The organism is Bradyrhizobium sp. B124 (genome assembly GCF_038967635.1).
Taxonomy (GTDB): domain Bacteria; phylum Pseudomonadota; class Alphaproteobacteria; order Rhizobiales; family Xanthobacteraceae; genus Bradyrhizobium.
The window spans coordinates 4,406,725-4,522,067 of sequence record NZ_CP152413.1; the positions used below are offsets into that span (position 1 = coordinate 4,406,725).

At 63.3% G+C, this 115,343-nt stretch carries 90 protein-coding genes and 1 tRNA gene (2 of these 91 only partly in view); 45 read left to right on the forward strand and 46 right to left on the reverse strand.

Translation table 11 applies throughout. The annotated features are described in order from the left end of the window. Positions 1-1,279, reverse strand: the 5' portion of a protein-coding gene (locus AAFG13_RS21250; RefSeq protein WP_342713229.1) for a M3 family oligoendopeptidase. 683 nt of this gene lie to the left of the window's left edge; only the first 1,279 of its 1,962 coding nucleotides appear in the window; its start codon is at positions 1,277-1,279; the stop codon falls past the left edge of the window. A 142-nt stretch (positions 1,280-1,421) separates the two neighbouring features. Between AAFG13_RS21250 and AAFG13_RS21255 the strand changes: the two genes are divergently transcribed. The 3 genes from AAFG13_RS21255 (at position 1,422) to AAFG13_RS21265 (ending at position 7,351) form a co-directional block, all read left to right on the forward strand. Further along, positions 1,422-2,912 (forward strand): sigma-54 dependent transcriptional regulator, encoded by a 1,491-nt coding sequence (locus AAFG13_RS21255; protein ID WP_212320408.1) that lies wholly within the window; start codon positions 1,422-1,424, stop codon positions 2,910-2,912. A gap of 305 nt (positions 2,913-3,217) precedes the next feature. Beyond that, positions 3,218-5,476, forward strand: a complete 2,259-nt coding sequence (locus AAFG13_RS21260) for a L,D-transpeptidase family protein (RefSeq protein WP_342713230.1) — start codon at positions 3,218-3,220, stop codon at positions 5,474-5,476. Between the two features lie 264 nt (positions 5,477-5,740). After that, positions 5,741-7,351 (forward strand): DUF882 domain-containing protein, encoded by a 1,611-nt coding sequence (locus tag AAFG13_RS21265; RefSeq protein ID WP_342713231.1) that lies wholly within the window; start codon positions 5,741-5,743, stop codon positions 7,349-7,351. Positions 7,352-7,383: 32 nt separating this feature from the next. Here AAFG13_RS21265 and AAFG13_RS21270 read toward each other — a convergent pair whose 3' ends face one another. The 3 genes from AAFG13_RS21270 to AAFG13_RS21280 all read right to left on the reverse strand — a co-directional run bounded on the left by AAFG13_RS21270 (position 7,384) and on the right by AAFG13_RS21280 (position 10,030). Continuing rightward, a complete protein-coding gene (locus AAFG13_RS21270) occupies positions 7,384-9,147 on the reverse strand; it encodes an adenylate/guanylate cyclase domain-containing protein (protein WP_212320419.1) in 1,764 nt (587 codons plus the stop codon). A gap of 133 nt (positions 9,148-9,280) precedes the next feature. Continuing rightward, positions 9,281-9,553, reverse strand: a complete 273-nt coding sequence (locus AAFG13_RS21275; RefSeq protein WP_029085502.1) for a DUF2312 domain-containing protein — start codon at positions 9,551-9,553, stop codon at positions 9,281-9,283. Positions 9,554-9,727: 174 nt separating this feature from the next. Beyond that, entirely contained in the window at positions 9,728-10,030 is a 303-nt protein-coding gene (locus AAFG13_RS21280) for a DUF1244 domain-containing protein (RefSeq protein WP_173638909.1), read from the reverse strand. A gap of 198 nt (positions 10,031-10,228) precedes the next feature. Between AAFG13_RS21280 and AAFG13_RS21285 the strand changes: the two genes are divergently transcribed. Next, positions 10,229-10,840, forward strand: a complete 612-nt coding sequence (locus AAFG13_RS21285; RefSeq protein WP_212320422.1) for a DUF1036 domain-containing protein — start codon at positions 10,229-10,231, stop codon at positions 10,838-10,840. Next, the gene (pyk, locus tag AAFG13_RS21290) at positions 10,837-12,273 is read left to right on the forward strand and encodes a pyruvate kinase (RefSeq protein WP_173638911.1); all 1,437 of its coding nucleotides are present in this window, start codon (positions 10,837-10,839) and stop codon (positions 12,271-12,273) included. The genes AAFG13_RS21285 and pyk overlap by 4 nt, the downstream gene beginning before the upstream one ends. A 78-nt stretch (positions 12,274-12,351) precedes the next feature. On the opposite strand, the gene AAFG13_RS21295 is transcribed toward pyk, so the two are convergent. Then, complete coding sequence (locus AAFG13_RS21295; RefSeq protein ID WP_212320426.1) at positions 12,352-12,780, reverse strand: OsmC family protein; 429 nt, start codon at positions 12,778-12,780, stop codon at positions 12,352-12,354. A gap of 82 nt (positions 12,781-12,862) precedes the next feature. After that, positions 12,863-13,537 (reverse strand): TetR/AcrR family transcriptional regulator, encoded by a 675-nt coding sequence (locus tag AAFG13_RS21300; protein ID WP_092123472.1) that lies wholly within the window; start codon positions 13,535-13,537, stop codon positions 12,863-12,865. A gap of 407 nt (positions 13,538-13,944) precedes the next feature. On the opposite strand from AAFG13_RS21300, the gene AAFG13_RS21305 reads away from it, so the two are divergent. Further along, complete coding sequence (locus tag AAFG13_RS21305; protein WP_342713232.1) at positions 13,945-15,444, forward strand: hypothetical protein; 1,500 nt, start codon at positions 13,945-13,947, stop codon at positions 15,442-15,444. 385 nt (positions 15,445-15,829) lie between these two features. Here AAFG13_RS21305 and AAFG13_RS21310 read toward each other — a convergent pair whose 3' ends face one another. From AAFG13_RS21310 to AAFG13_RS21370, 13 genes are all read right to left on the reverse strand, one after another. After that, a complete protein-coding gene (locus AAFG13_RS21310) occupies positions 15,830-16,243 on the reverse strand; it encodes a DUF3052 domain-containing protein (protein ID WP_342713233.1) in 414 nt (137 codons plus the stop codon). Positions 16,244-16,255: 12 nt separating this feature from the next. Further along, on the reverse strand, positions 16,256-18,178 hold the full coding sequence (gene ftsH / locus AAFG13_RS21315; RefSeq protein WP_097676103.1) for an ATP-dependent zinc metalloprotease FtsH: 1,923 nt from the start codon (positions 18,176-18,178) through the stop codon (positions 16,256-16,258). A 259-nt stretch (positions 18,179-18,437) separates the two neighbouring features. Further along, positions 18,438-19,472 carry a tRNA lysidine(34) synthetase TilS gene (tilS, locus tag AAFG13_RS21320; protein WP_342713234.1) on the reverse strand — a complete coding sequence of 345 codons (1,035 nt, stop codon included), beginning with the start codon at positions 19,470-19,472 and terminating at the stop codon, positions 18,438-18,440. A gap of 51 nt (positions 19,473-19,523) precedes the next feature. Continuing rightward, positions 19,524-20,582, reverse strand: coding sequence for a tol-pal system protein YbgF (gene ybgF / locus AAFG13_RS21325; RefSeq protein WP_342713235.1), 1,059 nt, complete (start codon positions 20,580-20,582; stop codon positions 19,524-19,526). A 248-nt stretch (positions 20,583-20,830) separates the two neighbouring features. Next, the gene (gene pal / locus AAFG13_RS21330; protein WP_092123460.1) at positions 20,831-21,325 is read right to left on the reverse strand and encodes a peptidoglycan-associated lipoprotein Pal; all 495 of its coding nucleotides are present in this window, start codon (positions 21,323-21,325) and stop codon (positions 20,831-20,833) included. A gap of 270 nt (positions 21,326-21,595) precedes the next feature. Then, positions 21,596-22,330: a hypothetical protein gene (locus AAFG13_RS21335; protein WP_212320437.1), complete on the reverse strand. Its 735-nt coding sequence runs from the start codon at positions 22,328-22,330 to the stop codon at positions 21,596-21,598. Between the two features lie 169 nt (positions 22,331-22,499). Next, the gene (locus AAFG13_RS21340; RefSeq protein ID WP_212320438.1) at positions 22,500-24,824 is read right to left on the reverse strand and encodes an EAL domain-containing protein; all 2,325 of its coding nucleotides are present in this window, start codon (positions 24,822-24,824) and stop codon (positions 22,500-22,502) included. 184 nt (positions 24,825-25,008) lie between these two features. Next, positions 25,009-26,343, reverse strand: coding sequence for a Tol-Pal system beta propeller repeat protein TolB (tolB, locus tag AAFG13_RS21345; protein WP_342713236.1), 1,335 nt, complete (start codon positions 26,341-26,343; stop codon positions 25,009-25,011). A 71-nt stretch (positions 26,344-26,414) separates the two neighbouring features. Next, positions 26,415-27,347, reverse strand: a complete 933-nt coding sequence (locus AAFG13_RS21350) for a protein TolA (protein WP_342713237.1) — start codon at positions 27,345-27,347, stop codon at positions 26,415-26,417. A gap of 33 nt (positions 27,348-27,380) precedes the next feature. Then, a complete protein-coding gene (locus AAFG13_RS21355; RefSeq protein WP_212320444.1) occupies positions 27,381-27,848 on the reverse strand; it encodes a biopolymer transporter ExbD in 468 nt (155 codons plus the stop codon). 95 nt (positions 27,849-27,943) lie between these two features. Further along, positions 27,944-28,657 carry a protein TolQ gene (gene tolQ, locus AAFG13_RS21360; RefSeq protein ID WP_016846954.1) on the reverse strand — a complete coding sequence of 238 codons (714 nt, stop codon included), beginning with the start codon at positions 28,655-28,657 and terminating at the stop codon, positions 27,944-27,946. A gap of 1,012 nt (positions 28,658-29,669) precedes the next feature. Next, on the reverse strand, positions 29,670-30,056 hold the full coding sequence (gene crcB / locus AAFG13_RS21365; RefSeq protein ID WP_342713238.1) for a fluoride efflux transporter CrcB: 387 nt from the start codon (positions 30,054-30,056) through the stop codon (positions 29,670-29,672). Between the two features lie 245 nt (positions 30,057-30,301). Then, positions 30,302-30,901 carry a superoxide dismutase gene (locus tag AAFG13_RS21370; RefSeq protein WP_021078629.1) on the reverse strand — a complete coding sequence of 200 codons (600 nt, stop codon included), beginning with the start codon at positions 30,899-30,901 and terminating at the stop codon, positions 30,302-30,304. 135 nt (positions 30,902-31,036) lie between these two features. Between AAFG13_RS21370 and AAFG13_RS21375 the strand changes: the two genes are divergently transcribed. The 3 genes from AAFG13_RS21375 to AAFG13_RS21385 all read left to right on the forward strand — a co-directional run bounded on the left by AAFG13_RS21375 (position 31,037) and on the right by AAFG13_RS21385 (position 33,728). After that, the gene (locus AAFG13_RS21375) at positions 31,037-31,567 is read left to right on the forward strand and encodes a GNAT family N-acetyltransferase (RefSeq protein ID WP_342713239.1); all 531 of its coding nucleotides are present in this window, start codon (positions 31,037-31,039) and stop codon (positions 31,565-31,567) included. A 136-nt stretch (positions 31,568-31,703) separates the two neighbouring features. Next, positions 31,704-33,089, forward strand: coding sequence for an MATE family efflux transporter (locus tag AAFG13_RS21380; protein ID WP_212318068.1), 1,386 nt, complete (start codon positions 31,704-31,706; stop codon positions 33,087-33,089). Between the two features lie 195 nt (positions 33,090-33,284). Next, a complete protein-coding gene (locus AAFG13_RS21385) occupies positions 33,285-33,728 on the forward strand; it encodes a DUF2147 domain-containing protein (RefSeq protein ID WP_212318070.1) in 444 nt (147 codons plus the stop codon). Between the two features lie 71 nt (positions 33,729-33,799). Here the strand turns inward: AAFG13_RS21385 and AAFG13_RS21390 are convergent, their stop codons facing one another. From AAFG13_RS21390 to AAFG13_RS21405, 4 genes are all read right to left on the reverse strand, one after another. After that, positions 33,800-34,948, reverse strand: a complete 1,149-nt coding sequence (locus AAFG13_RS21390; RefSeq protein ID WP_342713240.1) for a DUF3095 domain-containing protein — start codon at positions 34,946-34,948, stop codon at positions 33,800-33,802. A gap of 219 nt (positions 34,949-35,167) precedes the next feature. Further along, positions 35,168-37,030, reverse strand: a complete 1,863-nt coding sequence (gene htpG, locus AAFG13_RS21395) for a molecular chaperone HtpG (protein WP_342713241.1) — start codon at positions 37,028-37,030, stop codon at positions 35,168-35,170. Between the two features lie 85 nt (positions 37,031-37,115). Beyond that, the gene (locus AAFG13_RS21400) at positions 37,116-37,922 is read right to left on the reverse strand and encodes an MBL fold metallo-hydrolase (RefSeq protein WP_342713242.1); all 807 of its coding nucleotides are present in this window, start codon (positions 37,920-37,922) and stop codon (positions 37,116-37,118) included. Positions 37,923-37,982: 60 nt separating this feature from the next. After that, positions 37,983-38,963 carry an AraC family transcriptional regulator gene (locus AAFG13_RS21405; RefSeq protein ID WP_342713243.1) on the reverse strand — a complete coding sequence of 327 codons (981 nt, stop codon included), beginning with the start codon at positions 38,961-38,963 and terminating at the stop codon, positions 37,983-37,985. A gap of 177 nt (positions 38,964-39,140) precedes the next feature. Between AAFG13_RS21405 and AAFG13_RS21410 the strand changes: the two genes are divergently transcribed. Continuing rightward, entirely contained in the window at positions 39,141-39,710 is a 570-nt protein-coding gene (locus tag AAFG13_RS21410; protein ID WP_342713244.1) for a sigma factor-like helix-turn-helix DNA-binding protein, read from the forward strand. Here the strand turns inward: AAFG13_RS21410 and AAFG13_RS21415 are convergent. Further along, entirely contained in the window at positions 39,689-40,789 is a 1,101-nt protein-coding gene (locus AAFG13_RS21415; RefSeq protein WP_342713245.1) for an asparaginase, read from the reverse strand. The two genes, AAFG13_RS21410 and AAFG13_RS21415, sit on opposite strands and share 22 nt — an antisense overlap. Before the next feature lie 226 nt (positions 40,790-41,015). Here AAFG13_RS21415 and AAFG13_RS21420 point away from each other — a divergent pair, with 226 nt between their 5' ends. The 4 genes from AAFG13_RS21420 (at position 41,016) to AAFG13_RS21435 (ending at position 45,099) form a co-directional block, all read left to right on the forward strand. Continuing rightward, positions 41,016-42,188 (forward strand): acyl-CoA dehydrogenase family protein, encoded by a 1,173-nt coding sequence (locus tag AAFG13_RS21420; protein WP_342713246.1) that lies wholly within the window; start codon positions 41,016-41,018, stop codon positions 42,186-42,188. An 84-nt stretch (positions 42,189-42,272) separates the two neighbouring features. Further along, complete coding sequence (locus AAFG13_RS21425; RefSeq protein WP_092123429.1) at positions 42,273-42,887, forward strand: TetR/AcrR family transcriptional regulator; 615 nt, start codon at positions 42,273-42,275, stop codon at positions 42,885-42,887. A gap of 320 nt (positions 42,888-43,207) precedes the next feature. Continuing rightward, entirely contained in the window at positions 43,208-44,377 is a 1,170-nt protein-coding gene (locus tag AAFG13_RS21430; RefSeq protein WP_342713247.1) for an OpgC domain-containing protein, read from the forward strand. Positions 44,378-44,388: 11 nt separating this feature from the next. After that, the gene (locus AAFG13_RS21435) at positions 44,389-45,099 is read left to right on the forward strand and encodes an alanyl-tRNA editing protein (protein ID WP_212318086.1); all 711 of its coding nucleotides are present in this window, start codon (positions 44,389-44,391) and stop codon (positions 45,097-45,099) included. Between the two features lie 39 nt (positions 45,100-45,138). On the opposite strand, the gene AAFG13_RS21440 is transcribed toward AAFG13_RS21435, so the two are convergent. Both AAFG13_RS21440 and AAFG13_RS21445 read right to left on the reverse strand, forming a co-directional pair. After that, on the reverse strand, positions 45,139-45,699 hold the full coding sequence (locus AAFG13_RS21440) for a hypothetical protein (protein ID WP_212318087.1): 561 nt from the start codon (positions 45,697-45,699) through the stop codon (positions 45,139-45,141). 2 nt (positions 45,700-45,701) lie between these two features. Beyond that, positions 45,702-47,048 carry a hypothetical protein gene (locus AAFG13_RS21445; RefSeq protein ID WP_342713248.1) on the reverse strand — a complete coding sequence of 449 codons (1,347 nt, stop codon included), beginning with the start codon at positions 47,046-47,048 and terminating at the stop codon, positions 45,702-45,704. Between the two features lie 514 nt (positions 47,049-47,562). On the opposite strand from AAFG13_RS21445, the gene AAFG13_RS21450 reads away from it, so the two are divergent. After that, positions 47,563-49,080 (forward strand): ATP-binding protein, encoded by a 1,518-nt coding sequence (locus tag AAFG13_RS21450; RefSeq protein ID WP_342713249.1) that lies wholly within the window; start codon positions 47,563-47,565, stop codon positions 49,078-49,080. Between the two features lie 162 nt (positions 49,081-49,242). On the opposite strand, the gene AAFG13_RS21455 is transcribed toward AAFG13_RS21450, so the two are convergent. Further along, a complete protein-coding gene (locus AAFG13_RS21455; RefSeq protein WP_342713251.1) occupies positions 49,243-56,118 on the reverse strand; it encodes a hypothetical protein in 6,876 nt (2,291 codons plus the stop codon). Positions 56,119-56,163: 45 nt separating this feature from the next. Further along, the gene (locus AAFG13_RS21460; protein WP_342713252.1) at positions 56,164-57,474 is read right to left on the reverse strand and encodes an autotransporter strand-loop-strand O-heptosyltransferase; all 1,311 of its coding nucleotides are present in this window, start codon (positions 57,472-57,474) and stop codon (positions 56,164-56,166) included. A 147-nt stretch (positions 57,475-57,621) separates the two neighbouring features. Between AAFG13_RS21460 and AAFG13_RS21465 the strand changes: the two genes are divergently transcribed. Continuing rightward, positions 57,622-58,425, forward strand: a complete 804-nt coding sequence (locus tag AAFG13_RS21465) for an FkbM family methyltransferase (protein WP_342713253.1) — start codon at positions 57,622-57,624, stop codon at positions 58,423-58,425. 21 nt (positions 58,426-58,446) lie between these two features. Here AAFG13_RS21465 and AAFG13_RS21470 read toward each other — a convergent pair whose 3' ends face one another. Both AAFG13_RS21470 and AAFG13_RS21475 read right to left on the reverse strand, forming a co-directional pair. Next, positions 58,447-59,859 carry an HlyD family type I secretion periplasmic adaptor subunit gene (locus AAFG13_RS21470; RefSeq protein ID WP_212318097.1) on the reverse strand — a complete coding sequence of 471 codons (1,413 nt, stop codon included), beginning with the start codon at positions 59,857-59,859 and terminating at the stop codon, positions 58,447-58,449. Continuing rightward, the gene (locus AAFG13_RS21475) at positions 59,843-61,984 is read right to left on the reverse strand and encodes a type I secretion system permease/ATPase (RefSeq protein ID WP_212318099.1); all 2,142 of its coding nucleotides are present in this window, start codon (positions 61,982-61,984) and stop codon (positions 59,843-59,845) included. Before AAFG13_RS21475 ends, AAFG13_RS21470 begins: the two co-directional genes overlap by 17 nt. Positions 61,985-62,597: 613 nt before the next feature. Here AAFG13_RS21475 and AAFG13_RS21480 point away from each other — a divergent pair. Both AAFG13_RS21480 and AAFG13_RS21485 read left to right on the forward strand, forming a co-directional pair. Then, on the forward strand, positions 62,598-65,576 hold the full coding sequence (locus tag AAFG13_RS21480; protein ID WP_342713254.1) for a hypothetical protein: 2,979 nt from the start codon (positions 62,598-62,600) through the stop codon (positions 65,574-65,576). 123 nt (positions 65,577-65,699) lie between these two features. Further along, positions 65,700-66,824, forward strand: a complete 1,125-nt coding sequence (locus AAFG13_RS21485; protein WP_342713255.1) for a hypothetical protein — start codon at positions 65,700-65,702, stop codon at positions 66,822-66,824. Positions 66,825-66,983: 159 nt separating this feature from the next. On the opposite strand, the gene AAFG13_RS21490 is transcribed toward AAFG13_RS21485, so the two are convergent. Further along, a complete protein-coding gene (locus AAFG13_RS21490) occupies positions 66,984-67,721 on the reverse strand; it encodes a metallophosphoesterase family protein (RefSeq protein WP_212318103.1) in 738 nt (245 codons plus the stop codon). A 90-nt stretch (positions 67,722-67,811) separates the two neighbouring features. Then, positions 67,812-68,057, reverse strand: coding sequence for a hypothetical protein (locus AAFG13_RS21495; protein WP_212318104.1), 246 nt, complete (start codon positions 68,055-68,057; stop codon positions 67,812-67,814). Positions 68,058-68,436: 379 nt separating this feature from the next. Between AAFG13_RS21495 and AAFG13_RS21500 the strand changes: the two genes are divergently transcribed. Further along, positions 68,437-69,831 (forward strand): exopolysaccharide biosynthesis polyprenyl glycosylphosphotransferase, encoded by a 1,395-nt coding sequence (locus tag AAFG13_RS21500; protein ID WP_342713256.1) that lies wholly within the window; start codon positions 68,437-68,439, stop codon positions 69,829-69,831. A gap of 88 nt (positions 69,832-69,919) precedes the next feature. Here the strand turns inward: AAFG13_RS21500 and AAFG13_RS21505 are convergent, their stop codons facing one another. Next, positions 69,920-70,186, reverse strand: coding sequence for a hypothetical protein (locus AAFG13_RS21505; protein WP_212318108.1), 267 nt, complete (start codon positions 70,184-70,186; stop codon positions 69,920-69,922). Between the two features lie 552 nt (positions 70,187-70,738). Here AAFG13_RS21505 and AAFG13_RS21510 point away from each other — a divergent pair. From AAFG13_RS21510 to AAFG13_RS21540, 7 genes are all read left to right on the forward strand, one after another. Next, positions 70,739-72,808 (forward strand): right-handed parallel beta-helix repeat-containing protein, encoded by a 2,070-nt coding sequence (locus AAFG13_RS21510; protein ID WP_342713257.1) that lies wholly within the window; start codon positions 70,739-70,741, stop codon positions 72,806-72,808. Further along, positions 72,805-73,941, forward strand: a complete 1,137-nt coding sequence (locus AAFG13_RS21515) for a glycosyltransferase (RefSeq protein WP_342713258.1) — start codon at positions 72,805-72,807, stop codon at positions 73,939-73,941. The genes AAFG13_RS21510 and AAFG13_RS21515 overlap by 4 nt, the downstream gene beginning before the upstream one ends. Before the next feature lie 39 nt (positions 73,942-73,980). Further along, entirely contained in the window at positions 73,981-74,718 is a 738-nt protein-coding gene (locus AAFG13_RS21520) for an FkbM family methyltransferase (protein WP_212318114.1), read from the forward strand. Continuing rightward, a complete protein-coding gene (locus tag AAFG13_RS21525; RefSeq protein WP_212318116.1) occupies positions 74,715-76,055 on the forward strand; it encodes an O-antigen ligase family protein in 1,341 nt (446 codons plus the stop codon). Before AAFG13_RS21520 ends, AAFG13_RS21525 begins: the two co-directional genes overlap by 4 nt. A 33-nt stretch (positions 76,056-76,088) precedes the next feature. Continuing rightward, entirely contained in the window at positions 76,089-76,841 is a 753-nt protein-coding gene (locus tag AAFG13_RS21530) for a class I SAM-dependent methyltransferase (RefSeq protein WP_212318118.1), read from the forward strand. A gap of 72 nt (positions 76,842-76,913) precedes the next feature. Then, entirely contained in the window at positions 76,914-77,585 is a 672-nt protein-coding gene (locus AAFG13_RS21535) for a hypothetical protein (RefSeq protein WP_212318120.1), read from the forward strand. A 116-nt stretch (positions 77,586-77,701) separates the two neighbouring features. Next, the gene (locus AAFG13_RS21540) at positions 77,702-78,913 is read left to right on the forward strand and encodes a hypothetical protein (protein WP_212318122.1); all 1,212 of its coding nucleotides are present in this window, start codon (positions 77,702-77,704) and stop codon (positions 78,911-78,913) included. Between the two features lie 115 nt (positions 78,914-79,028). On the opposite strand, the gene AAFG13_RS21545 is transcribed toward AAFG13_RS21540, so the two are convergent. From AAFG13_RS21545 to AAFG13_RS21575, 7 genes are all read right to left on the reverse strand, one after another. Next, positions 79,029-79,709: a hypothetical protein gene (locus tag AAFG13_RS21545; protein ID WP_342713259.1), complete on the reverse strand. Its 681-nt coding sequence runs from the start codon at positions 79,707-79,709 to the stop codon at positions 79,029-79,031. 82 nt (positions 79,710-79,791) lie between these two features. Then, positions 79,792-82,029: a polysaccharide biosynthesis tyrosine autokinase gene (locus AAFG13_RS21550; RefSeq protein WP_212318126.1), complete on the reverse strand. Its 2,238-nt coding sequence runs from the start codon at positions 82,027-82,029 to the stop codon at positions 79,792-79,794. Positions 82,030-82,141: 112 nt separating this feature from the next. Then, complete coding sequence (locus AAFG13_RS21555; protein ID WP_342713260.1) at positions 82,142-82,771, reverse strand: hypothetical protein; 630 nt, start codon at positions 82,769-82,771, stop codon at positions 82,142-82,144. Positions 82,772-82,831: 60 nt separating this feature from the next. After that, on the reverse strand, positions 82,832-84,307 hold the full coding sequence (locus tag AAFG13_RS21560) for an O-antigen ligase family protein (protein ID WP_342713261.1): 1,476 nt from the start codon (positions 84,305-84,307) through the stop codon (positions 82,832-82,834). Between the two features lie 5 nt (positions 84,308-84,312). After that, complete coding sequence (locus AAFG13_RS21565) at positions 84,313-85,509, reverse strand: polysaccharide biosynthesis/export family protein (RefSeq protein WP_092123377.1); 1,197 nt, start codon at positions 85,507-85,509, stop codon at positions 84,313-84,315. Between the two features lie 562 nt (positions 85,510-86,071). Beyond that, complete coding sequence (locus AAFG13_RS21570; protein ID WP_342713262.1) at positions 86,072-87,829, reverse strand: hypothetical protein; 1,758 nt, start codon at positions 87,827-87,829, stop codon at positions 86,072-86,074. A 183-nt stretch (positions 87,830-88,012) separates the two neighbouring features. Then, complete coding sequence (locus AAFG13_RS21575) at positions 88,013-90,754, reverse strand: Ig-like domain-containing protein (RefSeq protein WP_342713263.1); 2,742 nt, start codon at positions 90,752-90,754, stop codon at positions 88,013-88,015. Between the two features lie 1,172 nt (positions 90,755-91,926). Here AAFG13_RS21575 and AAFG13_RS21580 point away from each other — a divergent pair. Together AAFG13_RS21580 and AAFG13_RS21585 are read left to right on the forward strand one after the other, a co-directional pair. Then, entirely contained in the window at positions 91,927-92,901 is a 975-nt protein-coding gene (locus AAFG13_RS21580) for a GDP-L-fucose synthase (protein ID WP_342713264.1), read from the forward strand. A gap of 66 nt (positions 92,902-92,967) precedes the next feature. Next, a complete protein-coding gene (locus AAFG13_RS21585; RefSeq protein WP_342713265.1) occupies positions 92,968-94,278 on the forward strand; it encodes a WcaI family glycosyltransferase in 1,311 nt (436 codons plus the stop codon). Positions 94,279-94,366: 88 nt separating this feature from the next. On the opposite strand, the gene gmd is transcribed toward AAFG13_RS21585, so the two are convergent. Beyond that, positions 94,367-95,458: a GDP-mannose 4,6-dehydratase gene (gene gmd / locus AAFG13_RS21590; RefSeq protein WP_342713266.1), complete on the reverse strand. Its 1,092-nt coding sequence runs from the start codon at positions 95,456-95,458 to the stop codon at positions 94,367-94,369. A 323-nt stretch (positions 95,459-95,781) separates the two neighbouring features. Between gmd and AAFG13_RS21595 the strand changes: the two genes are divergently transcribed. Beyond that, entirely contained in the window at positions 95,782-96,048 is a 267-nt protein-coding gene (locus AAFG13_RS21595) for a hypothetical protein (RefSeq protein ID WP_342713267.1), read from the forward strand. 144 nt (positions 96,049-96,192) lie between these two features. Here AAFG13_RS21595 and AAFG13_RS21600 read toward each other — a convergent pair whose 3' ends face one another. Both AAFG13_RS21600 and AAFG13_RS21605 read right to left on the reverse strand, forming a co-directional pair. Continuing rightward, positions 96,193-96,462: a hypothetical protein gene (locus tag AAFG13_RS21600; RefSeq protein ID WP_342713268.1), complete on the reverse strand. Its 270-nt coding sequence runs from the start codon at positions 96,460-96,462 to the stop codon at positions 96,193-96,195. Between the two features lie 28 nt (positions 96,463-96,490). Beyond that, positions 96,491-96,567 (reverse strand) — tRNA-Met (locus AAFG13_RS21605). A gap of 316 nt (positions 96,568-96,883) precedes the next feature. Between AAFG13_RS21605 and AAFG13_RS21610 the strand changes: the two genes are divergently transcribed. Both AAFG13_RS21610 and AAFG13_RS21615 read left to right on the forward strand, forming a co-directional pair. Further along, positions 96,884-98,317, forward strand: coding sequence for a coniferyl aldehyde dehydrogenase (locus AAFG13_RS21610; RefSeq protein ID WP_342713269.1), 1,434 nt, complete (start codon positions 96,884-96,886; stop codon positions 98,315-98,317). A gap of 102 nt (positions 98,318-98,419) precedes the next feature. Beyond that, complete coding sequence (locus AAFG13_RS21615) at positions 98,420-100,027, forward strand: choline dehydrogenase (RefSeq protein ID WP_342713270.1); 1,608 nt, start codon at positions 98,420-98,422, stop codon at positions 100,025-100,027. A 448-nt stretch (positions 100,028-100,475) separates the two neighbouring features. Here the strand turns inward: AAFG13_RS21615 and AAFG13_RS21620 are convergent, their stop codons facing one another. Next, entirely contained in the window at positions 100,476-101,237 is a 762-nt protein-coding gene (locus tag AAFG13_RS21620) for an SDR family NAD(P)-dependent oxidoreductase (protein ID WP_342713271.1), read from the reverse strand. A 110-nt stretch (positions 101,238-101,347) separates the two neighbouring features. On the opposite strand from AAFG13_RS21620, the gene AAFG13_RS21625 reads away from it, so the two are divergent. The 8 genes from AAFG13_RS21625 to AAFG13_RS21660 all read left to right on the forward strand — a co-directional run bounded on the left by AAFG13_RS21625 (position 101,348) and on the right by AAFG13_RS21660 (position 107,954). Further along, the gene (locus AAFG13_RS21625) at positions 101,348-101,863 is read left to right on the forward strand and encodes a CvpA family protein (protein WP_342713272.1); all 516 of its coding nucleotides are present in this window, start codon (positions 101,348-101,350) and stop codon (positions 101,861-101,863) included. Between the two features lie 233 nt (positions 101,864-102,096). Continuing rightward, positions 102,097-102,879, forward strand: a complete 783-nt coding sequence (locus AAFG13_RS21630) for an SDR family oxidoreductase (protein WP_342713273.1) — start codon at positions 102,097-102,099, stop codon at positions 102,877-102,879. Next, complete coding sequence (locus AAFG13_RS21635) at positions 102,876-103,865, forward strand: NADPH:quinone reductase (protein WP_342713274.1); 990 nt, start codon at positions 102,876-102,878, stop codon at positions 103,863-103,865. The genes AAFG13_RS21630 and AAFG13_RS21635 overlap by 4 nt, the downstream gene beginning before the upstream one ends. 268 nt (positions 103,866-104,133) lie before the next feature. Beyond that, complete coding sequence (locus AAFG13_RS21640; protein WP_342713275.1) at positions 104,134-104,982, forward strand: MBL fold metallo-hydrolase; 849 nt, start codon at positions 104,134-104,136, stop codon at positions 104,980-104,982. Between the two features lie 140 nt (positions 104,983-105,122). Further along, entirely contained in the window at positions 105,123-105,965 is an 843-nt protein-coding gene (locus AAFG13_RS21645) for a fumarylacetoacetate hydrolase family protein (protein WP_212318158.1), read from the forward strand. Positions 105,966-106,242: 277 nt separating this feature from the next. Continuing rightward, positions 106,243-106,857, forward strand: coding sequence for a glutathione S-transferase family protein (locus tag AAFG13_RS21650; RefSeq protein WP_342713277.1), 615 nt, complete (start codon positions 106,243-106,245; stop codon positions 106,855-106,857). A gap of 34 nt (positions 106,858-106,891) precedes the next feature. After that, positions 106,892-107,065 (forward strand): hypothetical protein, encoded by a 174-nt coding sequence (locus AAFG13_RS21655; protein WP_342713278.1) that lies wholly within the window; start codon positions 106,892-106,894, stop codon positions 107,063-107,065. A 19-nt stretch (positions 107,066-107,084) separates the two neighbouring features. Beyond that, on the forward strand, positions 107,085-107,954 hold the full coding sequence (locus AAFG13_RS21660; RefSeq protein WP_342713279.1) for an MBL fold metallo-hydrolase: 870 nt from the start codon (positions 107,085-107,087) through the stop codon (positions 107,952-107,954). Between the two features lie 173 nt (positions 107,955-108,127). Here the strand turns inward: AAFG13_RS21660 and AAFG13_RS21665 are convergent, their stop codons facing one another. After that, complete coding sequence (locus AAFG13_RS21665) at positions 108,128-108,670, reverse strand: methylated-DNA--[protein]-cysteine S-methyltransferase (protein ID WP_212318166.1); 543 nt, start codon at positions 108,668-108,670, stop codon at positions 108,128-108,130. A 154-nt stretch (positions 108,671-108,824) separates the two neighbouring features. Between AAFG13_RS21665 and AAFG13_RS21670 the strand changes: the two genes are divergently transcribed. Then, positions 108,825-109,634: an alpha/beta hydrolase gene (locus tag AAFG13_RS21670; RefSeq protein ID WP_342713280.1), complete on the forward strand. Its 810-nt coding sequence runs from the start codon at positions 108,825-108,827 to the stop codon at positions 109,632-109,634. A 162-nt stretch (positions 109,635-109,796) separates the two neighbouring features. Here AAFG13_RS21670 and AAFG13_RS21675 read toward each other — a convergent pair whose 3' ends face one another. Continuing rightward, on the reverse strand, positions 109,797-110,252 hold the full coding sequence (locus AAFG13_RS21675) for a carboxymuconolactone decarboxylase family protein (RefSeq protein WP_212318409.1): 456 nt from the start codon (positions 110,250-110,252) through the stop codon (positions 109,797-109,799). 110 nt (positions 110,253-110,362) lie between these two features. Between AAFG13_RS21675 and AAFG13_RS21680 the strand changes: the two genes are divergently transcribed. The 5 genes from AAFG13_RS21680 to AAFG13_RS21700 all read left to right on the forward strand — a co-directional run. Further along, positions 110,363-111,229 (forward strand): sigma-70 family RNA polymerase sigma factor, encoded by an 867-nt coding sequence (locus AAFG13_RS21680; protein WP_342713281.1) that lies wholly within the window; start codon positions 110,363-110,365, stop codon positions 111,227-111,229. 65 nt (positions 111,230-111,294) lie between these two features. Beyond that, a complete protein-coding gene (locus tag AAFG13_RS21685) occupies positions 111,295-112,551 on the forward strand; it encodes a M20/M25/M40 family metallo-hydrolase (protein WP_212318172.1) in 1,257 nt (418 codons plus the stop codon). Between the two features lie 272 nt (positions 112,552-112,823). Further along, on the forward strand, positions 112,824-113,498 hold the full coding sequence (locus AAFG13_RS21690; protein WP_342713282.1) for a GntR family transcriptional regulator: 675 nt from the start codon (positions 112,824-112,826) through the stop codon (positions 113,496-113,498). Positions 113,499-113,553: 55 nt separating this feature from the next. Further along, positions 113,554-114,354 (forward strand): phytanoyl-CoA dioxygenase family protein, encoded by an 801-nt coding sequence (locus AAFG13_RS21695; protein ID WP_176533757.1) that lies wholly within the window; start codon positions 113,554-113,556, stop codon positions 114,352-114,354. Positions 114,355-114,485: 131 nt separating this feature from the next. Next, positions 114,486-115,343 carry the 5' portion of a Gfo/Idh/MocA family oxidoreductase gene (locus AAFG13_RS21700; RefSeq protein WP_212318176.1) on the forward strand. It continues 450 nt past the right edge of the window, so 858 of the gene's 1,308 nt are visible here — the first part of the coding sequence; it begins with the start codon at positions 114,486-114,488; its stop codon lies off the right edge, out of view.

Below are 115,343 nucleotides of genomic sequence, written 5' to 3' on the forward strand. Positions count from 1 at the left end.
GCGCCGACGGCGTGGTCGGATGCGAGAAAGCACCGGGCGCCTTGCCCGGACGCACCGGCGCATCGATCCAGCGATCGCTGAAGAAGCGCTCCGCGATCTCGGCCATCTTGGGCGAAAAGCCGTTATAGGCCGACAGCACCATGTTGCGCGCCTCGGGCCAGGCGATCGTGCCGGTCGCCGCGAACGGCAGCGGCGCGTTGCGGTCCCAGTGCGGCAGCTTCTTCTTTTTGAACCAACCGGCCTTCAACGCGTAGTAGCGGTGCGACAGCTTCGGATAGGCCGCGCGCACGGAGGCGACCAGCGCATCGACCACCTCGCGCTCGACCCGGTTGTTGAGATGGCGAGAATCCGCGATATCCTGGAAGCCCCTCCAGCGGTCGGAGATTTCCTTGTCCTTGGCCAGCGTGTTGGTGATCAGCGCGAAGGTGCGCTCATTGTCCCTGAAGGTCTTGGCGAGCGCCTGCGCGGCCGACTTGCGCTTGTCGCCGGCCTTGTCCTGCAACAGGTTCAGCGTCGGCTCGATCGCGAGCTCCTTGCCCGCGACCTTGAAGCGCAGGCCGGAGATGGTCTGGTCGAACAGCCGGTTCCAGGCCGCGTAGCCGCTCTGTGCCTTTTCGTGGAAGAGCTGCTCGACGCGATCCTCGAGCTGGTACGGCTTGTCCTTGCGCAGATCCTCGATCCACGGCCGGTAGTGGCCGAGCGTGGGCTCGGCCATCGCGCGCTCGATCACGTCATCGTCAACGCGATTGATCTCGAGCGAGAAGAACAGGAGATGCACCGAGGCCGCCGTCAGCCGCTCGGAGACGTCGCCGTAGAATTTCGAGATCGCCGGATCGACGCTGTCGCCGGCATGGACCAGGCCGGCATAAGAGCCGAGACGGCCAGCCAGATCGTCGATCGCCTCATAGCGCCTGATCGCCCCGGCCAGCCACTTTCCGCCGCCTTCCTTGCCGGTATTTTCGGCAAGCTTGCCCTTGTAGTCGGTCTCAAACGCGACGCAATCTGCATCCATTTTCTGCAAATCGCGTGCGACTTCCGGCGCGTCGATACCGGAGTAGAGATCTGCCAGATTCCATTCCGGAAGCTTGCCGGTCTTGCCGGCCGCCTGTTTCGCCGCCGGGCCGGCTGCGGCCGGTTTGCGTTGCGCGGCCGTCTTGCGCAGCGCGGCTTCCTTGCGGAGCGCGGCCTTGCTGGGTGCAGACTTGCTGAGAGCAGGCTTGCTGGGAGCAGACTTGCCGGGAGCAGACTTGGGGGAGGCAGTTTTGGAGCGCGAGGTCATCTTGTTCGTAACCTTACTTCAGTCGGAAAGATGTCGGCGGCGGCGGAATGAAAGCGGGTTTGCAAGGTTTAAGAGTGCGTTAATCGGCATCGGCGACATTGCCCCGATTCGAGACAGATAAACGTAGCGTGCGGGGAAAACCATGGCTGCCACCATTTTGATCGCCGATGATGACGCCGTACAGCGTCGTTTGGTTGAAAACATGGTGCAGAAGTGCGGCTATGAGCCCCTCGTCGTGGACAGTGGCGACGCCGCGATAGCGGCCCTGACCGCATCCGAGACGCAGGCGATCGATGCCGTCGTGCTCGACCTCGTGATGCCGGGCCTCGACGGTCTCGGAGTCCTCGCAAAAATTCGTGAAGCTGGTTTGAACGTCCCGGTCATCGTGCAGACCGCGCATGGCGGCATCGACAATGTGGTGTCGGCGATGCGCGCCGGTGCCCAGGATTTCGTCGTCAAGCCGGTCGGCTTCGAACGGCTGCAGGTCTGCCTGCGCAACGCCCTCAACGCATCGGCGCTGAAGGGCGAATTGCAGCGCATCCGCCACAGCCGCGAGGGCCGGCTGACCTTCTCCGACATCATCACCCGTAGCGAGGCGATGGCCGGCGTGCTGCGCACGGCACAGAAGGCCGCATCCTCGACCATCCCGGTGCTGATCGAGGGCGAGTCCGGCGTCGGCAAGGAACTGTTCGCGCGCGCCATCCATGGCAGCAGCGAGCGCAAGGCCAAGCCGTTCGTCGCGGTGAACTGCGGCGCGATCCCGGACAATCTCGTCGAATCGATCCTGTTCGGCCACGAGAAGGGCGCCTTCACCGGCGCCACCGAGCGCCACCAGGGCAAGTTCGTCGAGGCCCATGGCGGCACGCTGTTCCTCGACGAGGTCGGCGAATTGCCGCTGGCAACGCAGGTGAAACTGCTGCGCGCGCTGCAGGAAGGCACCGTCGAGGCGGTCGGCGGCCGCAAGCCGGTCAAGGTCGATGTCCGCATCATCTCGGCGACCAACCGCAAGCTGCTCGATCTCGTGAAGGCCGGCCAGTTCCGCGAGGACCTGTTCTATCGTCTGCACGTGCTGCCGCTGACCATTCCGGCGTTGCGGCAGCGGCGCGAAGACATCCCGCATCTGCTGCGGCATTTCCTGGCGCGGTTCTGCGCCGAGGAGAACCGCAACATCACCGGAATCAGCGGCGATGCGATGGCGCATCTGGCGCAGCTCGATTGGCCGGGCAACATCCGCCAGCTCGAGAACACGGTGTATCGCGCCGTGGTGATGAGCGACGGCGACCAGCTCGGGCTCGCCGACTTCCCGCAAGGAACGACCCATCCGGTGCCGGACGGCAAAATGCTCCAGGGCGAGCCGCTGGTGGTGTCGCCGTCCACGGCACCCGCCATGATCTCCGGTAATGAAATACCTGTCACCGCTGCCCTGCCGACGGCGGGCGGCCTCTCGATACTCAACGCCGCGGGCGAAGTGCGTCCGCTAGAAGATCTCGAGAACGAGATCATCCGGTTCGCGATTTCGCATTATCGCGGACAGATGTCGGAGGTCGCGCGTCGCCTCAAGATCGGCCGCTCGACCCTCTACCGCAAGCTCGACGAAGCCGCGGCCGGCACGCGCACAAGCGACGCCACCTAAACCCGAGGCCGACAGGGCCATACCAGGGAACCTTTTGAACCGTGTCCCGTCGGTGACAGACAAAGGCTGTGCCGCGTGGCAAAAACGCACGGCCCGAGCGAAATCAGCCGCTTCGAGGTCAGTTTGTCGTGAGTTGCCCCGCAAGGCGCTGGCTGCACAAGAGGGGCAAATGTATCGTCTGCGTCAATTGCGTGCAGGCATACGAGTCGTTTGAGAAGCCGGCGCTTTCGCGCAAGCTATGAAACCGAATACCGATTTGAACTGTTCCAGAATCTGAGGGGCAGTTCCACCCAGGGGGTGCGAAAATGCGTGACTGTTCGAACAACCGTCGAGGGTTTGACCGCGTATTGATGGCCGTCGCGGCGACCTTCCTCACGGTGTCCGCGAGCTCGGCCTTCGCGCAGGACACGCCTCGCTCCAGCGCCTCGGAACTGGCAATCGACGCCGCGATCCCGCGCCCCGAACCGGCCAATGTGCCGCCGCCCACCGCAAGCGATTTCAAGGCCGACACCACCGCCGCGCTGCCCGACGCAGCCAAGCCGGCGGACGTGAAGCCCGCCGAGGTGCAGGCCACCGAAGCCAAGCCCGCCGATGCCAAGCCTGTCGATGCAAAGCCGGCAGAACCGAGCGCGACGGCCAAGGCTGTCGAGCCGAAGCCCGCCGATGTCGTCACCGCGCCGGCAACCAAGCCCGCCGATGCACCGAAGACCGATACCGCGGTCGCGCCGGCCGCACCCGCCCCTGCAACCGCAACGGCGCCTGTCGCAGCTCCGGCTCCCGCGACGGCGGCAGCTCCCGCGACCGAACCGGCGAAGGCTGCGAGCAACGTTGCCGCCGAGGATCAGCCGGTCGCCGACAAGCTGCGCGAGCTGCTCGCCAGCAAGTCGCTGCGCACCTTCGATCGCAAGAACGAACGCGCAGCCGCCGAGAAGTTCTATTCGGCCCGCGAATATGCACCCGTCTTCACCAAGGCCGGCAAGCTGACCGATGCCGGCAAGGGCGTCATCGCCCGCCTGAAGGATGCGGCCGCCGACGGCCTCGATGCATCAGACTATCCGGTGCCGGATTTCACTGCTGCGACGACGCCCGATACGCTGGCAGACGCCGAGCTGAAGCTCGCGGCCAGCATGCTGGACTATGCGCGCCAGGCCCAGAGCGGCCGCATGCACTGGTCGCAGGTGTCGGCGGACATCCTCTATCCGGAGCACCCGATTGATCCGGCCGAAGTGTTCGCGAATGTGACCTCGGCCAAGGACGCCTCTGCCGCGCTCGACGGCTACAACCCACCGCAGAAGCTCTACAAGGAGCTGAAGAAGAAGCTCGCCGAGCTGCGTGGCCAGGGCGACGGCCCGGTGATCACGATCGCCGACGGCCCCGCGCTGAAATACGTTCCCGCGCGCAAGAAGCAGGCCGCGGTCGAGATGGACGATCCGCGCGTGCCGGATCTGCGCAACAAGCTCGGCATCACCGAGGATGCCGACAGCACCAAGTATGACGCGACGGTGGCGCGGGCCGTGGAGAAATTCCAGAGCAGCGTCGACCTCAAGGCGACCGGCGTGCTCGACGAGCGCACGGTGAAGGCGCTGAACAATCCGAAGCGCGACCGTCAGATCGACACCGTGCTCGTCAACATGGAGCGCTGGCGCTGGCTGCCGCGGCAGCTCGGCGCCGCCAATGTCGGCAACGCCTATGTGATCCTCAACATCCCCGACTATACGCTGAAGGTGATGCAGAACGGCGCGCAGGTCTGGACCACGCGCGTCGTCACCGGCAAGCCCGGCCAGCACGCCACGCCGCTGCTGACCGAAACGATGAAGTACATCACGGTCAACCCGACCTGGAACGTGCCGCCATCGATCATCTACAACGAGTATCTGCCGGCCCTGCAGCAGGATCCGACGGTGCTGCAGCGCATGGGCCTCAAGCTCGAGCGCAACCGCGACGGCTCGATCCACGTCTCGCAGCCGCCCGGTGAAGCCAACGCGCTCGGTCGCATCCGCTTCAACTTCCCGAACAAGTTCCTGGTCTATCAGCACGACACGCCGGACAAGTATTTGTTTGCGAAGGATGAGCGCGCCTTCAGCCACGGCTGCATGCGCGTGCAGAATCCGGATCAGTACGCGTCCGTGCTGCTCAACATCACCGAGCCTAACCAGCACTACACGCCGGAGCGGATCCGCAGCATGTACGGCTCGAGCGAAGTCGATCTGAAATTCCCGACGCCGATCCCGGTCAACATCACCTACCAGACCGCGTTCGTGGACGACGCCGGCAAGCTGCAAATCCGCAGGGACATCTACGGCCGCGACGCCGCCATGCTGTCGCTGCTCAAGAACAACCGCGGCAAGGATCTCGAAACGGTCGTGGCGCACGCCCAGCCGAGCTACGCGCGGCCGCCGAGCAGCAGCCTGCCGCCTGGCGTCAACGTCGCCGGCGACAACAGCGGCTTTGGCTCCTCCGGACCGAACTTCTTCGAGCGCCTGTTCGGTGGATTCGGCCAGCCGGAACCGCAGCCGGTCCGCCGCGGCCAGGCCCAGCAGCAGCGCCGGGTTATCACCCGCTAATCTGCCTCTCCGCCCGATTGGGATAAATATTGAAGTAAAATCAACGATCTCGCTCAAAAAGCGAGATCGTTTACGTTAACCATTTCCCGTGGGGTCCGGGGAACAGGGCTATCTTTTGCCACACTCCCCCAGTTAGTTAAGCCCAACTTGGGGGCGGGTCGGTAAACCTCGGTTAACCCTCCCGCTTTAAGAAAGCGTTCACCGTCTTCCGCAGGGGGTCTGCGAGGATGCCGACCGAACGCTCGTCGACTGGGTGGGCTCATAGTGCTGGCTGTTTTCGCACGCCGCTACAAACCGCTGTCGCTGCCTAAGGCCGGATACCAAGTCGGCCTGACCGCGCTATTGCTGTTGGCGGGCGCGGGTTCGGTGCACGATGCGACTGCGCTGAACCAGACCCGCACCCTCTCCTTCCACCACACCCATTCGGGCGAAGACCTCACCATCACTTTCAAGCGCGATGGCCGCTACGACGAAGCCGCACTGAAGCAGCTCAATCACTTCCTGCGCGACTGGCGCTCCCAGGATGAGACGGTGATGGACCGTCATTTGTTCGACATTCTCTGGGAAGTCTACAGCGACGTCGGCGGCAAGCAGCCGATCCAGATCATCTCCGCCTACCGCGCCCCTGCCACCAACGCCATGCTCCGCCGGCGCTCCTCGGGCGTTGCGCGCCACAGCCAGCACATGCTGGGGCACGCGATGGACTTCTTCATTCCGGGCGTTCCGCTGGAGCAGATCCGCTTCGCCGGCCTGCGCCTGCAGCGCGGCGGCGTCGGCTTCTATCCGACCTCGGGCTCGCCGTTCGTGCATCTCGACACCGGCGGCATTCGCCACTGGCCGCGGATGACCCGCGAGCAGCTGGTCCGGGTTTTCCCCGACGGCCGCACCGTCCATGTCCCGACCGACGGCACGCCGCTGAAGGGCTATGAACTCGCCAAGGCCGACATTGAACGCCGCGGCAGTGGCGATGATGCTGCGACCATCAGCAAGCCGACCCTGTTCGCGAAGCTGTTCGGAGCCGGCAAGTCGGGTGACGACGAAGACGAAGGCGCGGCTGCCGTGAACGACAAGCCCGCTGCCACCGTGGTAGCGGGCGCTGCGCCCGCCAAATCTTCAGATACCAAATCCGCCGAGCCCGTTCCGCTGCCGCGCGCCAAGCCGCAGCAGTTCGCCGCCGCCATCCAGCTCGCCGCCGCCGACGCGCAGCTCGTCCCGATGCCGAAGGCCAAGCCGGCGGTGCAGGTGGTGCAGACGGCCGAGAGCACCGCACCGCAATCGCCCGCCGACATCATCAATGCCCGCGGTTTCTGGGGTGACGAGTCCGCGGCACCGAAGCAGGCATCGGCCGCGCAGATCGCCGCGCTGAAGGCGCGTGAGGCGGTCGGCGGCTCCGATCCGCAGACCACCGCCAGCACGACCGAGAACTTCAACAAGGCGCTCGCTTATGCGCCGGCTGCGTCGTCGCCGGTCGACCGTGCCAATATCGTCGCCGCGACCGCGCCGATCCCGCGCAATGTGCGCCCGGCGCGCAATGCGGCAGCGCCGGCCACCGAAATCAACACCGTGGTTGCAAAGGGCACACCGAGCCAGGGCGTCATCACGACATCGGCGCGGATCTCGGCCGCCAAGGGCAACGACATCTGGATGCGCGTCGTGATGCTGGCGCCGAGCGCGAGCAGCGGCATGCTGACCACCGTGCTTGGCGACACCGACATGAACATGATGCGGCAGCACTTCGTGAAGCCGCAGGCTGCCGTCGCTATGACCTTCTCTGAAGATCCGATGATGGGCATGACCTGCGATCGCTTCTCGGGCTCGGCGACCGCCCTCCTGACCACCCAGTCCTTCGTGCTGCGCACCGCCTCGCTGCGCTAGGCTTCTGCCGACAACATCACTTCATCAGCTGTTCAGGCCGGCAGCCCTGCCTTGAGCAGGCCGGCCTCATAGCGCGCCCGGTCGGGCGCGCGCTTGTAGTGCTGGGTTGCCAGGTGAGCGGCGACCGAGAAGGTCGGCTCACGCTTCAGCACTTCGGTGGCATGGGCTGAAGCCGCCACCGCGTTGCCCATCTGCGCCAACGTCGCAGCGAGGAAGGCGTGATGGGTGTGGTCGGGCCGCGTGATCCGCGAGAACGCCTCGGCCGCGTCGGCGTATTTCTCGGCGCAATAGCAGGCGCGGCCGAGATGACTCCAGAACCGCTCCGGATGGAACGGATTGAGGCGCATCGCCAGCTTGATCCAGTCGATGCCCTCCTCCGGCCGCCCGAGCCAGGTCAGGAGCTCGCCCTGCTGCACGACGACGAGGTCGTAGTTGGGATTGAGCGCGAGCGCGCGCTCCTGGTGGAAGGCCGCCTTGTCGTGGTCGTCGCGGTTGAGGTTCAGCGCGGCGAGGATCCGGTGCACGTCGCTGTCGTTGTCGTCGAGCTTGAGCGCGATCTCGAGCTCGGCCGCCACCTGCGCGAAGGTCGCGTCGCGGTCGTCGCACCAATTGTAGACCCAGGTCTGCCCGAGCACGCAGGCCCGCCAGGCGTGCGCATGGGCGTAGTTGGGATCGAGCACGATGGCCCGCTCGAGCAAACGCTGCGCCTCCGCATTGTCGTCGCGCGCCGAGCGATGATGCAGCACCTTGGCGGCGAGCACGCACTCATAGGCCGCCATGTTGTCGGTCGGCTTGCGCTTGACGCGGTCATGGGCGGCGGCCTCGACACGCCCCGGCAAGGTCGACACGATCGCGCGCGTCATCTCGTCCTGGATCGCGAAGATGTCGGCGAGCTCGCGGTCGTAGCGTTCGGCCCAGACGTGCCGGTCGGCCTCGGCGTCGATCAGCTGCACGGTGACGCGGATCCGGCCGCCCGCCTTGCGCACGCTGCCTTCCAGCACATAGTCGACCGCGAATTCCTTCGCGACGTCCTGCACCTTCACCGCCTTGCCCTTGTACACGAAGGTCGAGTTGCGCGAGATCACGAGCAGATCGTGGAAGCGCGACAGCTCGGTGATGATGTCCTCGGTGAGGCCGTCGGCGAAGAATTCCTGCTCGGGATCGCCGCTCATATTGACGAGCGGCAGCACGGCGATCGAGGGCTTCTTGGCGACGACAGGGGCGGCCGCCGCGCTCGGATGGTCAGTAGCGGATCTGGCGCCCGATTCGAGATGGACGCGGAACACCCGGATCGGTCGCGCGATGTTCTTGACGGTCTGGTCGCCGAGATCCTCGAAGCTCAGATCTTCCAGGCGATCGCCGACCTGATCGCGGACTGCGCCGGAAATGCAGATGCCGCCGGGCTCGGCCAACACCTCGAGGCGCGAGGCGACATTGACGCCGTCGCCGAAGATGTCGGCACCGTCCACGATCACATCGCCGAGATTGATGCCGATGCGAAACTGCATCCACCGCGCCGGCGCGACGTCGGTGTTGCGTTTGGCCATCCGGCGCTGGACCTCGGCCGCGCACAACACCGCATCGACGACGCTGTGAAATTCGACCAGCAGGCCGTCGCCGGTGGTCTTGATGATGCGGCCGCGATTTTTGCTGATGGCCGGATCGATCAGCTCGATCCGATGGGTCTTGAGGCGCGCAAGGGTGCCCGTCTCGTCAGCCTCCATCAGGCGGCTAAAGCCGACCATGTCGGCGGCGAGGACCGCAGCGAGCCGACGCTCTGGTCCTGGCACGTCCATTTGAACGCTCTGCCCGGTTACCTCACCGGCAGTGTAGCAAATCCCGGGATTTCACCCAAGCCTCGCCAAGAGGATTGGGCGAGTTACCTCGGGCGGGCGCCTTGGCGACGCCAGGACCGGCCCGCCTGCCGCCTCAGAGCATCCCGAGCGCCTGCATATAGGTCTCCAGGATGGTTTCCTGCTCCTGGCGCTCGTTGGCATCCTGCTTGCGCAGGCGCACGATGGTGCGCAGCGCCTTGACGTCGAAGCCGTTGCCCTTGGCCTCGGCATAGACGTCGCGGATATCGTCCGAGATGGTCTTCTTTTCCTCTTCCAGCCGCTCGATGCGCTCGATGATGGATTTGAGCTGGTCCTTGGCAAATCGCGTTGCGGGTTCATCCTGAACGGCGGCAGACGTGGTGGCCATCGCGTACTCCTGAAATGGCAATGAAATGTCGCGCGAATACGCGCCACGCGCACCGCTTGTTGCGGGCGACCCTCGATTTTGGAGCACGTCCCGTCAAGGAAACATCGCGCTCATCCACAGCGCGCCCACAGGAGATGCTGATGGCCACGGAACTGGCGTCACATCAATCGGGAATTAGTGCCCGCTTTGGGCCTTCTTCATCGCCGCGAGCTGCTCCGGCGTCGCGCCGCCCTGAAACTTCGCCTTCCACTCCTCATAGGGCATGCCGTAGACCGCCTCGCGGCTCTCGTCCTTGCTCACCGCAAGGCCCTTGGCGTCGGCCTCTTCCTTCATCCAGTTGGACAGGCAATTGCGGCAGAAGCCGGCAAGGTTCATCAGGTCGATATTCTGCACATCGGTCCGGTTGCGCAGATGATCGACGAGGCGCCGGAACACCGCGGCCTCGAGTTCTGTTCTGGTTTTGTCGTCAATGCTCATGATCGTGATCCCGGTGTGATGCGCTCACCATATTGATATCAGGTGGGAATTGTCACAGATTTTGCCATATCGACGCGCAATACGGATCTGTCCGGCCACATTGGCCACGGTCCCGCAGCGTGTGGGGACGGGCGCCCGCCCGTTGACAGTGCCTGCCGGGCACGCGAAATCGACAATGATTTGATATAGCTTCGCCGCATGAGCCCAACAGATTCTCTCGCCTCAGCTCCCCGCATCACCCGCCTGATCCTGGCCGGCATCCTGCCGGTGGTGCTGGCGCTTGTCGCGGCATGCCTGTGGACGAGCCCGGCGGCCGCCGATTTCCGGCTCTGCAACAACACGTCGAGCCGGGTCGGGATCGCGCTCGGCTACAAGGACGCCGAGGGCTGGACCACGGAAGGCTGGTGGAATGTGTCGTCGCGGACCTGCGAGACCCTGCTGCGCGGCAATCTTGTGGCGCGCTACTACTACATCTACGCTCTCGACTACGATCGCGGCGGCGAATGGTCCGGCCAGGCCTTCATGTGCTCGCGCGACAAGGAATTCACCATCAAGGGCACCGAGAACTGCCTGGCGCGGGGTTTTGACCGCACCGGCTTCTTCGAGGTCGACACCGGCGAGCAGCGTGCATGGACCGTCCAGTTGACCGAAGCCAACGAACAACAGCCGCAGAAAGTACCGGGAATGCCGGGCGGCGTGGCTCCGGGAAGCCCCGGGGCGATGCCGGGCCTGCCCAACCCGCCGCCGGGCGCAGCGCCTCCGGGCGCGTCGGGTCTGCCGCCAGCCGCACCACCCGGAAACAAACAATGAGACGACTGCGCCGAATCAAGATCCTTGCAACGCTCGGCCCGGCCTCCTCAGACAGCGCGATGATCCGCAAGCTGTTCGAGGCGGGTGCCGACGTGTTCCGCATCAACATGAGCCATACCCCGCATGACAAGATGCGGGAGCTGGTCAAGACCATCCGCAATGTCGAATCGAGCTACGGCCGGCCGATCGGCATCCTGGTCGACCTGCAAGGGCCGAAGCTGCGGGTCGGCGCCTTCGCGGAAGGGTCGACCCAGCTCAAGAACGGCCAGAGCTTCATTCTGGATTCCGACAAGACGCCGGGCGACAACAGCCGCGTCCAGCTTCCGCATCCGGAGATCCTCGCCGCGCTCCGCCCCGGCCACGCGCTGTTGCTCGACGACGGCAAGGTGCGGCTGATCGCCGAGGAAACCTCGCCCGACCGTGCGGTCACGCGCGTCGTGATCGGCGGCAAGATGTCGGACCGCAAGGGCGTCAGCCTGCCCGACACCGACCTGCCGGTCTCCGCGATGACCCCGAAGGACCGCGCCGATCTCGAAGCCGCGCTGCCGGAGGGTATCGACTGGGTCGCGCTGTCCTTCGTGCAGCGTGCCGAGGACGTGATCGAGGCCAAGAAGATGATCCGCGGCCGTGCCGCGGTGATGGCCAAGATCGAGAAGCCGCAGGCGATCGACCGCCTCGCCGACATCATCGAGGTGGCGGATGCGCTGATGGTGGCGCGCGGCGATCTCGGCGTCGAGCTGCCGCTGGAGCGGGTGCCGAGCCTGCAGAAGCAGATGATCCGGATGGCGCGGCGCGCCGGCCGGCCGGTGGTGGTCGCAACCCAGATGCTGGAATCGATGATCCAGGCGCCGGTGCCGACGCGCGCCGAGGTCTCCGACGTCGCCACCGCCGTCTACGAGGGCGCCGACGCCATCATGCTGTCGGCGGAATCCGCCGCCGGCAAATTCCCGATCGAAGCGGTCTCGACCATGAACCGGATCGGCGAGGAGGTGGAGCGCGATCCGACCTATCGCAGCATGATCAACGCACAGCGCGTCGATCCCGAGGCGACGGTGGGTGATGCCATTGCCGACGCCGCGCGGCAGATCGCCGAGACGCTCGATCTGTCGGCGATCATCTGCTGGACGTCATCCGGTTCGACCGCGATCCGCGTGGCGCGCGAGCGGCCCAAGGTGCCGGTGGTCGCGATCACGCCGAACCTCGTCACGGGGCGCAAGCTGTCAGTGGTGTGGGGCGTGCATTGCGTGGTCGCCGAGGACGCGCATGATCTCGACGACATGGTTGAACGCGCCGGCTCGATTGCATTCCGGGACGGCTTTGCCAAGGCCGGCCAGCGCGTCATCATCGTCGCCGGCGTGCCGCTCCGCGCGCCCGGCACCACCAACATGCTGCGCATCGCCTCGGTCGGACCAAACGGCGACGCGCAGCTGTAGATTCTCGTTTTGACGGGTTTTCTTCATGCGAACCGGTGCCCGCTTCGCTCGAAAGCGCTCTAACCCGCCGCGCCGCAATCAGCCCTGCAACACCGCGTCGAGCGTGATCTTGGTGTTGAGCAGCTTCGACACCGGACATCCGGCCTTGGCCTTGGCGGCCAATTCCTGGAACGTTGCGTTATCGGCGCCCGGGATCTTCGCCGATAGCGTCAGGTGCACGGCGGTGATGGCAAAGCCGTCGGCGACCTTCTCCAGGGTCACGTCGGCCTTGGTCTCCATGTGCTCGGCCGTCAGCTTGGCCTCGCCCAGGATCAGCGACAGCGCCATCGTGAAGCAGGCGGCATGCGCCGCGCCGATCAGCTCTTCGGGGTTCGAGCCGGGCTTGCCCTCGAAGCGGCTGGCGAAGCCATAGGGGTAGTCCGAGAGCGCGCCGCTCTTGGTCGAGATCGCGCCTTTGCCGTCCTTGATGCCGCCCTGCCATTTGGCCGAACCGTGGGTCGTCGTCATGCGTTGCTCCGTGAGATTGGTTGAACCCAGCCTCAACCTACAACGCCAATGCGACGGAAGTGTTCGCCGTGCAGTCGCGATCTCAGGCCCCGACCAGCGCCTTTGCCGGGGTCGTCGCCTGCACCACAAGGCCACGGGCACGCGCGTCCATCACACCGACCGCGCGCAGCGCGAGCAGCGTCACGGTCTGCACTGCATCGCGCAGCTTGATCGGATCGTCGAGATTGGCCGGCGCCAGCGGGCCGACCAGCGCTTCGTGCAGCGCGCCGAGCAAGGCGGTGGCGGCCAGCCCCGTGTCCTGCGCCGGTAGATGTCCGGCGCGTACGGCGGCATCGATGCGCATGGCAAGCTCGCCGGAAATATCGCGGCGGCTGGCGAGGCGCGAGGCGGTGACGTCGACATCGACCGGCTCGGCCAGGATGCCCCAGGCCAGCTTGCGCTGCGACAGCACGTGGACCGCAATCGTCGTCACCGCGGCGGCCAGCGCCGATGACGGTCCGGGCGCGGCCTCTGCGGCGCGCCGGATCGCGGACAATTCGTCACGCGAGACTTCGGTGATCAATTCCGAGATCAGCTCGGCCTTCGACGGGAAATAGCGATAAACGGTGCCGGCCGCGACATTGGCCCGCACCGCGACGGGTGCGATCTGGACCGCGGCCATGCCGCCCGCCGCCGCCGCGTCGCGCGCAGCCGACAGGATGGCGCTGCGCCGGGCAGCCAGCCGCTTCACGACCTGATGAGTTCGCCGGTAGACCATGGCATTCCGTCCCCCACCGTGTGCCCTGGCCGGCGCCCACCGGCAGAACACACGCGTCTTCAATGTTTTGAACGATTGATCCCGCAACCGTTTGAAGAAGTGAACAACTATTCAGACTGAATGACAAGCTGGAATTGTAAGGATTTTGCGACGGCCGCACGCCACCTCCGAACTGGCGGGCCCTCCGGCCGACGGCAGCGCCAGGTGCCGACGGCACTCAGGTCCGGATCGGGCTTCCGATGGTAAATCGCGCGCCAAGATGATTGCTCGAAATCGAGACATCCAATCTCGCGCGGACCCACGACATCGCGGTCGCATTTACCCGAATTTATCGGAAGCCGTGGTCGAGTGCGCCCGACGCCACGTGTGGCGTTGCCTCGATGTCCCCGGCCGAACCAAGAAAGCGCATGTCACTCTCCATCACCAGCAGCGTGAGCAGCCGTAGCGCGGTGCGAGGACTGCTGCCGCTGTGCGCCGCCGTGGGCGCCTATCTGTTCTATCTCTCCGCCGGTGAAATCCTGCTGCGCGATTCCGACACGGAGTGGCAGATCAAGGTCGGACAGTGGATCCTCGAACATGGCGCAATGCCGACATCAGACGTGTTCTCGTTCACCCGTTTCGGCGAGCCCTGGATCTCGAGCTCGTGGCTGTCGCAGGTGGCGTACGCCCTCGTATACGGCGGCGATTGGGCCGGGCCGGTGATCCTGACGTCGATCGCGATCGGCGCGTCGGTCGCGATCTTCCTGCATCTGTTGAGCCCGTATTTCGATCCGGCGCGTGCACTCCTGATCGCGGCGCTGGCGCTACTGCTGTCGACGATCCACTTCTTCGCGCGGCCGCATGTGCTCGCGCTGCCGGTGCTGCTGGCGTTCATCGGCGGCCTGATGTCGGCCGCGGATCGCCGCACCCATCCGTCATGGTGGCTGCTGCCGCTGATGGTGCTGTGGGCCAATCTGCATGGCGGCTTCGTGCTCGGCCTGGCGCTGATCGGGCCGATCGGACTGGAGGCGGTGTGGAGCGCGGAGCCGAGCCGCCGCCGTCAACTCATCGTGCGATGGGGATTGTTCGGCGTCGCTGCGCTGGCCGCGAGCTGCGTGACGCCCTATGGCTGGAAGAGCCTGCTGGGTGCGACCAAGATCCTCAGCCTCGGCAAGCTGCTGTCGATGATCGGCGAATGGCTGCCCGCGGATTTCAGCAAGCCCAGCTTCTTCGAGGCCACGCTGCTCGGCCTGATCGGCGTCATCTGCTATCGCGGGCTGACCCTGTCGGTGCCGCGGATCCTGTTGCTGCTCGGGCTGATCTGGATGGCGCTGAGCCATATCCGTAACATCGAGGTGTTCGCGTTCATCGCGCCGCTGGTGCTCGCCAAGCCGATCGCCGAACAATGGGGAATGACAGGCGTCCGCGCCGCCCGCTTCGAGGAAGGACGCGCCGTCCCCGTCGTCACGATCCTGGCTACTATCGCGATGGTGATCGGAGCGTGGGTGACGACGACGATGTTCGTCGCGCAGCACGAGTTCAAATTCCTGCCGGTGTTCTCGCCGGTTGCCGCGGTCGACGTCCTCCAGCAACACAAGGCGCAACGCGTGTTCAGCACCGCGCCGTTCGGCGGCTACATGGTGAGCCGCGACATGAAGGTGTTCATCGACGGCCGCGCCGAGCTCTACGGCGAGCAATTCGTGCTCGACTATTACGCCGCGCTCGATGCCCGCGACGTCGGCCAGCTGCTGGACCTGCTCGACAAATACCGGATCGACGCCACGCTGCTGAGCTCAGACTCTCCGGCCGGAAACGCGCTGGACCACCTCAAGGGCTGGAAGCGGCTCTACAAGGATGACATCGCCGTCATCCATGTGCGGTCGGACGAGACGAAGGCCGGCGTGCCGGCAGCAGAAGGTTCGAACTAGCCTGCGCCATTGCTTCGTCAAGAATCGCGTGCCGCCTATCCCGTCATCCCCGCGCAAAGGCTTCGCCTTTGTCGCTGGAGGTGCGAGCCTTGCGGCGCAATTGCGCCGCTGGGCGAGCCTCGAAGGATGCACGGCCGCACTGTGGCCGATTCATCCTTCGAGACGCCGCTTCGCGGCTCCTCAGGATGACGGGGATCGTGCAGAGCGTGGACCCAAGCGCGGCGCACCTCCGACCTCAATTCCCCGTCTGGAGCTCGCCGAAGCGATCCCAGGTCTTGCCGTTGAAGCGCATCAGCTGCATCTGGTCGACCGGCACATGGTCGGCCGGCGATGTGTTGACCTTGACGCGCCCCAACGGAGGCCAAGCCTATTCGCCGCGGCGATCTCAGCGCTTGCCGCGCTCTTTGACCGGGATCACGAATTTCAGCCCCGACCACACCGCATCGACGGCGCAGACCTTGATGTCGACCAGGCCGGACGCGAGCCCGATCTCGCGCACCGCCCTGTCATCAAGGTCGGTCGCGACGCCTGAGCTCTTCTTCGGCCACGACACCCAGATCATGCCGCGAGGTGCGATCGCGTCCCGGTAACGCTGCAGCTTGGCGGCCAGCCCCCTGGCCTCGGCGGCGAACAGATGCACGGCATCGAGCGGCGCCCGCGCGGTCTTCGCGATCCGTACATCAGCAGGCAGTTCGCCGACAATGTCGCCATAGGGAACGGACAACCCGTCGACAAAAATACAAAAGCCCGGCTTGAAGCCGAGCTTTTGCACAATCGGTTTGCCGGACGTGCCGGCCATGGCGGGCGAAGCTTACGCCTGCGGCTGCGGCTCCATGCCGGTGTCCGGATCGGGACGCGGGCGCGACTTGCCGGCCGGCGGCACGGCGGAGGCGCGCGGCGTCGACGGCTCCAGCACCGACTCGCGGTTGGGCTTCTTGCCCTTCAGCAGGTCGATGATCTCGTCGCCGGTCAGCGTCTCGAACTCGAGCAGGCCCTTGGCCAGGGCTTCGAGGTCGCCGTGCTTCTCGGTCAGGATCCGGGTCGCTTCCTTGTAGCCTTCCTCGACCAAGCGCTTGATCTCGGAGTCGATCTTCTGGACCGTCGCCTCCGACGCATTCTGGGTGCGCGAGACCGACATGCCCAGGAACACCTCGTCCTGGTTCTCGCCATAGGAGACGGTGCCGAGCTCTTCCGAGAGGCCCCAGCGCGTCACCATCATGCGGGCCAGGCGGGTCGCCTGCTCGATGTCGGAGGCGGCGCCCGAGGTCACCTTTTCGCGGCCGAAGATCAGCTCTTCCGCGACACGGCCACCCATCATGATGGCGAGGCGCGAGGTCATCTGCTCCAGCGACATCGACAGCTTGTCGCGCTCCGGCAACTGCATCACCATGCCCAGCGCACGGCCGCGCGGAATGATGGTCGCCTTGTGGATCGGATCGGTCGCGACGACGTTGAGGCCGACGATGGCATGGCCGCCCTCGTGATAGGCGGTCAGCAACTTCTCTTCCTCGGTCATGACGAGCGACTTGCGCTCGGCGCCCATCATCACCTTGTCCTTGGCCTCTTCGAACTCGGCCTGTGTCACCATCCGCTTGTTGCGGCGGGCGGCGGTCAGCGCAGCCTCGTTGACGAGGTTCATCAGGTCGGCGCCCGAGAAGCCCGGGGTGCCGCGCGCGATGGTCTTGAGGTTGATATCCGGCGCCAGCGGCACCTTGCGGACGTGAACCTTGAGGATCTGCTCGCGGCCGACGACATCCGGATTCGGCACCACGACCTGACGGTCGAAGCGGCCCGGACGCAGCAGCGCGGGATCGAGCACGTCGGGACGGTTGGTCGCAGCGATCAGGATCACGCCTTCATTGGCCTCGAAGCCGTCCATCTCGACCAGCAGCTGGTTCAGCGTCTGCTCGCGCTCGTCATTGCCGCCGCCGAGGCCGGCGCCGCGATGACGGCCGACCGCGTCGATTTCGTCGATGAAGATGATGCAGGGCGCGTTCTTCTTGGCCTGCTCGAACATGTCGCGGACACGGCTCGCACCGACGCCGACGAACATTTCGACGAAGTCAGAACCGGAGATCGTGAAGAACGGCACGTTGGCTTCACCCGCCACCGCGCGCGCGATCAGCGTCTTACCGGTGCCGGGAGGGCCGACCAGCAGCACGCCGCGCGGAATGCGTCCGCCGAGCCGCTGGAACTTGCCGGGGTCGCGGAGGAATTCGACGATCTCCTGCAGATCCTGCTTGGCCTCGTCGACGCCCGCGACGTCCTCGAAGGTGACGCGGCCATGCGCCTCGGTCAGCATCTTGGCGCGCGACTTGCCAAAGCCCATCGCCTTGCCGGCGCCGCCCTGCATCTGCCGCGACAGGAAGATCCAGACGCCGATCAGCGCGATGAACGGCAACCAGGAGACGAGCAGCGAGACGAACCACGGCACGTTGTCGCCGGGCGCCTTCGCGGTGATCTGCACCTTGGCGTCATAGAGCCGCTTCACGAGCGACGGATCGCTCGGCGCGTAAGTCTGGAAGCTGGTACCGTTGTTGAAGGTACCGTGAATCTCGGGCCCCTGAATCACGACGTCGCGGACATGGCCCTGATCGACTTCAGTGAGAAGCTGCGAGAACGAGATATCCGAGGACGACGAGCGCTGGCCAGGATTCTGGAAAAGCGTGAACAACGCCAGCAACAGCAGGACAATGATGACCCAGAGGGCGAAATTCCGCAGATTGGCGTTCATGGTCTTCCTTCGTGGTCGCGCGGATCGCGGCCTCTCTCTAATCCTTGGGCAGGCTCTGTGGGAATCCCCAGGGAATCCATCCCGTCGATGCCCTACAATCTAGGTGCCGCTGGGGTCGATGCCAAGGGAACCACGCACGACTATTTACCGCATCCTAGCCCAATTCCCGGTCAAAAGATGACGCAGAATCCGGTGTTTTTCCGGGGTGGTTAAGCCTCCTTGGCGGATTATGACAGCGCTTGAAACAATCGAACCCGGCTCAGCGGGAACGGGCCCGGCGAGGCGGCGCCGGACCAATCCTGATGCGGCCGGCGGCGACGCTGATCACCGCTCCGGCAAGCGTCTGTTTCAGCTTGGATTCGCGCTTTCCCAAGGGCTGATTGACGACCTCATCGACCGCGGCGAGCAGGGTTTCGACCTTGCCGAGTTCGGCCGGCCCCTCATGTCCGGTGCGATCGATGGCGCGCTTGAGCAGACGGAGGCGGATCTCCTCCGGCATCACCGCGAACAGCGCCGCGTCGAAACCCGCATCGAGGTTATCCTCGCTTTTCAACGCAAGATAGCGCTCGGCGCCGTCGACCAGCACCTCCAGCGCGGCGTTGGCGCGCGCGATCCGCGCCGCGAGCCGTGCCAGGTTCCGCGCGTCGCCGCCCTCCTCCGCCAGCATCGGCATCAGCGCGCGCAGCCGCGGCCGCGTGAAGGACGGATCGCGGTTGGTCGGATCGTCGGCAAAGCTGACGCGCGCCTTCTTCAGCGTCGCGATCAATCGCGCCTTCGCGATATCGAGCAACGGCCGCGTCAGCATGACGCCGTCGCGCTCGGTCTCGCGCGCCATCGCCGAGAGGCCCGCGACGCCACTGCCACGCAGCATCCGCATCAACAGCGTCTCGGCCTGGTCGTCACGGGTGTGCGCGGTCAGGATATGCGTCGCGCCGTGCTTGCGCGCGGCTTGCGCGAGCAGGCCATAGCGCGCCTCACGCGCGGCTGCCGGCAGGCCGGTACTGGGCTTGGGCCCGCTCCAGCGCAAGGTGTGATGCGGCAGGTCGAGGCTTCGCGCCAGCCGTTTGACATCGCGGGCCTCGCGGGCCGCTTCAGCACGCAGACCGTGATCGACGGTGACCGCCACCAGCCGCGGTCCCTGCGCCAGCGCGCGGCGCCAGCGCGCGGCCAGCCACATCAGCGCCACTGAATCGGGACCGCCCGACACCGCCAGCACGATCGCCGGCGCGCGCGCCAGGCCTGCGAACAGGCGCTTGGCGTCGCTTGCCGGGATGGCGGATTGGTCGTTGGACATCACAGAACCAGCAGGTCGCGGAAAGGCCGGAAGCGGCCTCCCCCGGCTGGTTTAGCACTTCACGCGCTTCTGCTCGCGGTCAACCGCAGCTTTGACCCCGCCTGACGCGCGCGGGTACTTCCGCGTGATCTCGCCGAATGCGGCACAGGCGGCTTCCTTTTCCTTCAGCGCCGCCAGCGACTGGCCGAGCCGCAGCAGAGCGTCGGGCGCTTTCGCGGACTTGTCGAACTTGGTGGTCACACCGAGGAAGGTTTCCGCAGCATCGCGGTATTGCTGGCGCTGGAAATAGCTTTCGCCGAGCCAGTACTGCGAATCCGCCACCAAAGGATCGCTCGGATACTTGGTGGCGAAGTTCTTCATCGTCTCTTCGGCGAGCGCATAGTCCTTGCGCTGCATGTAGCCGATGCCGAGGTCGAACTCGTCCTTCGGCGTCGCCGACGGCGGCAATGTGGTCAGGGCCGCGCTCGCGCCGGGCGCCCGCTGCGGGCTGGTGTTGCCGAGCTCAAGCGGCTCGCCCGCTCCGCGGCCGCCGGGCGCGCCGACCGCCGCATCGCTCTGCATCGGCATCTGGCCGCCGAGCACGCGCGGAGCGCCGGGGGCATTCGGATTCTGGGTCGGATCGAAGGCATCGCCGCGGCCGCGGCGGCCGGGAGCTGCCGCCGGCGCCGGCTCCTGCACGATCGGGGCGGGCGCCGCGATCTGCTGCTGGTCATAGCCGCCCTGCGGCTGCCGGCCGTTTCCTTGCTGCGGCTGCCGGCCGTTTCCTTGCTGCGGCTGCCCATACCCCTGCTGCGGCTGGGCGTAGCCGGGCTGCGCCTGCGGGTACCCCTGCTGCGCCGGCGGCACCGCCGCGACACCGGGCTGTGCCGCCGGAGGCTGCCCATTCGGGCCGGGCGGCTGGCCGCCGAGCTGGCGCAGGCGCTCCTCGAGCTGGCGGTTGCGGTACTGCAGTTCCTCGTTCTGCCCGGTCAGCTGCCGCAGCTGATTCTCCAGCCGCTCGATCCGCATCTCGGCATCGGAATCGTCGGATTGGGCAAACGCTGGTGCGGAAACGGCGAACAACGCCGCGATCGCCGCGGCGAAGGAAAGAAAATGAAGCCTGGATGACATTTTGCCCTGACGACGAGATCGACGTGAAAAGCGCGCGACTTTGAGGGACGGAGTACGCCAGAATTGTGACTTGCAGTTCAAATCCGGGACAGCGTCGCGGATATCGGTTTAGTACGGACGGTGGAACAAGCAAGCGGCCAATTGCACGCAGCTTCGTTCATCTTGATGAAGCCGGGTCAGGCTCTCACGCGGCCAAAACAAAACCGGCGCCCGAAGGCGCCGGCTTGGAAAACTCGTCCAGGATCGCGTCAGGAGCTGGCGTTCAGCACGGTAACGGCGCGGCGGTTCTGCGACCAGCACGAGATGTCGTTACAGACCGCGACCGGGCGCTCCTTGCCGTAGGAGATGGTGCGCATGCGGCTCGGATCGATGCCGCGCGAAGCGAGATAGGCGCGAACCGACTGGGCACGCCGCGCACCGAGCGCGATGTTGTATTCGCGCGTGCCGCGCTCGTCGGCATGACCTTCGATGGTGAAGGAATAACGGTTGTAGGTCTGCAGCCACTGAGCCTGCTTGTCGAGGGTCGCTGTCGCCTGCGGGCTGAGATCGGTCTGATCACTCTCAAAGAACACACGGTCGCCGACGTTGACCACGAAATCCTGCTGGCTGCCCGGGGTCGCGGCGCCCCCAATCGCGCCATTGGCGTCCAGCGGGTTCTTGTTGGCGCAGGCACCCATCGACAACGCCACCGCCAGAACCGCAGCCAGCTTCATACCCTGGAGGATACGCATCTGATGTTTCATTCCGGAGCCTCCACGCTCACGCTCTTCGTACTGTCCATTGGGTCTACAGGGCGATGGTTAAGCGAACGTTCCGTCAACCTTGACGAGACCTTGCTCAACCCGATCAAATGCCAGGCAATGGCGAAAAGCGCCCCCGATGGTTAATGGGTGGCAAATGTGGCGCGATGGTGAAGGGAAGGCAAGGTTCGCGGGAACCGGCCGCCTTTGCAGGACAATTTAGCCCGCGCGCAACAGTCGATCGATGTCAGATTGATCAGAACGCCGGTTTGCTCAGGGATTCGGCACGATCGAGGCGCGCTCGAACGGACGGACGATACCGTCGGGCTGCAACTGGCCTTCCCGCTCAAACAGCATCCGCCGCTCGAAGGCGCTCGAGCGCAGGAACGGATAGCGGGCGAGCACACGTTCCCGCACGGTCGGCAGATGCGACGCCATTAACCCGACCGGCTTCACGAGCCCCGGGTAGAGCCGCGGCTCCGACCAGGTCTCGTGCAGGAACACACGCCGGTAGAACGCCATGTGCTCGGGCCGGACCGGCGCCAAGCCGTAATCGGCGTTGAAATGCACGCCCGCGGTCGAGCCGAGGCGCACCGTGACATAGGGCAGTTCCGGATTGTTCCGCGCCTTGTCGGGGTCCGCAACGAAGCGTGTCGAATCGATGAAGACCAGACCCTGATCGAGTTTCGGCAGCAGCACATCGCCGAATACGTCGAGCGTCGGCGAGGAGCGCCACTCCGGTGTCGCCACGGTGATGCGGATCGAGCTGCAGAGCTCGCCTTGCAGATAGACGCCGAACACCCAGGCGTTCGGCGCATCGTCAAACTGATCGACGACGCGCTCGTCCGCCGAGGGCCGGATCGCGCCTTCGCGCAGATAGGCACGGTAACGCAGCCGGTAGATTTCGTCTTTCTGTTCGGGGGTCTGAGCGAGACGGTAGTCGACTTGATCGAGAGGGTCCGCAAGCCTTCCTGTCGCGGGCTTGATGGCTTCGGCCGCGGACCTCATGTGGTAATCCCCTCAACAACCCAACAACTTCAACGCGCGAGCCAAAAGATTAACAGCTTCTTAATTTTCGTCAAAGCAATCGAGGCAATACAGTTAACCTCTGACCCCAAGGGTGCATTTCGAGCGGTCGAAGGCTCCCACAACTATCGATTGAGGAAATTGCGCTAGATCAAGCGATCGAGCGCGAGGGAACCACGTGCAGCTGGTCGTCGGCCCGTCGGCCGTGCGAGGCATTGAGCAGCTGGCGGATGCGGACGGCGGGAACCGGCCGGCTGAACAGGTATCCCTGTGCTTCGGTCACAGCGCCGTCGGCGCTGATCAGTTCGAGCTGCTCGTTGGTCTCGATCCCCTCGACCACGACCGACATGCCGAGGTCCGCGGACAGCCGCGCCACGCCGCGCAGCAAGGTCAGCGGCCGGTCGCTGTCGATGCCTTCGAGGAAGGAGCGGTCGATCTTGACCTTCTGCAGCGGGAAATTGTGCAAATAGCTGAGCGACGAGTAGCCGGTGCCGAAATCATCCAGCGAGATCCGCACGCCGAGCGAACGCAGTTGCGACAGCACGTCGTGGGTCAGCTCGGTGTTGTGCAGCAGCGAGGATTCGGTGATCTCGATTTCGAGGCGCTGCGCCGGCAGACCGGAGACCTCAAGCGCGTAGCGGACCTCGCTCAGCACGTCGCGCTGATGGAACTGCTGCGGCGAGAAGTTGACCGCGACGCTGACCGCTTCCGGCCACTTCATGCATTCCATGCAGGCCTTGCGCAGGATCCAGCGGCCGAGATCGACGATCAGGCCCATGTCCTCGGCGACCGGAATGATGTCGACCGGTGAGACCGTGCCGCGCACCGGATGGTTCCAGCGCAGCAGCGCCTCGCAGGTCGAGACCTTGCCGGACTTCAGGTTGATCAGCGGCTGGTAGAACAGCTCGAATTCCTCGTTGGCGAGCGCCTTGCGCAGATCGAGCTCGAGGATGCGGCGGGCCTCGACAGTCTGGGCCATCTCGTCGCGGAAGAAGCAGAAGGTGCCGCGGCCGTCGGCCTTGGCACGGTAGAGCGCCATGTCGGCGTTCTTCAGCAGCGTGTCGGCACCGACGCCGGGCGCGGTCATCGCGATGCCGACGCTGGCGCCGATCTCGACCAGATGGTTGTCGATCTTGTAGCGCTCGCTGAGGCGGTCGACGATGCGCCGCGCCAGCGCGGCGGCGTCCTCATGCGAATGGATGTTCTGCTGGAACACGACGAACTCGTCGCCGCCGAACCGCGCCACGAAATCCTCCGGACGCAGCATCTCGCGCAGCCGTTCGGCGACCGCGCAGAGCAGCTGGTCGCCGCAGGGATGGCCGAGCGTATCGTTGACCTGCTTGAACTGGTCGAGGTCGACGAACAGCAATGCGGAGCGATGGTCACCGTGCTGCATGGCCAGCAGCCGGCCGATCTCGTCGCGGAAATTGACGCGGTTGGGCAGCGCGGTCAGCTCGTCGTAGCGCGCGAGATGGCTGATCCTGGCCTCGGCGTCCTTGCGCTCGGTGATGTCCTCGACCAGCAAGACCGTGCCGCCGCCTGCCATCGGCTGGAACGTCCAGTCCAGCGAACGGTTCTGGGCCGGATCGGGGTCGCTGGTGACGATGTCGCCGCGCTGCGAGCTCTCGATCTCGTAGAGAATCTGTTGTGCGGCCGCGGCCGAGATCGCGCCGGACAGCACGCAGGCATTGCAGATGTCGGTCGCGCTGGCGCCGCGCTGCACGAAATCGTCGGACAGCTGCATCATCTCGATGAAGCGGTGGTTCATCACCGCAAGGCGTCCGTCGCCGCGGAACATGCACAGGCCGTGCGGCATGTTGTTCAGGGCGGTATCGAACTGGCCCGCCAGCGCCGCCTCGCGCTCCTTGGCGATCCAGGCGTTGACGTAGATGCGCTGCAGGCTGGAGGTGAGGTGCCGGATGGCGCTGAAGAACACCAGGCTGAGCAGCGCAAGGGCGATGTGATAGGGACCGCCGACATACATCAGCGCCGCGATCAGGGGACCGATCGACATCAACAGATGCTGGTGGAAGATTTGCGGCCGGCCGAAGGTCCGCCCTACCCCCGCCGAGGTGTAGGCGACCACCGTGGTCACGCAAAGCATGTGCGCGGCGGCATCGCTGGTCGTGAGCAGCACGGCTGCGCCCCAGAGGCCGAGCGTGATGCCGTAGGCGAGACTGCCGATCCGGTAGCGCTTTTCCCACGTCACGGACTCTTCGACGGTGAGACCGGAATTGCGCTGCTGATAGCGGTACATCTGCAGCGCGCGCGCCAGACCCACCACGATGAACAGCGGCACACACAACCAGGACAGCAGATTGCCGGTGACGAACGCAATCACGGCGCCCGCGATGGCGGGGCCGAAGGCGCCGAAGATCATGGGCGCGGGGTTCATGAACAGGGAATCGACCAGCGCCGCCGAGATCGTCGGCGACATCGACTGGTCCGGTTCTCCCGTCTGACTTGCAAACTGCATTGTGAGAGCGCGCGTCCTTTTCAGCTCGCACTCTTACTGGTCGCAGGTGAAGTCTTTCTGAGGGAACATCGTTAGCGAGTCGTTGCCACGACCCATTGGCAACCGAAATTCGGCATAAGTTTCAGTGCGCTAGGTAAGAAGTGCCGACCGCTCCGGAGTTCCCCGGAGCAGCTCTGTGCGGGCCTCACGACAACAGCGGGGACCAGGCGGGATCGGAGGCAAAACCGGGGGTCGGCACCCGCAATTCGTTGCGCCCGGAGACGTCGATGGTGAACAGCGACGGACCGCTGTTCCCGCCGGGATCGCGGAAGAACATCACGACGCGCCCGTTCGGCGCAAAGGTCGGGCCCTCATTGTGGAAGCCCGAGGTCAGGATGCGCTCGCCGGAGCCGTCCGGCTTCATGATGCCGATCGCGAACTGCCCGCCGCCCTGCTTGGTGAAGGCAATGTAGTCGCCGCGCGGCGACCACACCGGCGTCGAATAGGTGCCGTCGCCGAACGAGATGCGCTGGGCCGCACCGCCGGTTGCCGGCATCACGTAGATCTGCGGCTTGCCGCCGCGATCGGACTCGAAGCAGAGCCGCGTGCCGTCGGGCGAGTAAGACGGCGAGGTGTCGATCGCCGGCGTGTCGGTCAGCCGCGTCATCGACTTCGAGCGCAGATCCATCACGAACAGGTTGGAGTTGCCGCCCTGCTGCAGGCTCATGATGACGCGCTGGCCGTCGGGCGAGAAGCGCGGCGAGAACGACATGCCCGGGAAGTTGCCGACGATCTCGCGCTGGCCGGTCTCGATGTTGAGCAGATAGACGCGCGGGTCGCCCTGCCCGAACTCCATATAGGTGATTTCCTGGGTCGACGGCGAGAAGCGCGGCGTCAGCACGAGATCCGAGCCGCGGGTCAGATAGCGCACATTGGCGCCGTCCTGGTCCATCAGCGCGAGGCGCTTGACGCGGCGATCCGCAGCACCGCTCTCGTCGACGAACACGATGCGGGTATCGAAATAGCCCTTCTCGCCGGTCATGCGCTCGTAGATCTGGTCGGAGATGATGTGCGCGATCCGCCGCCAGTATTCGGCCGAGGTGTCGTACTGCTGGCCGGCGAGCTGCTGGCCGGTGTTGACGTCCCAAAGGCGGAACTCCGCCTTCACGCGCCCGTTGCCCTGGCGTGTCATGCGGCCGGTCACCAGCGCCTGCGCGTTGATGCTCTTCCAGTTGTTGAAGTTCGGCGCCGCGTCGATGTTGATCTGCTTCTCGAGATAGGCGGCCTGATCGATCGGCGCGAACAAGCCGCTGCGCTTCAGGTTGTTGGTGATCACCTGCGTGACGCCGACGCCGACTTCGGCGTCGCCAGGCGTGCCGGCGGCGAAGTTCGGGATCGCGATCGGCACCGGCGCAAACTCGCCTTCTGGAATCGGGATTCGCTTCGGGCCAGCCTGCCCGAAAGCGCTCCGGCTTCCGGCAAGCGCGCCGAGAGCGGCGATTCCGGAGATCATCTGTCGACGGTCGAGGCGAAATTTCATGGTCCGCAAATCATTCGTGTTGGTCATTGTCGGTAACTTTGCTTGCCGTTGGCCAGGCGACGCGGTTGTCCTCAGGTCTTCCGTTCCGTGAACACCGGCGCGAAATACTTCCATTCCTCGAAGAAGGCCGCCGGCAGTCGATACGGCTGGCATTCGATGATCGCCCGCAGCGCGCTCTCCTGATAGACGCGCAAATAGGGCGTTGCCGGCGTGCCTTCCGGCACCGGCGCGGCTTCAAGCGTGCCATCCCGCTTCAGCTTGATCTCGAATACGGCCTCGGTCTGCATCGCCTCGATGCCGCCATAGGGCTTCTTCCAGCAGCGCTCGACCTGCTGCTTGAACATCGCGCCCCAGGTCGCGGAGTTGTCGGCGGCCTTGCCCTTCGCCGTGCCGAGCGCAGCGTTGGCATTGAGCGCATCGCCGGTCGCCGCGGCCCGTGTCGGGTCGCGCTTGTCGAGCAGGGCTGCGATCTTGCTCTGGTCGAAGGTGCGCTCTTTCGGCTTCTGCTCCGGCGGTGGCTTGGCAGCCTGCTGGACCGGCTTCGGCGGCGGCTTCTTCTCTTCCTTCTTGATCGCTTCAGCGATCGGGTCGGGCTTCTCCGGATCGGGCTTCTTCTCGACCGGCTTCGGCTCTTCCTTCGGCTTGTTCTCGACCTTCTTCGGCGGATCCGGCTTCTTGTCTTCCGGCTTCTCGACCTTCGGCGTCGGTGCCGGCGCGGTTTCGGTCACCACCGGCGGCTTCTTTTCCTCAACCTTGCCGACCATGTCGTCGACCGGCTTGGCTTCGGCGACCTTGTCGACCAGCGGCTTGGGATTTTCCTTCTTGCCGTCCTTCTGGCCGGTCATGACATGGGAGAGCTGATCGGCGGAGACCACATCAACCGCGACGGACTCTTCTTCCGGCATCACGTAGGCCCTGGTCGAAAACGACACGAGGCCCCACCCGATCACGAGGACGTGCAGGACAATCGATGCCGCCAGAGTCTTGTCGACCTTGACCTTCAAATCAGGCTCCCCGTGCCTTGCCGCACATTGGCCCTATCCACCTTCCGGGATGATGACGATATTCGCCTTGAATCCCGCCGCCCGGACCTCCCCGAGCAATTTCATCATATCCGTGTAACAGACATCCTTGTCGCCACGGAGATAGACCACCTTTTCGGCATCCGACCGGGCGTCTCCGATCGCCTTGATCTTGGCCGGAAAGTCGGCGGCCGTGACCGGCGCGTCGCCGAGATAGAGCTCGACATTCGAGTTGCAGCCGCCGCCGGTGCGCTTCACCGACAGCGTCAGGGGCGGCTGGTTCGACGAGATCGACTTGCCGCCGCTCGCGACCGGCAGGTCGATGTCGATGTTCGACGTCATCAGCGGCGCCGCGACCATGAAGATGATCAGCAGCACCAGCATCACGTCGACCATCGGCGTGACGTTGATCTCGGCCATGACCGGCTTGCGCCCGCGGCGGCGTCTGCCACTGCCGCCGGACCCTGCCATGCTCATCGCCATGATCGTGCGCTCACAACAGTGACCATCATAAGTTCAGTTCTTTGTTTGAGCATGATCCTTTCGGAAAACCGGTCTCCACTTTTCCGGATCATGCTCTAGCCCCGCTCGTCGATCTGACGCGACAGGATGGCGGAGAACTCGTCGGCGAACCCCTCCAGGCGCGCGGCCTGCCGGTTCACCTCCGAGGTGAACTTATTGTAGAAAATAGTCGCCGGAATTGCGGCAATCAGGCCGATTGCGGTGGCAAACAGCGCTTCCGCGATACCGGGCGCCACCACCGCCAGGGAGGTGTTTTTCGAGGCCGCGATCGACTGGAAGCTCGACATGATGCCCCAGACGGTGCCGAACAGGCCGACAAAGGGGCCCGCCGAGCCGACGGTCGCCAGCACCAGCAGCCGCCGTTCCAGCCGCTCCACTTCCCGGGCGATCGAGACGTTCATGACCTTCTCGATCCGGGCCTGCAGGCCGGCAAAGGACCGGGACTGGCTCTCGAAGGAGCGCTTCCACTCCCGCATCGCCGCCACGAAACAGGCCGCCATCGACTGGGTCGGCTTGGCCGAGAGCGCCCGGTAGAGTTCCTCGATCGACTGGCCGGACCAGAACGCCTGCTCGAACTTGTCCATCGCCCGCTTGGTGCGGGCATAGAGCAGGATCTTGTCGATCGCGATCGCCCAGACCCACACCGAGCAGGACAAAAGTCCCAACATCACGCATTTGACGACCCAATGGGCCTGCCAAAACAGCGCGATCAGCGACACATCGCTCGATGCCAGTGGCAGAGTTGACTGAGCCACGTCGGCGGGATTCATCGGCAATATCCTCTCAACGCAAGTGTCCCCATCAGGCGGGCCGCCAATCGGCACCGATTCCACGGCCGCATCAGGCGCGGCGAAACTGCGCGAAAGCCTCTTGCATCTGTCGCATGGGGGGCCCGTCCAAAGCCGGGCCCTGCTTCCCCTGCCAACATGTCAAAACGAGGGCTTTTCACGCGGCATTCCGACCCTAACCAAACGCTAATCATGGTTAAGGCGAGGTTACCAAAGGGAAATTTGGAGGCGGGAAATGCCGTCGGCGGAGGGGGTTGGCGGGTTCCGCAGATGAATGGATTCGGCGGATAGTGATGCCAGGCGCCCCCTCCCCGCGCCGTCCTGGCGAAAGCCAGGACCCATAACCACCGCAAACGGTGATGGAGCGGATCGTGGCCCCGGCGTCGTGCAACAATTGAGATTTGGGGTAATGGGTCCTGGCTTTCGCCAGGACGACACCGATCGTGTGGCAGGGCCTACATCCACAATCGTCGTCCCGGCGAAGGCCGGGACCCATTCTCCGCAGCAGCCGTTGTGAAAGGGACCCGTTGTTCCAGCGTCGCACAGCAACAGTCATTCGTGGTTATGGGTCCCGGCCTTCGCCGGGACGACACCGAGTATGTTGCGTCATTTGTGAATCATACTTCCGCACTCTCGCGGCGCATTTCGCCCGAGCTCTGCTCTTCGTTCGACCCTCTCGCAGAGGGCGCAGGGAAAGCAGGGTGCCGATCGCACCCATGGGCCCCCGTGCAAAAGGTCGAAAGCACGGGGTAGGACCACAGGTGTCACCGGAGCAATCCGGCTTTCCCTGCGCGATGGGTTACGGCGCCTCTCTATCCGCCGTCATTCCGGGGCGTGCGCAGCACGAGCCCGGAATCCATCAGGCCGCATCACTGGCGGATGAATGGATTCCGGGTTCTCGCGGAGCCTGTCATCGGGCGCGCGTTCGCGCGACCCGTTGGCGAGCCCTCAGGTGCGCAATTGCGCACCGGGGAATGACGATGGAGTGAATGTCTCAGGTCAAATGCCTGATGATCGCAAGCCCGGCGAACAGACCCGCGATCGACAAGGCCACCGAGCCCGCGACATACAGCGCCGCAAGGCCGAGTTCGCCGCGCTCATAGAGCACCGCGGTGTCGAGCGAGAAGGCGGAGAAGGTGGTGTAGCCGCCGAGGATGCCGGTCATCAGGAACAGCCGCCAGGGCTGCGAGGCCTCGCCCTTGAAGGCGAGATAGCCGGCGATCAGGCCCATCACGGTCGAGCCCGTGATGTTGATGATGAAGGTGCCGTATGGAAACGCGGTGCCGATGCAGCGCGCGCAGGTGACGTTGATCAGGTGCCGCAACGTTGCGCCGAGACCGCCGCCGAAAAAGACGATGAGATAGCTTGCCGCGTTACCCACCAATGCCCCCGCTGGTGTGTGGAGAAGCTCACAATACGCGCCGCTCAAAAGCCCACCCTCCCCTGGAGGGGGAGGGTCGGATCGCATGAAGCGAAGCGGAATGCGATCCGGGGTGGCGTGATCTCTCAACACGGACAGTGTCGCGCGTGGATAGACCGTCACCCCACCCCGCCGCTCATTTCATTCGCGTCGACCCTCCCCCTCCAGTGGAGGGTAAGAGGGTCGAGCCGAATTGCGATATGCGCTCAGCCGGCCTTGCCGAACAGTTCGTCGACGTAATCCCAGTTGACGAGGCTGTCGACGAACGCCTTCAGATAGTCCGGACGGCGGTTGCGGTAGTCGATGTAGTAGGAGTGCTCCCAGACGTCGACGCCGAGGATCGGCACCGCGCCATGGACCAGCGGGTTCTCGCCGTTCGGGGTCTTGGCGATCTCGAGCTTGCCGCCCTTGACCTGCAGCCAGGCCCAGCCGGAGCCGAACTGGCCGACGCCGGCGGCGGCGAAGTCGGTCTTGAACTTCTCGAAGCCGCCGAGGTCCTCGTTGATCTTCTTCTCCAGCCGGCCGGGCAGCTTGCTGCCGCCGCCATTCGGCTTCATCCACTTCCAGAAGTGGATGTGGTTGTAGTGCTGACCGGCATTGTTGAAGACGGCCGCGTTCTTGCCGAACGAGCCCTTCACGATCTCCTCGAGGGACTTGCCTTCGAATTCGGTCCCCTTGATCGCGTTGTTGCCGTTGGTGACGTAGGCCTGGTGATGCTTGTCGTGGTGAAACTCCAGCGTTTCCTTGGACATGTAGGGCGCAAGGGCGTCGTGGGCATAGGGCAGATCGGGTAGCGTGAAGGTCATGGGGTAATGTCCAACAGAGGGTGGGAGACTACACTTAACGGGTCCCCCTTATAGAAGGTTCCACGGCGGAGAAACACCGCATTTTCGGATCGTGTATGACAGATCGGCGCAGCCGAAGACCAGGGACCTGAGACGATGAGCATCGAAATCGACATTCTCAACGGAGATGCGTCGTGGCGGCGCGCCGAGCCACTGCTCCGGGCGGTCTGGAGCCCGGATATCATGGAGAACAAGCAGTGGGCTGACATCAAATGGGCTCACGCGGATTTGCGCGTGTTTCTCGATGCGCCTGACGACGGCGGGCTCGCCTGCCACGTCGGTATCTACTTCCGGACCATCACCTGGAATGGCCACAAGGTGCATGTCGGCGGCATCGGCGGGGTCGCGACCCGCGAGGACTGCCGGCACCGCGGCTATGCGTCACTCGCGTTGGATGCCGCCGTGCACACCATTCGTGCCAATGACGCGGTGAAATTTGCAATCTTATTCTGCGAGCCGCACAATTTCGCATTCTACCAGTCGCGCGGCTGGCATCCCTTCGCCGGCGAAGTCACTTGCGAACAGCCCTCCGGGCAGATCCGCTTCGAGGCGATGGCGCCGTTCGTCAACGACATCGTCCGCGCGCCGCGCCAGGGCAAGATCGACCTATGCGGCCTGCCGTGGTGACCCCTGCGCGGGCGCGGGTGGCGAGCACTAGCCCGAACACGTAACATGTCGATCATCATTTATTGATTGCGAGCCTGGTTCACTGGCGTCGAATTGCAGTGCGCCCCTCTCCCGGTTGCGAAGTGAGCCGTGACGCATGACCATCGATGCCTCGATCGACGACATCAACCCGGCCGCGGCCACGCCTGCGGTGCCGGTCGATCACTTGCTGACGGCGCCGATCCTGCCGACGCTGCTGCGGCTGGCGGTCCCCAACACGATCGCGATGTTCGGTTCGACGCTGGTCGCGGTCGCCGAGACCTCCTATATCGGCCGGCTCGGCACCGAGCCGCTGGCCGGCATCGCGCTGGTGTTTCCGTTCGCGATGCTGACGCAGATGATGTCGGCCGGTGCGATGGGCGGCGGCGTCTCGTCGGCGATCAGCCGCGCGCTCGGCGCCGGTGATCGCGACCGCGCCGCCGACCTGGCGCTGCATGCGGCGATCATCGGTGGGTGCGCCGGATTGTTCTTCACCGTGATGATGCTGGGCTTCGGTCAAAACTTCTATGCGCTGCTCGGCGGACGCGGCGGCGTGCTCGAACAATCGATGCATTACTCTCAGGTGCTGTTCTCCGGCGCGATCTCGATCTGGCTGGTCAACACGCTCGCCTCCGTCGTGCGCGGCACCGGCGACATGCGCGTCCCCTCGATGACGCTGATCACCGTGTCGATGATCCAGATCGCAGTCGGCGGCGTGTTCGGTCTCGGGCTTTTCGGCATGCCGAGCTTCGGCATGCGCGGCGTCGCCGCGGGCCAGCTCACGGCGTTCACATGTGGCGCGATCTTTCTCGCCTGGTATCTCGCCTCTGGCCGCAGCCGGCTGAAACTCGACTTCGCCGCCTTCGGCTTCCAGCGCGCGATGTTCCTGGACATCCTGAAAGTGGGCGCGATCTCCTGCCTGTCGCCGCTGCAGAGCGTGCTGACGATCCTGATCTTCACCAAGATTTTGGCGGGCTTCGGCACCGAGACGCTGGCCGGATACGGCATGGGCTCGCGGCTGGAATTCCTGCTGATCCCGATCGCATTCGCGGTCGGCGTCGCCTCGGTGCCGATGGTCGGCATGGCTGTTGGTGCGGGACTGGTGACGCGGGCCCGCAAGGTGGCGTGGACCGCCGGCACCGTCGCCGGACTTGTCGTCGGGCTGGTCGGACTCGTGGTCGCGCTCAAGCCGACGCTGTGGATTGCGCTGTTCACCACCGATCCCGGCGTGACCGCCGCGGCCTCGTCCTATTTCGCGCTGGCCGGTCCGGGATTCGGCTTCTTCGGCGTCGGCGTCTGCCTGTATTTTTCCTCGCAAGGCGCGGCCAAGGTCGGCGGGCCGGTGCTGGCCGGGACCATCCGCCTGCTGCTGGTCGGCATCGGCGGCTGGTGGCTCGCTGCCGCGAGCGCCCCGGCGTGGACGCTGTTTGCGCTGGTCGGGGTTGCGATGGTGGCATTCGGCCTCGCCACCATCGTATCGATCAAGCTGACCCGTTGGGGATAGACCCGGAGGGCCGGGGCTTACGTTGCGCTTTCGGTCGCGACAAGGCACCGCCACCCTTCCGAGCCTTGCCGGAGCATGGCGGCCTCGGAAAAAAGCTATAAAATTTTTCCGGATCGTGCCCGCCCGATCGCGCGATTATTACATTGCAGAAATCTTTCGACTTGTTATGCAGGCCGACCTCTTGGGGAACACGTCATGGCCTGCAAATTCGGATTCGTGATCGCAATCATTGCGACGGCACTCGCTGTGCCTGCCGCGCATGCGCAGGGCGCGCCTGAGCCTTTCGGCGTCTGGCAGACCCAGGCCGGCGATGCCCGCGTCAAGGTCAGCAAATGCGGCGGCGGCATCTGCGGCGTGGTGGTGAGCCTGCGCGACCCGATCGATCCGATGACCGGCAAGCCGCAGGTCGACAACAAGAATCCCAATCCGTCGCTGGCCAACCGGCCGATCATCGGGCTGCCGCTGTTCTCCGGCATGCAGCCGGTTGCCGCGGGCAAATGGTCGGGCCAGATCTACAATGCCGACGATGGCGGCACCTATGCGAGCAGCGTCTCGGTCACCGGCGAGAGCACGCTGCGCGTCGAAGGCTGCGTCGGCGCGTTATGCGGCGGCGAGACCTGGACGCGCGTGGGACGGTAAACGCGTGGCGGGATTTTCCTTCACCTCCCCCGCAAGCGGGAGAGGGAGCAGAATCCCTATGTTGCAACAAGTCATACCGCGCGCGTCTTCAGCACGGTGGCGGCGGAGGCGTAGCCGCCGCGGGCGCCGTCGATGAAGTGGACGTGGTCGGCGCGCATCACCGACGGCGTGAAGCAGGTCATCATCGCGGCATCCTGCTCGTGCAGGCCGTAGCGCACGATGCCCTGCGCGGCGGCGGCAACCAGCCGCTGCTCGAGCTCGGCGGCGAGCTCCGGCGTGCAATCCAGGATCATGCGCAGGCCGTCGTCGAACTTACGGAAGTCGGAATTCTCGACCAGCTGCCGCACATAGTTTTTCGGCACGAACTTGCCGACCGGGATATTGAACCGCATCAGCGTATAGGCCCACAGCGTGAACGCGAGCACCGTGGCACGGCGCAGTGCAAGCGAGCCACCGCGCCGCGCACGCGCCTCGTACTCCATTCCCTGAGGCGGCCAGCGCAGCGGCGGGCCATTTGCAGGCACCGGCCGTCCAGCCTCCGGGCTCTTCTCGACCAGCACGACAATATCCTCGATCACCTTGCGGAAGGACGCGGGATCGGCATCTTTCGCCGGCAGCACCAGCACCGAGAGGATGACGCCGCGCGCCGAGGGCATCACCTCGAAGTGGCAGGACAGGCCGGACAGATCGGGCTGCGTGCCCTCAGGCGCCGGATCGAGCGCGAACTCGCCGCGCTTCATCGCGGCATCGGCAAACGCAAGACCGCCGCCGGAAAACATCGCATAGGACAGATTGGCCGACGGCCCGAAGCGCGCGACGCGCACGTCGGCGCCGGCGGCGCGGATCGCCGCGATCGGCACCAAGGCCACCCGCAGCACCAGATCGAGATCATCCCGCACCCAGCGCGCGGTCGCGGCCAGTGCCTCGCGCGCGCTGTCGAGATCGGCGGGCGCGACCGCGAAGCTCGCGCCATCGCCGCCGAACACGAACGGGAATTCGCGGCCATCCAGCGCATTGGTGACGGCGGCGACCACCGCGGCGCCGGCCATGTTGACCGCCTTGTAGCGCTGCGCCGCGATCGCCTTGGTCGACTCGACGATATCGGCGACGCCGACCGTCCAGTCATCGGGCAATGGCGCATACAGCGCCGGATCCATCAGGCGCGCGAAGCCGCGAAACACCGGAATGCCACCGTAGAAGATCTCGCTGCCGCCAGCCATCGCAACGCCGCGCTGTTTCCGCCCTGAAGATGCTCTAGCAGATACGCAACGGTTTGGGACCGGGTTTTGGCAGCACGGACGGAGCGAAATCCCGTCATCCTGAGGTGCGAGCGGAGCGAGCCTCGAAGGATGCACGGCCCGGGCCGGCGGCCGATTCATCCTTCGAGGCTCGCTCCGCTCGCACCTCAGGATGACGGGATAAGAGGGCTACGAGTGCCCCTACTTCCCCAATCCCCGCAGCACGAGCTGGTTCATGCGGCTGGCGAAGGCGGCCGGGTCGTCGGGCATCTCGCCGTCGAGGATCTGCGCCTGCTCGAACAGCAGGAGCGACAGATCCTTCGCCTGCGCGCTGTCGGTCGCGAGCGCCGCGACCAGCGGATGGCGCAAATTGATCTCGAGGATCGGCTTGGTGATCTCACCGCGGTTCTGCTGGGCGAGCAGCCGCTCCAGCGCGCGGTCGCGCGCATCGCCGCCGGCGACCAGGCACGATGCGCTCTCGGTCAGCCGCTGCGAGGCACGGACATCGGAGACGCGCTCGCCGAGCGCGTCCTTGATCACGGCGATCGTGGTCGCGGCATCGGCAGCGGGCTCGTCCTTCTTGTCCTGCTTGTCGTCGGCGAGCGGGATCAGGCCGAAATCGACATCGCCCTGGCTCAGCGACTTCAGCGGCTTGCCGCCGAAGTCGAGCGGTGCCGAGGTCCAGAACGCATCGACGGGATCGGTCAGCAGCAGCACCTCGATGCCGCGGGCGCGTGCCGATTCCAGTTTCGGGTTCGACTTCAGCCGCTCGACGCTGTCGCCGACCAGATAATAGATCTCGGTCTGGTTCGGCTTGAAGTCGTCGACAACCTGCTTCAGCGAGCGCTTCTCGCCCGACGTCGTGGTGAAGCGCGCCAGCGCCAGCAGCTTTTCGCGGCGCTCGAAATCCTCCCACAGGCCTTCCTTGATGACCGGGCCGAACGCGTCCCAGATCTTGGTGAAGGTCTCCGGCTCCTTTTCGCCGAGCGTTTCCAGCTCGCCGATCACGCGGCTGGTGACGGCCTTGCGGATCTGGGCGAGCTGCGGATTGTTCTGCAGCATCTCGCGCGAGATGTTGAGCGGCAGGTCTTCGCTGTCGATCACGCCGCGGATGAAGCGCAAGTACGCGGGCAGCAGCTCGGCATCGTCGGCGATGAAGACGCGGCGGACATAGAGCTTGACCTTGCCCTTGCGTTCGACCTGGAACAGGTCGAACGGCTTTTGCGACGGCGCGAACAGCAGCACGGCATAGGACTGCCGGCCCTCGGCGCGGTAATGCAGCGTCATCGCCGGCTCGTCGAACGCACCCGCGATCTGCTTGTAGGCCTGCGCATAGTCCTCAGGCGTCAGCTCGGATTTCGAGCGCTGCCACAGCGCGCTCGCCGAATTGATCTGGCGCGGCTCGCCTTCCTCCGGCACCAGGAGGATCGGGAACTGGATGTTGTCGGAATATTCGCGGACGATGCGCTCGATCTCGTAAGCCTCGAGATATTTGGCGGCGTCCTTCTTCAGATGCAGCACGATCTCGGTACCGCGCGCGACGCGCTGGGCGGCCTCCTCGCTGGCCGGCGCGATCTCGAAACCGCTGCCGCCCTCCGACGACCATACCCAGACTTCATCCGAGCCGGCGCGGCGGCTGGTGACGACGATCTTCTCGGCGACCATGAAGGCGGCATAGAAGCCGACGCCGAACTGGCCGATCAGATTGGCGCCGTCCTTGGCCTCGGTGAGCTTCGACAGGAACGATCTGGTGCCGGAGCGCGCGATGGTGCCGAGATTGTCGATCAGCTCCTGACGCTCCATGCCGATGCCGGTATCGACCACGGACAACGTATTGGCCGCCTTGTTCGGGACGATCCTGATCTCCGGCGGCGTGCCGTCGGTGATCAGGCCGGGATTGGCGATCGCCTCATAGCGCAACTTGTCGCAGGCGTCGGATGCATTCGAGATCAGCTCGCGCAGGAAGATATCGGTCTCGGAATAGACCGAATGCACCATCAGGTGCAGCAATTCGGCAACCTCGGCCTGGAACGGCTGGGATTCGGCGGCGGCGATTGTGGTCATGCAGAAACTCGGACAAACGGTAGGTGGCGGGAAAGCCCTGATATAGCGCGATCGCGCCGCCTGGCAAGACGAGCGGGGGGAACCGTCAGTCCGAGATCGCGGCGAGATAGCGCTCGACCGAACGGTCGAACGCCGCCTTGGCATCGGTTGCGATGTTCTTGCCCCACCAGGCGCCGTAGATCCGATCATACGCCAGCGGCGCGACCGTGCGCGCGATGCGGCGGACTGATGAAGCGTTGAGCGGGATGTAGTTTGGGTAGGAATACATGAAGCTGACCGAGCGGCGGTCCATCGCCACCATCGCGATGTCCCCGGTCAGGAGCGCGCCGCGGCCGTCCGCCCCCTGGCGCCAATGCAGCATGGTGGCGCCGGCGAAATGGCCGCCGCCGCGCACCAGCAGGATATCATCGGAGATGCGATGGCTGTCGCCCTGCCACGGCACGATCGACGAGTAAGGCCGCGTCACCCATTGCGCATCGTCGCCATGCAGATAGACCGGCGCATCGTCGAACGCCGCGCTCCAGTCGGCGACCGCGCCATAGTAATGCGGGTGCGAGATCGCGATCGCCTTCAGCCCGCCGAGCGACCTGACATGCGCGATCGCCTCCGCGGTCGCCAGCGGCACGCAGTCCCACATCACGCAGCCGCCGCGGTCCGGCACCAAGAGCGCACGCTGCCCGATCGCAAAGGACGGCTCGAGCGCCAATCCAACCAGACCGAGATCGTCGCGCCAGACCAGCTTATGCCGCAGCGCCAGTTCCTCGCGCGTCAGCCAGACCTGTCCCTTCCAGTTCACATACTGCCGCTCGTCCTCGCAGATCGGGCAGGATGACGGCGGCGCCGCGGTTTCAGGAAATTGCGCGCCGCATTGTTCGCAAGTCCAGAGAGGCATCGAGACCACACGCGTTGGGATGAAGCTGATCCCCTGATCTACGTCAGCAGCGCAACGCGTTCAATGCCGGCGCCCAAGTTCCATCTGCATCTCCACTGGAGCCGCGCCGAACTTCCGGCGGAACGCGCGGTGGAAATAGGACAGGTCGTTGAAGCCGACCGTATAGGCGATATCGCTGACCTTGCGGCCGGCGCCCTGCGCATGCAGCAGCAGCCGGCGTGCCAGCAGCAGGCGCTGCTCCAGGACATATTCCGAGAACGTGGTCCCTTCGGACGCGAACAGGCGTTGCGCTTGGCGCGTGCTCAGCGCGTTCGCCCTTGCTATGGCCTCGATCGTGAGCTTGCCATTGTCGAGATTCTTCAGAACATCGGCCTTCATCAGATCGAGCCGCGCCTTCGCCACGCCGTCCCTTGCGGCGAGCTCCTTCTGCTCGGCACTGCTGCCGAGCACGAGGCCGACCAGATCGGCCAGATGATGCGCCGCCGCCTGCTGGCCCGGCACGTCGAGATCGCCGGCAAGCTCGGTGCAGAGCGCCGAATAGCGCTCGATCATCGCGCTCAACGCCGGCTCGCGCCCGAGCGGGCGCGCCAGTTGCGTCTCCGCCATGGGGGCGACCTGGAGCAATAGGCGCCGCGGAAACCGCGTCGTCGTAAAGTTGCCGGACTGGGTGAGATCGGCGGTGCCGATGATATTCATCTCGGTGAGGCACATCTGGCCGCGCTTAAGCTCGATCGCCTTGCTGCCTTGTGTGACCTGCACCATGCCGCGCGTCGCTGATATCAGCACCAAATCGTCGCAGCCGTCGCTCAGAAGCGCGCGGGTACGCGCAAAGCGGGCCGAGCCGCCGCGCGGCGTCGCGATCGCGACCGAATGCAGCAGCGTGAATTCGTTGTGGCAATCGATGCGGTTGTCGTCGGTCGGTCCGACGTCGAGCCGGCAGAAGCCGCGGCAGATGCCCTCGCGCCACGCTTCATAGGCCGGGCCTTTCGCCAGCCCGTGATGGAAGATCGAGAACCGGTTGGGCACCTGTGTCTCGGACATGATCCGTGCTCCGAAAGCGCGATCGATCGAAACGAGGCGACGAACGATCGCGTTCTTCCCGGCGTGCGCATGTCGTTCCTGTCCCTACGCTTGGCGCGACGGTCCACGACTCCGGCGGGGAGCCTGATACCACTCCGCCGATTGACGGTAAAGCTATTCACGAGATGCAACCCTATGATGCGTGGTGCGAAAGCCGGGAATAAAACGGCGCAGCAGTTTCGTGACGCCGCCCTGCCATGGCTCGACGATGCCTATGCGTTCGCCCAGGTGCTGATGCGAACCGAGGCGGACGCCGAACAGGCGGTGCAGGACTGCTACCTGCGCGCACTGCGCCAGTTCGGCGGCTTTCGCGGCACCGCCATCAGGCCGTGGCTGCTCGCGATCCTCAAAGCCGTCTGCCAGGAAAAACTTGGCGAGGAGCTCGGCCGCCGCGGCTCGCCCACGGACGATGCCGGCACCAAGGAAACGTCCAGCCGGCGCGCCCCGGCGACGATCCGGCAACTCGTCGACGACCTGCCCGCGCCGCTCGGCGAGGTCATCGCACTGCGCGAAATGATCGATCTCTCCTACAAGGAGATCGCCGAAGTCACCGGCGTTCCCGTCACCACCGTGATGGCGCGGATCGCGGAGGCCCGCGGCCTGCTGCTCGCAGCGCGGCGAGCGGCACAAGCGTCCGCGACACCAGCGGCGGCGAGGCCCGCGGGCGGTGCGGCAAAACTGACGGTCTACCGCCCGAACGCCTGTTGAACCGCCGAGGACTCGGTGACGCCGTTGGCGATCAGGAGCTCAAGCAGGACGCGCGCCTTCTGCGGATTGAGATCGAGCGAGACGGCGAAGCCGAGCTTGTCGTCCTCGACCTCGACGTTGCGGTTGACATAGCCCGAGCCGACCCGGGTCGAGCGCACCACCACGACACCCTGCTTCGCCGCGGCCGCCAGCGCATCGATCGCGCCCTTCGATGAATTGCCGTCACCGACGCCGGCCAGCACGATGCCCTTGGCGCCGCGCTTGACCGCATCCTCGACCTCCGCGGCATCCATGTTGGCGTGCGAATAGATGATGTCGACCCGCGGCAAGGGCGGCGCGTCCGGCAGCTTCAGCTTGGCAGTTTTGACCGGTGCAGCCGGTTGCAGGAAGCGCAGCGAGCCGGTGTCGACATAACCGACCGGACCGGCGTCGGGCGAACGGAACGTATCGACGCTGGTGGTATTGGTCTTCTGCACCCAGCGCGCGGCATGGATGGTGTCGTTGAGCACCACGAGCACGCCGCGGCCGCGGGATTCCGGCGCCGATGCGACCCGCATCGCCTCGTAGAGATTGGCCGGGCCATCGGCCCCGATCGCGGTCGATGGCCGCATCGATCCGACCAACACGACCGGCATGTCGGTGTCCAGCACGTTTTGCAGGAAGAACGCCGTCTCCTCCATCGTGTCGGTGCCATGCGTGATGACGACGCCGTCGACTTCCTTGTTGTCGATCGCCGCGCGGATGCGCTTGACAAGGTCGAACCAGACCTTGTCATTCATGTCCTGCGAGCCGATCGACGAGATCTGCTCGGCCGAGATCTGGGCGAGTTTGTCGATGCCTGGAATGGCGGCGATCAGGTTCGCCGCGCTGACCTTGCCCGAATCATAGGCATTGCCGGCGCGTGCATTGGCCTGGCCCGCGATGGTGCCGCCGGTGCCGAGCACGAGCACGCGGGCCAGCGCATCGCCGGCAGGCGATCGTTGTGCAATAGCCGGCGACGCAAGCCCGATCACAAGGGCTGCGGCAACGCCGACGATGGTGCGTGCGGAACGAGCCGATCGAAACGAGTGCAGCGTCATTTCTTCCCCCAGCGACAGATTGTCTAGTCACAACTCGTGGTTTTATCGCGCAAGAAATGGACAAACTTGCGGCGGAAAGCATTGGGGCAAGATTCCGACATTCCCGGCCGCTCTCACCCAGTACCCCGGGAACACCGCCTTGTTCGCCGGCGTTCCTGCAAAATGTTGACACCGCCGGAATGGCGGCGCACATTTTTTCGAAGATTATTCGAAATATGGACCCGCCATGCATTTCGAGCTTCCCGACGATCTCCACGTTCTGCAAAGCCGGGTGCGCGAATTCGTGCGCAGCGAGCTCAAGCCCCACGATGCCGCGATCGAGGCAACCGGCGAGGTGCCGGAGAGTGCGATGGCCGGCCTGCGCAAGATGGGATTGTTCGGCACCAACACGCCGAAGCAATTTGGCGGGCTCGGCCTCTCGATGCTCGGCAGCTGTATCGTGATCGAGGAGCTCGCGAAGGCGCACGCCGCCTTCTACTATCTGATCGGGGTGAACGTTCATATCGGCTCGAAGGCGATCGAGTTCTTCGCGCAGCCTGGGGTTCGCGACAGATGGTTGCCCGAGCTCGCCAGCGGCCGCATGATCGGCGCCTTCGCGCTGACCGAGCCGAGCGCCGGATCGGATGCCGCCCGCATCCAGACCAGGGCGCGGCGCGACGGCGATCATTACGTGCTCGACGGCCGCAAGACCTACATTACCAATGCGCCGGTCGCCGGCGTCTTCACGGTGTTCGCCACGCTCGACCCGTCCGCGGGCGCGAAGGGCATTGCGGCGTTTGTCGTGGACGCGAAGACGCCGGGCCTTTCCATCGGCCGCCTGGTCGAGATGGCCGCCGGCCGCGGCTCAGCGCATGCCGAGGTGGACTTCGAGGACTGCCGCGTTCCGCGCGAAAACATGCTCGGCCAGGAGGGTGAAGGATTTGCCATCGCGATGCGGTGCCTGGATGCCGGGCGCACGCATTGGGGCGCCTATTGCGTCGGCGCAGCGAGCCAGCTGCTGGACTACGCGCTCGATCATGTCTCGGAGCGCGAGACGTTCGGGCGCAAGCTGCGCGACCATCAAGGCATCGAGTGGCAGATCGCCGACATGGCGAGCGCGCTGCATGCCGCGCGCCTGGTCGCCTATGAGGCGGCCTGGCGCTACGACCAGGGCGACGCCGCCGCCCGCACCGCCGCGGCGGCACTGTCCAAATATACCGGCGCCGACATGGTGCAGCGGGTGGCCGACATGACCATGCAGCTGTTCGGTGGTGCCGGTTATTCCAGGGACCTGCCGATCGAGCGGATCTGGCGGGAAACGAGGGTGGTCCGCATTCTGGATGGCACATCCGAGATCATGCGGCAGATCATCGCCCGCAACGCGTTCCGCAACCATGAACGGCGGAACGCGCCAATCTGACAACGGCCTCTTCCACTTTATGTTGCAATAGTTCTTGGTGATCCACTTCCGCTGTCTTACTGTTTTTGCGGGATGGAGAAGGAAGTGGCTTCGGGGACGACGCTCAAGCTCAAGCAACAACGCAGCCGCGATCGGCGCGAGCAGATCCTCTCGGCAGCGACCAAGCTGTTCGGCCAGCGGGGCATCGACGGCACCTCGCTCACCGAGATCGCTACCGTCGCGAAAGTACCGCTCTCCAGCATCTACGATTATTTCGAGGACAAGCGCGCGCTGGTGCTGGATGTGCCCGAGGGCAATTTCGAAGCGTTGTATCAGAAGACCGAGCCGCTGCTGGTGAAGGGCGGCGACCCCGTCGAGCAGCTTCGCATCATCTTCCTGACCAACTTCCAGTACATCAAGGACAACCCGAGCTGGGGCCGCGTGTTCTTCCTGGAGATATGGCCGAGCGTCCTTGCCGCCGAGCCGCGGGTCAAGAAGGCGGTCGACAAATATGCGCTGCGCTACGTGCAGCTGATCAAGCAGGCGATCCGCGCCGGCACCTATCGCCGCAACCTCGATCCCTACACCGCGATGTCGCTGATGATGGGCGGCATGTGCCACCTGACCGCGGTCTGGCTGCTCTATGGCCGCAAATACGATCTGGTGAAGAAGGGCAAGACGCTGTTCACCACGCTGCACAACGGGTTCGTTCAGCGTTAGCTGCGCCGGTGCGCGGCTCCAACTCTCGTAGGATGGGTAGAGCGCAGCGAAACCCATCATTCGTTAGGCCGGCACGGAGTGATGGGTTTCGCTGCGCTCTACCCATCCTACGCTACCATACTATGCACCAGGAATCGTCATGCCCGGCGTTGGCTTCGGCGGCACGAATGATTTGAGGCCAAATTCAGCACTGTTTGACCTGCCGTCGAGACGATCCCTTTCCCAGAAAACCAATACACAACCGTCGAAATCCTGTTCTAGTATGATGCGATGGGCGACCCGCGGATGGACTCGCGGGCACTGGGGATGGGAGCGAACCGATGGACGTCAAGGCTGTTCTGCCGCCGCGTGGCCGCGACTATCGCCTCGATCTGCTGCGCGGCTTCGCCAACTGGGCGATCTATCTCGATCACATCCCGAACAACGCGGTGAACTGGATCACGCAGAAGAATTTCGGCTTCAGCGACGCGGCCGATCTGTTCGTCTTCATCTCCGGCTACACCGCGTCCTTTGTCTATGCGCGGGTGATGCTGGAGCGCGGGACCGTGATCGGCGCCACCCGGCTGATCAAGCGGGCGTGGCAGATCTATGTCGCGCATGTCCTGCTGTTCGTGATCTACATCGCCGAGATCGGCTATCTCGCGCAGCGCTATCACGACCCCAATCTCGAGAACGAATTCAACGTCGCCGGCTTCATGCAGAACCCGGCCGAGACGCTCTATCAAGGCCTGCTGCTGGCGTTCAAGCCGGTCAACATGGACGTGCTGCCGCTCTACATCGCGCTGATGCTGGTCTATCCGCTGGTGCTGTGGGCGATGCTGCGGAAGCTCAACCTGACGCTGGCAGCCTCGTTCCTGCTCTATCTGGCCGCACGGCATTTCGGCTGGAATCTGCGCGCCTATCCAGGCGGCTCGTGGTACTTCAACCCGTTCTGCTGGCAGTTCCTGTTCGTGTTCGGCGGCTGGTTCGCGCTCGGCGGCGCCAGCGAATCGATCACATTCATCCGCTCGCGCGCCTTTCTGTGGCTCGGCGGCGCCTATCTGTTGTTCGCACTGATCATGACACTGGCGGGCCGATTTCCGGAGCTGGGCCAGGCGATGCCGTCCTGGCTCTACGACGCCTTCAATCCGAACGACAAGACCAACCTCGCGCCCTATCGCGTGCTGCACTTCGTGGTGCTGGCCTTCTTCGTCACACGCTTCCTGCCGCGCGAATGGGCCGGATACGAATGGCCGATATTCCAGCCGATCATCAAATGCGGCCAGCAGTCGCTCGAGGTGTTCTGCTCGGGCGTATTCCTTGCCGTGGTCGCGCATGTGGTGCTTGTCGAGGTCTCGGGCAGCCTCTGGATGCAGATCCTGGTCAGCGCGATCGGCATCGTGCTGATGACCGTGCTCGCCTATTACCGCTCCTGGTCGAAGAAGATCGACAAGGCGCCGAAGCCGCCCGTGGCTGCGCAGGCGCAGGCGGCTGCGAAGCCGGCGGAATAGGCGCGTCATCGATGTCGCGTGCCTTCTATCACGATCATCCCGAAATCCTGCAGCTCGAAGCCGAGGTGCGCGACGCAAGGCCCGGCGCCGTCCTCGTCGAACGCTCGCCGTTTTTTCCCGGAGGGGGCGGGCAGCTTCCGGACCAGGGTGTCCTGAGATGGTCCGGCGGCGTGCTGCCGGTGACCGCCCTCGCGCGTGACGAACGCGGCCTCTGGCACACGGTCCCGGGCGACAGCCTGATCTCCGGCAAGGTCATGCTCGAAGTCGAGCCGGCATTTCGCGAGCTGATGTGCGAACTGCACACGCTTGCCCACGTCGTCAACGCGCTGGTCTATACGCAGTTCGGCGGCGCGCTTCTGACCGGCGCGCAACTCAATGCCGACGGCAGCTTCCGGGTCGACTTCGATCTGCCCGGCGCCGACAATGAACGACTGCGGGCGCTTGAGACGCCGCTGAACGACATCATCCGGCAGGACCTTCCGGTGAGCGCCGCTTTCATGGCGCATACCGAAGCAGAAGCCACACCCGGATTGTTTCGCAGCAAGGCTGTCGCTCCACCGGTCGGGGAGGATGGCCTTGTCCGGATCGTCGAGATCCTCGGTCTCGACCGGCAGGCCTGCGGCGGCACCCATCTGACGTCGACCGGGCAGGCCCGCCCTGCGCGCATCGTCAAGATCGACAACAAGGGCCGCCAGAATCGCCGGATCAAGGTTGCGGTCTGACCGGCTCTCCCAAGCCGTGTGGCTGGAGCGCGGCGTGTCTTACCTCTGATAGATCTTGAGCGTTGTGATCATTTGCTTGAGTTCGGCGACATATTTGTCGGCATAGTCCTTGTGCACCGACAGAGTGACGAGGATACCGAGCTCTGATGTGTTGGTGGCGAGATAGTAGGTGTCGAAATTGGGTAGTTCCGAACCGGAATGCAGCGCCTCGACCCATTGGTGCGAACCAATCGTCGTGCGTCCGACAGAGCGGACGTCGGACAGCTTGCCGGTCGCTTCGTCTCCGATCCTTTGCCGCTGCTTCAGGTGGTCCTCGTAGGCCTGCAGATTGTCCTGCGAATTGCGCTCCTTCATCGCGATGATCGCGATGGCCGCATGGGGAGGCTTGCCGGGCGGCGAGCAGACAAATTCACTGTCGTCCTGTTCGCACCACCAGCCGCGCGCCAGTTCCATGTCAAACGCCGCGGCTCGGAACACGTCTCGCGGCGGCGCGACCAGGATACGCGACGCTGAATATCCGGCGCCGCCGAGCACGGCCGCGCTCACGACAAACGATGCCAGCGTTGCGGTCACAAGGCGCGCGCTGCCGGAGATGTCCACCCTCAATTCTCCTGCTGTTCGATCCAGCGCTTGAGATCGGCGGCGAGCCGCTTGAGGCCAGCCCCCGCATCGGAAGCTGCGATCGCGTCGACGCTGCTGAGGGCCCCCTGTTTGGCCTCCGCGGCAGCAGCGGCGTTTCCGCGCTTGCGCTCGATCATGAGCGTGTATGCCTGGGCGATAGCCACCTCATATGCGACGGATACATCGGCGGGCTTGCCGTCATCGGATGAGCCGGCACCGACAGCAAGCTTGAACTGCTCGGCCGCGAGATCCGGCCGATCAAGCGTGACATATTGCTGACCCGCCAGCCGGAACAGGCGCACCCGCCATGCGACGACCTGATCGTCTTCGGTGCGTCCGTCGGACCTGCGGGCGTCGAGCAAGCGCTTCAGCGCGTCGGCACCAGCGGAATAGCTGTCGGCCGCCTCCTGGTGGCGATTTGCGGCAGCGTGCAGGTCGCCGGTCTGGCCCTGCGCCTCGGCCTCGAACCGGACAATTTGCGCGCGCCCATCATGCTCCTTGCCGAGCCGCCGGGCGTCCTCGAGCAGATCGGCATATGCGTGGCTGGCGCCATCCATATCTTTCTGTCGCATCAGGTACTCGGCATAGGCCTGGCGTGCCTGCAGGAGAGCCAATGCCGCATCAACGCGCGCGCGGCTCTGATGACTCAGCGCCGCGCGTTCAATGGCGTCGCTGAATTCCTTGCGCGCCTCCTTGTCTTCGTGCAGTGCCTCGCGGCGGGCTCCGCGCTCGAGCCGGCAGGTTACAACCCCGTTGATCGGGGGATCGTTCGTCGTCCCTTGATCCGCCTTGTCGAGCAGATCGCAACCGCGGCCGATGATGAGCCGGCGTGTCCGCGAAGTGGAAGCATCACCGGCGCTCAGATTGACCGCCTCCTCAACCATGCTGGATGCCGCGAACATGCTGTCGTCGTTGGCACGGATCGCCTTGTGCTGGTTGATCAAGGCGACCACGCTGAGACTGCCCACCGCGAGCAGCGTTCCAAGCGTCGCGCCCGCGACGGCGCCCAACTGCGTCTGCTGCCGCTTCTCCTCTTCCTGCCGGAGCCGGGGCATCTCGTCGGGCGGGATGTTGAACAGGGGCGCGACGATCTTCAGCTTTTCCGCGCTCAGGCGGACGACCCGCGAAAAGCTCAGGAACCAGAAGCGTCCCGCGCCTCTCAAATCGACGATCTCGATATTCGGGAACGTTTCCTTCAAGCCGCCGGGCAGCGGTCCGTCGAAATCGCCTGCGCCTCTGGCGACGATGACGTTGCCGGCTCCGGGGCCGGTGGCGAAATCCCGGATCTCGCGCTCGATCCAGTCCTCGACACCTCCCGGGCGCCGCATCGCGTTCGGCGTCGCGACGACAATGAGGTATCGCGAGGACAGCAGCGCCGGCCTGATGCTTTGCTGGTAGAAGTCGCTGGTGCCCCGCTCATAGGCCGAATCGAGATAGACGCGCAGCTTCCGGCCATAGACGTCGCGCAGCGCGGCAGGAAGACGAAAGCCGACAAGCGCGCGTCTCAGCCACCGTGCAACGGCAATCCCGTCGGACCGGCGGTAGGAAATGAATGCGTCATAATTGAACTCAGGCATCGAGTTCGACGGGCTGATTGAAACGAGGCCGCGGGTCCGAACTGGCCGGATCGCGCATCTGAACCGAAATTGACGCGAAAAGAATCTTCACCGGATCGGCAAGCAAATTAAACACGTTGTAGTGGCCCGATCAATCGTCGTCTCGCCAGGCGAGCATCGCCGCTGTCCAGGTCCCGGTCGCGCCTGGGGATCATGCCGCGGTTCGCTCGACGGGGAGCGAACGGCTTGTTAAGCCGCGTGCCGCAAGGACAATTTGAGTCGGGACATGACCGTAGCGATCGAGATGGGACAGACGACGGCCGGCGCTTCGGCGGCCATCGACCTCGAGGAGCTATTGGCCACGCGCCTCCTGGTGCAGGGCAACTCGGGTTCCGGCAAATCCCATCTGCTGCGCCGGCTGCTGGAACAGAGCGCGCCATGGGTGCAGCAGACCATCATCGATCCCGAGGGTGACTTCGTGACCCTGGCCGAGCGATTCGGCCACCTCGTCATCGATGCCGAGGACCATACCGAGCGCAGCCTGCAGGTCGCCGGCGAGCGCGTACGCATCCATCGCGTCTCGACCGTGCTCAATCTCGAGGGGCTCGACGCCGAGAACCAGATGCGGCGCGCCGCGGCCTTCCTCGGCGGCATGTTCGAGGTCGCCCGCGACCACTGGTATCCGATGCTGGTGGTGGTGGACGAGGCGCAGCTGTTCGCGCCGGCGATCGCGGGCGAAGTTTCCGACGAGGCGCGCAAGCTCTCGCTCGGCGCGATGACCAACCTGATGTGCCGCGGCCGCAAGCGCGGGCTTGCCGGGATCATCGCGACCCAGCGGCTGGCCAAGCTCGCCAAGAATGTCGCGGCCGAAGCATCGAACTTCCTGATGGGCCGGACTTTCCTCGATATCGACATGGCGCGCGCCGCCGACCTGCTCGGCATGGAGCGGCGGCAGGCGGAGGCGTTCCGCGACCTGGAGCGCGGACAATTCATGGCGCTGGGACCCGCGCTCTCCCGCCGTCCGCTGGGCCTCCGCATCGGTCCGACCGACACCCAACCGCGCAACGCGGCGCCGCGGCTGATGCCGCTGCCCGAAGCGGCGCTTGAGGATGCACGCGCCATCATCCTCGCGGCCCCGCCGCCCGAAACAACGGCCAGACCGCCGCGCCGCGCGCCGTCGCCCGACCTGCTCAGCCAGTTGATGGCCGCCAAGCCAACAGTACCGGAGCAAGATCCCGAAGCCGCGGAACCGCCACTCAGCGCCGAGCAGCTGGCCGAACGGCGTGAGCGGCTGGATCGCATCCTGCGCGCGATCCTCGCCGAGCCCGACGCCGGCTTCCGCGCCATCGGCGTGCTCTATCAGGAGTTCGTGGTCCGCTGCCGGATCGAAGGTCTCGGTGCCGTCGTGCCCGAGCTGACCGATTTCCGCCGCATGCTGACGCGCGCCCGCGCCGGGCTCGGCGCCGAGATGGCGGAGGACCACGCTTGGCAGGATGTCTCGCTGCGTGCCGCCATCCTGCCCGAGGACATGCAGGGCGTCTTCATGATGATCGCGCGCGCCGCGAAGGAAGGCTGGCCCTGCCCGAGCGATGCCGCGATCGCCCGCGCCTATGGCACGCACTCGCTGCGCCGCGCCCGGCATCTTCTGACCTACATCGAGGAGCAGGGCCTGATCGTCTGCCAGCTTGACGGTGCCGGCCGGCGGATCGTGACACTCGTCGAACTCGCCTGGGCCACGGCCGCAGCCGACCCGAATGCCGACGAAGTACTGGCGGAAGCGGCCTCCAACAGCTCGACTCCGTAATCAGTCGCTGGGCGACGAAGCGTTCGGTCTTGCATGGAATCCCAGAAGCGTCGCAAGACACGAAAAGGCCCGCCGGGAGGCGGGCCTTTTTGTTTCTGCCGGTTGAGGGATCTGGTTGCGGTGGGCCCGCGACAGGCCCACACAGCCCCTCATCTTCAGGCCTCACGCATGCTGTGGCTGCGCCAGCTGGCTGACCTGCGTCGCCGGCGGATCGACAACCAGGGTCCCGCCATGGCCGTCACTCGAGGTCGCGAAGGTCGAGGCCATGTAGTTGCCCAGCAGCATGATACTCGCCGTGACGGTGCCGTCCGTCACCGTGAGCGTGCCGCTCGCACTGGTTCCGCTGAAGGTCGGCGTGTGAACGCTCGCAAAATTGATGTTCGCGAAATCGATCGCATCCGAACCCGTCATCCCGGCGACGGTTCCGCTAAAGCTCGCGGAATTGTCGAGCTTCAGCGTCCCCGTCGACCCCTGGAACGTCACGCCGGCATTCGACCCCCCGGTCAATTCCAAGGTGCCGCCCGGCACGATGTTGGCGCTGCTCGGGCTCTCTCCCGTCACATTGAACGACTGCCAGGCCCCCCACGCGGTGCCGTCATTCGCCCGGATCCAGAGTTGGTCGGTGCCCGAGCCGGCCTGATAGGTCGCCTGGGAAAGCTGTGCCGCAGTGACGTCGATCTCGGTATTCGCTTGCTGGTTCACTCCGTTGATGTTCCAGCGCCCGTTGGTGTTGGAATCCCACAGCGCATATTTCGTGATGGCATCGCCGTCGGCGTCCGTCGCCGTGACGAGGTTCGCGGCAGCAAAGGTCTGCCCCGAGACCGTCACAACGTTGGCGACCGAGACCGTCGGTGCCTGGTTGGTTGCGGTGGCCGTGAACGACTTCCACGTACTCCACTCGCTGCCGTCATTGGCCCGCACGAAGAGCGTATCCGACGGCGAGCCGCCGGGGCCGTACACGTAGCTGACCTGTGAGAGATTCGCCGCCGAGACATCGATCTCGGCGCTGGCCGCCTGGGCGACGCCATTCACCACCCAGTGGCCATTTCCACCGGTGTCCCAGAACGCATACTGGGTGATCGGATCGCTCTCGGCATCCGAGGTCGAGAACAGGGTCGAGGCCGCCACCGAATGGCCGTGAATGCCACTGACGTTCGATGCCGTCACGACCGGAGCCGTGTCGGGGCCCGGCGTTGCCGTGAATGCGGTCCAGGCGCCCCACTCGCTGCCGTCATTGGCCCGCACATAGAGCGTATCGGGCGTCGAGTTGCCGGGGCCGAACACGTAGCTCACCTGCGAGAGGTTCGCCGCGGCAACATCGATTTCGGCGTTGGCCGCCTGGGCGACACCATTCACCACCCAGTGGCCATTGCCGCCGGTGTCCCAGAACGCGTACTGGGTGATCGGATCGCTCTCGGCATCCGAGGTCGAGAACAGACTCGAGGCGAGAGTCGACGTCTCACCGTGGACCGCGGCCACGTTCGCCGCCGTCACGACCGGAGCCGTGTCGGGGCCCGGTGTTGCCGTGAATGCGGTCCAGGTGCTCCACTTCGATCCGTCGTTCGCCCGCACATAGAGCGTGTCGGGCGTCGAGTTGCCGGGACCGAACACGTAGCTGACCTGCGACAGGTTCGCCGCGGACACGTCGATCTCGACGTTTGCCGCCTGGGCGACACCATTCACCACCCAGTGACCATTGCCGCCGGTGTCCCAGAATCCGTACTGGGTGATCGGATCGCTCTCGGCATCCGAGGTCGAGAACAGGCTCGAGGCGAGAGTCGACGCCTCGCCGTGAACCGCGGCCACGTTCGCTGCCGTAACGACCGGAGCAGTATCGTCCCCCGGCGTTGCCGTGAACGCTGCCCAGCTGCTCCACTTCGATCCGTCATTCGCCCGCACGTAGAGCGTATCGGGCGTCGAGCCGCCCGGTCCGAACACGTAGCTGACCTGCGAAAGATTGGCCGCGGCAACATCGATCTCGACGTTTGCCGCCTGGGCGACGCCATTCACCACCCAGTGGCCATTGCCGCCGGTGTCCCAGAACGCAAACTGGGTCATCGGATCGCTCTCGGCATCCGAGGTCGAGAACAGGCTCGAGGCGAGAGCCGACGTCTGCCCATGGGCCGCTTTCACGTTCGCCGCAGTCACGGTCGGGGCAGTATCGACCCCCGGCCCTGCCGTGAACGATGTCCAGGTACTCCACAGGCTGCCGTCGTTTGCCCGCACGAAAAGCGTATCAGCCGTCGAGCCGCCCGGACCGAACACGTAGCTGACCTGCGACAGGTTCGCCGCGGCAACATCGATCTCGGTGTTGGCCGCCTGGGCGACACCATTCACCACCCAGTGGCCACTTCCGCCGGTGTCCCAGAACGCATACTGGGTCATCGGATCGCTCTCGGCATCCGAGGTCGAGAACAGGCTCGACGCAAGAGCCGACGTCTGCCCATGGGCGGCGGTCACGTTCGCGGCCGTAACAACCGGAGCAGTATCGACCCCCGGTGTTGCCGTGAACGACTTCCAGGCCCCCCACAGGCTGCCATCGTTGGCCCGCACGTAAAGCGTATCGGGCATCGAGCCGCCGGGCCCGAACACGTAGCTCACCTGCGACAGGTTCGCCGCGGCAACATCGATCTCGACGTTTGCCGCCTGGGCGACGCCATTCACCACCCAGTGGCCATTGCCGCCGGTGTCCCAGAACGCGTACTGGGTGATCGGATCGCTCTCGGCATCCGAGGTCGAGAACAGGCTCGACGCAAGCGCCGACGTCTGCCCATGGGCGGCCGTCACGTTCGCGGCCGTAACGACCGGAGCGGTATCGATCCCCGGTGTTGCCGTGAACGACTTCCAGGCCCCCCACAGGCTGCCGTCATTCGCCCGCACGTAGAGCGTATCGGCCATCGAGCCGCCGGGGCCGAATACGTAGCTCACCTGCGACAGGTTCGCCGCGGCAACATCGATCTCGACGTTGGCTGCCTGCGCGACACCATTCACCACCCAATGGCCATTTCCACCGGTGTCCCAGAACGCATACTGGGTGATCGGATCGCTCTCGGCATCCGAGGTCGAGAACAGGCTCGACGCGAGAGCCGACGTCTGCCCATGGGCGGCCGTCACGTTCGCGGCCGTAACGACCGGAGCGGTATCGACCCCCGGTGTTGCCGTGAACGACTGCCAGGCTCCCCACAACGTTCCGTCGTTCGCCTTGATGAACAGCGTATCGGGGGCTGACCCTGTCGGCCCGAACACGTAGCTCACCTGCGACAGGTTCGCCGCCGGAACATCGATCTCGACGTTGGCTGCCTGGGCGACACCATTCACCACCCAGTGGCCGCTTCCGCCGGTGTCCCAGAACGCGTACTGGGTCATCGTGTCGGGATCCGGATCGCTCACCGTGAACAGGCTGGATGCGGCAATCGACGTCTGGCCGTGCGCCGCAGTGACGTTGGCTGCGTTCACGGTTGGCGCGGTGTCGACAAACGCCTTTGCGGTAAACTGGGTCCAGCCGCTCCAAGCCGTGCCGTCATTGGCTCGTACGAAGAGGGTATCAGTCGAACCGCTCGGACCGAACACGTAGCTCATCTGCGACAGGTTCGCCGCCCCAATATCGATCTCGGCGTTGGTCGCCTGCGCGACGCCGTTGAGGACCCAGTGTCCGTTACCTTGGGTGTCCCAGAACGCGTATTGGGTGATGGGATCGCCATCGGCGTCCGTGACCGAGAACAGGCTGGAAGCGAGCGCAGAGCTCTCGCCAAAGATTGCCGTTACATTGGGCGCTGACGTGACCGGTGCGACGTCGGCACGCGTCGTGACCAGCGTGCCGGTGCCGCCATCGGTGCCGACGCTGAACCGGACGCCAGGGGTTTGATTAAGCTGCAGATCAAAGGAGGAAGCCCCCTCGGTGACATGCAGGATGTTGCCCGCGAGCAAGGACGCCGATCCGCCGGACACGAAATTGAGGCCAGCCAAATCGATGCTGTCGCCCAGCACCAGACCGCTGATGGTGGTGCCGGCCAAAGATGTGCCATCGACCTTGAGCTGCCCGCCGGAACCGCTGAATGCGATGCCGCTCGCGAGGCTTCCCGCCTGCAATTCGACCACGCCGCCGGAGATCGTCACCACCCCTGCGGAGCCGCCGGACGATACAATCTCACTACCACCAGCGAGCACGAAGACGTTGCTCGTCGTCGTGCCTGCAAGATTAAGCGCGCCACCACTCGACACCGCAATGTCGTGCGCCGTGCCTCCGGCGGCAATGTTGAACACGCCGCCACTGGAAACGGTCAGGTGATCCAGCGCGCCGCCCGAAAGGACGTTGACCGTGCCGCCGGAGACGGCGGTCCCGGAGCCCACGGCGCCGTTGACAACACCACCTGAGAAGACGTTCTCAACACCACCGGCATAAACGCCCACGCGGCTGAGCACGGTGCCCGACACATTGAATGTGCCGCCGCTGGAGACGCCGACGAAAGCCGCCGAGCCGCCGGCCAGCACGTTCAATACGCCGCCTGCGCTGACGCCGGTGCCTGAACTGACGGCTCCGGTGATCAGTCCACCGGACAGCACGTTCTCGACACCGCCGCTCGTGACGCTGGCATTGCTCAGCACGGTGCCGGCAACATTGAAGATGCCGCCGCTCGACACGCCGACAAAGGCGGCCGTGGCGCCGGCCGACAGGTTCAACGTACCGCCCGAAATTCCAGTCCCGGATCCGCTCGCGCCGGAGATCGATCCTCCGGACAGGACATTCTCTACGCCGCCGGCGTAGACACCGGTATTGCTCAGTACCTTGCCTGCGACATTGAAGATGCCGCCGCTCGACACACCGACGTGCACAGCCGAACCACCGGCCAGGACGTTCACGACGCCGCCGGCGGAAATGATGGTCGCCGCACTCGATGCGCCGGAGATGAGCCCGCCGGACAGCACGTTCTCGGTACCGCCGCTCGAGACCAGCGTGTTGCTGATGATTGTACCTGCAACATTCAGGGTGCCGCTCGACACCGTAAGGTCATGTGCCGTGCCACCAGCCGAGACATTCAGAGTGCCGCTCGAAACTGTCAGATGATCCAGCGCACCGCCCGAAAGGACGTTGACGGTACCACCGGACACGCCCGTCCCGGAGCCCGGGACACCGGTGACAACACCACCCGAGAGAACATTCTCAACGCCGCCGTCAATGACGGCCGTGTTGCTGGTGATGGTGCCTGCAACATTCATGGTGCCGCCACTCGACACCGCAATGTTGTGCGCCGTGCCGCCAGCGGAGACATTCAGCGTGCCGCTCGACACCGTCAGGTGATCCAGCGCGCCGCCCGAAAGGACATTGACGGTACCGCCGGAGATGCCGGTCCCGGAACCGGTCACGCCGGTGACAACACCACCCGAGAGAACGTTTTCAACGCCGCCGTCATAGACAGCGACATTGCTGAGTACGGTGCCCGACACGTTGAACGTGCCGCCGCTCGAAACACCGACATAGGCCGCCGAGCCACCGGCCAGAACGTTCAGCGTACCGATAACCCCGGTCCCCGAGCTGATGGCGCCGGTGATCAGACCGCCGGACTGCACGTTCTCGACGCCGCCGGCAAACACCATGCCGTTGCTGAGCACGGTGCCCGCGACATTGAACGTGCCGCCGCTCGACACGCCTACAAAGACCGCTGAGCCCCCGGCCAGAAGGTTCAATGTGCCGCCAGCAATGCCGGTCCCTGAGCCGCTGGCTCCGCTGATCAGTCCGCCGGACAACACGGTCTCGACACCGCCCGCCAGGACGCCTGTATTGCTGGTGAGGGTGCCACCCACGCTGAGCACGCCGCCGCTCGAGACAGTGATGTGGTCGGCGGTGGCGCCGGCTTCGACGATGACCCGCCCGGAATCGCCAACACTCGTCGCCGAGCCGCCGGCGAGAATGTCGAGCAGACCGCCGCCCGAAACTTGCACGCCCGACGCGAGGCCACCCGACGAAACGGTCTCAACGCCGCCGCTGAGCACGAATTGATTGGTGACGATGCCGCTGTCGTTCAGCGCACCGCTGGCATAGACGAACATCGCCGTCGCGGTAGCGCCCGACTGCACGTTCACCGTGCCGCCGGAGATCGCGGTGCCAAAGCCTCCGGACACACCCTGCACCACGCCGCCCGACAGCACGTTCTCGACGCCGCCGCTAAACACCCCGACCGTGCTCAGCACTGTGCCGGCGACATTGAAGACACCGCCGCTCGACACCCCAATGTTATATACCGTACCGCCAGCGGAGACATTCAGCGCGCCGCTCGAAACCGTCAGGTGATTCAGTGCACCACCTGCTAGGACGTTCACGATACCGCCGGATACGCCGGTCCCGGAGCCGGTCACGCCGGTGACGACACCACCGGAGAACACGTTCTCAACACCGCCGTCGTAGACCGCCACATTGCTGAGCACGGTGCCCGACACGTTGAACGTGCCGCCGCTCGAAACACCAACGAACGCCGCCGAGCCACCGGCCAAAACGTTCAGTATGCCGCCGGCGGAAACGCCAGTGCCTGAGCTGACCGCCCCCGAAATGAGACCGCCCGACAGTACGTTTTCGACACCGCCGCTACGGACCCCAATCATGCTGAGCGTCGTGCCGGCGACGTTGAAGACGCCACCGCTCGAAACCGACAGGAATGAAGCCGAGCCGCCCGCCAGCACATTGACGGTGCCGCCGGAAATGCCGGTGCCCGAGCCGATGGCTCCGGAGATGAACCCGCCGGCCTCGATGTTCTCGACGCCGCCGGTGAACACCGCGGTGAAGCTGTTGACGGTCCCCGCCACGTTGAGCGTGCCGCCACTCGAGACGGCGAAGCGATCGGCCCCGCCGCCCGCGCTGACGACGGCACTGCCGCCGCTTGAAATCGTGGTCCCTACCGCGTAGCCGCCGGCGTCGACCAGGAGCTGGCCGCCACTCAGCGTCGTCGAGACTGCCGAGCCCCCGCTGAGGACCTCGAGCGTATTGCCTCCCGTTTCGATTAGTCCTGAGCTGGTAATACCCGAGCCTACAGACGTCGTGCTCATGGCAGCGTGCCCCCCAAAAAAAAAATGGTCAGTTCTTGAAATAGGCTAGAGCTTGAATCCAGGAATCGTCCTGATCACCGACTTCACATGGTCCACGGTGATCAGCCTTGTGCACTCGAACTGACGCGGCGTCCCCTTGTGGCGAGGGCACCAGAAAAAATCCTTGTGGTCGAATCGAACCGCCGGATCGTTCCAGCAGCTGTTGCAGGCGTGATAGTTGATCACGCGGTAGGGCGTAGCAAATTCATTTGTCGGATGCGTGAAGCCCGCGATCATGACGACCGGGGTGCCGACCGCCCAGGCCAGCCAGGCAAGTCCGCTGGAAAGGCCGATGAAAAAGTCCGCGTGGTTGAGCAGATTCGCCCGCTCCTGAATCGGGCGGTCACCGGTCCAGTCCTCCGCGCCGTTCGGAATGTGATTCCATACCAGCTCGTGGCCGTGCGTCGGCTTCTGATCGATGCAGATCACGCGATAGCCGGCCTGCTTGAGAAAGCTGGTCAGTTCGCGCCAGCCGTTCGGGTTGTTCCAGTACTTGCATTGCGTGGTGCTCTGGACCGCGATGCAAACGTAGGGCTCGGCGATGGGCCTTTGATCATCGGCCAGCGAGATGCGCGGCGCCACCTCGGTCGGATCGACGCCGAGGATGTATCCGGCAGTGCGGTGCAGTCCCACAAAGCGGAAGTCGCACGGCTGGTAGACGAAATTCTTGTCGTCGAAAAACAACCCGACGCTGTACGTCGCGTAATATCGGTCGGTTTGGATTTCCTCATGCGTGACGAAGTTGATCTCCGGATACGCATCGCGAAACAGCGGAATCAGCTTCTCCGCCATTGCGCAGGTCAGCTTGCAATTGTGAGCTTTCCTGAACTTCTCCACATAGGGAAACCAGCCGATCGTGTCGCCCAGGGTGCCGACCGGAAGCTGGATCAGGACGTGACGATCCGTCGCGTTGTACTCATGCGAGAAGATGACATCCTCGCCCTGCAAGACCTCGATACGGAAACGAATGTAGTAGCGCTTTGAGCTGTTGACGCGTCCGCCCGCGAACTGCGTCTCGAACAGGACATTCCCGGTCTCGGCGTCCCAAAGACGCACACGCCAAGGACCTTCGGCTTCGGGACAAACGACCCGGGCGCCGTCGTTGAAGTCGAATCGCAGTCCTTTGGGACCGACTTGCGTGGGCAGTTCAGCGGCCGCCGGATAGGCACGCTTGGGTGTTTCGGCATCCGGCGCAGCAGCGTCCGGCTTGGCAAGTACGGCACTGGTCGACCGATCAACGATGACTTTGGGTTGGTCGGCCACATGGTCAATCGGACGCTTCAGCCCGATCGCCGGCGCGACGGCAATCGCATTCACGAATATCCCCTGCCCTAAAATATAAAGACCGCTAAAAATGCGGGCAGAAGGTAAGCGAGATTGACAACCGCGTCAACGGACGAAAACCTTAGCGAGTACCCCCTCTCGCGGCCGCTCCGGAACCGCAGAAACAAAGAAACACAAGCGATGAGCCGCAATCCCAGCAAGGTCCCATTTGTGATCGCAGCGTCGGCGCATGGCCCGCTGATCGTCAACCGGCTGGACTACCACACCGCGGGCGACCATATCTTTGGCGTGGGGATTCAGATCCTCGAGCACGGCGCCTTCGACGTCACTGAAATCGAACTTACGAAGGGTCTTCTTGCACTGCGAAGAACCTACCGAGGGGATGGCGTGGTGGCCATCGACTGCGGGGCGAACATCGGCGTTCACACCATCGAATGGTCCAAGCAAATGGACGGCTGGGGTTCGGTCCTTGCCATCGAGGCGCAGGAGCGGGTCTACTACGCCCTTGCCGGCAACATCGCCATCAACAACTGCTTCAACGCGCGGGCGATGCACGCGGTTATTTCGTCGGAAACCGGCAAGACCTGGGTGCCGACCTTAAGCCATCAGGAACCCGCCAGCTTCGGAAGTCTGGAGGTGACGCAACGCCCCGGCACGGAGCAGATCGGCCAGAAGATCGATTATTCCGAGGCCAAAGGCTCTGAGACGACGATGATCACCCTGGACTCCCTGAATCTGAGCCGCTGCGATCTGATCAAGATCGACGTCGAAGGGATGGAGTTGAAGGTGCTGGAAGGAGCCAGCGCCACGATCCGGCAGCATCACCCCGTCATTCATGCGGAATTCATCAAGACCGACAAGGCCGCACTGGTTCGCAAGCTGAACGATCATGGATACCGGACCTACGACGCGGGGCAAAACTGCCTTGCGATCCATGAATCCGACCCGACCCTGAGCCACGTGGAATCGCGAACCACGTCATGACGGCCTGACCGCCGAATTCTTTCACCGCTCGCGGAGAGCATCCTGCCGGTAGCGCATGATCGGCGACAGCAAATAGCTCATGATGCTGCGGGCGCCCGTCCTGATTTGGACGGTTACGGTCATTCCCGGTGAAAGGTTGATCTCCTTGTCATCGACGACCATCTTGGTCCGGTCGATCGAGACATGCGCGATATACACCGGCCCCTGCCCCTTTGGCTCGCTGCTTTCCTCCGGCGCTCCGCCATTGGGCTCGCGGGCTGGATCCCGCGCCTTGTCGCGGGAGACGGAATCGGGCGAGACGCTGACGATCTTGCCGTGCAGCAGGCCGTAGCGCGTGAAGTTGAAGGTATCGACCTTGATTTCGGCGTCCTGGCCGGGGTGCACGAAGCCGATATCGCGATTTGAAACCATCGCTTCGATTTCAAACAGATTGTCGCTGGGTACGACGACCGCGAGCGTCTGGGCGGCGGTTGCGACGCCGCCGACCGTGTGCACGGCCAGTTGCTGCACCACGCCATCGATGGGGGCGGCAAGTTTTTGAAGGCTGGTCCGGTGCTCAGCTTTGGACACTTCGTCCTTGAGGCTGCCAGCCTTCTGCGTCGCCTTGGCGAGATCATCGTACAGGCGGTGCCGGTATTCCGAGACAAGCTTGGCGCGCGTCTCTGCGAGCGCGGCGACGGCCGCGTTGGCCTCCTCGAGCTTGCTCCGTTGCACCAGGACGTCCTGCTGCATCCCGACGAGTTCCTGGAGCTCCTGCAAGTATTGCAGCTTTGAACCGTACTCCCTATCCGCCAGGTACTTGCGAACGCCGACCCGCTCCTGCAGGACCGGCAGTAGAGCTTCAATCTTGGCGATGCTGGCGTCGATCGTTTTGGTCTCCGCGACCTTCTGCACCCGCTGCCGATCCAGTTCCGACAATTTGGCGCGCTGCTCGGAATCCTGACTGCGCAGGTACTCCAGATGCATCTGGATCAACGCGGGCGGCGTGTCGGCCGGTGCGCCGTCAAGCGCGTCGGTGTTTCCGTCGAGCGCCGAACGGGCGCGTGAAATATCCAGCTGTGACGCGAGAAGATCGTTCTTCAGGTGCTGAAACTCCGCCTGATTGCTGGTCGGATCCAGCTCGATCAGAATCTCGCCTGCCTTGACCCTTTGACCGTCGCGGACGTGAATGGCCCGCACCACTCCGATCTCCAGCGGCTGAACCAGCTTGACACGGTCGCCCGGTACGATCTTTCCAGGTGCTGAGGCAACGATGTCGATCTTGCCGAGAGCTGCCCACGCCACGGCACAGCAGAACAGGGCAGCAAGCAGGACGGCGGTCAACCTGGCGGTGGGAGATGGCGGCGTCTCGACAATTTCGAGGGCGGCCGGCAGGAAGGCCAGCTCGTCCCGGGTTTTGCCCCCGACCGCGACCAGTTCACGAGCCGACTTCATGGATCCCCGCCTGTATCCGGTACAGCGACGCGTATCTTCCGCCTGTGCTCAGCAACTCCTCATGGGATCCCTGTTCGACGAGCCGGCCGCGATCAATGGTGATGATCCGATCGGTGCGCCTGACAGCGGACAGACGATGTGCAATGACAAAAACCGTTCGTCCCTTCACGATCCGGTTCATGTTGTCCTGAATGACCCTTTCGCTTTCGTAGTCCAGCGAACTGGTCGCTTCGTCGAAGATCAGGATGCGGGGATCGGTGATAAGGGCCCGCGCGATCGCGATGCGTTGCCGCTGCCCCCCCGACAGGCTGGAGCCGCGCTCGCCGACGACGGTGTCGTAGCCTTCCGGCAGTTCCAGAATGAATTCGTGAGCTCCCGCGAGCTGAGCTGCGGCGACCACTTTCTCCATCGGAGCGGCCGGGTCGGCGAGCGCGATGTTTTCCCGTACGCTGCGATTGAACAACACGTTTTCCTGCAGGACGACGCCGACCTGGCGACGCAACCAGGCCGGATCGACCATCGCAAGGTCAATCCCGTCGACAAGGACCCTGCCCTTCTCCGGAACGTAAAGGCGCTGAACGAGCTTCGTGAAGGTGCTCTTGCCCGAACCGGACGGACCGACGATGCCGACGACCTGGCCGGCCGGAATGCTGATGTTGATGTCGTGCAGCACCTCGGGTCCATCCACCCGATAGCGGAAGGACACGTGCTCAAGGGTGACCTGACCCTTGATGGGCGGCGGCACGGCGCGACCGGGGCTGAACGTCTGCTCCGCCGGCGTATTCAGGATGTCGCCGAGCCGCGCGACGGAGAGCCTGGCCTGATGGAAGTCCTGCCAGAGCTGCGCCAGCCTCAGAACCGGTGCGCTCACGCGTGACGAGAACATGTTGAAGGCGATCAGCTCGCCCACCGTGAGGCTTCCGTCGATCACCAGCTTGGCGCCGGCGTAAAGGATCACCGCGGTGACGAGCTTGCTCACGAACTGAACCGATTGGCTCGCGACATTCGCCAGGCTGAGCACGCGGAAGCTGGCCGCCACGTATCCGGCAAGCTGCTCCTCCCAGCGGCGCTGCATCTGCGGTTCGAGCGCCATGGCCTTAATGGTCTCGACACCGGTCACGCTCTCGACGAGAAAGGCCTGGTTTTCGGCCCCGCGCTCGAATTTGGTATCCAGCCGCTGACGGAACATCGGCGTCGCGCCGGCCGAGATGCCGACATAGAGCGGGAAGGATCCAAGCACGATCCAGGTCAGGATCGGCGAGTAGATAAACATCACCGCGATGAAAACGACGGTGAAGAACAGGTCTATCACGACCGTCAGCGCGGAGCCGGTCAGGAAGTTGCGAATGTTCTCCAGCTCGCGGACCCGCGCAACCGAGTCGCCAACCCGGCGAGCCTGAAAATAGGCAATGGGCAGCCCGATGAGGTGCCGAAACAAGCGGGCTCCCAGTTCGACATCGATCCGGTTGGTCACGTGGGAGAACAGGTAGGTCCTCAGTATCGCGAGGGCTGTCTCAAAAGCCGCGATGCCGATCAACCCCACGACGAGCACGTCGAGTGTGCTGAGTGTGTGATTAACCAGGACCTTGTCGATCACCACCTGAAAGAACAGCGGCGACACCAGAGCAAACAGCTGCAAGAAGAACGAGGCGATCAACACCTCCACGAAATGGTAGCGATATTTGTGGATTGCCCCCAGAAACCACGACAGGTCAAAGCGGCGTGCAAGATTGACCAGTCCCGCCCGCCGGCTCACCAGGATCAGCTTGCCGGTCCACACCGCTTCCAGTTCGGCCCTGGTGATCAACTCCGGGCGCTCTGACAGAGGGGATTGAACGAGGATCTTGTCTGCGCCCACCTTGGCGAGGATCAGATGGCCGCCGTCGCGCAACAGCGCGATGGCAGGAAGCGGGACCTTCTCGAGCCTTAACCAGTTGGTGGTCAGCTCGCGGGCCTTGACGCCGGTCGAGCGCGCGTACCGCAGCATCTCCGGCGTTCCGAATGGGCCATTGCCGACTTGGTGACGAATCTGGTCGACATCGGCCGGGATGCCGTGAAAACGCAGCAGCATCGCGAGCCCAACGATCCCGCTGTCTGCTGTCGTACCGCTCCGCGTTTCAATCATCTCGCGATTTAATCTGCTCAGTAGCTGAAAATAACTGCAGTCGAAGGTGAGCCGAATTGCCGTGAGCGCGCCCCGCCCCTGCTCCTCGGCCTCGCCGTCAGCGCAAACTGACTATTCGTAACGAACCGACAGAGCAGCAAATGAATATGACAGGCAGAGTACTATGGCTCTCCGGCGAGATGCAATTGGCGTTATCAACGGCCAGGCCGAATTCGCGAGCGACATCATGCCGATCCTGGAGTCCATCGTGGAACCGTTCGGAAATCCGAACCAGGCTCCGTAGTCTTACGGATCGTGGCCACGCGATATGGCTGTCACCGGGATCACAGGGATGATCGCGTAGGCCTTATCGCGTATAAGAGGGTCATGCCCTTCCGATCTTGCAGCATGCAAAGAATGGCCCGGACTCTGTGTGATGCCCCAAGGTGATGAGCCGAGCCAATCTCGCCAGAGGCGCTGGATACCAACAGCCTCCACGCACCGCCTTGTCCGGGGCCGGCCATTTGTCGTCTATTAACCACCCAGTGACTGGTCAGCATGAATATTATCAATTATTGCCACGCTACCATAGATTGAAAGCTCGACCAAGATGACTTGGAATTATTCCGTCACATTGAACGATTCATCGAACGTAGGCGGATCTGCCGACGCGTCTCTGGTTTACGACCTCGAGCAGGCCCTCAACATCTGGCAGCGATATATCCTGGGCATTGGCACCATGGTGGTGTCCCTCAATATCCTGCCCACCTCCGTTGGCCGTGCCGACGGCGGGCCCACCTCCAGCTACTTGGTGGGCACGAATGGCGGGCTCGCGGTGTATGAGCCGTCAAGCCAGTACGAGCTGACCACCGGACAGCACGTCCCTGGAACGACAAGCGACATCACCATCAACATCGATCCCGGCTACTTCCAGTACATCGACCTCGACTATGGCTTGAGCTGGTCCAGTCAGGTGCCTGGAAACGTGATCAATCCGATCAACGTTTTTCTGCATGAGCTCATGCACGGCTTCGGCATGACGGGCTGGTACGACCAGAGCGGCCAGTTGGCCGGCGCCTACGAATCCACGTTCGACACCCTGATTCAAAAGACCGCAACCGGCGCCAACTTTGTTGGTGCGAATGCCGAGGCCGCTTACGGCGGCCCGGTGCCCCTGACCACAGACAGCACGACCCAGAACTATTACCATTTCGGCAACCAGCAATCCGACCTCTACGCCACCCCGTCGACCGTCAAGGACCCGCTCACGCTGGACTTGATGAACGGAATCGTCTTCTACGCCGATTACCAGTACGCGATCTCCAACCTGGACATCGGAGTTCTGAAGGACCTCGGATACAGCATCCGGACGACACCGGTCGTCACCGCCAGCGATCAGTCCGCCGCCCGAAATCAGGTTTATGCGGCCTCATCGTTGTTCTCGGTGAACATGGCCGCGGGCGATTCCATCACCGAATATTCCTTCTGGGACACCAATGGCAACGGTCACTGGACAGTGGGAGGAATGATCCAGGGCACCAACACCGAGATCGACATCAGTGCGTCGCAATTGGCCCAAGCAAGTTACCAGGCCGGACCTGGTTCGGACACGCTGTGGGTGAGAGCCTTCGACGGCTATTTGTGGAGCGACTGGAAACCCTTCGTGATTTCTCCGGCTGATCATGCGCCCGTGGTCACGGCAGCAAACGTGACTGGTTCGCGCGGGCAGCTCTCGGTGGCTGAATCCTCACTGTTCTCGGCCAGTGACGCGGATGGCGACACCATCACCCAATATGCATTCTGGGACACCGAGGGCCACGGGCACTGGGCGATCAATGGCGCTACGCAAGCCACCAACGCCGAGATCGACGTCTCGGCCGCCAGCCTCTCGCAAGTGAGCTATGTGTTCGGTACGGCCCCGGACACGCTCTGGGTGCGGGCCTATGACGGATATCTCTGGGGAGCATGGGTCCCGTTCACGGCCGCGCCAGGTCTGGATCATGCGCCGGTAGTCAGCGCAACCGACGTGTCGGCGACCCACGGCCAGGATATCGCCGCGTCCAGTCTCTTCAGCGTGACCGACGCAGATGGCGACACGATCACCGCCTATCAGCTTTGGGATTCAACGAGCGATCCCGCCAGCGGTCACTGGGTGGTCGGCGGCGTGGCGCAGGCCACCAACATCGCCATCGATGTGACGCCCGCTCAATTGGCGAGCACCTCGTTTCAATCGGGCTCCGGCTCGGATGATCTGTGGGTGCGAGCCAATGACGGTACGACGTGGGGAGCCTGGAAGGAATTCCACGTCAACGCGCCGATCGACCATGCGCCCGTGGTGAGCGCGTCGGACATGACCGCAACGCACGGTCAGGACATCGCCGCGTCAAGCCTGTTCACGATCAGCGATGCGGACAACGACACGATCACCGCCTATCAGCTTTGGGATTCAACGAGCGATCCCGCCAGCGGTCACTGGGTGGTCGGCGGAGTGGCGCAGGCCACCAACATCGCCATCGATGTGACGCCCGCTCAATTGACGAGCACCTCGTTTCAGTCGGGCTCCGGCTCGGATGATCTGTGGCTGCGAGCCAATGACGGCACGACGTGGGGAGCCTGGAAGGAATTCCACGTCAACGCGCCGATCGACCATGCGCCGGTGGTGAGCGCGTCGGACATGACCGCGACGCACGGTCAGGACATCGCCGCGTCAAGCCTGTTCACGGTCAGCGACGCCGACAACGATACGATCACCCACTATCAGTTCTGGGACTCGACCGCCGATCCTGCCAGCGGGCATTGGGTGGTCGGCGGGCTGGCGCAGGCCGCCAACATCGCCATCGATGTTACGCCCACCCAATTGACGAATGCCTCGTTCCAGAGCGGTTCGGGCTCCGACGACCTCTGGGTGCGTGCCTTCGACGGCATGACATGGGGCAACTGGAAGGAGTTTCACGTCAACGCGCCGGCCGACAACCTTCCGATCGTATCGGCCACCGACTTTTCAGCGAGCCACGGCCAGGATATCGCGGCCTCCACGCTGTTCTCGACCGCCGATGCGGATGGAGACACCATCACGAACTATCAGCTGTGGGATTCGACGTCCGATCCCAGCAGCGGGCACTGGGTGGTCGCCGGAGTAGCTCAGGGCACCAATGTCGCGATCGATGTGAGTGCAGCGCAGCTCTCGAACACAAGCTTTCAGAGCGGCTCCGGTACAGACGATCTCTGGGCGAGGGCTTACGACGGCCTCGCCTGGGGGCCGTGGAAGGAATTTCACGTCACCGCACCGATTGACCATGCTCCGGTCGTCTCCGCATCCGACTTCCACGCGACCGCCAACCTGAGCGTGGCCGCATCGAGCCTGTTCTCGGTCTCGGATGCCGACGGGGACAGCATGAGCCAGTATCAATTATGGGATTCGACGCCGTCGGCCAGCAGCGGCCACTGGAGCATCGGCGGGCACGGGCAGCCCACCAACACCGCAATCAACGTCAGCGCGGCCCAGCTCGCCAGCACGACTTTCGATGGCGGCACCGTGTCTGACGACCTCTGGGTTCGCGCCAACGACGGCATGATCTGGAGCGCCTGGCAGGAATTTCATTTCATCGTCTAGGGAGCGGGCTGCAGGAAGGCCACGATCGGCCCCTAGATGTCCGGTCCCGGAGTGTGGGATATGGCGGGAAGATCCACGATCCCGCCAAGGGGCGACACGTCCGAGCAGATAGAAACGGCTCTCATGAATAAGCGCGATCTCGAGCAGGTACCTGGGCAAGCCGGCGAAGCTCCTATGCCTGAAGTCGAGTTTGCGCTGGTCCTGTCCCGGATCATCACGTCGGTCAGTACCGATCAGGATAGTTTGCGCCAGACAGTTTACGACTTGGCGCGGTACAAGCTGAGCGAACAGCTGCTTTCTTCAGGGGTGCCTGCCGGCGAGGAGGCGAAGGCCAGGAAGGCGCTGGAAGCGGCCATCCATGGCGTCGAGACCTTTTCGAGGAATAATGATCAGCAGCTGCCGGTTCCTCTGGGCGCGACGGCTGTGCCCTTGGCGATTTCGGACTCCACGATGGAGTACGCGAAGGACGCCACCAAGACGATATGGTCCGCCCCCGAGCCTCACGAACTTGACCGTTCTGCCTCCAAGCGCAGAGCGCGAAGCGGTTCCCTTGCGGTGATCGGTGGGGCACTGGCCATCCTTGTGCTCGCGATCGGCGGCTTGCTTGCGGCCGTCTATCGCGAGGATATCGCGCACATGGGAAGGTCACAGATCAACAAGGCTGCTGTGGCTCCCCCCAAGCCTCCAGACCCTGTCGCTGTAGCCGAGCCGGCGAAGCCCTCGCGGTTGTTGCCCTCCGATTTTGGTGTCTATGCATTGAGCGACAACAAGCTCTTCGAATTGAATCCATTGCCGAACAAGGCCCAGGACGTGCGGGTCGCGATTTCGCCGACCATGGGAATCACCAAGCAGCCCGTTCTTCGCGATGGCAATCCCAGGTTCATCGTCTATCGGCGTGAGGCGGCCTTGAACATTCCGGAGCGCGCCGAAATCCGGATCATTGCGAAAGTTGCCCGCGCCATTTCCTACGACGCGGCCGGCAAACCGATCACGACGGCTGACGATGGGTGGTACATTCGGAACATTTCATTTCCCTATCGCGTCTCGCCGATCAAAGAGAATGCCGAGATGTACGAGATTCAGCCGGAAAGTGGCGGCGCCGCTCTGTCTCCAGGCCGTTATGGCTTGATCCTCAAGGGGCAGCTTTATGATTTTGTCGTGAGCGGCGATGTCAAGGATCCGCGCCATTGCCTGGAGCGGCTAACGGCGGCGAACGGGACCTTCGTTTCCGAATGCCATAAGCAGTGACTCGGCTTCACCGCGGTTCACGCAACTCATTCCTGCCGTTTTCCGGCGAATGCGCCGTTCGACACAGTCGCTACCGCTGGGTTCGTATTCAGACTCCGAAGCTACTGGGCATCACTCGGCGATCGCAACGCGTAGTCTGCGCGGAGTGAGACTCTCTGCTCAGAGAAAGCCCATCCGGCCGCCTTCGATCCACATGCAGGTCAGCTGCCCGGTGGCGTAGGCGCCGGTGTCGATGTTGATCCGGTTCGGTCGAATGTCGGGTGCGCGGACTGGGGTGTGTCCGTGGATGACGAGCCGCTCGAACAGCCCGTCATGTCGCAGAAAATCGTCGCGTATCCAGCACAGATCCGTCAGCGATTGCTCACTCAGCGGCACGCCGGGTCGTACGCCGGCATGCACAAAGAACACGTCATCGAAGGCGAAGCAGGGTCTCAAGCTTCGAATGAAATTCAGGTGTGAGACGGGCAGCGCTTCCGCGAACTCTGCCGCCAGCCGGGACTGGTCGGCCGGGCTCGGGTTGCGCGGTGGGCGGATGCCATAGGATATCAGGGTCTCCAGGCCGCCGACGGAAAGCCATGTCGGCAGGACCGTCGGCACCTGGATGAAATCCGTCAGGAACGTTTCGTGGTTGCCCAATATGAAGACGGTATCGCAGGTCCCTTCGAGTGCCACCAGGTAGTCCAACACCTCTCGCGAATGCAGACCGCGATCGACATAGTCGCCCAGGAACACCCGAACAGAGCGCCAACAGGGACTTCTCTTCAGGTCGGTCTCGATCTTGGCATTAACCTCCTCAAGCAGATCCAGCCGTCCGTGGATGTCTCCTACTGCGTAGAAGCGCAGCTGAGGTGAAGTGAGGAAGCCAGACGGCAGCGGTTGATCGGGCTGAGCCTGCATAGTCGCGATGCACCAATGTGACCAGCGGTTGTGGAGATACCGACAGGCATATTCGGGAGGGCTGCCAGCCCGCCACCAGTATCAGAAATATCAGAAATTCGAGCGGGGCGAGCCAAAGGTCGTCGATCTAACGCCAAGGGCATTGTCCCAAGCGAGCTTTGCCAGAACGGCAGCGAAACACCCTGCCTGCAAACTTATGATGGTTAACGCGACCATCTGGAGCGCCGTCCAGATCCCAACGTCCGCCGGAATCGCAAGCGCGGTATCCATGTCCTGGATTGGGACGTGCGCGGCCAGCAAGGGTAGCACGTGGCAGCGGGCGTTGCCGATCAGCAAAGGCCGATCACACCAGCGAGCAACGTGACGATGGTCATCTTAACATCCGTCCAAGTCTTGGTACATCTTCGTCAAGCAAGCCTTGGTTCATCTTCGTAAAAAAGCCTGAGGCAGCCCTCCATCGGGCGCCGAATGCCCGAGCGCGGCGTATGTCCGGTGTGCGAAAAGTTCAACGCCACAGCGAAAAAATTGGTCAACAGCTGCCCTCGGAATCGTCTTTCCGAGCAGGTAGAGATACAGTAAGGTTACCCAATTCTTACTTGCACTTCATATTTTGTGGTTGTTTTCTGTGACGAACATTGTTGAGAGGGGCGCCCTCCTTCCCCATAGCAGCTCAGAGCCCAAGCAAAACGCCATCTGGCGCTCCATGCGAGCCTCGTTGCCGGCGCGCGCGGGTCTCGCTTTTGTTTCGATCAGCATTGTCGAGTTCATCTGCGTTGCGATGACGGCTTTCGCATCGGCCTGGGTGTACCACCAACTCGCATCGACTCCCGGCTTGCGCGTGAAGGTCTATCTGCTGGCATCCTGCTTCATCGGGGCCGCGGAGGTCTGCATTGCCGCAATGGCTGGTCAATTCCTGCATCTGGAGAAGCAGCGGGAGATCCGGTTCGCTTCCGCCGGAATCGGAGCTGCGGCCACCACGTTCGTTGTCCTGACCTCACTCCTGTTTATTTTCAAGCTCTCGGACGTTTATTCCCGCGGCACCTTGATCTTGCAGTTCGTGGGTTGCTCGATGACGGTCGGGTTGGTCCGGCTGGCCGCCTATCGCGCGTTCCAGAACGCCGCTGAGGAAGGACTGCTTCAGAGGCAGCGCGTGGTGCTCGTCGGACGCCACGATGATTGCGAGGCTTGTGCAGGCCAGTTGAGAAAGTCGGGCGGAGGTTTCGACGTTGTTGCCTGCCCGCTCGGCTGGGACGCCGCGTCCGGGGAAGCGGCTGATTTCGATCGCGCGACCGGCGCAAAGCTCGTCGAACGGTGCAGGGTTCTGCGACCCGATAGCATCATCCTGCTCGTCGATCGAAAGCAGGAGGATGGAAGCGTCGGGATGCTACTGTCGCTGCTGAGGCAGATCCCCGCCGACGTTTACGCGGTGCCGACGCATCGGGACATCTTCTGGGCGAACGCGCAGACGGCCGACATCGGCGGCATCGCCACCTTTGCCATCTCGCGCCGACCGCTGTCCGTGTTCGACCTCGTCGTCAAGCGGACGTTTGATATCGTGGCAGCAGCCGCGGGGCTGATCGTGTTGTCTCCCCTGCTGCTGCTCTCCTCGCTGGCCGTGAAGCTCGATTCGAGGGGACCGGTTCTCTTCGTCCAGATCCGCCACGGCTATAACAACGAAGCAATCCGCGTTCTCAAATTCAGAACGATGTACGTGTCCGACAGCGCCGAATTTCGACAAGCATCGAGGGGCGATTCGCGCGTAACCAGGATCGGCCGTATCTTCCGCAAGACCGGGATCGATGAACTGCCGCAACTCTGGAACATTCTTCGGGGTGACATGTCCGTCGTTGGGCCGCGGCCGCACGCGATCACACACAATGAGCTCTTCACTCCGTGCATCGACAGCTTCGATCGGCGGCATACGGTCAAGCCGGGACTGACAGGATGGGCTCAGGTCAACGGATTCAGGGGCGAGACGAATACACTCGAGAAGATGCAGAACCGGATCGAGCACGATCTCTACTACATCGACAATTGGTCGCTGCTGCTTGATCTCAAGATCATTTTGCTGACCCTGTTTTCAGGCAAGACCTACCGCAACGCGTGGTGAGGTGTCTTCGCTGCGCCAGACCGACGGCAATTGTGCAAAGCCTGACGGGAGGGGAGCCAGGCTCCCATCCGGGACGAAGCCGAACAGATCAGTATTCGGTATAGACGCTGAGGAAAGCCGTGCCGCCATAGGGCCGGTATGCGTCGTAGATCCCGGTGCAGGTATAACGATCCGGACAGCGGCAGAGATTGACGACCCGGCAGCCGCGGGGGCCACAGCGCTCGACGTGGCATACATCGGCCACCGCGCGGCGCGGAGCCACGCGCTGCGGTTGCGGAATAAAGGAGTAGTCGGCTGCGATGGCCGCGCCCGCAGACATCGTCAGCAGGACCCCGGCGACGATCGACTTCAGCATCTGCTATTCCCCCCCAATTTTGCTGTCCAGAGTCATCATCTGGAAGCGTTCCGAAATCTAGAAGCGTTCCGAATATTCATACCGAAAATCCTTGGTCGCTGGTAGGGTACCAAGGATGGCTTCTTTCCGCTCGTGGCCGCCAATATCCATGTCGATGCAGCTTCGCGTGCCATAGTAACATACTTGGACCCTAACACGATCGCCGCAGATGTTCTCGGCATAGATCCAATGATTGAACAGGCGGTCATTGTTGGGAAAGGAGCGAGATGCCGCGGTAAGCCTCAGGCAGACGGCTCCGGTCGGGCTGCGGTGCCGACGGGATGAGATATCGTCGGCTGGCGGGGGGGCGACTCCAAGCGTGGCTCCGACGCCGGATCGCTGCATCTGCGCGTGTGCATTCGCAATGGCGAGAAACTGCGCAGCCACGCAAAGAGCAAGACGGATTCGGCCCGGCTTCCTGTGAGACAACTGATCTCCTCCACGGATGAAACTTACTGGATGCCGGCTCTGGTAGGCTCGGCAAGTCTTATACCCTCGATTCGAGTATCAGAAATGAATTCTGCCGTAATGCCGTCGGGCCGGTCCCCTCTCGTTGCTGGGCTCGCGTTGCTGCTGGCAGTCCTGACGAGCGGATGCAGAGCGGACGACGTTTCCATCAACGTTGAGGGCACGCGCACGAGCATTCCCGGCGAGCAAGCGACGCTCAAGGCCGCCTCGCTCGCTGAGGCAATCGAATTCGTGCGGAAGGATGGGAAAGAGCGCACCACGCCGGTGACGTACATGATCAACCTGCCTGCCGAAGCCCAGATCCTGGGTCAGCCTCTTACCATTTCCGGTCCCGAACCGCCCGCGGGCTCCCGCATCATCATCCGCGGCGCGCCCGGCGGCACCAGGATATCAGGAGCGACCTTCGTACAGAACCATCTCAAGCTGTCGCGCTCCAGAGACGGGCGATACGAGTACGCATTGCCGTTTTCCGAATTGCCCGGCGAAACCGCGCAGAAGCTGCTGAGGAAGCTCTCGACCATAACGCCGAGGCAATTGATGATTCGAGTCAACGGCAAGACGCGCCTGCAATCCACAAGGTGGCCCACCAGCGGCTTCCTGCCGGTGGTCGAGATCGCCGGCGATCCGCGGAGCAGCACGGCGACCATGGCGTTCGCTGATCTGCCGGACGGGGTGCGCCGCTCCCCCGACCTCTGGATCGGCGGATACCTCACCGATTCCTATCTCTTCGTGAACGCACGGGCCCTTGCCGTCGATTCGAAGGGCGTGCTGACGGATCGAAACAGGCTGAGAGCAGACGGCAAGCCTCCCGAGAGGCTGTATTTCTACAATCTGGCAACCTTTGCCCAATGCAACTCGTTTTTCTACGACGCGTCGGCAAGAACGCTGAACTTCTGCTCCGAGGAGCCGATCGAAACCCTCGAGGTGCCGGTGCTCGACACCCTGCTGGCGGTTTCCGGCTTTCATAATTTGACCGTCCGAGATGTCGTCTTCGAACTCGCCATCGAGACCGCCGTGACCGTGCGCGACAGCGTCGCGATCAATTTTTCGAACGTCATCGTCCAGCTGGCGGGCGCCGATGGAATTGCCTACACGAACTCCAGCGACTCCCGGATCGATCATGCGAGCATTCGCGCCGTCGGCAGGCGCGGGGCGTGGCTGTCCGGAGGCGACCGCGCCAGCCTGACACCGGGACACATTTCGATCGAGGATAGCAGCATCCAGGACTTCTCCCTGGTTTACCGCACCTTTGCTCCGGCGGTGCAAATGGACGGGGTCGGAATGAGCGTGCGTCGAAGCGTCATCTTCAACGGACCGCAGTTCGGAATCCTCTATTCCGGGAACGATCACGTCATCGAAGATAACCTGTTGGCTCAGCTTGTTACCGAAGCGGGCGATTCAGGATTCATCTACAGCGCGCGCGACTTCACCAGCCAAGGCACCGTCATTCGCCGAAACGCCTTGCTTGGGACGGGCGGACGGTACTTCAACGACGCCCGGGGGATTTATCTTGATGAGTTTTCGAGCGGGAATCTCGTCACCGACAACGTCATCGTGGGTATCCCCTACGGGATACTGATGAACGGCGGTAAGGATAACAAGTTACTATCAAACCTCTTCATTCTAAGTTCGCCGTCGATTTGGGGGGCCGCATTGGGATATGCATCGTGGTGGCAGGTATGGCGAAACGATCATATGCAAGTTCCGGGTGGGCTCAGTGTTCGGAATTTGTACAGCTTGCCCGTCGACAAGGAGCCTTGGACGAGCCGCTATCCCGAAATTGCCGGTTACAAGCATTCGGACCTTCTCCGACCCGAACGAAATCTGATCGAGGGAAACAAGTTCATGGGTGCCGGGTCCATCACGGCCTTTGACGGCGATATCCCCACGGCCGAGGTCCGAAACAACAGTGCCGTCGTGTACCGGGGCAGCCTCCAGCTTCTCGAGCGCATGCGCAACTGGATTGCGCCGTCGCAACTCGACGAGACCCTCGCGCTCGTCTCGTCCGAACTCGATCGCCATGGCTTGACCGAGCACATTCCATTGCGTGCGCCGGATCGGGCCGGGGCGCAGCTGCCGGGGGATCGCTTTGCAACGCTGTCCGAGTTCAAATGACCAAGAAGCGTGTTCTGATCGTCTATCGTTCCTTCTTTCCGTCGTTGTCGCATCTCGGACCCGCCACGGCGATCCGCAATCTCATGCACAACATGTCGGAAGATTATGATTTCCATCTGGTGACCCTCAACCACGATTTCACCAGTGGCGCCGCCATGTTCGAAACGCCCGTTCATCGCGAGCGGATGGGGGCTGCCACGGTGGAGTATATTCCAACGGGGCTAACCGGCCTGCGCATTCTCTTCGACCGCGTCAGGGAGGACTTCGACGTCGTCGACATTCAGTGCGCCTTCGATCCGCTGGTCGCGATTCCAGCTCTCATCCTGAAGCGCCTGGGATTTCTGAGGGGCAAGCGCGTCTTTCACACGCCGCACGGTATCTTCATGGATGTGATCATGTCCGCGTCCGCCCTGAAGAAGCGGCTGTTTTGCCGCCTCACCGATTTGACCGGCCTCTATCGCGGGGTCGTTCACCTCGCGGGGTCTCCCGCAGAAGAGCATGATATCCGCCGCAACCACCTCCGCCGCCAGGAGGTGCTGATGGTTTCGCAATTCGTCGAGAGCGGAGCGCCTCGACCGACCAAGAAAGAAAAGCCGCCGGGACAGCTCAGAATGGCGATGGTCGGCCGGGTGACGGTGCAGAAGAACGTCACCTTTGCGCTCGACGTCGTGCGCCGCCTCGCCGTCGCGTCCTCGCTCGATATCTTCGGCGAGGTTGATGACAGTTCTTATGCGCAGCAATGCGTCGAGATGGCGCGAGCCGGGACCGGACAGTGCGACGTGACGTTCAAGGGAAACCTGCCCAAGGAGGAACTGTTCAAGCGGCTGGCGGATTATGACGTCCTGCTGCATCCGACGCTGGGGGAGAATTTCGGTCATTCGATCGTGGAGGCATTGACGCTCGGGCTGCCGGTGCTGATCAGCGACAGGAGCCCCTGGACAGACGTCGCGGCGAGCAACGCGGGCTGGGCACTGTCGCTTTCAGAACCGGCATCCTTCGTCGAGAAACTCGAGGCGATTCACGCGATGGGACCGAAGGAGTGGTCCGCGCTGAGCGAGGGAGCCCTTCGCTACAGCCGGGCAACCTTCGACGGCCAGGCAACGTCCGAGCGATATCGACAGGCGTACGGTTGAGTTCCGGGTCGTGTGCTTGAGGAAGAGGAATTCCGCAAAATGCAATTGATCACCATCCAGAAGGGCGTGTTTTGCGCACTTCGTCCGTCGCTGTGGCGGCTACTGAGCATGCGGATAGCTCCCGCCATCGAGCACAGGGAGGCTCTGTCGCGCCTTTCCTTTCAGACGGTCGTGGATGTCGGCGCGAACAGGGGGCAGTTCGCGGTGATGGCGCGGCGGCTGTTTCCGCAGGCGCAGATCTACTCCTTCGAGCCCCTGTCGGAGCCGGCCACCCGCTTCACCGAAGCTCTCTGCAAGGATGACAGGGTCCGGCTGTTTCCCTGCGCCATCGGCCCGACGTCCGGGCAGGCCAAGATCTACGTCACGAGCAAGGACGATTCTTCGTCGCTCCTGAAACCGGGATCCGCCCAACGCGAAATATTCGGGGAACAGACCGCGCGAATGGATGAGATCGCCGTTCGCCGGCTGTCGGACTGTCTGGAAGCGGGCGCCATCCGGGGGCCGGCGCTCCTGAAGGTGGACGTTCAGGGCGGTGAATTGGACGTCCTGGAAGGATCTGCCGATCTCATTAACCAATTCGAAGCGCTGTACATCGAGTGCTCGTTTATCCATCTCTATGAGGGCCAACCGCTGTTCGGCGATATCTCGCGCTGGACGGAGGCACATGGATTTCGGCTGGGAGGTGTATATAATCAGTACGTTGATCCGCAGCATGGCCCGGTGCAGGCGGATTTTCTTTTCCTCAAGACTGCCCCCGCTGGGGCCGGCCCGCGATGAGACTACCGGTCTTCGTCACAGAGAATCTCGCGATTCTGCGCAACCTCGCGAAGGGGGGCGTATTCAACGCGGCAGGGCTCGGCTTCAGCTTCTATGTGGTTGCAATCTGCTATCCCGGCATCAAGGCGACGCCGGCCCAGCTGATGGATTTGCGCAACGGCCTTACCACTCAGGCTGATGTTGGAGGGTTCAGCCTACTCATCGCGGTACCCGCGCTCTTGCTGGGCTTGTTGGTATTCGCCCGTCACGGTGCGTACGCGGCGATCCGCCGATCGCAGCCGATTCTGATCTTCCTCCTGATCTACTCCGGCCTGATCGTTCTCGCGTCGGTGGCTGCAGCCGAATTCATCGAGTCGTCAGGGCAAATTGTCCAGTACGTCGTCACGCTGGGAGCATTCCTGCTTTGTCTCTGCTTTTGGCAGGCGCCTGCGCAGAGCGTGGACGACGCGCTCGCGATGGGATTTCTGGCGCTGGCCGCATCCCTCAGCGCCGCCGCGATTGTTCAGGGATTTCACGAGTATCGATGGGTCGGTCTGATCCACCCTAATCACTATGCCAGATACGCCTACATTGCGTTGGTGCTCCACTCTTTGGTGGTAAAGCGTGTGAGCTTGCCTGTATTTGTGATTTGCTTCGGCGCAACTTACGTAGTCAGCGCGCGAACCATTATGATAGGCACGCTCTTATTTTACCTTGGGTATCTCGCCTTTGCGAACTACCGAGCGCTCTTCAGTCGCGCGCAGCAAATCATGAACGTTCGCATGTTCGCAACCTTCATGATGACGCTCCCAGTCGCGCTTGTGATCCTGCCCTTCTTTACCGACACCGACCGGCTGATTGACAAGGTCACGAACGATCTGGCGCTGTTCGATCCCAATCGAGGAATTCTTTCGGGATTCACCGGTCGTACCGAATCGTGGAACACGTTCTTCGAGACGATCGACCAGTATGTGTTCTTCGGATACGGCTTCCGTTCCAGCCGATACAATCTGCACGCGGTCCATAGCGGCATCTTGTCTTACTTCATGGACTTCGGCCTACTGCTCGGTGGCCTCTTACTGCTCGTTGTCGCCGGCCGCGGGCTCTATCTGGTCTGGATCGGCACGAAGCACAGTGATCGCAGGACGTTGCTCTGCGGGCTGGCGGTCCTGTCCACGCTGCTGATCCAGTGGTTTGAGCCGGACAATTTCAATATCGGTTTTATAGGTTCTTTCTTCTTCATGCTCTTTCTGGCGTACACGCCTTCGGCAAGACGGCGGTATGCGTCGACTCCCCTGCGTCATGCGAGGTTGCCGCAAGGGCAGCCATCACTACAGCCTGCGGCCGATGTCTCTTGATCATCAGCGCAGTTCAATGTCGGATCCCTTCATATGCCGCTAGATCATTTGCAGTCCTGCAAGGAAATTGTTCGCCACGTATTGTTCCGCCTTGGTGCGGACGAAATCATCAATATCGCGAGGCGCGTGCGTGGTCGTGATACGAGCCACATGCGTAAGGCTCAGCTGGATGAGGTTTTTTCAGATATCTACGTAAACGGAACCTGGATCGAAAATGCGGAGCAGGTGAGTCTCTCGGGCCTGGGTTCTTCGCCGATGGCTACCGACACATTGACCCGTCAGCTCTCACAGTTCTTGCGAGATGTCGGATGCACCAGGCTCGTCGATATCGGCTGTGGCGACTTTAACTGGATGTCTCGAGTTGCCGGCGAGTTCGATTACCTCGGTATCGACATTGTCCCGTCGTTGATCGCTTCTCACAACGAGGTCCACGCGAATTCCAGGAGGCGCTTTGCCTGTATGGATGCAACGAAGCAACCCCTCGAACGCTGGGGCGACGTAGTGATATGCCGTGAAGTACTTTTCCACCTCTCGTTCAAAAATGCTCTTGCGCTCCTTAACAACATCAAGTCCGCCGGCTTCAAGTACGTCTTGCTGACCAGCGACAGTTCCGTGTGGTTCAATTCCGATATTCGGGACGGAGACTTCCGGAGAATCAACCTGATGCGGTCTCCATTCGGACTTCCTGCTCCGAAGTTCGAGCTGAGGGACGATGGGGTTTCGGGCGGGCGAATACTCGCCGTATGGGATGCCGGTGCCCTGAATTCGATTTCCGGTACTGAGTGATGTCCGTTCGTCAAAATTTAATATCGCCGTTACCGGCCGTAGCCGTTTCCATAGTTTTAGGAGCGCATTGAAATGTTGAAGGCGGGCATTCAAGTTTTGTTGTTCTTCATACCTTGGTCACTTCGGCGCTGGGCCTTGAATAATCTCTTCGGTTTTTCGCTTGATGCGAACTCTCGCATTGGCCTTTCGATTGTCCTTGCTGATGAGGCTTCTTTAGCGAAGGGAGCCTCCGTCGGTCATTTCAACTACGTCGGACGTCTCGACAACCTCGAAATGCATGAAGGAGCGATGATTGGAAATTTCAATTGGATCACCGGGCTTTCCCGAAAGTTGAACTCTCCATTCTTCAAGAAGAACCCAGGGCGGCGATCGGAGTTGCTGATGAAGCGTGCGAGCCTGATTGCACACCAGCACTATATCGATTGCTCCGATCGAATCGAATTCGGCATGTACAGCGGACTTGCAGGAGTTCGCTCGCAATTGGTCACGCACGGCATCGAGCCGCTGTCGTGTAGGCAGACTTGCTCACCAATTATCGTCGGCGACTATACGATGGTTGGATCAGGCTGTCTTATTACGAAGGGCGTCAAGATTCCCAACTGCTGTTTGGTCAGCGCTGGTTCGGTTGTGAGTCATCTAAAGCCGGAATCTTACTCGCTCATTGCGGGAAATCCCGCGGTTCATGTTCGCAAGGTGCCAGAGACAGCAAAGTTCTTCTCGCGCACAGACGCAATCATCTATTGATTGCGAACTAGGTTGCATCGCATGCGCTGGTCGATATGAAGCCAATATTGTTATCGACGCTTGCGGGGTGGCTCGCGAGGCTGCTCGCAATTCTGTTGAATCTGGTGGGCACTCCGATGGTTCTCGACAGGCTGGGACCATCGCGATTCGGTCTGCTCCTTGTTATTCTAAGTATCAGTTCGTGGATCGGGTTTGCCAATGTCGGCATGGGACGAGTGATCGCAAATGTCGTCGCTCGAACTCGCCGGAGCGCGAGTGCCTTCAAGACTGAAACCGTGTCGCTTGCTGCGGTGCTCGCAGCAGGTCTCAATCTCATGTTATTTGGAATTGCAGCAGTTGCCCTGATGATTTTCATGTGGCTGGTGCCGCTGAATGAGGTGATTCTCGCAAACTACGGCGAGTTTATTGCAACGATTCTGGTCGTGTTTTTCGGCTTGGCCCTGTGGTTCTTCCTCTCGATCTTTGAGGGAATAGATGCCGGGCACCATCAGCTGCATCGACTGTATCTGTTCCAGCTGGCGAGTTATGTACTGTCGTTCGTGTTGCTGCTGTTTGTATTTCCGACCCATCCATCGATCGTCTTCGCCGCTGTCCTTCTCAGTCTCGGTTTTTTACCGGGTTCAGTCTTCCATGCGCTGGACGTCGTTCGCCGGAACCGGAATCTGTTTTCAAGCGACTGGAGGTGGAGACCCCGGATCGCCCGGCGCCTGCTGCTGAGCTCGCTCGACTTCACCATCATTAGCCTCGGGATAGGGATTTTATATCAACTTGCTACCGGACTCTTCGGTTTCATGGCGGGGCCAGACGCTGTCATCGAACTCGGAATATTCATGCGGTTGATGCAGTCCTATGGAGGGCTCGTCATCGCCTTTACGTATCCCTTGTCAAATATCGTCGCGACAAAGCTCAAAATGCGGGACGATTTGTCGGCCACGCGGATCGTGCGCCTCAGTGGGATCATGCTGCTGGCAGGATCTTGCCTGGCAGGAACGGGCTTCTGGCTGTTCGGTAATTTTGCGCTGTCAATCTGGCTGCGTACGACGATCGAACTTGATCATCTGTTTTTGACGGGAGCATCGCTGCTCATCGTTCTGAGCGCCTTGCAGTTCTTCTTCTCCGCCTTGCTGATCGGTACGTCCAATATCAGGGAAGCAGCGAGGCTGCAGGTATGGCAGTCGTTGATCTATGTGCCGATTGCTTGCGTTTTCTTCAAGATCTGGGGCCAGGAGGGCGTTCTGCTCGCCATGGATGCTGTGATGTGTGTGGGTGTTGCTATCATGATCAGATTTGTTCGGGGCCACTCCGTGCTCAGGGCAGCGATCGCGTGATTGCAACTGGCGGGCAGGAAGCTTCCACTACGATTTTTGATGATCGCTATCCTGCAAGTAGCTCTCCCGGGATGTGCTGGTCGGACGGGGCGAATGTCACGTCGCGTTGCGCGTTTCAGCGAACGACCACGGACGTCCCCGGAATATGAGCGTCGATACCCTTGCGCGCGAGTTGAACTGCAAACAGCTGCCGGTTCCTGGTTGGGACCGCGCCCATCCGGCTCACCAGTTCGGCTTGGTGAGGTCGAGCCGCGCCAAGGAATATCTCGATCGCCTCCGCATACAACTCGCTTCGCAGAAGCAAGCAGAACTCGTCTATCACCTTGGATTGGAGCGCTTCGGGAAGGGCTGGAAAGATGGCGAAGGCTGCGCGGTTTCTGGGAATCGCGAGCCAGCCCTCGTTAGGACCGACCTGGTACGACATGTCGAGGTAGCGAAGGTATTCCTGTCGGAGTCCCACGCGAAGGCTTTCGATCTGAAACAGCGAAAACCATAGATACGGATCGGAGGGCAAGCATGACAGCGCTTCCACGACGATGTTTCTGCTGCGCTCGAGGCGGGCGTCTGTTTCCGATGATGCGTCGAACTGCCCCCGGACAATCGCCAGATCTACAACAGCCGTATCGTGGGCCGCGGTAGCATTGCAGCGGACCGGGCTACCAGCCTCGCGATAAAGCCGGAGCTTCTCTTCCAGCCGGTCGACCGGGAAGGTCTCTCCGCGAACAATGCGGTTCGCGAATTGCTCCAATGGCAGTTGTCGCCAAAAGGTCGGCAACGTGATGGCTGACCAAGCCACCCCGCCCAGTCCCAGGACGGCCGCAAGCAGACACGTGATACCAGTCGCGGCTGCACCGGTGAGATCGCCACTCCTCAACGATCTAGCTCGGCTGTGAGTACTTGGGATCGTAGTAGTAGCTCGTCCCGTATCCCTCGTATCGCTTCAAAAGATTCGTATCGGCCTTGTTCATGACCACGCCAAGCAGATTTTCACGAACCGACCGGGCGTTCGCCAATGCCCGCTCGAGGACATCGATATTGGTCTTGCCCCATTCGAGCACCAGGAGATAGGTGGGAATGAAATGTCCGGTGGCGCGGACATCGATCACCGGCGCCAGCGGAGAGAGGTCGATGATGATGTAGTCATACATGCTGCTGAAGCGCTCGATGAGCGCTCGCATGCCTTCGGACGCGAGGATCTCGCTGGTGTGTGCGATCGGGGTATGGATCACCGTGGGCAGGAAATCCAGGCCAGTTGTACTCTCCCGAAGAACGACGTCTTCGAACTTGCGTTGCCCCAGGACAACCTCGACGAGGCCGGCGGCGGCGTTTGGCGCCATCAGCTTCGTGAGCGACGGATTCCGAAGATCCGCGTCGATCAGGATGACCTTGTGCCCGGACTGCGCGCTGAGCAGCGCAAGGCCCGCGGCAGTGGTCGATTTGCCCTCGCCGGGGAGCGCCGAGGAGAGGCCCACGACGCGGCCGCTGCGCAGTCGACTATTGAGGTCTATCGCGGACTTTATCGATCGGATGCCTTCGGCGTATCTGGAGAACGGCGAGCTGACGACGGCCCAGAAAGCTCCAATGTCGGCTTGCATCTCATGCGGTGACGGAGGGGTGTCGTTGGGCTGGAGAGCGGGCGCCGGAAGAACCGGAAGGGTTGCGAGGCAATCAGCTCCCAGCAACCGCTCGACCTGGTCGCTGGTGCGTACCACGCGATCGGACAGGTCCCTCATAAGGCCGATGCCGAAGCCCAGCATCAGGCCGCCGGCGCACGCCATAGAGAGAACGAGAACGGTCTTCGGACTGCTGCGCTTGGACGGCCGGCCCGCGCTCGATATGATGCGGGCCTCCGTGATCGGGAACGATTGCTGCTGAATGGATTCAGTATAGCGCTGCAGGAAGGTCTCGTACATCGAGCGGTAGGTCTGGGAGTTGCTTTCAAGCTCCTTCAGCTGGACCTGGGCCTGGCCACCGATTTGAGAGCGGGCGACCGCGGCCTCCAGCGCGCGTTGCGCCTCATCCTCGCGTTGCTTGGCGATCTCGTAGTCGCTCTTGTAGGTTTCCGCGAGGCGGCCGAGTTCGGCGGTAATCGACTTGGCGATCTCGCGCATCTGGTTGCGCAGATTGACCGCGGCCAGATGGTTCACCCCATAGCGGGCTGACAGGTCGGCTTCCCGGTTGGCGATATCCAGGTATTGCGTCCTCAGCTTGCTTACGACGTCGCTTCGCAAAGTATCCGTTACCGTTGCGTCGCGAACGTCCGATTTCATGACCTGCTCGATGCGATCGAGGCGTGCACGCGCGTCCGCGGTGACCGTCCGTGCTGCGAGTAGCTGGCTGTTGAGCTCTGCGACCTGCTGTTCGGAAATCGACCGCCCGCCGGCATCGACGATGTTGTTCTTGCTCTTGAAGTCGACGATCGAGCGATCGGCGGAGATCGCCTGCTGCTTCAGCTCCTGGATACGGCCGGAAAGCCAGTCGCCCGCACGGCGGGCCGACTGGTACTTGGCGTCGAGCTGATCGTTGATGTAGGCCTCGGCGACGGCATTGGCCACCTGGGCGGCCCGCCCCGGCAAGGCAGAGCGATACGCTATCTCGATCACGTAGGTAACGCCTACGCGCTTCGCCGACAGATTGTTCGAGAACTCGCGCAGGGCGCGTCGCTCGATCTCGTCCTGGGACTCATCGCCGGGCTCGAAGAGCTGGTAGAAATAGTAGAGGAGATTGCCGACGAAGCCTCCGCCATAACGGGAGAATTCGGGCTCTTGCGCCAGATGCAGGTCGCGGATCACCGATCGCGCAATGTTGTCGGACTTGATCAGCTCGAGCTGACTGTCCACTGCAGGCGAGTCCACGGGGACTTCGGTAAAGAGGGAGTTCTGGGACGTGTAAGGCTGAAGCTTTCGCGTGTCGATGATAATCGTCGCCTGCGCGGTATAGGTCGATCGGACCACCACGAGATAAGCGGCCCCCAAAGCGAGGGTGATCAGCATCGTGACCAGAAAGATCGGATACTGGCGGCGAGCGAAACCGAGGACAGCCGCAAACATCTGATCGGGCGACACGTAGTCCGCGCGTTCGATCTCGCGTTCCTCGGGCTTCAGGAGCTGGAGCATTTTGGAATCATTGTGATGCGGCAAGCCAAGACGGCCGCCTGTTTCGCAAGCAGTCGCTCATTCCGGCCTGAGCCGGTAATGTAGCCAATGCCGGATTTCCCCGGCATTGCTCTCACGGGCTTACTGAACTCGAAACGGTGCCGGAGTTCGCGAACGTATTGCCCAAGCCGCTAACGCTCGACGTGTAACTGAACAGCGGAGTGTTGGTGCCGCTTCCGCCGATCGGCTGCGCACCGCCGCCCCCGCCCGCGCCGAACTGGAGCGGATTGGTCTGACCTCCGCCAGCACCACCGCCACCACCGCCGCCGCCTGCGGCTCCGATCGGTCGGTCGCCCGCGCCGGCTGCGAAGGCCAGAACGACGTCCTGATCCTTGGTGTTGAGAATCGCCTGTTGGATTTCTGTGGCAAGACCGGGGTTGGTTCGGACGATGACCTTGGCAGCCTGCGCCAGGCCGGCGCCGATTGCCGCCTTCTGGTCCTTGTTGGCATTCGCGATCAAATTGATGATCGGCTGTAGTGTGGCTGCGTCACTCGAGACCAGTTCGCGAATGGCGCTGACGAGCTCGGCGCCACCGGTGGGATTCTTGGCGAGAAGCTCCGCTGGGTTGCTCAGGAATTGAGCAGTGGCTTGCGGTGAACGCTGGGCCGACGCTGGTGTCGGGACCTGAGCGGTTACGCACATTGCGAGAATTGCAAACGCTGCGACGCCCGTGATTTGTTGCTTAAAAGCGATATGGAACATACCATGAACCCTTCCGAAAATATAACGATATCTTAACCGCATAGCGCCGCAACATCAACGTCAGTCGAGGCTTTCCGGAGTTTGGTTCACTTCAAAGTTAACCGCCTCAGCCGCCTCAACCTCTGCCACCGGCCTCTGCGTTTGCGCGAGAGCAGCACCGAGCAGAACAATCACGGTACCGGCGTAAGCAGGGATTTGCAGGGAAAAATCAATCAAGGAGTGTAACACCGCGACCGTTGAGACAGCCAGGGCGGCGCGCGGCAGGGTGCGGGAGCGTTTGGGGTCGAGGCAGGCACGCAGCAGGATCGCCATTGCGCCAATCCAGGCCAGAACGACGATGCCCGCCAGGACCAGGCCGCCTTCTGCCGCAATCTCAAGGGGGACGTTATGGGCCCGATCCCACACGCCCCAGCCTGAAATCTGGCTGCTCCGATAGGCGGCGAAGCTCCAGCGGAACGAGCCCAAACCGCTCCCGAGCCACGGAAAATCCGAAATCATGCGCAGAACCGAGGCCACGACGCTGGCACGTCCACCGCCGGCTGCGCCTTCGGTTTCCAGCCGTTCGCCCAACCCGCTGTCGAAGATCTGGTAGATCGCCAGGATGACGACGACGGCAGCGCCGAAGGCCAGCCAATTGCGAAGCCTGGGCGACATCTCCGATCTGAAATTCAGCCCAAAGGCCACAAGCAGGCCGGCAAAGCTGCACGCCACCCCCGCACGGGAGCCGGTCAGGACCAGTGCCAGCAAGCAAATGCAAAAAAAGCTGCCCGGCACCGCAAGGACACGCCAATTCACGCCGGTGCTCGATGGGCGGCGGCGTTTGCCGGGACGGCGCTTCTTGCGCAGACTGAGGCGTCGGAACGCGAGCAGCAACCAGACAATGGCGATCGACCCGAAATAGACCGCAGCCGCATTGCGGTTCGTGAACGTCCCGGTGAGATTGCCGGCATAGGCGATCTTCTCTTGCCACAGCACCAGGTTGGGTTCGAGCGCGTAGGAGCAAATCGCGTAAACGGCATAGAGGCCGCCCGCCCAAGCGATCGTGCGGAACAGGCGGCGCGAGAGTATCTCGTCGGCGCCGCACATGTAGCCCCCCGTGAACAGCAGCAGGTTCAGAAGCGGCGTGCCGATCGCGAGATAAGGCTGCCCCCTGGCGATCGACGCGCTCGCCTCCAGGGGCATTCCCAGAATCTCGCTGGCCAGGGCCCAGATCGGATGGACCAGGGGATCGGACGGCGCTCGAGCCACGACCTGAAGGTAGAGGATGGTCGCATAGCTCGCGACGCCGACGGCAATGATGGCTGCAAGAAAAAGCGGTGAAGCAATGGCCGGTGGTCGCAGGGCAAGCCCGACCACCGCTATGCCCACCAAGCCGCACCAAAGCGAAATGGCGACGGAGGACACTGATGCAAACGGGAAAGGCAAAATGGCCACGACCGCGAACAGCAGCGCAGCGAACGCATCCGAAGCCTGCCGCGGTTTCAGGGCGACCACCGCCGTCTGCAAGACGACGATGTATCGCCGGTCGTACCGCATGCGGATCAGGGAGTCGTTACGACCAGATTCCGAAGTGCCGCACCATTGTAGGCTGCAACTATCGGATCGTTGACCGTTGCGGTGACCAGCCTGATGTACGTCATCAGCTTCGCCGATTCCACCGCTGGAGCGTTCGACGTGTACAGAACGTCCTTGTTGCGGATCAGAACTTTCGTCGCCAGGAAGTACGTCGACGGGTCGCGCATGTTGAAATTATACACGATCGGGATGATCGGTGTCGTGAAACGGCTCACGTCGACGCCCATCATCGCGGCAATTTCGCGCCGCTCACCGCGATAGAGGAAGATCGCTCCGGGATCAGCCAGCGTATCGTTCAGGCCGCCTGCCTTGCCCACGGCCTCGGCCACCGAAATTCGCCAAGCGTCGAAATTGAACTGCCCCTGCTGGCCGGTTGCACCGAAGGCCACAAAGGTCTGCGGCTCACGATAGACGTAAACCGTATCGTTCGGATGGACCCAGATATTGTTCGACGGCTCGTACACCAGCGACCCAAACGGCACGGTCGCCTGCTTGCCGTTGCGCTCGAGCATGACCCAGGTGTCGAAGCCTTGTCCCTTGGGGCCGCCGGCACGCGTGATCGCATCAAGCAGGCGCTCGCCTGCAGCGTTTGCCGGATAGCGAACCGGATTGTTCACTTCGCCGAGAACACTGATGAGCGACGTCCGCTGATCGATGAGGGCGACGACAGCCTGCGGCTCGATCGCGCGATTCTTCAGCGCATCCGCAATCGCCTGCTGGACTTCGGAAGGCGTCCGGCCTTGCGCGCGGATAGCGCCGGCATAAGGAACCGAGACATTGCCGTTGTGGTCGACCGTCTGATTAGGCAGGGCGATGAAGTTGCCGGGCCGAACACCCGCTTCAACCGGGATAAACAGGCCGCCTGCGGCGGCCTCGAAGATGGTGACGCTGACGACGTCGCCGATGCCAAATCTGATTTCGCGGGGTGGCTGACGATCGGGATAGGTAACCGTCAGCTTGCCAGTATTGCGCGCCAGCACGGACACCACGTCTGAATTGACGCGGACCAGCGCGTACGGAAGGCTGTTTTCATCGACCGGCGTCTCGCTTTTTACAGCTTGGCTGGACGGCCCCGACGTCGGCAAATAGCTGCACCCGGCCAGAGCAATCGTGGCGCAGAGCGCAATTCCAGCAAAAAATTTGATTTTAAAATCAGTCCCCATGCTCTCGGAACTATCATGGGCTCGGCGCAATCTCTAAGCGAATCTGCGTTGCAGCAGATTTTTGGGGCACTGTAGTTGCTGATTTGCAACGAACTTGCGGTGACTCAACCAGCAGTTAACCAAGCATCGCATACCGGCGCGGATTTCAATCGCTGGCTGCTGAGGCATCCAGCGGCGGGCGCACAGCCGGCCGATTTGGCGACCTCACTCTGGTAAGACCTCACTCTGGTAAGGAGAGTCACCGGCTGGAGCCGGAACCGGCGTAGCCGCCCTTCGATTGGGAGCTGTTGGAGCTTCCGAATGGACTTGTGAACGGGCTGCTAAATCCGGTGCTGACGCCTTGGTTGGTTCTCACCGCCGAATTCGGTCCCCCCGAGACCGCCGATCCGCTCTGGCGTTGCTGCGTAACGGTCTGAGTCGGGGTTTGCGATACGCCCTGCGCCATTGCTCCCTCTCCGGATAGCAACAACAGGGTTAGCATGGCTGTTCCGTATCTCATGAAACGCTCCTTCCAATTTTCCGGATCATCTTTTCCGGATCGTCGCAATGATCGGGAACTGTCTCACGCCGCCGCGACGGCGAGAAATTCCGGTCGGCATTGCGTTAGCTGCCAAAAGTGTTCGAAGATAGCAAACGGACCGGCTCTTTCAGTATAGGTGTGGTGGACGTGACGCGCCAGATCCCCTTGGGGACCGACATAGACAACCGCCTTTTCCGCGAAATTGATCAGGCAGGCCACCCCGTAAGGTGTTCTGCTATCGCGCTCCATCGGAACTGGATAGACGAACTCGGCCAGAGCCGCCTCGACCTTCGTCGCGATCATGGTCTGGAAGATTTCCTTTTGATCCGTGACGACGGCATGGAGCGCATCGATGGATCTCCCGGGATCGTCGTCGGTCGCGGCGAGCATCGCTGCTGCTCCACCGGGTGATCCCGCCGTCCAATCGAGAACCGCACCAAGATACCGTGGCGGACGGTCCAACCGGACGATCCCATACGCAGCATGCGCCAGTCCTATTCCGCCGTCCGTCACAACCCATTTCCCCTTCGATATCATACTGCCGACCGTGCCGATCCTGCGGATGACCTGTCCTGTCGGCGAGGCGCCGAGATTCGGGGAGTCCGGACGGTCGAAGTCGTCGAAGAAGGCTTTGGGGGGGCGGCTCAACGAGGCACCGTTTGAAACCTTCGCGGCAAATAAAGTCAGTCTCGCGATTGTCGAATTCCAGCTGCCGCTCAAGCCGTTGCCCAGTCGGGCAAGCTTCAATCTCGCGGGCATTTCGCAAGCGATCGTCTTGAGAGACTTTCCATTGAGCGACGCCGCGAGTCCGCCGGCACCTTGAACCAAGCAAACGGTAAACCGCATCAACGGCGGCACGACACCGAGCCGAACCTCGCTCAAGGTACCATTGCTCACGACGGTCGCATAGAGGACCCTCTCGCGCTGCCTGATCTCGACATAGTTGTCGGGATCGGCGTACTCGCACCATAGCGAACCCGACGCCACAAATCTCGGCGCATCGGCCGTGATGAGGACCGAGCGCTCGACGTGCGAGAGATAGCCCTCAGCGTCGGTCAGCACGACGTCGTCGGCCTTGCGCGATGTGGCGCAAAACGTCGACCGCCAGGCACGCTGCTCCAGCTGAGGCGAATGGAGCTCGAATGTGGCGTCGAACCGCGCTTGCGTCGTCACTCTCAGGGCAAGGCTCGCGAACCCATCCTCCGTGGCCACCGACCGAACTTGCTCCCACCACGGCTTGTCGGTCTGCATCAGTTGAATTGGGACGGCGACCGGAAGGATGGCTGATCCGTCCGACTTCATCTGCAGGATGCAGAGCTCTACCTTGGTCAGCCCGCCCGCGTCGCGATTTGCCAGCCGCAAAGCCAGCGATCCCGTCAGCAGCTCGCCGCGCTTGACCGCGAAGTGCCGGTTGGTAGCCATGACAACGTAGAACTGGCCTGCGGCGTCTCCGCGCAGTTGCAGGCGACCGGACGTCGCGTTGACCTTGGTGAAGGTGACGACCTTGCCGGCCATCGGCGTAACCTGCCATCCCGACGGAAGCACGGCTTCTGCCGAAAAGCGGGCATCCTCAACGCCGTTCAGAGCCGCTTCCTCGATCATGACGCCGGCTGGATCGCCGAACACCTCGTGGTCCACGTAGCGCAGATTGCCACGAAGGACGCGCGCGTGCTGGTCCGATGCCGTTCGATCGAGAAAGTTGAGATCTGCAAGCGGCGCCGGGGTCTGCTCGGCGGCGCGGGCCTGGTTGTGAAGCAGCGCAAATAAAGCAGAGCCTAAAATCTCCCTGCGTGTCGGCATCTCTCAGGCTCCAGGTGATCGCACGCGATACTGGCAGACCCGTTACCTCTCGGCAAGATTTGCGCGGCACAGCGCGGTCGGAGCGTTCGCGCTTTCCAGATCGGTTGCAATTCCATCACGGCGGGGCCGGCAGGCTTCACTGTCTCTGCCCCTCCCCCTCAGGAAGACGCGCTTCTGCTCCCTCTACATATGCAGCATGAAGCTGTCGTGGGTGTGGGTGTAGCCCATAGCATCCGCGAGGGCGTGAATGTCGAGATGCACATCCTGCGCAATCGCATTCGTGTACCAATCAAGCTGCGCCTCGTTGAACGGCGGCGGGGCGTGGCCATCATACGTGCTTGTGCTGGCGGCGGCCGCGGACGGATGAAAAACAAATCCATCGCCGACCTGGCTCACTGTGGCGGCTTGATTCGGCATCGACAGCGTCAGCGGAGCAATGTTCGTCGCGGGAGGGTCGATGACGAATGTGCCGCCGTGTCCGTCACTGGACAGTGCGAATGTCATTCGCGTGTAGTCGCCCGTCAGATTCAGATGCGCAGCATGGTTTTGCGCGTCGGTGACCGTCAGCACGCCGCCCGAGGTATTTCCGATGTACGAAACCCGGGTGCCGGCACCGTACGCGATATCCCTCAGGTCGAGGATATCCGAGGCGGTCGGATCGCCATTGCCCGAAAGACCCACGATATTGCCGGTGAACTTGGTGGACTGATCCAGGATCAGCATGCCCGTGTTTTTGCCGAATGTGATCGCGCCCGACGCAGCGCCGGCGAGCTCGAGGCTGCCTCCAGCATCGATCGTAAGCTGCAGGCTAACGCTGGTCGCGACGGTGCCGGCCTTCGTGCCGATCGTACCGTCGCCGTTCAGATCCTGATGCATCGTCGCCTCCAGCGAGAGCAGCGACGCGTTCGAGCCGGAGACCGAGCCGACGATGGTCGACAGGAAGTTGCCGTTCGCATCGGTGGCCGCGACCGTATACAGGCCAGTGCCGGTATCCTTCCAGGCGACGTCGTAGCCGGTCGCCGTCTTCTCGGCACCGATGAAATTGTAGCTGGGGAATTGATCCGTGCTGACCGCAGCGCCCGCCAGTTTGAACACGACATCGGTGCTGCCTGTGACAAAGTGGAGGCTGTTTCCAACCTGCTCGAGGATCGTGCTGCCCGCCGTCTCGATGATCTTGACGCGCAGGCCGATCGTGCCGTCGCCGTTCAGATCCTGATGCATCGTCGACTCCAGCGATCGAAGCGCATCGCTTGTGCCGGAGACCGAGCCGGCGATGGTCGACAGGAAGTTGCCGTTCGTATCGGTCGCCACGACCGAATAAAGTCCGGGGCCGGCATCCTTCCAGGCGACGTCGTAGCCGGTCGCCGTCTTCTCGGCGCCGATGAAATTGTAGCTGGGGAACTGATCCGTGCTCAGCGCGGCACCCGCCAGTTTGAATACGACGTCGGTGCTGCCTGTGACAAAGTGGAGGCTGGTTCCGACCTGCTCCAGGGTCGTGCTTCCCGCGCTTTCGATGACCTTGGTCTGGAGAACATTGGATTGCACGCTCGTATTGCCGGCTGCGTCGGTCGCAGTCACCGAGAACGAGTGGGAGCCCGAGGAAAGCGAACCGACGTTGATGCTCCAGGTGCCGTCGCTCTTGGCCTTTCCAGAGCCGATCGGGGTGGTGCCGTCATAGAGTGCGATGGTCGCGCCGGCTTCGGCAGTACCGGCAATGGCGGATTGAGCCAGCGTAAACGACGCAACGACAGGCTGGGCGGGAGCCGTCGTGTCGATCGTCACGGTAAGCGACGTAGAGGCGGAGCTGACGTTGCCGGCAACATCCATCGCCTTGGCCGTGAACGCGTGGTTGCCGTCGCTCAAGGTTGCCGTCGCGAAAGACCAGCTGCCGGTCTTGTCGGCAACCACCGTGCCGATCTGCGTCGTTCCGTCGAAGATCTGGACCGTGCTGCTGGCCTCTGCGGTACCGTTCAGCGTGACGTGGTTCTGGTTGGTGATGCCGTCGCCGATCGTTCCGCTGTCTGGCGTGAATGAAGCAATGCTCGGCGTCGCGGGCGCGGTCGTGTCGACCGTCACCGTGAGTGCCGTCGACGACGCGACGTTGCCGCTCTGATCCGCCGTCTTCGCTGTGAAAGGATGAACCCCGTCGGTCAGATTTGCCGTGACGAACGACCATTTTCCGGTGCTGTCTGTCACCGCCGTGCCAAGCTTGGTCGAGCCGTCGAATATCTGGACTGTCGTGCCGACGGCAGCCGAGCCCGTCAGCGTAATCTGCTTCGCGTTGGTGATGCCGTCGCCGGTGATGTTGCTATCGGGCGAGAACGAGTTGATCTGAATGACAGGCGGTTTGGCGGAATAGGCGCGGATGTAGTCGATAAGCATGTCGCCGCCGACCGGCGCACTGGGGTCGGTGATGGCCGGCCCGTACAGCGCCAGGTCGGCGATCATGTACATGGGGGTGTGCATGTCGGATGGAGTGGCAATCTGGAAGATCTTCACTCCGTCGACGTACCAGGTAATCGTATCGGCCTCCCAATCCATGCCGTAGGTATGGAATCCAGACGTCATCGTCGGGACGGAGACTCCGCTCTGCTGGAGCTGCATGCTGCCCGTCGCAGAACTGTGCGATGTCATGTAGTCGATCGTCGGGTTGTTGCCGAGCGACTCCATGATGTCCAGCTCTTGAGCGGGCACGGTCCCGAGTAGCGCGTTGTTCGTGGGCAGCAGCCAGAATGCTGGCCAGAGCCCCTGGCCGGCCGGCAGCTCGGCCCTCATCTCGAAGTAGCCGTAGAGCTGCGAGAAGGAGTGATAGGTTGTGATCATGCCCGACGTGTACTGGGCATTGTTGATGTAGGGCTGGATCGCGGCAGCTGCGGGGCCCGCATGAAGATCGAGGATGCCGTTACTCACGGTCCATGGCGTCACCGAACTCGTGGGTGCATAATTGCTGTTGATGTACCAGTTGACCTCCTGGTTGCCACCAATGTTGATGCCGTTGGCGGCCGCCCACCAATAGGTCGAATCCCAGGTGCCGCTCGCGCCATTCCACAGGCTGAGCGAGTTGAAATCGTCCGAAAACGTGAGTGTGGCCGTTCCAGCGAGATTTTTCGGATCAATCGACATAGCACTCTCCTCAGCTGGGAAATTGCTATGGCATCGCCCGTTTTCCTGACTTTAATGGCCGGGTACGAGTTGTTTTGGTCATTAAGGTGCGCCTGCGAGCACCGCTAAAATTATACGGATTGGCATCAATGGTTTTTGACGGACGCCGGCAGGTGCAATTCAGCAAGGTTAATTCGACGCGAACATCACGAGCAGGGCAGTTGCCTCTCCACGTTCGACGGCGGCATTTGGGTCCGCAGTTGCAGACATCTCAATCGCAGATCGAGCGGCTCATCTACGAATCGACGCGAACGTTGGATGTCGGACGGGTCTCCATCTCTCAGGCTGAGATGATCCAGTGGTCATGCGAGTCCGGACCTGACCTGACTTACTCTCTCGCCGCATGCGTGTCGTAACGCCCCGTCGGGGGAAACCCAGGAATGTGATAGTCGGTGCGCCCCGTGGCCCGAACGAGAATTTCCTGCACTTTGCCGAGCACGCGGAAGAGACTTTTCCGACCCCGTAAGATTCCGTGGTCGCCCGACAGCGCATAGCCTCGTTGCTTTGCCCGTAAATTTTCGGGTGCTGCAACGGCACGTCCCTGAAGGGAGAGACGTAATGGACCTTAACTTGGGCGGAGAATTATTGCATAGTTGGTCGGACCGGCATCCTCGGCATTGCGGCCTTTGGCCGGCTGAATTTGAGCTGTTGGTATTCTCGAACTTTCATCCACCATCTTTGAAGTAGGTTGTGCTGCTCATCTGTCGCATACCTGGCCACATTTGGGAGAATAGGCCGTCATTGTGTTGTCCCGCCTGAGGATCCCTTCGCATCTTCATCATTAATATACTCGTTCGGTTACAACCGGCCGTCGTATTGGTAGGGAGTATTGGAACGGCTGCCCGGCTCGGTTTCGAACGCCGGGGACCACAAACATTGAAAGGCCCTGGCGGCGGCCGTGAAGCATTCGGATTTCAGTAGGCAAGGGTTAATTTATGTCAGGGGGGTTCTCCTACGATCTGACTGGAAGGCGGGTCTTCGTGGCCGGCCATCGCGGAATGGTAGGTTCGGCCATCGTGCGCCGCCTCGCGTCGGAGCGGTGCACCCTCCTTTATGCCGATCGCCGAGAGCTCGACCTTGCGAAGGAGCAACCGACATTGCGGTGGCTCGAGGCAAACCGTCCGGACGTCGTGATCCATGCTGCCGCCAAGGTCGGCGGCATTGCCGCCAACAGTAATTTCCCCGTCGATTTTCTCTGCGACAATCTCGCTGTCGAACTGAACGTGATCCGCGCAAGCCATGCAACCGGCGTTGGGCGCCTGCTCTTTCTCGGCTCGTCCTGTATATACCCCAAGCACGCCAAGCAGCCGATCGCCGAAAGCGAATTGCTGACAGGGCCGCTCGAACGGACCAACGAATGGTACGCAATCGCCAAGATTGCCGGCCTCAAGATCTGTCAGGCACACCGGCTGCAACATGGTGACGATTTCATATCGGTGATGCCGACCAACCTCTATGGCCGCGGTGACAATTATCATCCAGCGCACAGTCACGTGCCGGCGGCGCTGATACGACGCTTCCACGAGGCCAAGCTGGCAGGGACCCCGACGGTATCCGTCTGGGGCACGGGCAATCCGCTTCGTGAGTTTCTCAACGTCGACGACTTCGCCGATGCGTGCGTCTTCCTCTTGAAGAACTACTCGAACGATCTGCCCATCAACGTCGGCAGTGGTGACGAAGTCACTATCGCCGATTTTGCCGCCATGGTAGCGGAGGTCGTGGGCTATGCGGGCAAGTTGGTTTTTGATACGTCCAAGCCGGACGGCACGCCCCGCAAGCTCCTCGACAGTTCGCGGATTCGCCAACTGGGCTGGCGTTCGACTACCCCGCTACCGACCGGGCTGGCGGGGGCATATAAGGATTTTCTGAAGGGCTACGGTCGTCATTTGGAAATGAATTCCGGCGACTGACGAGATCAACGCTTTTTTCGAGACGTGAGTTTTCGATTCCAGTTTTAGAAGTTGGATTGTACTTGAATGCGTATTCTGTTGGTGGGCATCAACTATGCGCCCGATCTGATCGGCGTTGCGAAGTACAACACGGAGCTCTGTGAGAGCCTTGTGGCCGAGGGGCACGAGGTCAGAGTGATCACTGCACCGCCCTATTACCCCGCCTGGCGAATCCCGGCCGGCTTCGACGGCCACTATTTCAGGGCCCGGAACGTCAATGGTGTCGAGATCACGCGCGCCCCGATATACGTGCCGCGGAAGCCGACGGGTGCGAAGAGGCTGCTGCACCATGCCTCGTTTGCGTTGACGAGCGCGCTGCCGATGCTGACGAAGGCGCTCGAATGGCACCCCGACGTCATGCTGTCCACCGCTCCCTCCTTGATGTCGTCCGCGCTCGTTTCGTTCGTCGCGCGGCGGATCGGTGTGAAGTCCTGGCTCCATGTGCAGGATTTCGAGGTTGATGCCGCCTTTGATCTCGGATTTCTTCGAAACGGCGCGCTTCGCAGGCTGATGCTCGGGGCCGAATCTCGCATCCTTCGGTCGTTCGACCGGGTATCGTCGATTTCACCGCAGATGGTCGACCGGCTGCTGGCCAAGGGCGTTCCTGCGGAGCGGACCGTCGAGATCAGAAACTGGATCGACACGAACGCCATCTTTCCTCGGTCGCGGCAGACCAGGTATCGGCATGAATTCGGCATTGACGAAAGCGATATCGTCGGACTCTATTCGGGCACGATGTCGACCAAGCAGGGGCTCGATCTCGTGATCGACGCCGCCTCCATCCTGCAACACAGCCATCCCGACATTCATTTCATCCTCGCGGGAGAAGGGCCTGACAAGGCGAGGTTGATCAAAATGGCGGCCGGCCGCTCCAATGTTCATTTTCTCGGACTGCAACCCAACGAGAGCTTCAACGAGTTGATGGCGACGGCGGACGTGCATCTCATTCCGCAGAAGGCGGAGGCGGCTGATCTGGTCTTGCCATCCAAGCTTGGGGCCGTGCTTGGCTCCGGCCGTCCGGTGATCGCGATGGCGACCGAAGGAACGGGGTTGGCCGAGGAGGTCAACGGTGCCGGGACGGTCGTTTCGCCCGGCGACACGCGGGCTCTCGCCGATGCGATCTGCACGCTTGCCCAGAATCCGGCGCTCTGCGCGGCGTTTGGAGCCGAGGGACGGAAGCGCTCACTCGAGCGTTGGGATCGTCGGGCCATCGTCGGTCGCTGGGCGCTCGAGATGAGCGCGATGCGAAACGCACCGGCCCCGTCCGGAACGCAGGCGGCGATGACCGCTGGCCCGCCCGACGCGATCTCGGTGAAGGACGCCATCCGTCTGCCTTGACGGCATTGGGAGGCGCCGCTGCCTGTGGTCACGGAAATCGTTCGGGGCCTCCGCCTCAACAAGCGCCAGACGGCGTTCTGGGCTGCCGTCACTCGTGACGCGGATAATATCTGAAGCCGTGTTGCTTGATCAGTTCATCTCGCTTCGCTGACGCGAGATCTTCCTGCACCATCTCACGCACGAGGCTTTCGAACGAGGTCTTGGGCCACCAGCCAAGCTTCTCCTTCGCCTTGGAGGGATCGCCCAACAGGGTCGCGACCTCCGTCGGACGGAAATAGCGCGGATCGACGGACACGATGCACTTGCCTGTGGCGGCATCATAGCCCTTTTCGTCGACGCCCGTTCCTTCCCAGCGGATCCGCATCCCCACTTCGCCGGCGGCAACCTCGACGAAGTGGCGAACCGAGTGCTGCACACCGGTCGCGATGACAAAGTCCTCCGGCGTGTCCTGCTGCAGCATCAGCCATTGCATTTCGACGTAGTCACGCGCATGTCCCCAGTCGCGGAGCGCGTCAAGATTGCCCAGATAAAGACGTTCCTGAAGGCCGAGGTGGATGCGGGCCAACGCTCGCGTGATCTTTCGGGTGACAAAGGTCTCGCCCCGCACGGGCGACTCATGATTGAACAGAATTCCGTTGCAGGCATACATTCCGTACGCCTCACGATAGTTCACCGTGATCCAGTAGGCGTAGAGCTTCGCAACGGCGTAAGGCGACCGCGGATAGAACGGAGTGGTCTCCTTCTGCGGGACTTCCTGCACCAGGCCGTACAGTTCTGACGTCGAGGCCTGGTAGAATTTAGACTTCTTCTCGAGCCCCACGATCCGAATCGCCTCGAGGATTCGCAGCGTGCCGAGAGCGTCCGAATTCGCGGTATATTCCGGCTCCTCGAACGAAACGGCCACGTGACTTTGAGCGGCGAGATTGTAGATCTCGTCCGGCTGTACCTGGCCGACGATCCTGATCAGACTGGAAGAGTCGGTCAAATCACCATAGTGCAGTCGGAACGGCGGATCCGGCTCGTGTGGATCGACGTAGAGATGATCAATGCGGTCGGTATTGAAAAGCGAGGTCCGTCGCTTGATGCCATGGACCTCGTAGCCCTTCGCGAGCAGTAATTCGGCCAGATACGCACCGTCTTGACCAGTTACGCCGGTTATTAATGCTCTTTTTTTGGTCATATAGCCTACTCAAAATATGATCCGCATATGTAGCCAAAATCAGCTTGCATGCGCAGTGCGGAGGTCGATCAGGACGGCAATTGTTGCAGCGTAAGATTAATCGCCCGGCGGTGGATCGTACGTGCCGCGTCAGACGACGCACCTGACCCGCTCCAGCCTTGCGGTCATCTTGATCCAAGGCTCGCATTGATCCAGGGCTCGCAAGGCGCTGATCTGCGGACTGCGGCGTGAACGGGTTGCGCAATCGAGCATTGCCTGTTTTGCACCCCGCGATAGGATCACGCCGCGTCAACGATGATGGCAGCACACAAGGGAGGGTAACCATGCGCGCCGAACAGAAGTTCAAGCGAGCCGCTCTTGCATTCTCGCTGGTGGCTCCCCTGCTTTTGCCATCCGAGACATCAGCCGTCACCGTTGAGGTCGCGAGGAAATGCAATGCGCTCGTTGCGAAGAACTTTCCACCACGTCAGCCCGGCAATCCGGCGGCGGGCAGCGCCAAAGGCAACGGACAAGCCGAACGCGACTATTTCAAGAAATGCGTCGACAATGGAGGCAACGTGGACGACACCGCCGACAAGGACAGAAAATGATCGAGCTTGTGTCGACAACGCATCGAGGCAAGCGCGATTGAAATCCGGATGCGCATCGCCTGCACGCTTGGTGGTTCACCGAAGCACCTCGTCAATGGCGCCATACTGAACGTCCCTCGCCGCAGCGACCTCCTCTGGTTCGGCTCACACGACCGTCAGGGCCATCCACGCGCCGACATCGTCGAGACGATACCGCGAGTTGACGGCGTCGATAATCCGATTGATCAGCGAGATCGACGGTATCCCCCAATCAAGCCACACGAGATGTCCAAGGCAAGTCGGCCTCCGCTGTTCGCGCCCGGTGTCGTGATGCCGGCCGCAGGAGGTGGCGGGTGTTTCGAACCCACGAAAACCCGAGTCGTTGATTGCGTTGCGGCGACGTTCGACCCAAAAAACAAAAACCCAGCAATCCATTCAGATTGCTGGGTTTCCGTGTCGAACTTGGTTGCGGGGATAGGATTTGAACCTATGACCTTCAGGTTATGAGCCTGACGAGCTACCGGGCTGCTCCACCCCGCGTTAAACCGTTGCGTGCCTTGCAGAAAGAGTGCCCGAGCCGGTCGGCCAACGCGTCAGATGGCGCCGATCGATCCGTCCGGAGGGCTTCCTGAGAAGGCGACCCGGGCCGAAGCCGTCGGGTGCGAGGGGTATGTATCAACGTGAGTACGGTTTGGAAAGCCCCGGATGCGGGTTTTTGAGGATTTTGTGACGCCGAAATCGGTGGTTTTCCTGGCAAATTTACCGTCGGGAACCGGCTCTTGCCAGATCGCGCGCAAAAGCGGAGCTTGGCGCCCAACAAAATCCGTCAAGGACACGTCATTCGAGGGGAAACGCCATGGACCGGCCATTGAAGAGCCCGGGGCTGCATGCGCTTGAGGACACCTTTCACCGCCAGTTTGAGCTGTCCCGCAGCGAGCCGGCGCCGACATTGCAGGCGCGGCTCGACCGGCTGCGCCGCCTGCGCGCCGCGCTGACCGAGAACGAGGCGCGATTCGAGGCGGCGATCTCGGCCGATTTCGGCCACCGCTCCACCATCGAGACCGCGATCGCCGAAACCATGCTGGTGCTCGGCGAGATCAAGCATGCGGCCAAGCACCTCAAGGGCTGGATGGCGCCCGAGAGGATTCCGACCACGGTGCAGTTCGCGCCGGCCAGGAACCGGCTGATCCCGCAGCCGCTCGGGGTGGTCGGGATCATCGCGCCCTGGAATTATCCGCTGCAGCTGACCCTGGCGCCCGCGGTCGCCGCGATCGCCGCCGGCAACCGCGCCATCATCAAGCCGAGCGAGCTGGTGCCGCGCTTCGCCGAGCTGCTGGCCGAGGTGATCGAGAAGAAGTTCGACACCACCGAGCTTGCGGTCACCGATATCGACGACGACATCGCAACGACTTTTGCCGCGCTGCCGTTCGATCATCTGATCTTCACCGGCTCGACCCGCGTCGGCCGGCTGGTCGCGGAGGCGGCCGGCCGCAACCTGACACCGGTGACGCTCGAGCTCGGCGGCAAATCGCCCGCGATCGTCGACGGCTCCGCCGACATCGACGAGGCCGCGCAGCGCATCGCCTACGGCAAGCTGCTCAATGCCGGCCAGACCTGCATCGCGCCCGATTACGTGCTGGTGCCGCAAGCCTCGGTGCAGCCGTTCGCAATGCGGCTGCAAGGCCACACGCAGCACATGTTCGGTACCGATCCGAAAAATCCGGACTACACCTCGATCGTCTCGGACCGGCACTATGCAAGGCTCGAGGGTCTCGTCGCCGACGCCGCCGCGAAGGGCGCGACCATCATGCAGCCGGCCGCGCCGAACGATCCCGAGTGGAAGGCGAGGCGCAAATTCCCGCCGACCGTCATCGTCGATGCCACGCCCGAGATGACCGTGATGCAGGAGGAGATCTTCGGACCGCTGCTGCCGGTCATGGGCACGCGCGACGCAACCGAGGCGATCTCCTTCATCAACCGGCGCGACCGCCCGCTGGCGCTGTACTGGTTCGGTACCGACAACGCCGCGCGCGATCAGGTGCTGGCACGCACTGTGTCGGGCGGCGTCACCGTCAACGATTGCCTGTTCCATTTCGCGCAGGCCTATCAGCCGATGGGCGGCGTCGGTGCCTCCGGCACCGGTGCCTATCACGGCGAATGGGGATTCAAGACGCTGACCAAGTTGAAGCCGGTGTTCTACCGCTCACGCTTCAACCGGCTCGCCGATCTCTATCCGCCCTATGGCGCGAAGATCGCGCGGCTGGAGAAGCTGATGCGGCTGTTGTCGTAGGCAGGGCTGTCGTTCCGGGGCGCGAAGCGAACCCGGAACGTCGAGATTCCGGGTTCGATGCTAACGCATCGCCCCGGAATGACAATGAAGGGGGAAACATACGTGACTGACACATTCGATTTCGTGGTGGTGGGCGCCGGCTCGGGCGGCTGCGCGGTGGCGGGGCGGTTGTCGGAGGACCCGGCGACCTCGGTGGCGATGCTCGATGCCGGCGGCAAGAACGACAATTGGGTGGTGACCACGCCCGGCGCCATCATTCTCATGCTCTCGAGCAAGCTCAATAACTGGGCATTCGACACGGTGCCGCAGAAGGGCCTGAACGGCCGAATCGGCTATCAGCCGCGCGGCAAGGGGCTCGGCGGCTCCAGCGCCATCAATGCCATGGTCTATATCCGCGGCCATCGCGCCGACTACGATCACTGGGCTTCGCTCGGCAATACGGGCTGGGGCTATGCCGACGTCCTGCCCTATTTCAAGCGTTCGGAGAACAATACCGAGCTCGACGGCGAATATCACGGCAAGGGCGGGCCGCTCAACGTCACCGGCCTGCAGTCCGACAATCCGGTCAAGGAGACGTTCCTGCAGGGCGCGCGCGAGGCCCAGTTCCGGATTCGCGACGATTTCAACGGCGCCGAGCAGGAAGGGCTCGGCATCTACCAGGTGACCCAGAGGAATGGAGAACGCTGGAGCGCCGCGCGCGGCTATATCCATCCCCACATGGGCCGCCGGCCGAATTTGCGGATCGAGACGCAGGCGCAGGCGACCCGCATCATCTTCGAGGGCAAGCGTGCCGTCGGCGTCGAATACATGCAGGGCAAGGAGAAGAAGGTGCTGCGCGCGCGGCGCGAGGTCATTCTCTCGGCCGGCGCGTTCCAGTCACCGCAATTGCTGATGCTGTCGGGCGTCGGCGACGCCGCGGCGCTCGGCAAGCACGGCATCGCAAGCGTGCATGGTCTGCCGGGTGTCGGACAGAACTTGCAGGATCACCCCGATTTCGTGTTCGGCTTCGCCTCCGACGCACCTTATTTCTCGGGACTGTCGTGGAGCGGCATCGGGCGTATCCTCAAGGGTATCGGGCAATACCGGCGCGAGCGGCGCGGCCCGATGACCTCGAACGTCGCCGAATGCGGCGGCTTTCTGAAGACGCGACCCGAGCTCGACGTCCCCGACATCCAGCTGCATTTCTGCATGGCCATGGTGGAAGACCACGGCCGCAAGCCGCGCTGGGGCACCGGCTTCTCCTGCCATGTCTGCCTGCTGCGCCCGGCCAGCCGCGGCAGCGTGTGGCTGAACAGCGCCGATCCCCTCGCAGCCCCCGCGATCGATCCGAATTTCTTCGGCGAGGACAGCGACGTCGAGACCATGGTCGCGGGATTCAAGATGACGAAGCGACTGCTCGACACGCCGGCGCTGCGCGCGCTGCAGCAGAAGGACATGTTCACATCAGATGTCCGCACCGACGACGATATCCGCAACATCCTGCGGGCGCGCTCCGACACCGTCTATCATCCGGTCGGCACCTGCAGGATGGGCACCGGCGATCCGCTTGCGGTGGTCGATCCGAAGCTGCGCGTGCACGGGCTCGAGGCCCTGCGCGTGGTCGACGCCTCGATCATGCCGACCTTGATCGGCGGCAACACCAATGCGCCGACCATCATGATCGGCGAGAAGGCCGCCGACATGATCAAGGCTGAGATGCGGGCGGGGTGACCAAATGCGCAGGGTGGGCAAGGCAAAGCGTGCCCGCCTCTTCTTGTCCGGCTCTTGATGGTGGGCACGGCGCGAGAGCGCCTTTGCCCACCCTATGAGACTGCCGTCGCAGGGCCGCACTGCCAAAATATCGAAAACAACCCCATGCAAAGTAGCCGGCGACTGCCGGCGGACACCGCAACTTGACTCGTCGGGCAAATCAGCGGCATTCTTCCAGAATCCAGAAATCGTGCAGACGCCCCTCGCAGTGTCATCACCCGCGCATGCGGGTGATCCAGTATTCCAGAGACCACAGTGCTTGAGCCGGGGGGCCGCGGCGTACTGGATCGCCCGGACAAGCCGGGCGATGACGGCGGTGGACGAGGACATAGCCTCACATCCTCTCAGGATGAGATCTTGTTTGGCGGCTTTTCGCTGCGCTCCATCCGGGCTACGAATGAGGCGCGGATCAGTTCAGCAAAAACCCGCCATCGACCGTCACCACCGTGCCGGTCATGTAGCGCGAGGCGTTGGAGGCGAGCAGCATGATCGCGCCGTCGAGATCGGACTCCGCACCGACGCGGCGCTGCGGAATCCGTTTTGCGAGCCGCTCGCCTGCCGGCGTCGACCAGAAATCATGGTTCATCTCGGTGTCGATGTAGCCCGGCGCCAGCGCGTTCACGCGGATGTTGTTGCCGGCGAGTTCCAGCGCCATCGCCTTGGTGCCCTGGATCATGCCGGCCTTGGAGATCGCATAGGGCGAGACGGCCTTGAGCACGCCCTGGCCGAGCACGGACGCGACATTGATGATGTTGCCCGGCTGCTTGCGCAGGATCATGCGCCGCGAAAGCTCGGTCGCGAGGAAATAGGCGCCCTTCAGATTGGCGTTGATCACGGCGTCCCAATCGGCCTCGGTCTGCTCGGTCGCGAGCTTCTCGATCGCGATGCCGGCATTGTTGATCAACACCGAGACCGGACCGAGTGCGGATTCCGCGGCGTCGAGCGCTTTCGCAATGCCGGAAACATCCGCAACATCCATCTGCACCGCGGCAGCGCGGCCACCTTTGGCCTTGATCTCCTCCGCGAGGCCTTTCAGCTTCGCGATCTGGCGCGCCGCCAGCACCACCGCAGCGCCATGCGCCGCCAGCACGCGGGCGAACTGCCGTCCAAGCCCCTGCGAGGCGCCGGTGATGAGGATGATTTCTTTACTGACATCGAATAGGTCGGACATCGGCAGGTTCCCGGATTGAAGCGGACGAGTGATAGCGACAATTGTCCTTGATGTAAGCAGGTTTGATCAACCAGGGGACCGTAGGAGATCGGGGCAGGAATTCCTTATCCATGAACCTCTTCGACATCGTCGTGACGCTCGGTCTGTTGTTTGCGGTCGCCACCGGATTCACAACCGGCCTGTTGCGCAGCGCGGTCACCATCCTGGCCTATCTCGTTGCCATGCCGCTTGCGGTCGCGCTGCTGGCGATGGTCGGGCCCCACATCGCAGCGCTGCCATCCTCGCCGTTTCCGCCCAACGGGGTGCTGCTGTTCGGCCTCTTCCTTCTGATCGGCGTCATTCTCGGAAAGATGGCGCGGACGATGCTCGACGACACCATGGGCTCGGAGATCGGGATCGGCGACCGGCTCGGCGGCGCGCTGCTCGGCGCGATCAGGGTCGGCCTCGTGGTGACCACGCTGGTGCTGGTGTTCGATCAGCTGGTGCCGCCGGCGAGACAGCCGCAATTCCTCAACGGATCGCAGTTGCGGCCGTGGTTCTCCGCCGCCGGACAGGCCGGATTCCGGTCGCTGCCGCCCGAAGCCACCATGGCGATCGAGCGGCTGCGGCGCGAGCAGTGCATTTAGAGCGTTTTCGAGCGAAGTGGATACCGGTTCGCGTGAAGAAAACGCGTCAAAACAAAATCTAGAGCCCCGTTCCGATTCAATCGGAACGGGGCTCTAACCCATCGCGTTCGCCCGCCTGTTCCTGCCCGGCATGCACTTATGCATTGCACGTCCCTTACCGGCGACGCCGGGCTTGGCTAGACTGGCGCCATCGAAGCTTTACAAACCAACCCGACATCACAGGGAGCGAACTCGTGGATCTTGGAATCAAAGGCCGCCGCGCCATCGTCTGCGCATCGAGCAAGGGACTGGGCCGCGCCTGCGCGATCGCGCTCGCCAATGAGGGGGTGCATGTCACGCTGACGGCGCGCGGCGCCGAGGCGCTGAAGCAGACCGCCGACGAAATCCGCAAGGCGCATCCCGGCATCACCGTCACCGAGATCGTCGGCGACATCACGACGGCGGCCGGACGCGAAGCCGTGCTCAAGGCCTGCCCCGATCCGGACATCCTGATCAACAATGCCGGCGGCCCGCCGCCCGGCGATTTCCGCAACTGGACCCGCGACGACTGGATCAAGGCGATCGATGCCAACATGCTGACGCCGATCGAGCTGATCAAGGCGACCGTCGACGGCATGATGGCGCGCAAGTTCGGCCGCATCGTCAACATCACCTCGGCGGCGGTGAAGGCGCCGATCGAGATTCTCGGCCTGTCCAACGGCGCCCGCGCCGGCCTCACCGGCTTCGTCGCCGGTCTGTCGCGCAAGACCGTGATCAACAACGTCACCATCAATGGCCTGCTGCCGGGCCCGTTCGAGACCGATCGCCTGCGCGGCACCGCAAAGCCCGAGGCCGAGAAGCGCGGCATCTCGGCCGAGCAGGTGCTGGCCGAGCGCGCCAAGCTGAACCCCGCCGGCCGCTTCGGCCATCCCGACGAATTCGGTTACGCGTGCGCCTTCCTGTGCGGCGCCAAGGCCGGCTTCATCACCGGACAGAACCTGCTGCTCGATGGCGGCGCCTTCCCGGGCACGTTATGAGAGCCGTCTGGTACGAACGGACCGGCGCGGCGCCGACGGTGCTCACCGTCGGCGAGATGCCGACGCCGGACGCGGGCCCGGGCGAAGTCCGGGTTCGGCTCGCGGCCTCCGGCGTCAATCCGGCCGATGTCGGCCGCCGCAGCGGCAACTATCGCGCGATGGAATTTCCGCGCGTGATCCCGAACAGCGACGGCGCGGGGATCATCGACCAGATCGGTGAAGGCGTGACGCGTTTTGCCGTCGGCGATCGCGTCTGGCTGTTCAACGGCCAGCGCAACGGGCGCGCCTTCGGTACCGCCGCCGAATACATCACGCTCGCCGATTATCTGGTGACGCCGCTGCCGCAGGACGTGTCGTTCGCGGCAGGTGCTACGCTCGGCATCCCCTGCATGACCGCGTGGTGCGCGCTGTTTGCCGACGGCCCGATCTCCGGCCAAACGGTGCTTGTCACCGGCGGCGCCGGTGCTGTCGGCCACTATGCCGTGCAACTCGCAAAATGGGGCGGTGCGCGCGTGATCGCGACGGTGAGCTCAGAGGTCAAGGACGTCGAGGCGCGGCTTGCCGGCGCCGACACGGTCGTCAACTACCGGACCGAGGACGTCGTCTCCAAGGTGATGGCCTTCACCGAGAATCGCGGCGTCGACCGCGTGATCGACGTCGATTTCGGCGGCAATCTCGCGACCACGCTGAAGATCATGGCGCTGAACTCGACGATCGCGGTCTACGCCACCAACGGCAACCGCACGCCAACGCTGCCGGTGCGCGAATTGATGGAAAAATGCATCACGGTGCGCTCGCTGGTGTTGTTCGCGCTGCCGCCGCCGCTGCTCGCGGCCGCGCAGGCCGACATCACGAACTGGCTGGAGTCGGGCACCCGCGTGCACAACATCGCCGGCCAATTCGCGCTGGCGGAGACCGCCGAGGCCCATCTCGCCGTCGAGAAGGGCGACAAGATCGGCACCGTGATCGTCGACTGCGCGCGATGATGGGCAGGCTCTCTTCCCCCTCCCCCCGTTCTTACGGGGAGAGGGTTGGGGTGAGGGGCTGCCACCGCAAAGATGGTAAGGATGGAGTCTGCGGAAGCTCCCCCTCACCCGGACCGCATTCCGCTTCGCTGCATGCGACATAGCCGAAGCGCTGCTTCGGCGTTCTTGAGGACGGCCGCCGTAGGCGGCTTATGCCCCTCCCCGCAAGCGGGGCGAGGTGAAGTGAGCAGTGCAAACGAGAGAAACAAGAAAACCGGGGACACGCCGCATGCAATGGACGATCGGCAAGGTCAAGATCACAAAGGTCGTCGAGCTCGAGACCGTCGGCAGCACGCGCTTCATCCTGCCGCTGGCCGGCCGGGAAGAGATCCAGAGCCTGCCCTGGCTGATCCCGCATTTCGCCAATGAGGATGGCCGGCTGAAAATGTCGATCCATTCGCTTCTGGTCGAGACGCCGGAGCACCGCATCATCGTCGACACCGGGCTCGGCAACGACAAGCAGGGCCGCAACGTGCCGACCTGGAACAACCGCAGCGACCCGTTCCTGGAGAAGCTGACCGCGGCCGGATTTGCACCGGACAGCATCGACACCGTGCTGTGCACGCATCTGCATGTCGACCATGTCGGCTGGAACACGAAACTCGTCGGCGGCAAATGGGTGCCGACCTTCGCCAATGCGCGTTACGTGTTCGGCAAGACCGAATTCGAGCACTGGCGCGACCACAGCGACGATGCCGCACATGCCGCCGTGTTCGCCGACTCGGTGAAGCCGATCGCGGATGCCGGCAAGGCCGAACTGGTGCCGAGCGATCATCGCTTGACCGAGGAGATCACGCTGATCCCGACGCCGGGACACAGCCCCGGCCATATGAGCATCCACATCAAGTCCGGCGGCGCGGAAGGACTGCTGACCGGCGACGTCGCGCATCATCCCTGCCAGATGTATCACCTCGACTGGTCATCGACCGCGGACTCCGACCAGAAGCAATCGGCCGCAACGCGGCGCGAATTGTTCTCGCGCTTTGCCGACACGCCGACGCTGGTGATCGGCGGGCATTTCAATGCCGGCCACATCAAGCGCGACGGCGACGCCTTCAGGTTCGTCGCGCTGGGGTAACCGGCCCGAAATGGCCTTGACATAAGGCTTGGCAGCAATGCAGCGCGCTCATGGCGGTTGAATTTCCCGGCGCGCTGTTCCATGAAGCGTGTCGAGGTATACCAGTAACAATCCTCAAGACACCGTAGGGAGTGATCAACATGAAGCTTGTTCGTTATGGCGAAAAGGGTGCGGAAAAGCCCGGTCTGATCGATAAATCCGGCCAGCTCCGCGACCTCTCGGCCCATCTGAAGGACCTGACCGGCGAAGCCTACACGCCGGAATCGCTGAAGAAGCTTTCCGCCCTCGATCCCGCCTCCCTGCCCGCCGTCTCCGGCAAGCCGCGCTTCGGCGCTCCGGTCACCGGCATTTCGAAGTTCGTTGCGATCGGCCTGAACTATTCCGACCACGCCAAGGAAACCGGCGCTCAGATCCCGACCGAACCGATCATCTTCATGAAGGCGAATACCTCGCTGTCCGGCCCGAACGATGCCGTCGAGAAGCCGCGCGGCTCGACCAAGCTGGACTGGGAAGTCGAGATCGCCGCCATCATCGGCACCCGTGCCAAGTACGTCTCGGAAGCCGACGCGCTGAACCACGTCGCCGGCTATTGCGTCTGCAACGACGTCTCCGAGCGCAACTTCCAGACCGAGCGTCTCGGACAGTGGACCAAGGGCAAGTCGCACGACACCTTCGGCCCGGTCGGCCCGTGGCTCGTGACCAAGGACGAAATCGCCGACGTGCAGAACCTGTCGATGTGGCTCGACGTCAACGGTCAGCGCCGGCAGACCGGCTCGACCAAGACCATGATCTTCACGATGGCGAAATGCATCTCCTACGTCTCGCAGTTCATGACGCTGCTGCCCGGCGATATCATCACGACCGGCACCCCGCCTGGCGTCGGTCTCGGTATGAAGCCGCCGACCTTCCTCAATGTCGGCGACGTCGTGACGCTCGGCATCGAAGGCCTCGGCGAGCAGCGCCAGGAAATCGTCGCGGCGTAGTCTCGGAATCGTCATCCCGCGCAACGGCTTTGCCGTTGCGCGGGATGACTGGGATACAGCGCAATCTCTCCCCTCGTCGTCCCGGCGAAAGCCGGGACCCATAACCACAGGGTTGAGTTGTTAGAAGGCTGCGGCCCCAGCGTCGGGCAACAATGACTTTCGGTGGTTATGGGTCCCGGCTTTCGCCGGGACGACATCGAGTATGTTGCGTCATCGAGAGTCATACATTCACGGTCTCTCAGGATGACGACTGTGTATGCGAAACGAGGTCATCACCATGAAACTCACCTTCTCTCCCGCCTCCCCGTTCGCCCGCAAGGTGCGCATCGCGGCGATCGAGCTTGGCCTGATCGACAAGATCGAGCTGGTGCCGGCCAGCGTCGCGCCGGGCACGGCCAATGACGAATACTCCAGGATCTCGCCGCTGAAGAAGCTGCCGGTGCTGATCCTCGACCATGGCGACGTCATTTTGGATTCCTACGTCATCGTCGAATATCTCAACGAGATCGGCGGCGGCCGGCTGATCCCGGGCTACGGTCCGCGGCGCTGGCAGCTGAAGACCGATCATTCGCTGCTCAACGGCATGCTCGATTCCATGCTGCTGTGCCGCTACGAGAAGATGGTGCGGCCGCAGGGTTCGCTGTGGCAGGCCTGGTATGACGACCACTGGAACAGGGCCTGGGCGGGCATGGCGCGGTTCGAGAACCGGCCGGACGTGCTGAACGGCGCGTCGTTCGACATCGCGCAGATCGGCCTCGTCTGCGTGCTCGGCTACGCCGATTTCCGCTTCGCCGATTGCGGCTGGCGCAAGGCCTATCCCAAGCTCGACGCGTTCTACCAGAGAATGCTGGAGCAGCCGTCGGTGAAGATCTCGGCGCCGCCGCCAGCGTAGCAAGGCTACGCGTGGGGAGAACGACGATGCGCGAATGCGTCCCCGCCTCTCGATTTTCAGCGCGAGCCTGGCGCTCGCGCTGACCCTCTCCGATCTCGACTTTGTGATGATGATGACGGCAGCCCGGTACGGCCCGCCGGAGCAAGACCTTGCGGCGATAGATATCCTCGCCAACATCAGCATTCCCGCCGTGCGCGACGCGCACTGACCTCATCCAAGGAATCACCATGAGCTTGAAATTTGCCGCCGGCGATCTCACCATTCATCGCATTGTCGAGGAGGAAGGGCTGTTCCTGCCCGCGCATGACATGCTGCCCGGACTGACACCGGAGCTGCTCGCGGAGAACCGCGCCTGGATGAAAGCGGCCGGCGCACTCGATGACAGCGACACGCTGATCCTGGCGTTCCAGTCCTACATCGTGAAGACACCGCACCACACCATCCTGATCGACAGCTGCATCGGCAACGACAAGCCGCGGCCGGGGCGGCCGAGCTGGAACATGAAGACCGACGACAACTATCTGCGTGGCCTCGCGGCGGCGGGCTTTTCGGTCGGCGACATCGACTATGTGATGTGCACGCATCTGCATGTCGACCATGTCGGCTGGAACACGCGGCTCGAGAATGGCCGCTGGGTGCCGACGTTCCCGAACGCGCGCTACGTGTTCGACAAGAGCGAGTTCGACTACTGGACCACGACCAACGCCAAGGCAGAGGTCCCGCCCTTCGTCGACAGCGTGCTGCCGGTGGTCGAAGCCAAGCGGGCCGACCTGGTCGGCAATGATTTTGCGATCGGCGATCACATGCGCGTGCTGCCGACGCCCGGCCACACGCCGGGCCATCTCGCCTTCACCTTCGGCCGCGGCAAGGACGATGCGGTGTTCGCCGGCGATCTGATGCACTCGCCGCTCCAGACGCTTTATCCGGAGCTGTCGCCGAAGTTCGACGTCGACCCGGCGCAGGCCGCGAAAACGCGGCGCAGCTTCCTGGAGCGCTATTGCGACACCGACACGCTGTGCTGCCCCGCGCACTTCCCCTCGCCGACGGTCGGCAAGATCAGCCGGAAGGGCAACGGATTTGTGTGTGAGACGGTGTAGCTCTTTTTCTTCACCTCGCCCCGCCTGCGGGGAGAGGTCGGATTGCATCGCAAGATGCAATCCGGGTGAGGGGGTACAGGTCTATCGGCTATCACCGCCTAGCGGTTAGAGCCCCTCACCCCAACCCTCTCCCCGTAAAGGACGGGGAGAGGGAGCAGGAAATACCTGCCCGCTCAATCAAACAAACTCGGCGTGTGGTTCACCACCGCGCCTTCGATCTGCAGCATCTTCAGCTTGGTCACCACGCCGCCATTGGCCGAGAAGCCGCCCGGCTTGTTGCCGGCCGCCAGCACGCGGTGGCAGGGCACTACGATCGGGCACGGGTTGCGGCCCAATGCCTGGCCGACGTCGCGCGACAGCTCGACGCCACCGAGCTGCTTGGCGATATCGCCATAGGTCACGGTCTTGCCCGGCGGAATCTTCCGCGCGATGTCGTAGACGCCGCGGTTGAACGCCGGCACGCCGTCGAGATCGAGCACGATGTCGGCGAGGTCGTTCGGCTTGCCGGCGAGCAGCTCGATCATACCGTCGATCGCGTGCTGCACCTCGGCCGGCGGCGCCGCCTCGGTGACGTCGCCGTTGCGCTGGAAGATGCGCTTGCGGGTCTTCTCCTCGGTGCCCATCGGCAGCTGCACACCGGTGACGCCGTGCTCGCCCCAGACAATGCCGCAGGCGCCGATCATGGTTTCGAAGATTGCAAAATGCTGGCCGGTCATGGCTCGCTCCAGATGTTCCTTCATATCGTTTGCGCTCACACATTCGAGCCTGTTGCTGATCTGGAATCTAGGCTTGGAGAATGTTGCTATCCACCCGAATTCCGTGGGAACTTGGGCTAAATCAACAACATCTCCTGCCCTCCGCGAGCCCCAAATGCACAGCCTCCGCGTCAACGGTTTCGACATGCCCTATCTCGATATCGGAGAGGGCCCGCCGCTGGTCTGCGTGCACGGCTCGCTGTGCGATTTCCGGATCTGGTCGGCGGTGCTCGGCCCGCTGACACGGCGGCATCGCGTGATCGCGGTCAGCCTGCGGCATTTCTTCCCGGCCCATTGGGACGGCGTTGGCGACACCTATTCGATCGCGCAACATGTCGACGACGTCATCGCCTTCATCGGGACATTCGACACCAAGCCGGTCGACCTGATGGGGCATTCCCGCGGCGGCCATATCTGCTTCCGCGTCGCACAGCGCCGGCCGGACCTGCTGCGCAAGCTGATCCTCGCCGAGCCCGGCGGCGAACTCGACGCGAGCCTTGATCCCGATTTCAAGCCGGGCCCCTCGCCGCTGGCGGCACGCTTCGCGGCGTGTGCCGCTGAGATCGCCAAGGGCGACATCGACGGCGGCTTGCAGATCTTCATGGACGCGCTCGAAGGCCCCGGCGCCTGGAAGCGGATTCCGGCGACCTCCAAGCAGCTGTTGCGCGACAACGCGACCACCCTGCTCGGCCAGACCCGCGACCAGCGCCCGCCGTTCTCGAAGGCCGACGCGGAGGCGATCAAGACGCCGACGCTGTTCATCGGCGGCGCCAACACCAAGGGCGTGCTGCCGAAGGTGCTGCACGCCCTCGCCGCCAATGTGAAGGGCGCGCGCACCGAGATGATCCCGGGCACCACGCATCCGATGTTCGAGCAGGCCCCGCAGCGCTATTGCGAGATCGTGCTGGAGTTCTTGGCGGGCTGAGGCGCCGCTACACCTCTTCATCTCGCCCCGCTTGCGGGGAGAGATCGGCGCGCGTTGCGCGCCGGGTGAGGGGGTACAGGTCTGTCCAACCACATCGCTCGCGGAGAGAGCCCCTCACCCCAACCCTCTCCCCGTAAGAACGGGGAGAGGGAGACCCACACCTCACACCTTCCAGACACCGACCGGCTGCCGCACGGCAACATTCAGCCGGTTCCAGACATTGATCGCGGCGATCCCCAGCACCAGGGACGCGAGCTGCTGCTCGTCAAAATGCTTCGCCGCCTCGTCCCACACCGCGTCCGTCACCGGATCCTCGCGATCGCTGAGCCGGGTCACCGCTTCGGTCAGCGCCAGCGCGGCGCGTTCGGCTTCGCTGAAATACGGCGTGTCGCGCCAGGCCCCGACCGCGAACAGCCGCTCATCGGTCTCTCCCGCGCGCCTGGCAAGCTTCGGATGCATATCGACGCAGACGCTGCAGCCATTGATCTGGCTGGCGCGCAGATGCACTAGTTCGAGCAGCTTTTCCGGCAAAGCCGGTTTGGTGCTCTCGCTGAGCGCCTGCAGCGCCTTCATGGCATCGGGAACAACCATCACCGGGTGGTTCATGCGGGCTTTCATCATGTCAATCTCCTGATTTGTCTTTTGACGAAGCCGTGCCGATCTGTTGTCACATCGGCCCACTTTCGTTCGTCAAGGCCATGACGGAGCGGACAAAGGGAATGTGACCGATGGACGAGAAAAAGTTTGTGGCCGAACAGTTCGAGGCCAACCGGCCGCGCCTGCGCGCGGTGGCCTACCGCATGCTGGGCTCGACCGCCGAAGTCGACGACGCCGTGCAGGAGGCCTGGCTGCGGCTCGGTCGTACCGATGCTGCCACGGTCGACAATCTCGGGGGTTGGCTGACCACGGTGATCGCGCGGATCTGCCTCGACATGCTGCGCTCGCGCAAATCACGCCGCGAGGAGCCGATCGGGCCGCATGTGCCGGAGCCGATCGCGGACAATCCGTCCGAGCGCGAGGCCGAGATGGCCGACTCCGTCGGCGCGGCCCTGCTCGTGGTGCTGGAGACGCTGGCGCCGGCCGAGCGGCTGGCTTTCGTGCTGCACGACATGTTCGCGGTGCCGTTCGAGGAGATCGCGCCGATCGTCGGACGCACGCCGGCCGCCGCGCGGCAGCTGGCAAGCCGCGCCAGACGCCGCGTGCAGGGCGCGCCGCCCGCGCCGGATGCCGATCTCAGCCGGCAGCGCGGCATCGTCGAGGCTTTCCTCGCGGCGTCCCGCAACGGCGACTTCGAGGGGCTGCTTGCCGTGCTCGCGCCCGACGTCGTGGTGCGCGCCGATCAGGCCGCGCAGCGGCTCGGCTCGCTGCCGGTCACCCACGGCGCAGTTGCGGTCGCGGAAAGCTTCAAGGGGCGCGCGCAGGCCGCGAAGCCAGCGCTGGTCGATGGCGAGATCGGCGTTGCCGTCATCTTCGGTGGCGCGTTGCGTGTCGTGCTGCGGGTCACGATATCTGGCGACAAGATCGCGGCGATCGATGCCACCGCTGAGCCCGCAGAGATCGAAGCCTTCGATGTCGAAGTCCTCGATCCGAGTTGATCGCAGCTAGAGGCGAACAGGCCGCGATGTTAGTGTCCTCCCTGCGCTATACAGGGAGGACAATCATGAAACTATCCATCAAATTGCTCGCGTCGGCTGGCCTGCTTTCGCTCGCCTTTGCCTCGTCCCCCGCCTTTGCTGCCGCGGATGAAAAGCTGCGCGCGGCCGCCGAGCAGGCCCAGCCGGCCGTGATCGAGAGCCTGCACGACATGGTGCTGATCGAGTCGGGCTCCAGCGATGTCGAAGGCCTGAAGAAGATGGCCGACTACACCGAAGCACGGCTGAAGGCGCTCGGCGCCAAAACCGAACGGCGCAAGACCACGAAGGGCGCCGGCGCCGACATGGTGATCGGCACCTTTGAGGGCACCGGCAGCAGGAAGCTGATGCTGATCGCGCACATGGACACGGTCTATGAGCACGGCATCCTCGACACCCAGCCCTACAAGGTCGACGGCAACAGGATCTACGGGCCCGGCATCGCCGACGACAAGGGCGGCATCGCCGTCATCCTGCATTCGCTCAAGATCCTGAACGATGCGGGCTGGCGCGACTACGCCAAACTCACGGTGTCGTTCAATCCGGATGAAGAGGTCGGCTCGATCGGCTCCGGTGAGATCATCGCCGAGCTCGCCGACCAGCACGATGTGGTGCTGTCCTGCGAGCCGACAGTTGCACCGCCAGTGGCCAAGAACGAAAGCCTGCTGCTCGGCGCCAGCGGCACCGCGACCGGCACGATGGATGTGAAGGGCAAGGCCTCGCATGCCGGCGCCGCGCCGCAGCTCGGCCGCAACGCGCTGATCGAGCTCGCGCATCAATTGCTGCAGACCCAGGACGTCGCGAAATCCATTCCGGGCACGCAGCTGAACTGGACCACCGCGAAGGCCGGCACCGTGCGCAACCAGATACCCGATCACGCCAGCGCCGGCGCCGACATCCGCCTCACCATTCCGGACGGCGTGCAAAAGCTGCAGGCGGCGCTCGACGAAAAGGTGAAGAGCAAGCTGATCCCCGACACCGAAGTGACCGTGAAGGTCGTCGCAGGCCGCCCGCCCTTCGTGGCAAACGATCGCGGCCGCGCGCTCGCCAGGCAGGGACAGGCGATCTACGCCGAACTCGACCGCACGCTGGATATCGCTGAGATGACCGGCGGCGCGACCGACGCCGGCTACGCCGCGCGCAGCGGCAAGGCCATCGTGGTCGAAAGCTTCGGCCTCGCCGGCTGGGGCTATCACGCCCGCGACGAATACATCGACACCAACTCGATCGTGCCGCGGCTCTATCTGATGACGCGGATCCTGATGGAGCAGGGCAAGGCGAAGTAGCGCTCGGACCACGGGTTCGCTGACGACCATGATCTCGTCATGCCCGGGCTTGTCCCGGGCATTCACGTCCTGGTTTGCGCATGAGGAAAGACGTGGATGGCCGGGACAAGCCCGGCCATGACGGATGGGCTCGGGCAGAGCCAAGTCAGAAAAAGTGTCCACTCATCAACAGCTTAGATCGATCCCTGACTTCAACCTTGACCGTTCCCGCTAGCCGCAGTAGCTTACCTTTCGAACACGGAATTCCGTATTCCAATTTGGATGGTCGGCATATGATCCCGTTGGACCCGCTTCCGAACCTGATCGACCAGGTCTACGGGCGATTGCTCGAAGCGATCATCGACCGCACGCTGCTGCCCGGCCAGCGCATCACCCAGAACAAGCTTGCCGATCGGCTCGGCGTCTCACGCCAGCCGATCTCGCACGCGCTGCATTTGTTGCATCGCCAGGGCCTCGTTGCGGAGAGCGGCAGGCGCGGCTTCGAGGTGACGCAGCTCGATCCGCAGCGTATCCGCGAGCTCTATGAAGTGCGCGGCGCCATCGATGCGCTGGCGGCGCGGCTTGCCGCGACGCGTGTGAAAGAGGATTCCGCGGCACGTGCGCAGCTCGAGGCCGCGCTGGAAGCCGGGCGCGCGATCGACGACACCGCGCCGCTGGCGCGCCTGATCGCGCTCGACGTCGACTTCCACAGCGCGATCTATCGGCTGGCCGGCAATACCGCGATCGAGGAAATGATCGCGCCGCAATGGCCGCATATGCGCCGCTCGATGGCGACCGTGCTCGCCGAGCTCGATTACCGCGACAGCGCCTGGACCGAGCACGAGACCATCGCCGCACACATTTTCTCCGGCAACGCCGCCGCCGCTGAGGCCGCCGCGTTGGCCCATGCGCAGACGGCCGGGCGGATGACCGAAGAGAAGCTGAGGGCTATCGACGTGGCGGCGTGAACACGACCGTCACGGCACCAAGAACGAAAACCAAAAATCAAAGGAGGAAAGCACCATGAAACTGACGCCGGAGCAGATCGAATTTTTCCATCGCGAAGGCTGGCTGTTCCTGCCCGAGCTGTTCAGCCAGGAAGAGGTCGATTTCCTCGCACGCGAGGCGGTCTCGATCTATGACGCCAACCGCCCCGAGGTGTGGCGCGAGAAGAGCGGCGCGCCGCGTACGGCCTTCGCCGCGCATCTCTACAACGAGGCGTTCGGCCTCCTCGGCGCGCATCCGCGCATGATCGACCCCATCGAGCAGCTGTTCGGTGAGAAGGTCTACATGCATCAGTTCAAGATCAACGCGAAGGCGGCCTTCACCGGCGACGTCTGGCAGTGGCACCAGGATTACGGCACCTGGAAGCGCGACGACGGCATGCCGGAGCCGCGCGCGATGAACATCGCGATCTTCCTCGACGAGGTGATGCCGATCAACGGCCCGCTGATGCTGGTGCCGCAGAGCCAGACCGCCGGCGACCTCAAGGCGTCGCACGATCTCGAAACCACGTCCTATCCGCTGTGGACGCTGGACGAAGAGACGGTGACGCGCCTCGTGAAGCAGGGCGGCATCGTCGCCCCGACCGGCAAGCCCGGCGGCATGCTGATGTTCCACGGCAATCTGGTGCACGGCTCGAGCGGCAACATCACGCCCTACCCGCGCAAGATCGTCTATTTGACGCTGAACGCGGTCTCGAACTATATCCGCACCCCGACGCGGCCCGACTACATCGCGCACCGCGACTTCACGCCGATCCAGACCGTTGCCGACGACGCCCTGCTGCGGCTGGCGCGTGCGCCGCGGCAGGCGGCGGAGTAATATCCCTGATGTCGTTCCGGGGCGCGCGAAGCGCGAACCACAGATGCGCGATTGCGCATCGGGGAACCTCGAGATTCCGGGTTCGACGCTAGCGCGTCGCCCCGGAATGACCCTTTTGTTTGGAAAGCAAAATGAACCTGCATCACCTCCTCAAAACCCGCGCCGCCGCCGGCAAGCCGGTTCGCGTCGCCCTGATCGGCGCCGGAAAATTCGGCTCGATGTTCCTGTCGCAGGTGCCGCACACGCCGGGGCTCGAGGTGCCGGTGATCGTCGATCTCGACCGCGACCGCGCGCGCGAGGCGTGCCGCACGGTCGGCTGGGACGACGCGCGGATCGGCGCGACCACCTTTACCGATGACGGCGCGCGTGCGATCGCGGGCGGTGCATTCGATGTCGTGGTTGAAGCGACCGGCAATCCCGCGGTCGGCATCCGCCATGCCCGCGCGGCGATATCAGCCGGCAAGCATGTCGTGATGGTCAATGTCGAGGCCGATGTGCTGGCGGGCCCGCTGCTCGCCGAAGAGGCGCGCAAGGCGGGCGTGGTCTATTCGCTCGCCTATGGCGACCAGCCGGCACTGACCGCGGAGATGGTCGATTGGGCGCGCGCGACGGGATTCCGCGTCGTCGCTGCCGGCAAGGGCACGAAATATTTGCCCGCCTATCACGACGTGACGCCGGAAGGCGTGTGGCAGCATTACGGGCTCACATCAGGCGAGGCGCAATCCGCCGGCATGAACCCGCAGATGTTCAACTCCTTCCTCGACGGCACCAAATCCGCGATCGAGATGGCAGCGATCGCCAATGCCTGCACGCTCGATGTGCCGTCGGAGGGCTTGCTGTTTCCGCCCTGCGGCGTCGACGACCTGCCGCATGTGATGCGGCCGCGCGACAAAGGCGGCGTGCTGGAGAAATCCGGCATCGTCGAGGTGGTGTCGTCGCTCGAGCGCGACGGCCGTCCGGTGTTTCGCGATCTGCGCTGGGGTGTCTAT

What these genes read in the sequence shown, in the direction of transcription:
- AAFG13_RS21255 (WP_212320408.1), top strand. Translation starts at nt 1,422, where the DNA reads ATGGCTGCCACCATTTTGATCGCCGATGATGACGCCGTACAGCGTCGT.
- AAFG13_RS21260 (WP_342713230.1), top strand. Translation starts at nt 3,218, where the DNA reads ATGCGTGACTGTTCGAACAACCGTCGAGGGTTTGACCGCGTATTGATG.
- AAFG13_RS21270 (WP_212320419.1), bottom strand. Translation starts at nt 9,147, where the DNA reads ATGGACGTGCCAGGACCAGAGCGTCGGCTCGCTGCGGTCCTCGCCGCC.
- AAFG13_RS21275 (WP_029085502.1), bottom strand. Translation starts at nt 9,553, where the DNA reads ATGGCCACCACGTCTGCCGCCGTTCAGGATGAACCCGCAACGCGATTT.
- AAFG13_RS21280 (WP_173638909.1), bottom strand. Translation starts at nt 10,030, where the DNA reads ATGAGCATTGACGACAAAACCAGAACAGAACTCGAGGCCGCGGTGTTC.
- AAFG13_RS21285 (WP_212320422.1), top strand. Translation starts at nt 10,229, where the DNA reads ATGAGCCCAACAGATTCTCTCGCCTCAGCTCCCCGCATCACCCGCCTG.
- pyk (WP_173638911.1), top strand. Translation starts at nt 10,837, where the DNA reads ATGAGACGACTGCGCCGAATCAAGATCCTTGCAACGCTCGGCCCGGCC.
- AAFG13_RS21295 (WP_212320426.1), bottom strand. Translation starts at nt 12,780, where the DNA reads ATGACGACGACCCACGGTTCGGCCAAATGGCAGGGCGGCATCAAGGAC.
- AAFG13_RS21300 (WP_092123472.1), bottom strand. Translation starts at nt 13,537, where the DNA reads ATGGTCTACCGGCGAACTCATCAGGTCGTGAAGCGGCTGGCTGCCCGG.
- AAFG13_RS21305 (WP_342713232.1), top strand. Translation starts at nt 13,945, where the DNA reads ATGTCACTCTCCATCACCAGCAGCGTGAGCAGCCGTAGCGCGGTGCGA.
- AAFG13_RS21310 (WP_342713233.1), bottom strand. Translation starts at nt 16,243, where the DNA reads ATGGCCGGCACGTCCGGCAAACCGATTGTGCAAAAGCTCGGCTTCAAG.
- ftsH (WP_097676103.1), bottom strand. Translation starts at nt 18,178, where the DNA reads ATGAACGCCAATCTGCGGAATTTCGCCCTCTGGGTCATCATTGTCCTG.
- tilS (WP_342713234.1), bottom strand. Translation starts at nt 19,472, where the DNA reads ATGTCCAACGACCAATCCGCCATCCCGGCAAGCGACGCCAAGCGCCTG.
- ybgF (WP_342713235.1), bottom strand. Translation starts at nt 20,582, where the DNA reads ATGTCATCCAGGCTTCATTTTCTTTCCTTCGCCGCGGCGATCGCGGCG.
- pal (WP_092123460.1), bottom strand. Translation starts at nt 21,325, where the DNA reads ATGAAACATCAGATGCGTATCCTCCAGGGTATGAAGCTGGCTGCGGTT.
- AAFG13_RS21335 (WP_212320437.1), bottom strand. Translation starts at nt 22,330, where the DNA reads ATGAGGTCCGCGGCCGAAGCCATCAAGCCCGCGACAGGAAGGCTTGCG.
- AAFG13_RS21340 (WP_212320438.1), bottom strand. Translation starts at nt 24,824, where the DNA reads ATGCAGTTTGCAAGTCAGACGGGAGAACCGGACCAGTCGATGTCGCCG.
- tolB (WP_342713236.1), bottom strand. Translation starts at nt 26,343, where the DNA reads ATGAAATTTCGCCTCGACCGTCGACAGATGATCTCCGGAATCGCCGCT.
- AAFG13_RS21355 (WP_212320444.1), bottom strand. Translation starts at nt 27,848, where the DNA reads ATGGCGATGAGCATGGCAGGGTCCGGCGGCAGTGGCAGACGCCGCCGC.
- tolQ (WP_016846954.1), bottom strand. Translation starts at nt 28,657, where the DNA reads ATGAATCCCGCCGACGTGGCTCAGTCAACTCTGCCACTGGCATCGAGC.
- AAFG13_RS21370 (WP_021078629.1), bottom strand. Translation starts at nt 30,901, where the DNA reads ATGACCTTCACGCTACCCGATCTGCCCTATGCCCACGACGCCCTTGCG.
- AAFG13_RS21375 (WP_342713239.1), top strand. Translation starts at nt 31,037, where the DNA reads ATGAGCATCGAAATCGACATTCTCAACGGAGATGCGTCGTGGCGGCGC.
- AAFG13_RS21380 (WP_212318068.1), top strand. Translation starts at nt 31,704, where the DNA reads ATGACCATCGATGCCTCGATCGACGACATCAACCCGGCCGCGGCCACG.
- AAFG13_RS21385 (WP_212318070.1), top strand. Translation starts at nt 33,285, where the DNA reads ATGGCCTGCAAATTCGGATTCGTGATCGCAATCATTGCGACGGCACTC.
- AAFG13_RS21390 (WP_342713240.1), bottom strand. Translation starts at nt 34,948, where the DNA reads ATGGCTGGCGGCAGCGAGATCTTCTACGGTGGCATTCCGGTGTTTCGC.
- htpG (WP_342713241.1), bottom strand. Translation starts at nt 37,030, where the DNA reads ATGACCACAATCGCCGCCGCCGAATCCCAGCCGTTCCAGGCCGAGGTT.
- AAFG13_RS21400 (WP_342713242.1), bottom strand. Translation starts at nt 37,922, where the DNA reads ATGCCTCTCTGGACTTGCGAACAATGCGGCGCGCAATTTCCTGAAACC.
- AAFG13_RS21405 (WP_342713243.1), bottom strand. Translation starts at nt 38,963, where the DNA reads ATGTCCGAGACACAGGTGCCCAACCGGTTCTCGATCTTCCATCACGGG.
- AAFG13_RS21410 (WP_342713244.1), top strand. Translation starts at nt 39,141, where the DNA reads ATGCGTGGTGCGAAAGCCGGGAATAAAACGGCGCAGCAGTTTCGTGAC.
- AAFG13_RS21415 (WP_342713245.1), bottom strand. Translation starts at nt 40,789, where the DNA reads ATGACGCTGCACTCGTTTCGATCGGCTCGTTCCGCACGCACCATCGTC.
- AAFG13_RS21420 (WP_342713246.1), top strand. Translation starts at nt 41,016, where the DNA reads ATGCATTTCGAGCTTCCCGACGATCTCCACGTTCTGCAAAGCCGGGTG.
- AAFG13_RS21430 (WP_342713247.1), top strand. Translation starts at nt 43,208, where the DNA reads ATGGACGTCAAGGCTGTTCTGCCGCCGCGTGGCCGCGACTATCGCCTC.
- AAFG13_RS21435 (WP_212318086.1), top strand. Translation starts at nt 44,389, where the DNA reads ATGTCGCGTGCCTTCTATCACGATCATCCCGAAATCCTGCAGCTCGAA.
- AAFG13_RS21445 (WP_342713248.1), bottom strand. Translation starts at nt 47,048, where the DNA reads ATGCGGCGCCCGGGAGGTGTCGAGGACTGGATCGAGCGCGAGATCCGG.
- AAFG13_RS21450 (WP_342713249.1), top strand. Translation starts at nt 47,563, where the DNA reads ATGACCGTAGCGATCGAGATGGGACAGACGACGGCCGGCGCTTCGGCG.
- AAFG13_RS21455 (WP_342713251.1), bottom strand. Translation starts at nt 56,118, where the DNA reads ATGAGCACGACGTCTGTAGGCTCGGGTATTACCAGCTCAGGACTAATC.
- AAFG13_RS21465 (WP_342713253.1), top strand. Translation starts at nt 57,622, where the DNA reads ATGAGCCGCAATCCCAGCAAGGTCCCATTTGTGATCGCAGCGTCGGCG.
- AAFG13_RS21470 (WP_212318097.1), bottom strand. Translation starts at nt 59,859, where the DNA reads ATGAAGTCGGCTCGTGAACTGGTCGCGGTCGGGGGCAAAACCCGGGAC.
- AAFG13_RS21475 (WP_212318099.1), bottom strand. Translation starts at nt 61,984, where the DNA reads ATGATTGAAACGCGGAGCGGTACGACAGCAGACAGCGGGATCGTTGGG.
- AAFG13_RS21485 (WP_342713255.1), top strand. Translation starts at nt 65,700, where the DNA reads ATGAATAAGCGCGATCTCGAGCAGGTACCTGGGCAAGCCGGCGAAGCT.
- AAFG13_RS21490 (WP_212318103.1), bottom strand. Translation starts at nt 67,721, where the DNA reads ATGCAGGCTCAGCCCGATCAACCGCTGCCGTCTGGCTTCCTCACTTCA.
- AAFG13_RS21505 (WP_212318108.1), bottom strand. Translation starts at nt 70,186, where the DNA reads ATGCTGAAGTCGATCGTCGCCGGGGTCCTGCTGACGATGTCTGCGGGC.
- AAFG13_RS21510 (WP_342713257.1), top strand. Translation starts at nt 70,739, where the DNA reads ATGAATTCTGCCGTAATGCCGTCGGGCCGGTCCCCTCTCGTTGCTGGG.
- AAFG13_RS21515 (WP_342713258.1), top strand. Translation starts at nt 72,805, where the DNA reads ATGACCAAGAAGCGTGTTCTGATCGTCTATCGTTCCTTCTTTCCGTCG.
- AAFG13_RS21520 (WP_212318114.1), top strand. Translation starts at nt 73,981, where the DNA reads ATGCAATTGATCACCATCCAGAAGGGCGTGTTTTGCGCACTTCGTCCG.
- AAFG13_RS21525 (WP_212318116.1), top strand. Translation starts at nt 74,715, where the DNA reads ATGAGACTACCGGTCTTCGTCACAGAGAATCTCGCGATTCTGCGCAAC.
- AAFG13_RS21530 (WP_212318118.1), top strand. Translation starts at nt 76,089, where the DNA reads ATGCCGCTAGATCATTTGCAGTCCTGCAAGGAAATTGTTCGCCACGTA.
- AAFG13_RS21535 (WP_212318120.1), top strand. Translation starts at nt 76,914, where the DNA reads ATGTTGAAGGCGGGCATTCAAGTTTTGTTGTTCTTCATACCTTGGTCA.
- AAFG13_RS21540 (WP_212318122.1), top strand. Translation starts at nt 77,702, where the DNA reads ATGGTTCTCGACAGGCTGGGACCATCGCGATTCGGTCTGCTCCTTGTT.
- AAFG13_RS21550 (WP_212318126.1), bottom strand. Translation starts at nt 82,029, where the DNA reads ATGCTCCAGCTCCTGAAGCCCGAGGAACGCGAGATCGAACGCGCGGAC.
- AAFG13_RS21555 (WP_342713260.1), bottom strand. Translation starts at nt 82,771, where the DNA reads ATGTTCCATATCGCTTTTAAGCAACAAATCACGGGCGTCGCAGCGTTT.
- AAFG13_RS21560 (WP_342713261.1), bottom strand. Translation starts at nt 84,307, where the DNA reads ATGCGGTACGACCGGCGATACATCGTCGTCTTGCAGACGGCGGTGGTC.
- AAFG13_RS21565 (WP_092123377.1), bottom strand. Translation starts at nt 85,509, where the DNA reads ATGGGGACTGATTTTAAAATCAAATTTTTTGCTGGAATTGCGCTCTGC.
- AAFG13_RS21570 (WP_342713262.1), bottom strand. Translation starts at nt 87,829, where the DNA reads ATGCCGACACGCAGGGAGATTTTAGGCTCTGCTTTATTTGCGCTGCTT.
- AAFG13_RS21580 (WP_342713264.1), top strand. Translation starts at nt 91,927, where the DNA reads ATGTCAGGGGGGTTCTCCTACGATCTGACTGGAAGGCGGGTCTTCGTG.
- AAFG13_RS21585 (WP_342713265.1), top strand. Translation starts at nt 92,968, where the DNA reads ATGCGTATTCTGTTGGTGGGCATCAACTATGCGCCCGATCTGATCGGC.
- gmd (WP_342713266.1), bottom strand. Translation starts at nt 95,458, where the DNA reads ATGACCAAAAAAAGAGCATTAATAACCGGCGTAACTGGTCAAGACGGT.
- AAFG13_RS21595 (WP_342713267.1), top strand. Translation starts at nt 95,782, where the DNA reads ATGCGCGCCGAACAGAAGTTCAAGCGAGCCGCTCTTGCATTCTCGCTG.
- AAFG13_RS21600 (WP_342713268.1), bottom strand. Translation starts at nt 96,462, where the DNA reads ATGGATTGCTGGGTTTTTGTTTTTTGGGTCGAACGTCGCCGCAACGCA.
- AAFG13_RS21610 (WP_342713269.1), top strand. Translation starts at nt 96,884, where the DNA reads ATGGACCGGCCATTGAAGAGCCCGGGGCTGCATGCGCTTGAGGACACC.
- AAFG13_RS21620 (WP_342713271.1), bottom strand. Translation starts at nt 101,237, where the DNA reads ATGTCCGACCTATTCGATGTCAGTAAAGAAATCATCCTCATCACCGGC.
- AAFG13_RS21625 (WP_342713272.1), top strand. Translation starts at nt 101,348, where the DNA reads ATGAACCTCTTCGACATCGTCGTGACGCTCGGTCTGTTGTTTGCGGTC.
- AAFG13_RS21635 (WP_342713274.1), top strand. Translation starts at nt 102,876, where the DNA reads ATGAGAGCCGTCTGGTACGAACGGACCGGCGCGGCGCCGACGGTGCTC.
- AAFG13_RS21640 (WP_342713275.1), top strand. Translation starts at nt 104,134, where the DNA reads ATGCAATGGACGATCGGCAAGGTCAAGATCACAAAGGTCGTCGAGCTC.
- AAFG13_RS21645 (WP_212318158.1), top strand. Translation starts at nt 105,123, where the DNA reads ATGAAGCTTGTTCGTTATGGCGAAAAGGGTGCGGAAAAGCCCGGTCTG.
- AAFG13_RS21650 (WP_342713277.1), top strand. Translation starts at nt 106,243, where the DNA reads ATGAAACTCACCTTCTCTCCCGCCTCCCCGTTCGCCCGCAAGGTGCGC.
- AAFG13_RS21655 (WP_342713278.1), top strand. Translation starts at nt 106,892, where the DNA reads ATGCGTCCCCGCCTCTCGATTTTCAGCGCGAGCCTGGCGCTCGCGCTG.
- AAFG13_RS21660 (WP_342713279.1), top strand. Translation starts at nt 107,085, where the DNA reads ATGAGCTTGAAATTTGCCGCCGGCGATCTCACCATTCATCGCATTGTC.
- AAFG13_RS21665 (WP_212318166.1), bottom strand. Translation starts at nt 108,670, where the DNA reads ATGACCGGCCAGCATTTTGCAATCTTCGAAACCATGATCGGCGCCTGC.
- AAFG13_RS21670 (WP_342713280.1), top strand. Translation starts at nt 108,825, where the DNA reads ATGCACAGCCTCCGCGTCAACGGTTTCGACATGCCCTATCTCGATATC.
- AAFG13_RS21675 (WP_212318409.1), bottom strand. Translation starts at nt 110,252, where the DNA reads ATGAAAGCCCGCATGAACCACCCGGTGATGGTTGTTCCCGATGCCATG.
- AAFG13_RS21680 (WP_342713281.1), top strand. Translation starts at nt 110,363, where the DNA reads ATGGACGAGAAAAAGTTTGTGGCCGAACAGTTCGAGGCCAACCGGCCG.
- AAFG13_RS21685 (WP_212318172.1), top strand. Translation starts at nt 111,295, where the DNA reads ATGAAACTATCCATCAAATTGCTCGCGTCGGCTGGCCTGCTTTCGCTC.
- AAFG13_RS21690 (WP_342713282.1), top strand. Translation starts at nt 112,824, where the DNA reads ATGATCCCGTTGGACCCGCTTCCGAACCTGATCGACCAGGTCTACGGG.
- AAFG13_RS21695 (WP_176533757.1), top strand. Translation starts at nt 113,554, where the DNA reads ATGAAACTGACGCCGGAGCAGATCGAATTTTTCCATCGCGAAGGCTGG.